This is a genomic window from Cellulosimicrobium sp. BMG9.23, assembly GCF_059159985.1.
This window is the reverse complement of sequence record NZ_JBZGBZ010000001.1, coordinates 286,908-400,357: the sequence shown is the minus strand read 5'-3', so window position 1 is coordinate 400,357 and position 113,450 is coordinate 286,908. Positions and strand designations below refer to the sequence as shown.

At 72.2% G+C, this 113,450-nt stretch carries 110 protein-coding genes and 1 riboswitch (2 of these 111 cut by a window edge); of the genes, 28 read left to right on the top strand and 82 right to left on the bottom strand.

Annotated features, from left to right (window positions below; translation table 11 throughout):
* A protein-coding gene (locus AC4H2G_RS01665) for a glycosyltransferase family 4 protein (protein ID WP_494364011.1) crosses the window boundary here: on the top strand, positions 1-107 show its final stretch. Its footprint begins 1,045 nt before the window's first position; 107 of the gene's 1,152 nt are visible here — the last part of the coding sequence; its start codon lies beyond the left edge, outside the window; its stop codon occupies positions 105-107.
* 191 nt (positions 108-298) lie between these two features.
* Here the strand turns inward: AC4H2G_RS01665 and guaA are convergent, their stop codons facing one another.
* Entirely contained in the window at positions 299-1,912 is a 1,614-nt protein-coding gene (gene guaA, locus AC4H2G_RS01660; RefSeq protein WP_494364010.1) for a glutamine-hydrolyzing GMP synthase, read from the bottom strand.
* 42 nt (positions 1,913-1,954) lie between these two features.
* The gene (gene thiE, locus AC4H2G_RS01655) at positions 1,955-2,635 is read right to left on the bottom strand and encodes a thiamine phosphate synthase (protein WP_494364009.1); all 681 of its coding nucleotides are present in this window, start codon (positions 2,633-2,635) and stop codon (positions 1,955-1,957) included.
* A gap of 44 nt (positions 2,636-2,679) precedes the next feature.
* A riboswitch (TPP riboswitch) is annotated at positions 2,680-2,782 on the top strand.
* Here thiE and thiO point away from each other — a divergent pair.
* The 3 genes from thiO (at position 2,772) to AC4H2G_RS01640 (ending at position 5,325) form a co-directional block, all read left to right on the top strand.
* Positions 2,772-4,232 (top strand): glycine oxidase ThiO, encoded by a 1,461-nt coding sequence (thiO, locus tag AC4H2G_RS01650; RefSeq protein WP_494364008.1) that lies wholly within the window; start codon positions 2,772-2,774, stop codon positions 4,230-4,232. (Overlaps the previous riboswitch by 11 nt.)
* 5 nt (positions 4,233-4,237) lie before the next feature.
* Positions 4,238-4,474 (top strand): sulfur carrier protein ThiS, encoded by a 237-nt coding sequence (gene thiS, locus AC4H2G_RS01645; RefSeq protein ID WP_494364007.1) that lies wholly within the window; start codon positions 4,238-4,240, stop codon positions 4,472-4,474.
* A gap of 11 nt (positions 4,475-4,485) precedes the next feature.
* A complete protein-coding gene (locus tag AC4H2G_RS01640; RefSeq protein ID WP_494364006.1) occupies positions 4,486-5,325 on the top strand; it encodes a thiazole synthase in 840 nt (279 codons plus the stop codon).
* 81 nt (positions 5,326-5,406) lie between these two features.
* Here the strand turns inward: AC4H2G_RS01640 and AC4H2G_RS01635 are convergent, their stop codons facing one another.
* The 5 genes from AC4H2G_RS01635 to AC4H2G_RS01615 form a co-directional block, all read right to left on the bottom strand.
* Positions 5,407-8,157, bottom strand: coding sequence for an ATP-binding protein (locus tag AC4H2G_RS01635; protein WP_494364005.1), 2,751 nt, complete (start codon positions 8,155-8,157; stop codon positions 5,407-5,409).
* Positions 8,158-8,306: 149 nt separating this feature from the next.
* Positions 8,307-9,872 carry an MFS transporter gene (locus AC4H2G_RS01630; RefSeq protein WP_494364004.1) on the bottom strand — a complete coding sequence of 522 codons (1,566 nt, stop codon included), beginning with the start codon at positions 9,870-9,872 and terminating at the stop codon, positions 8,307-8,309.
* A gap of 276 nt (positions 9,873-10,148) precedes the next feature.
* Positions 10,149-10,730, bottom strand: coding sequence for a TetR/AcrR family transcriptional regulator (locus tag AC4H2G_RS01625; protein ID WP_494364003.1), 582 nt, complete (start codon positions 10,728-10,730; stop codon positions 10,149-10,151).
* A gap of 129 nt (positions 10,731-10,859) precedes the next feature.
* Entirely contained in the window at positions 10,860-12,140 is a 1,281-nt protein-coding gene (locus AC4H2G_RS01620; RefSeq protein ID WP_494364002.1) for a ThiF family adenylyltransferase, read from the bottom strand.
* Positions 12,137-12,544, bottom strand: coding sequence for a DUF3817 domain-containing protein (locus tag AC4H2G_RS01615; protein WP_494364001.1), 408 nt, complete (start codon positions 12,542-12,544; stop codon positions 12,137-12,139). Before AC4H2G_RS01615 ends, AC4H2G_RS01620 begins: the two co-directional genes overlap by 4 nt.
* Before the next feature lie 164 nt (positions 12,545-12,708).
* On the opposite strand from AC4H2G_RS01615, the gene AC4H2G_RS01610 reads away from it, so the two are divergent.
* A complete protein-coding gene (locus tag AC4H2G_RS01610; protein ID WP_494364000.1) occupies positions 12,709-14,457 on the top strand; it encodes an ABC transporter transmembrane domain-containing protein in 1,749 nt (582 codons plus the stop codon).
* Positions 14,454-16,196 (top strand): ABC transporter ATP-binding protein, encoded by a 1,743-nt coding sequence (locus AC4H2G_RS01605; protein ID WP_494363999.1) that lies wholly within the window; start codon positions 14,454-14,456, stop codon positions 16,194-16,196. Before AC4H2G_RS01610 ends, AC4H2G_RS01605 begins: the two co-directional genes overlap by 4 nt.
* Before the next feature lie 53 nt (positions 16,197-16,249).
* On the opposite strand, the gene AC4H2G_RS01600 is transcribed toward AC4H2G_RS01605, so the two are convergent.
* Positions 16,250-17,143, bottom strand: coding sequence for an SURF1 family protein (locus AC4H2G_RS01600; RefSeq protein WP_494363998.1), 894 nt, complete (start codon positions 17,141-17,143; stop codon positions 16,250-16,252).
* Positions 17,144-17,281: 138 nt separating this feature from the next.
* On the opposite strand from AC4H2G_RS01600, the gene AC4H2G_RS01595 reads away from it, so the two are divergent.
* From AC4H2G_RS01595 to AC4H2G_RS01570, 6 genes are all read left to right on the top strand, one after another.
* Positions 17,282-19,498, top strand: coding sequence for a hypothetical protein (locus tag AC4H2G_RS01595; RefSeq protein ID WP_494363997.1), 2,217 nt, complete (start codon positions 17,282-17,284; stop codon positions 19,496-19,498).
* A gap of 181 nt (positions 19,499-19,679) precedes the next feature.
* Positions 19,680-22,193, top strand: a complete 2,514-nt coding sequence (locus AC4H2G_RS01590; protein ID WP_494363996.1) for a phosphoketolase family protein — start codon at positions 19,680-19,682, stop codon at positions 22,191-22,193.
* Positions 22,190-24,331 carry a phosphate acetyltransferase gene (gene pta / locus AC4H2G_RS01585; RefSeq protein ID WP_494363995.1) on the top strand — a complete coding sequence of 714 codons (2,142 nt, stop codon included), beginning with the start codon at positions 22,190-22,192 and terminating at the stop codon, positions 24,329-24,331. Before AC4H2G_RS01590 ends, pta begins: the two co-directional genes overlap by 4 nt.
* Entirely contained in the window at positions 24,328-25,587 is a 1,260-nt protein-coding gene (locus AC4H2G_RS01580; RefSeq protein ID WP_494363994.1) for an acetate/propionate family kinase, read from the top strand. The genes pta and AC4H2G_RS01580 overlap by 4 nt, the downstream gene beginning before the upstream one ends.
* A 276-nt stretch (positions 25,588-25,863) precedes the next feature.
* Complete coding sequence (locus AC4H2G_RS01575) at positions 25,864-26,766, top strand: DUF4031 domain-containing protein (RefSeq protein ID WP_494363993.1); 903 nt, start codon at positions 25,864-25,866, stop codon at positions 26,764-26,766.
* Between the two features lie 69 nt (positions 26,767-26,835).
* Positions 26,836-27,468 carry a SanA/YdcF family protein gene (locus AC4H2G_RS01570; protein ID WP_494363992.1) on the top strand — a complete coding sequence of 211 codons (633 nt, stop codon included), beginning with the start codon at positions 26,836-26,838 and terminating at the stop codon, positions 27,466-27,468.
* A 47-nt stretch (positions 27,469-27,515) separates the two neighbouring features.
* Here the strand turns inward: AC4H2G_RS01570 and AC4H2G_RS01565 are convergent, their stop codons facing one another.
* Genes AC4H2G_RS01565 through AC4H2G_RS01550 form a run of 4 tightly spaced genes read right to left on the bottom strand, consistent with a single transcriptional unit; the run spans position 27,516 to position 31,948 of the window.
* Positions 27,516-29,171: a succinic semialdehyde dehydrogenase gene (locus AC4H2G_RS01565; protein ID WP_494363991.1), complete on the bottom strand. Its 1,656-nt coding sequence runs from the start codon at positions 29,169-29,171 to the stop codon at positions 27,516-27,518.
* A gap of 9 nt (positions 29,172-29,180) precedes the next feature.
* On the bottom strand, positions 29,181-30,275 hold the full coding sequence (locus AC4H2G_RS01560) for a GNAT family N-acetyltransferase (protein ID WP_494363990.1): 1,095 nt from the start codon (positions 30,273-30,275) through the stop codon (positions 29,181-29,183).
* A gap of 4 nt (positions 30,276-30,279) precedes the next feature.
* Positions 30,280-30,816, bottom strand: coding sequence for a GNAT family acetyltransferase (locus tag AC4H2G_RS01555; protein WP_494363989.1), 537 nt, complete (start codon positions 30,814-30,816; stop codon positions 30,280-30,282).
* A gap of 7 nt (positions 30,817-30,823) precedes the next feature.
* Positions 30,824-31,948: a GuaB3 family IMP dehydrogenase-related protein gene (locus AC4H2G_RS01550; protein WP_494363988.1), complete on the bottom strand. Its 1,125-nt coding sequence runs from the start codon at positions 31,946-31,948 to the stop codon at positions 30,824-30,826.
* A gap of 205 nt (positions 31,949-32,153) precedes the next feature.
* Here AC4H2G_RS01550 and AC4H2G_RS01545 point away from each other — a divergent pair, with 205 nt between their 5' ends.
* Together AC4H2G_RS01545 and AC4H2G_RS01540 are read left to right on the top strand one after the other, a co-directional pair.
* Entirely contained in the window at positions 32,154-32,849 is a 696-nt protein-coding gene (locus AC4H2G_RS01545) for an exonuclease domain-containing protein (protein ID WP_494363987.1), read from the top strand.
* A 142-nt stretch (positions 32,850-32,991) separates the two neighbouring features.
* Entirely contained in the window at positions 32,992-34,527 is a 1,536-nt protein-coding gene (locus tag AC4H2G_RS01540; protein ID WP_435738806.1) for a helix-turn-helix domain-containing protein, read from the top strand.
* A gap of 67 nt (positions 34,528-34,594) precedes the next feature.
* On the opposite strand, the gene AC4H2G_RS01535 is transcribed toward AC4H2G_RS01540, so the two are convergent.
* Entirely contained in the window at positions 34,595-35,233 is a 639-nt protein-coding gene (locus AC4H2G_RS01535) for a Rid family hydrolase (protein ID WP_494363986.1), read from the bottom strand.
* Positions 35,234-35,604: 371 nt separating this feature from the next.
* On the opposite strand from AC4H2G_RS01535, the gene AC4H2G_RS01530 reads away from it, so the two are divergent.
* Positions 35,605-37,218 carry a flavin monoamine oxidase family protein gene (locus AC4H2G_RS01530; RefSeq protein ID WP_494363985.1) on the top strand — a complete coding sequence of 538 codons (1,614 nt, stop codon included), beginning with the start codon at positions 35,605-35,607 and terminating at the stop codon, positions 37,216-37,218.
* A gap of 256 nt (positions 37,219-37,474) precedes the next feature.
* Here AC4H2G_RS01530 and guaB read toward each other — a convergent pair whose 3' ends face one another.
* Both guaB and AC4H2G_RS01520 read right to left on the bottom strand, forming a co-directional pair.
* On the bottom strand, positions 37,475-39,022 hold the full coding sequence (gene guaB / locus AC4H2G_RS01525) for an IMP dehydrogenase (protein ID WP_494363984.1): 1,548 nt from the start codon (positions 39,020-39,022) through the stop codon (positions 37,475-37,477).
* Positions 39,023-39,137: 115 nt separating this feature from the next.
* Complete coding sequence (locus AC4H2G_RS01520; RefSeq protein WP_494363983.1) at positions 39,138-40,241, bottom strand: MerR family transcriptional regulator; 1,104 nt, start codon at positions 40,239-40,241, stop codon at positions 39,138-39,140.
* A gap of 365 nt (positions 40,242-40,606) precedes the next feature.
* Between AC4H2G_RS01520 and AC4H2G_RS01515 the strand changes: the two genes are divergently transcribed.
* Complete coding sequence (locus tag AC4H2G_RS01515; protein ID WP_435738801.1) at positions 40,607-40,897, top strand: WhiB family transcriptional regulator; 291 nt, start codon at positions 40,607-40,609, stop codon at positions 40,895-40,897.
* Between the two features lie 174 nt (positions 40,898-41,071).
* On the opposite strand, the gene groES is transcribed toward AC4H2G_RS01515, so the two are convergent.
* The gene (gene groES, locus AC4H2G_RS01510; protein WP_021482870.1) at positions 41,072-41,368 is read right to left on the bottom strand and encodes a co-chaperone GroES; all 297 of its coding nucleotides are present in this window, start codon (positions 41,366-41,368) and stop codon (positions 41,072-41,074) included.
* 278 nt (positions 41,369-41,646) lie between these two features.
* Between groES and AC4H2G_RS01505 the strand changes: the two genes are divergently transcribed.
* From AC4H2G_RS01505 to AC4H2G_RS01495, 3 genes are all read left to right on the top strand, one after another.
* Entirely contained in the window at positions 41,647-42,915 is a 1,269-nt protein-coding gene (locus tag AC4H2G_RS01505) for a class I SAM-dependent methyltransferase (protein WP_494363982.1), read from the top strand.
* 4 nt (positions 42,916-42,919) lie between these two features.
* Positions 42,920-44,056 (top strand): glutamate--cysteine ligase, encoded by a 1,137-nt coding sequence (locus tag AC4H2G_RS01500; protein ID WP_494363981.1) that lies wholly within the window; start codon positions 42,920-42,922, stop codon positions 44,054-44,056.
* A gap of 98 nt (positions 44,057-44,154) precedes the next feature.
* Positions 44,155-44,904 carry a class I SAM-dependent methyltransferase gene (locus tag AC4H2G_RS01495; RefSeq protein ID WP_494363980.1) on the top strand — a complete coding sequence of 250 codons (750 nt, stop codon included), beginning with the start codon at positions 44,155-44,157 and terminating at the stop codon, positions 44,902-44,904.
* Here the strand turns inward: AC4H2G_RS01495 and AC4H2G_RS01490 are convergent.
* Both AC4H2G_RS01490 and tsaD read right to left on the bottom strand, forming a co-directional pair.
* Positions 44,898-46,016, bottom strand: coding sequence for a hypothetical protein (locus AC4H2G_RS01490; protein WP_494363979.1), 1,119 nt, complete (start codon positions 46,014-46,016; stop codon positions 44,898-44,900). The genes AC4H2G_RS01495 and AC4H2G_RS01490 overlap by 7 nt on opposite strands.
* Positions 46,013-47,080 carry a tRNA (adenosine(37)-N6)-threonylcarbamoyltransferase complex transferase subunit TsaD gene (gene tsaD / locus AC4H2G_RS01485; RefSeq protein ID WP_494363978.1) on the bottom strand — a complete coding sequence of 356 codons (1,068 nt, stop codon included), beginning with the start codon at positions 47,078-47,080 and terminating at the stop codon, positions 46,013-46,015. Before tsaD ends, AC4H2G_RS01490 begins: the two co-directional genes overlap by 4 nt.
* Before the next feature lie 99 nt (positions 47,081-47,179).
* Here tsaD and AC4H2G_RS01480 point away from each other — a divergent pair, with 99 nt between their 5' ends.
* The gene (locus tag AC4H2G_RS01480) at positions 47,180-47,800 is read left to right on the top strand and encodes a malonic semialdehyde reductase (RefSeq protein ID WP_494363977.1); all 621 of its coding nucleotides are present in this window, start codon (positions 47,180-47,182) and stop codon (positions 47,798-47,800) included.
* A gap of 1 nt (position 47,801) precedes the next feature.
* Here the strand turns inward: AC4H2G_RS01480 and AC4H2G_RS01475 are convergent, their stop codons facing one another.
* From AC4H2G_RS01475 to AC4H2G_RS01445, 7 genes are all read right to left on the bottom strand, one after another.
* Entirely contained in the window at positions 47,802-48,695 is an 894-nt protein-coding gene (locus AC4H2G_RS01475; protein WP_494363976.1) for a sulfurtransferase, read from the bottom strand.
* A complete protein-coding gene (gene rimI / locus AC4H2G_RS01470) occupies positions 48,692-49,234 on the bottom strand; it encodes a ribosomal protein S18-alanine N-acetyltransferase (RefSeq protein ID WP_494363975.1) in 543 nt (180 codons plus the stop codon). Before rimI ends, AC4H2G_RS01475 begins: the two co-directional genes overlap by 4 nt.
* On the bottom strand, positions 49,231-49,950 hold the full coding sequence (gene tsaB / locus AC4H2G_RS01465; RefSeq protein WP_494363974.1) for a tRNA (adenosine(37)-N6)-threonylcarbamoyltransferase complex dimerization subunit type 1 TsaB: 720 nt from the start codon (positions 49,948-49,950) through the stop codon (positions 49,231-49,233). Before tsaB ends, rimI begins: the two co-directional genes overlap by 4 nt.
* 9 nt (positions 49,951-49,959) lie before the next feature.
* A complete protein-coding gene (gene tsaE / locus AC4H2G_RS01460) occupies positions 49,960-50,517 on the bottom strand; it encodes a tRNA (adenosine(37)-N6)-threonylcarbamoyltransferase complex ATPase subunit type 1 TsaE (RefSeq protein ID WP_494364111.1) in 558 nt (185 codons plus the stop codon).
* A gap of 92 nt (positions 50,518-50,609) precedes the next feature.
* Positions 50,610-51,962, bottom strand: a complete 1,353-nt coding sequence (gene alr / locus AC4H2G_RS01455; protein WP_494363973.1) for an alanine racemase — start codon at positions 51,960-51,962, stop codon at positions 50,610-50,612.
* Positions 51,963-51,987: 25 nt separating this feature from the next.
* A complete protein-coding gene (locus AC4H2G_RS01450) occupies positions 51,988-52,896 on the bottom strand; it encodes a pseudouridine synthase (protein ID WP_494363972.1) in 909 nt (302 codons plus the stop codon).
* A 144-nt stretch (positions 52,897-53,040) separates the two neighbouring features.
* Complete coding sequence (locus AC4H2G_RS01445; protein ID WP_494363971.1) at positions 53,041-54,825, bottom strand: NAD(P)H-hydrate epimerase; 1,785 nt, start codon at positions 54,823-54,825, stop codon at positions 53,041-53,043.
* Positions 54,826-54,920: 95 nt separating this feature from the next.
* Between AC4H2G_RS01445 and AC4H2G_RS01440 the strand changes: the two genes are divergently transcribed.
* On the top strand, positions 54,921-55,940 hold the full coding sequence (locus tag AC4H2G_RS01440; protein WP_494363970.1) for an LLM class F420-dependent oxidoreductase: 1,020 nt from the start codon (positions 54,921-54,923) through the stop codon (positions 55,938-55,940).
* A gap of 18 nt (positions 55,941-55,958) precedes the next feature.
* Here AC4H2G_RS01440 and AC4H2G_RS01435 read toward each other — a convergent pair whose 3' ends face one another.
* Both AC4H2G_RS01435 and glmS read right to left on the bottom strand, forming a co-directional pair.
* Entirely contained in the window at positions 55,959-56,309 is a 351-nt protein-coding gene (locus AC4H2G_RS01435; RefSeq protein ID WP_494363969.1) for a holo-ACP synthase, read from the bottom strand.
* A gap of 52 nt (positions 56,310-56,361) precedes the next feature.
* Positions 56,362-58,239 (bottom strand): glutamine--fructose-6-phosphate transaminase (isomerizing), encoded by a 1,878-nt coding sequence (glmS, locus tag AC4H2G_RS01430; protein WP_494363968.1) that lies wholly within the window; start codon positions 58,237-58,239, stop codon positions 56,362-56,364.
* Between the two features lie 119 nt (positions 58,240-58,358).
* Here glmS and AC4H2G_RS01425 point away from each other — a divergent pair, with 119 nt between their 5' ends.
* Positions 58,359-59,231, top strand: a complete 873-nt coding sequence (locus AC4H2G_RS01425) for a DUF72 domain-containing protein (protein WP_494363967.1) — start codon at positions 58,359-58,361, stop codon at positions 59,229-59,231.
* A 296-nt stretch (positions 59,232-59,527) separates the two neighbouring features.
* Complete coding sequence (gene coaA / locus AC4H2G_RS01420) at positions 59,528-60,514, top strand: type I pantothenate kinase (RefSeq protein ID WP_494363966.1); 987 nt, start codon at positions 59,528-59,530, stop codon at positions 60,512-60,514.
* Positions 60,515-60,535: 21 nt separating this feature from the next.
* On the opposite strand, the gene AC4H2G_RS01415 is transcribed toward coaA, so the two are convergent.
* From AC4H2G_RS01415 to AC4H2G_RS01385, 7 genes are all read right to left on the bottom strand, one after another.
* Positions 60,536-61,345, bottom strand: coding sequence for a DedA family protein (locus AC4H2G_RS01415; RefSeq protein ID WP_494363965.1), 810 nt, complete (start codon positions 61,343-61,345; stop codon positions 60,536-60,538).
* Between the two features lie 280 nt (positions 61,346-61,625).
* Positions 61,626-62,237 (bottom strand): peptide deformylase, encoded by a 612-nt coding sequence (locus tag AC4H2G_RS01410; protein ID WP_494363964.1) that lies wholly within the window; start codon positions 62,235-62,237, stop codon positions 61,626-61,628.
* 61 nt (positions 62,238-62,298) lie between these two features.
* Positions 62,299-63,657, bottom strand: coding sequence for a phosphoglucosamine mutase (gene glmM, locus AC4H2G_RS01405; protein ID WP_494363963.1), 1,359 nt, complete (start codon positions 63,655-63,657; stop codon positions 62,299-62,301).
* Positions 63,658-63,794: 137 nt separating this feature from the next.
* Complete coding sequence (gene rpsI, locus AC4H2G_RS01400; protein WP_494363962.1) at positions 63,795-64,283, bottom strand: 30S ribosomal protein S9; 489 nt, start codon at positions 64,281-64,283, stop codon at positions 63,795-63,797.
* 44 nt (positions 64,284-64,327) lie between these two features.
* Positions 64,328-64,771: a 50S ribosomal protein L13 gene (rplM, locus tag AC4H2G_RS01395; RefSeq protein WP_435738780.1), complete on the bottom strand. Its 444-nt coding sequence runs from the start codon at positions 64,769-64,771 to the stop codon at positions 64,328-64,330.
* Between the two features lie 212 nt (positions 64,772-64,983).
* Positions 64,984-65,901, bottom strand: coding sequence for an oxygen-dependent tRNA uridine(34) hydroxylase TrhO (trhO, locus tag AC4H2G_RS01390; protein WP_494363961.1), 918 nt, complete (start codon positions 65,899-65,901; stop codon positions 64,984-64,986).
* A gap of 82 nt (positions 65,902-65,983) precedes the next feature.
* On the bottom strand, positions 65,984-67,702 hold the full coding sequence (locus AC4H2G_RS01385; protein ID WP_494363960.1) for an ATP-binding cassette domain-containing protein: 1,719 nt from the start codon (positions 67,700-67,702) through the stop codon (positions 65,984-65,986).
* Between the two features lie 142 nt (positions 67,703-67,844).
* On the opposite strand from AC4H2G_RS01385, the gene AC4H2G_RS01380 reads away from it, so the two are divergent.
* A complete protein-coding gene (locus AC4H2G_RS01380) occupies positions 67,845-68,243 on the top strand; it encodes a DUF5709 domain-containing protein (protein WP_494363959.1) in 399 nt (132 codons plus the stop codon).
* Between the two features lie 22 nt (positions 68,244-68,265).
* On the opposite strand, the gene truA is transcribed toward AC4H2G_RS01380, so the two are convergent.
* Positions 68,266-69,159, bottom strand: a complete 894-nt coding sequence (gene truA / locus AC4H2G_RS01375; protein ID WP_494364110.1) for a tRNA pseudouridine(38-40) synthase TruA — start codon at positions 69,157-69,159, stop codon at positions 68,266-68,268.
* A gap of 179 nt (positions 69,160-69,338) precedes the next feature.
* Between truA and AC4H2G_RS01370 the strand changes: the two genes are divergently transcribed.
* Positions 69,339-70,097, top strand: coding sequence for an ROK family protein (locus AC4H2G_RS01370; RefSeq protein WP_494363958.1), 759 nt, complete (start codon positions 69,339-69,341; stop codon positions 70,095-70,097).
* 47 nt (positions 70,098-70,144) lie between these two features.
* On the opposite strand, the gene AC4H2G_RS01365 is transcribed toward AC4H2G_RS01370, so the two are convergent.
* The 44 genes from AC4H2G_RS01365 to AC4H2G_RS01150 all read right to left on the bottom strand — a co-directional run bounded on the left by AC4H2G_RS01365 (position 70,145) and on the right by AC4H2G_RS01150 (position 108,833).
* Positions 70,145-70,954 (bottom strand): alpha/beta fold hydrolase, encoded by an 810-nt coding sequence (locus AC4H2G_RS01365; protein ID WP_494363957.1) that lies wholly within the window; start codon positions 70,952-70,954, stop codon positions 70,145-70,147.
* Between the two features lie 230 nt (positions 70,955-71,184).
* The gene (gene rplQ, locus AC4H2G_RS01360; protein ID WP_494363956.1) at positions 71,185-71,778 is read right to left on the bottom strand and encodes a 50S ribosomal protein L17; all 594 of its coding nucleotides are present in this window, start codon (positions 71,776-71,778) and stop codon (positions 71,185-71,187) included.
* Positions 71,779-71,862: 84 nt separating this feature from the next.
* The gene (locus AC4H2G_RS01355) at positions 71,863-72,882 is read right to left on the bottom strand and encodes a DNA-directed RNA polymerase subunit alpha (protein ID WP_251153551.1); all 1,020 of its coding nucleotides are present in this window, start codon (positions 72,880-72,882) and stop codon (positions 71,863-71,865) included.
* A gap of 227 nt (positions 72,883-73,109) precedes the next feature.
* A complete protein-coding gene (gene rpsK / locus AC4H2G_RS01350; protein WP_454041282.1) occupies positions 73,110-73,517 on the bottom strand; it encodes a 30S ribosomal protein S11 in 408 nt (135 codons plus the stop codon).
* 106 nt (positions 73,518-73,623) lie between these two features.
* Complete coding sequence (rpsM, locus tag AC4H2G_RS01345) at positions 73,624-73,998, bottom strand: 30S ribosomal protein S13 (protein WP_494363955.1); 375 nt, start codon at positions 73,996-73,998, stop codon at positions 73,624-73,626.
* A gap of 226 nt (positions 73,999-74,224) precedes the next feature.
* Entirely contained in the window at positions 74,225-74,338 is a 114-nt protein-coding gene (gene rpmJ, locus AC4H2G_RS01340; protein ID WP_003956441.1) for a 50S ribosomal protein L36, read from the bottom strand.
* A gap of 99 nt (positions 74,339-74,437) precedes the next feature.
* Positions 74,438-74,659, bottom strand: a complete 222-nt coding sequence (gene infA / locus AC4H2G_RS01335) for a translation initiation factor IF-1 (protein ID WP_012867920.1) — start codon at positions 74,657-74,659, stop codon at positions 74,438-74,440.
* Between the two features lie 284 nt (positions 74,660-74,943).
* The gene (gene map, locus AC4H2G_RS01330) at positions 74,944-75,780 is read right to left on the bottom strand and encodes a type I methionyl aminopeptidase (RefSeq protein ID WP_494363954.1); all 837 of its coding nucleotides are present in this window, start codon (positions 75,778-75,780) and stop codon (positions 74,944-74,946) included.
* A gap of 78 nt (positions 75,781-75,858) precedes the next feature.
* Positions 75,859-76,416, bottom strand: a complete 558-nt coding sequence (locus AC4H2G_RS01325) for an adenylate kinase (RefSeq protein ID WP_494364109.1) — start codon at positions 76,414-76,416, stop codon at positions 75,859-75,861.
* 29 nt (positions 76,417-76,445) lie between these two features.
* Positions 76,446-77,741 carry a preprotein translocase subunit SecY gene (gene secY, locus AC4H2G_RS01320; protein ID WP_494363953.1) on the bottom strand — a complete coding sequence of 432 codons (1,296 nt, stop codon included), beginning with the start codon at positions 77,739-77,741 and terminating at the stop codon, positions 76,446-76,448.
* Positions 77,742-78,058: 317 nt separating this feature from the next.
* Complete coding sequence (gene rplO, locus AC4H2G_RS01315; protein ID WP_494363952.1) at positions 78,059-78,616, bottom strand: 50S ribosomal protein L15; 558 nt, start codon at positions 78,614-78,616, stop codon at positions 78,059-78,061.
* Between the two features lie 2 nt (positions 78,617-78,618).
* A complete protein-coding gene (gene rpmD, locus AC4H2G_RS01310) occupies positions 78,619-78,801 on the bottom strand; it encodes a 50S ribosomal protein L30 (RefSeq protein ID WP_030151924.1) in 183 nt (60 codons plus the stop codon).
* Positions 78,801-79,454 carry a 30S ribosomal protein S5 gene (gene rpsE, locus AC4H2G_RS01305; RefSeq protein WP_494363951.1) on the bottom strand — a complete coding sequence of 218 codons (654 nt, stop codon included), beginning with the start codon at positions 79,452-79,454 and terminating at the stop codon, positions 78,801-78,803. The genes rpmD and rpsE overlap by 1 nt, the downstream gene beginning before the upstream one ends.
* A gap of 40 nt (positions 79,455-79,494) precedes the next feature.
* Complete coding sequence (gene rplR / locus AC4H2G_RS01300; protein WP_251153545.1) at positions 79,495-79,866, bottom strand: 50S ribosomal protein L18; 372 nt, start codon at positions 79,864-79,866, stop codon at positions 79,495-79,497.
* A 2-nt stretch (positions 79,867-79,868) separates the two neighbouring features.
* Positions 79,869-80,405 carry a 50S ribosomal protein L6 gene (rplF, locus tag AC4H2G_RS01295; protein WP_494363950.1) on the bottom strand — a complete coding sequence of 179 codons (537 nt, stop codon included), beginning with the start codon at positions 80,403-80,405 and terminating at the stop codon, positions 79,869-79,871.
* Between the two features lie 19 nt (positions 80,406-80,424).
* Positions 80,425-80,823 carry a 30S ribosomal protein S8 gene (gene rpsH, locus AC4H2G_RS01290; protein WP_494363949.1) on the bottom strand — a complete coding sequence of 133 codons (399 nt, stop codon included), beginning with the start codon at positions 80,821-80,823 and terminating at the stop codon, positions 80,425-80,427.
* Between the two features lie 82 nt (positions 80,824-80,905).
* Positions 80,906-81,091: a type Z 30S ribosomal protein S14 gene (locus AC4H2G_RS01285; RefSeq protein WP_012867931.1), complete on the bottom strand. Its 186-nt coding sequence runs from the start codon at positions 81,089-81,091 to the stop codon at positions 80,906-80,908.
* 1 nt (position 81,092) lies between these two features.
* A complete protein-coding gene (rplE, locus tag AC4H2G_RS01280) occupies positions 81,093-81,662 on the bottom strand; it encodes a 50S ribosomal protein L5 (protein ID WP_251153542.1) in 570 nt (189 codons plus the stop codon).
* Positions 81,662-82,003, bottom strand: coding sequence for a 50S ribosomal protein L24 (rplX, locus tag AC4H2G_RS01275; protein ID WP_251153541.1), 342 nt, complete (start codon positions 82,001-82,003; stop codon positions 81,662-81,664). The genes rplE and rplX overlap by 1 nt, the downstream gene beginning before the upstream one ends.
* Before the next feature lie 2 nt (positions 82,004-82,005).
* Complete coding sequence (gene rplN, locus AC4H2G_RS01270; RefSeq protein ID WP_079572436.1) at positions 82,006-82,374, bottom strand: 50S ribosomal protein L14; 369 nt, start codon at positions 82,372-82,374, stop codon at positions 82,006-82,008.
* A gap of 215 nt (positions 82,375-82,589) precedes the next feature.
* Entirely contained in the window at positions 82,590-82,892 is a 303-nt protein-coding gene (rpsQ, locus tag AC4H2G_RS01265; RefSeq protein WP_251153540.1) for a 30S ribosomal protein S17, read from the bottom strand.
* 11 nt (positions 82,893-82,903) lie between these two features.
* The gene (rpmC, locus tag AC4H2G_RS01260; RefSeq protein ID WP_069386375.1) at positions 82,904-83,140 is read right to left on the bottom strand and encodes a 50S ribosomal protein L29; all 237 of its coding nucleotides are present in this window, start codon (positions 83,138-83,140) and stop codon (positions 82,904-82,906) included.
* Positions 83,140-83,559 (bottom strand): 50S ribosomal protein L16, encoded by a 420-nt coding sequence (gene rplP, locus AC4H2G_RS01255; RefSeq protein WP_069386374.1) that lies wholly within the window; start codon positions 83,557-83,559, stop codon positions 83,140-83,142. The genes rpmC and rplP overlap by 1 nt, the downstream gene beginning before the upstream one ends.
* A 3-nt stretch (positions 83,560-83,562) precedes the next feature.
* Positions 83,563-84,417 (bottom strand): 30S ribosomal protein S3, encoded by an 855-nt coding sequence (gene rpsC / locus AC4H2G_RS01250; protein ID WP_494363948.1) that lies wholly within the window; start codon positions 84,415-84,417, stop codon positions 83,563-83,565.
* Entirely contained in the window at positions 84,417-84,788 is a 372-nt protein-coding gene (gene rplV / locus AC4H2G_RS01245; RefSeq protein ID WP_251153538.1) for a 50S ribosomal protein L22, read from the bottom strand. Before rplV ends, rpsC begins: the two co-directional genes overlap by 1 nt.
* 67 nt (positions 84,789-84,855) lie before the next feature.
* Positions 84,856-85,137, bottom strand: coding sequence for a 30S ribosomal protein S19 (rpsS, locus tag AC4H2G_RS01240; protein WP_012867940.1), 282 nt, complete (start codon positions 85,135-85,137; stop codon positions 84,856-84,858).
* Positions 85,138-85,152: 15 nt separating this feature from the next.
* Positions 85,153-85,989, bottom strand: a complete 837-nt coding sequence (gene rplB / locus AC4H2G_RS01235) for a 50S ribosomal protein L2 (RefSeq protein ID WP_191612722.1) — start codon at positions 85,987-85,989, stop codon at positions 85,153-85,155.
* Between the two features lie 31 nt (positions 85,990-86,020).
* The gene (gene rplW, locus AC4H2G_RS01230; RefSeq protein ID WP_251153537.1) at positions 86,021-86,311 is read right to left on the bottom strand and encodes a 50S ribosomal protein L23; all 291 of its coding nucleotides are present in this window, start codon (positions 86,309-86,311) and stop codon (positions 86,021-86,023) included.
* A complete protein-coding gene (rplD, locus tag AC4H2G_RS01225) occupies positions 86,308-87,021 on the bottom strand; it encodes a 50S ribosomal protein L4 (RefSeq protein WP_494363947.1) in 714 nt (237 codons plus the stop codon). The genes rplW and rplD overlap by 4 nt, the downstream gene beginning before the upstream one ends.
* Positions 87,022-87,028: 7 nt before the next feature.
* Positions 87,029-87,691: a 50S ribosomal protein L3 gene (gene rplC / locus AC4H2G_RS01220; RefSeq protein ID WP_494363946.1), complete on the bottom strand. Its 663-nt coding sequence runs from the start codon at positions 87,689-87,691 to the stop codon at positions 87,029-87,031.
* 14 nt (positions 87,692-87,705) lie between these two features.
* Positions 87,706-88,014 (bottom strand): 30S ribosomal protein S10, encoded by a 309-nt coding sequence (rpsJ, locus tag AC4H2G_RS01215; protein WP_012867945.1) that lies wholly within the window; start codon positions 88,012-88,014, stop codon positions 87,706-87,708.
* Between the two features lie 527 nt (positions 88,015-88,541).
* Positions 88,542-89,738: an elongation factor Tu gene (gene tuf, locus AC4H2G_RS01210; protein WP_494363945.1), complete on the bottom strand. Its 1,197-nt coding sequence runs from the start codon at positions 89,736-89,738 to the stop codon at positions 88,542-88,544.
* A 131-nt stretch (positions 89,739-89,869) separates the two neighbouring features.
* The gene (fusA, locus tag AC4H2G_RS01205) at positions 89,870-91,972 is read right to left on the bottom strand and encodes an elongation factor G (protein ID WP_494363944.1); all 2,103 of its coding nucleotides are present in this window, start codon (positions 91,970-91,972) and stop codon (positions 89,870-89,872) included.
* 115 nt (positions 91,973-92,087) lie between these two features.
* On the bottom strand, positions 92,088-92,558 hold the full coding sequence (gene rpsG, locus AC4H2G_RS01200) for a 30S ribosomal protein S7 (protein WP_251153532.1): 471 nt from the start codon (positions 92,556-92,558) through the stop codon (positions 92,088-92,090).
* Positions 92,558-92,932 carry a 30S ribosomal protein S12 gene (gene rpsL / locus AC4H2G_RS01195; RefSeq protein WP_021479869.1) on the bottom strand — a complete coding sequence of 125 codons (375 nt, stop codon included), beginning with the start codon at positions 92,930-92,932 and terminating at the stop codon, positions 92,558-92,560. The genes rpsG and rpsL overlap by 1 nt, the downstream gene beginning before the upstream one ends.
* A gap of 358 nt (positions 92,933-93,290) precedes the next feature.
* On the bottom strand, positions 93,291-97,172 hold the full coding sequence (locus AC4H2G_RS01190) for a DNA-directed RNA polymerase subunit beta' (protein ID WP_494363943.1): 3,882 nt from the start codon (positions 97,170-97,172) through the stop codon (positions 93,291-93,293).
* Positions 97,173-97,326: 154 nt separating this feature from the next.
* A complete protein-coding gene (gene rpoB / locus AC4H2G_RS01185; protein ID WP_494363942.1) occupies positions 97,327-100,851 on the bottom strand; it encodes a DNA-directed RNA polymerase subunit beta in 3,525 nt (1,174 codons plus the stop codon).
* Positions 100,852-101,367: 516 nt separating this feature from the next.
* Positions 101,368-101,754, bottom strand: coding sequence for a 50S ribosomal protein L7/L12 (gene rplL, locus AC4H2G_RS01180; protein WP_494363941.1), 387 nt, complete (start codon positions 101,752-101,754; stop codon positions 101,368-101,370).
* A 113-nt stretch (positions 101,755-101,867) separates the two neighbouring features.
* The gene (gene rplJ, locus AC4H2G_RS01175; protein ID WP_251153528.1) at positions 101,868-102,398 is read right to left on the bottom strand and encodes a 50S ribosomal protein L10; all 531 of its coding nucleotides are present in this window, start codon (positions 102,396-102,398) and stop codon (positions 101,868-101,870) included.
* A gap of 310 nt (positions 102,399-102,708) precedes the next feature.
* Positions 102,709-102,987 carry a hypothetical protein gene (locus AC4H2G_RS01170; protein ID WP_494363940.1) on the bottom strand — a complete coding sequence of 93 codons (279 nt, stop codon included), beginning with the start codon at positions 102,985-102,987 and terminating at the stop codon, positions 102,709-102,711.
* A 139-nt stretch (positions 102,988-103,126) separates the two neighbouring features.
* Complete coding sequence (locus AC4H2G_RS01165; RefSeq protein WP_494363939.1) at positions 103,127-105,727, bottom strand: CHAT domain-containing protein; 2,601 nt, start codon at positions 105,725-105,727, stop codon at positions 103,127-103,129.
* Between the two features lie 21 nt (positions 105,728-105,748).
* Complete coding sequence (locus tag AC4H2G_RS01160; protein WP_494363938.1) at positions 105,749-107,554, bottom strand: S8 family serine peptidase; 1,806 nt, start codon at positions 107,552-107,554, stop codon at positions 105,749-105,751.
* A 149-nt stretch (positions 107,555-107,703) separates the two neighbouring features.
* Positions 107,704-108,201 (bottom strand): hypothetical protein, encoded by a 498-nt coding sequence (locus AC4H2G_RS01155; RefSeq protein WP_494363937.1) that lies wholly within the window; start codon positions 108,199-108,201, stop codon positions 107,704-107,706.
* Positions 108,198-108,833 (bottom strand): RNA polymerase sigma factor, encoded by a 636-nt coding sequence (locus AC4H2G_RS01150; RefSeq protein WP_494363936.1) that lies wholly within the window; start codon positions 108,831-108,833, stop codon positions 108,198-108,200. Before AC4H2G_RS01150 ends, AC4H2G_RS01155 begins: the two co-directional genes overlap by 4 nt.
* Positions 108,834-109,206: 373 nt before the next feature.
* On the opposite strand from AC4H2G_RS01150, the gene AC4H2G_RS01145 reads away from it, so the two are divergent.
* The 3 genes from AC4H2G_RS01145 to AC4H2G_RS01135 all read left to right on the top strand — a co-directional run bounded on the left by AC4H2G_RS01145 (position 109,207) and on the right by AC4H2G_RS01135 (position 111,674).
* Positions 109,207-109,614 carry a DUF4383 domain-containing protein gene (locus tag AC4H2G_RS01145; protein ID WP_494363935.1) on the top strand — a complete coding sequence of 136 codons (408 nt, stop codon included), beginning with the start codon at positions 109,207-109,209 and terminating at the stop codon, positions 109,612-109,614.
* Complete coding sequence (locus tag AC4H2G_RS01140) at positions 109,611-110,201, top strand: hypothetical protein (protein ID WP_494363934.1); 591 nt, start codon at positions 109,611-109,613, stop codon at positions 110,199-110,201. The genes AC4H2G_RS01145 and AC4H2G_RS01140 overlap by 4 nt, the downstream gene beginning before the upstream one ends.
* Before the next feature lie 171 nt (positions 110,202-110,372).
* Positions 110,373-111,674, top strand: a complete 1,302-nt coding sequence (locus AC4H2G_RS01135; RefSeq protein ID WP_494363933.1) for a glycosyl hydrolase family 18 protein — start codon at positions 110,373-110,375, stop codon at positions 111,672-111,674.
* A gap of 110 nt (positions 111,675-111,784) precedes the next feature.
* Here AC4H2G_RS01135 and rplA read toward each other — a convergent pair whose 3' ends face one another.
* The 3 genes from rplA to nusG all read right to left on the bottom strand — a co-directional run.
* On the bottom strand, positions 111,785-112,501 hold the full coding sequence (gene rplA / locus AC4H2G_RS01130; protein WP_494363932.1) for a 50S ribosomal protein L1: 717 nt from the start codon (positions 112,499-112,501) through the stop codon (positions 111,785-111,787).
* A 126-nt stretch (positions 112,502-112,627) separates the two neighbouring features.
* Positions 112,628-113,059, bottom strand: a complete 432-nt coding sequence (gene rplK / locus AC4H2G_RS01125) for a 50S ribosomal protein L11 (protein WP_494363931.1) — start codon at positions 113,057-113,059, stop codon at positions 112,628-112,630.
* 110 nt (positions 113,060-113,169) lie between these two features.
* Positions 113,170-113,450, bottom strand: the 3' portion of a protein-coding gene (gene nusG / locus AC4H2G_RS01120) for a transcription termination/antitermination protein NusG (protein WP_494363930.1). Its footprint extends 571 nt past the window's final position; the window shows 281 of its 852 coding nt (coding positions 572-852); its start codon lies beyond the right edge, outside the window; the stop codon is at positions 113,170-113,172.

Genomic DNA, 113,450 nt, shown 5'->3' with positions numbered 1-113,450 from the left:
ACAACCGCGACGTCCCGTCGTCGGCGGGCTGGCCCCGCGTCCTCGCCGACGTCGAGAACGCCTACGCCCGCGCGGCACGGATCACTGTCCGCACCCGCCCTCGCTGACCCGGACGTCACCGCGACGCGACGATCCGCACGAGGCGACGACCCGCACGAGGTGCGGGGTCGGGGACGACGCCGCGTCGTGGCGGGTCTGGCGGGAGCGACGCGAGGAACGAGCGGCGCGGAAGGTAGACGCGGCGTCGTTCCCGACCCCGCGTCGACCCGACCCCCGCTACGTCACCGACGCGGCGCGCTCACTCCCACTCGATGGTGCCCGGCGGCTTGCTGGTCACGTCGAGGACGACGCGGTTGACCTCGGCGACCTCGTTGGTGATGCGCGTCGAGATGACGGACAGCACGTCGTAGGGCAGACGGGTCCAGTCCGCCGTCATGGCGTCCTCGGAGGACACCGGCCGCAGCACGATCGGGTGACCGTAGGTGCGGCCGTCGCCCTGGACGCCGACGGACCGCACGTCGGCCAGCAGCACGACGGGGCACTGCCAGATCTCGCGGTCGAGGCCGGCCTTGGTGAGCTCCTCGCGCGCGATCTTGTCGGCGGCGCGCAGCGTCTCGAGACGCTCGGCCGTGACCTCGCCGACGATGCGGATGCCGAGCCCGGGGCCGGGGAACGGCTGGCGCCAGACGATCTCCTCGGGCACGCCGAGCTCGAGCCCGACGGCACGGACCTCGTCCTTGAACAGCGTCCGCAGCGGCTCGACGAGCGAGAACTGCAGGTCGTCCGGCAGACCGCCGACGTTGTGGTGGCTCTTGATGTTCGCCGCGCCCTCGCCGCCGCCGGACTCGACGACGTCGGGGTAGAGCGTGCCCTGCACGAGGAACTTGACCTCTTCGCCGTGCGCGCCGGCGTCGGCGACGATGTCGCGCGCGGCGTCCTCGAACACGCGGATGAACTCACGACCGATGATCTTGCGCTTGGTCTCCGGGTCGCTGTGGCCGGCGAGCGCGGTGAGGAACCGCTGCTTCGCGTCGACCACCACGAGGTTGACGCCCGTCGACGCGACGAAGTCGCGCTCGACCTGCTCGGCCTCCCCGGCACGCAGCAGGCCGTGGTCGACGAACACGCACGTGAGCTGGTCGCCGACCGCCTTCTGCACCAGCGCGGCCGCGACGGACGAGTCCACCCCGCCGGACAGCCCGCAGATGACGCGCGCGTCGCCGACCTGCGCGCGGATCGCCGCGACCTGGTCCGCGATGACGTTGCCGGGCGTCCAGTCGGGAGCCAGCCCGGCGCCGTCGTACAGGAAGTGCTCGAGCACGGTCTGGCCGTGCGCGGAGTGCTTGACCTCGGGGTGCCACTGGACGCCGAACAGGCGCCGCTCCCGGTCCTCGAACGCGGCGACGGGCGAGCCCGACGACGTCGCGAGGACCTCGAAGCCCTCCGGCGCGCGGTGCACCGCGTCGCCGTGGCTCATCCACGTGGTCTGGTTCTCGGGGGTCTCGGCGAGCAGCACGCCGGCCGAGCAGACCTCGACCTCGGTGCCGCCGTACTCGCGCTGGCCGGTCTGGGCGACGTCGCCGCCGAGCGCCGCGGCCATCGCCTGGAAGCCGTAGCAGATGCCCATGACCGGCACGCCGGCCTCGAACAGCGCCGGGTCGACGAACGGTGCGCCCGTCGCGTAGACCGACGACGGCCCGCCGGACAGGATGATCGCGGCCGGGTCCTTCGCGAGCATCTGCTCGACCGTGAAGGTGTGCGGCACGATCTCGGAGTACACCTTGGCCTCGCGCACGCGCCGCGCGATGAGCTGCGCGTACTGGGCGCCGAAGTCGACGACGAGCACGGGGCGCGGCGTCGAGGCGACCTGCGCGGTGGTGGGGATGTCAGGGGTGGTGGCGGGAGACGTCACCGGTCCAGGATAGTCGCCGCGCAGTGCTCGTCCGGAACCGCCTCAGGCGCCGGCGCGCTCCTCGATCCGCTCGCGCAGCGCCCGCGCCGCGGTCTCCGGGTCCGCGGCCTCCGTGATCGCCCGGACGACCACGATCCGCGTGGCACCGGCGTCGAGCACCGCGTCGAGGCGCTCGGTGTCGATCCCGCCGATCGCGAACCACGGCGTCGTCGGGGCGGACGCGGCGACGTCGCGCAGCAGGTCCAGCCCGACGGCGGCCCGCCCGGGCTTCGTCGGCGTCGCCCACAGCGGGCCGACGCAGAAGTAGTCGACGTCCGGGTCGGCCTCCGCGACGGCGGCCTGCTCGGTCGAGTGCGTCGAGCGGCCGATCACCGGGGCGGGGCCGAGCAGGGAACGGACCGCTCCGACCGGCAGGTCCCGCTGCCCCATGTGCACGACGGGCGCTGCCGTCAGCCCCGCGACGTCGGCCCGGTCGTTGACCGCCCAGAGCGCGCCGTGCTCCCGCGCCACCCGCGCCACGAGCTCCTGGAGCTCGAGCTCGCGCGCGACGTCGAGCGTCTTGTCCCGGAGCTGGACGACATCCACCCCGCCCGCGAGCGCCGCCTGCAGGAAGTCCTCGAGGTCGCCGCGCTCCTCGCGCGCGTCGGTGCACAGGTACAGGCGCGCATCGGCGAGGCGGGCGCGGGCGTCGGTGCCCGACGTGACGGAGGTCTCGGTGCTCATCCGTCGGAGTGTAGGGGCGAGGGCGCCGCCACGGCCGGTACTGTGGCCGAGAGCACGGGAGCCCCGCACGGGGCTGAGAGGGCGTAGGAGCCGACCGTCGAACCTGATCTGGGTCATGCCAGCGAAGGGAGCGCAGATGGACCCCCTGCACGCCGTCGCCCATCCGGCCCGCGTCCGGGACGCGAACGCAGAGGCAGACCTGCCCGACGGCGCACGCGACGTCGTCGTGGTGGGCGGCGGGATCGTGGGTCTCGCCGTGGCGTGGCGCGCTGCGCGCGCGGGCCTCACGGTCACCGTGCTGGACCCGTCGCCCGGCGACGGCGCGACGCACGCCGCGGCGGGGATGCTCGCGCCCGTCACAGAGGCCGACTTCGGCGAGGACGACGCCCTCGCGCTGCACCTGGTGGCGGCCCGCGCGTGGCCGGCGTTCGCCACCGACCTCGAGCGCGCGACGGGGACGGACGTCGGCCTGCGCACCGCCGGGACGCTCACGGTCGCGTACGACACGGACGACCTCGCGCTCCTGCGCCGCGTGCTCGCGCTGCACGCCGCGCACGGCCTCGACTCGCACGAACTCACGCTCGCCGAGGCTCGCCGCCGCGAGCCGTTCCTCGGTCCGCGCGTCGCCGGGGCCGCGTGGGCGCCGCACGACCACGCGGTCGACCCACGCGCGACGCACGCCGCGCTGCTCGGAGCGCTCGGTGCAGCGCGCGGTGCTGCCGCGCCCGGTGCCGGTCAGAGGCCCGGGCCGGGTTCCGCCGTCGTGCGCGGCCGGGGTACCCGCCTCGCGCTCGACGTGACGGGGAGGGTCACGGGCGTGCACGACGACGCGGGCCGGCTCCACCGCGCCGGTGCCGTCGTGCTCGCGGCGGGCTGGGAGTCCGGTGCGCTGGCGTCGGGCGTGCCGGGCGTCGTCGTCCCGGTCCGCCCGGTGAAGGGCCAGACGCTGCGTCTCGACGCAGGGCCGGACCTGGCGCTCGAGCACGTCGTGCGCGGCGTCGTGCAGGGTCGGCCCGTGTACGTCGTGCCGCGCGAACCGGTCCCGGACGGGCAGGGCCACGGCTGCGCGGGGCACCGCGAGGTCGTGATCGGCGCGACGACCGAGGAGAACCCCGACGACCGTCGCGCCACCGCCGGCGGCGTGTTCGCGCTGCTTCGCGACGCGCGCGCGCTGCTCCCGGGGATCGACGAGGCCGCGCTCGTCGACGTCACGCCGCGCGCCCGCCCCGCGACGCCGGACAACCTGCCGCTGGTCGGCGCCACGCACGTCCCGGGCCTGCACGTCGCCGCGGGGCACGGGCGCAACGGCGTCCTCCTCGCGCCGCTCACCGCCGAGGCCGTCGTCGCGGGCCTGACGGGCGAGCACCTCGCCGCCGACGCCGCAGCGGCCCTCGCCGCGGCCCGTCCCGATCGCTTCACCGACGCCCCGGTCCGCCCCGCCGGTGAGGCCGGTACTGCCGGTGCCGTGGGTGCCGTCGGTGCCGAACCCCGGGTCATGGGCCGATCACAGGCCGGAACGGCGCACAAGCCAGGGTTCGGCAACCCCACCGCGAGTTGCGGCGCCTCCGTGACGAACCCTTCGACCCGCAGAGGATGACCCTCGTGTCCCCCACTCCCGCACCGACAGCGCTCGTCAACGGCGAGCCCTACCCGCTCGACGCGACCACCGGCGTCGAGGACCTCGTCGCCGCGCTCGTCCCGGCCTACGTGACCGATGGTTCGCCGCAGGGCGTCGCCGTCGCGATCAACGACGCCGTCGTGCCGCGCGGCACGTGGTCGAGCACCGTGGTCGCGCCCGGCGACCGCGTCGAGATCGTCACCGCCGTGCAGGGCGGCTGAAGGAGATGAGCATGCACGCCACCGAGACGACGCACGCTGCCCACACCCTCCCGACCCACGAGGACCCGCTCGTCGTCGCCGGGACGACGATCGGCTCGCGGCTCGTCATGGGCACCGGCGGCGCCGCGAACCTGCTCACGCTGGAGGACGCGCTCGTCGCGTCCGGGACCGCGTTGACGACCGTCGCGATGCGGCGCGTCGCCGTCCGCACCGGCGGCGAGGGCTCGCCGGACGCCGGGATCTGGGGTCTGCTCGACCGTCTGGGCATCCGCGCGCTGCCCAACACCGCAGGCTGCTTCTCGGTGCGCGAGGCCGTCCTCACGGCGCACCTCGCGCGCGAGGCGTGCGGCACCGAGTGGGTCAAGCTCGAGGTGATCGCCGACGACGTCACGCTCCTGCCCGACCCGATCGGCCTCGTCGAGGCGGCGGACCAGCTCGTGCGCGACGGGTTCGTCGTGCTGCCGTACACCAACGACGACCCGATCCTCGCGCGCCGGCTCGAGGACGTCGGCTGCGCGGCGGTCATGCCGCTCGGCGCGCCGATCGGCACCGGGCTGGGCGTCCTCAACCCCCGCAACATCGAGGCGATCGCGACGTCCGCGCGCGTGCCGGTGATCCTCGACGCGGGGATCGGGACGCCGTCGGACGCCGCGCTGGCCATGGAGCTCGGGTGCGACGGCGTGCTGCTCGCGACCGCGGTGACACGCGCGGCCGACCCGGTGCGCATGGCGCGCGCGATGCGGCTCGCGGTCGAGTCCGGCCGGCTCGCCGCGGGCGCCGGGCGCATCCCGCGCCGCGAGGGCGCGCTCGCGACCTCCTCCCCCGACGGCCGCCTCGACCTCGCCCTCTGACCACGACCCCGTCGCCGACGAGCTGGAGCCAGGGTCCGACCGTCCCGGCGCCGACAGGTGAGCGGGGGGACATCGGTCCGCTCAGGGGAGGCGCAGCTCCCTGAGCTGTCGGCGAGACGTGATGCCGAGCTTGCGGAAGATGTTGCGCAGGTGGGCCTCGATGGTGCGCGGGCTGAGGAACAGCTGCGCGCCGACCTCGCGAGAAGTGGCTCCGGTGGCCACCAACCGCGCGACGTGCAGCTCCTGGGCCGTGAGCTCGTCGGTCGGTCGGGCGGTCCGCTTGCGCGGGTGCTCTCCGGTGGCGCGCAGCTCGCGGGCGGCGCGGGCGGCGAAGGCCTCCCCGTCCATGCCGGACATGAGCTCGTGGGCCGTGCGGAGCTGGTCGCGGGCTTCCTGGCGACGCCCCTCCCGGCGCAACCACTCGCCGTAGACGAGGTGCGTACGGGCGAGATGGTTGGTCGTCCGGCGTGCCTGCAGCAGCTCGAGCGCCTCGCGGTAGTGGTCCTCGGCGACGGGGCCGGTCGTGACGAGCGCGCGGGAGCGTGCGGTCAGTCCGAGCGCCCACCGGGTTCCGCTGGCGCGGGCGCGGGCCTCGAGCAGCTCGAGCATGGCCGCCGCACGCGCCGGCTGATCGGCGCGGGACGCGGCCTCGACGGCCTCGGGGAGTGCGAGTCCGACGAGCGGGAGCTCGTCGGACTCGACCACCTGCGCCGCGGACTCCAGCGCGGCCGGGTAGTTGCCCAGACCGTTGTGGAGCACGGCCAGCGAGTACTGCGCCAGGGCGACCTCGGCACCACCCCTCCCGTGGGCCGCGACGCTCGTGGCGTACAGCTCGCGGGTCGTGGCCTCGTTACCGCGCCACGCCGCCAGGATGTGGTCCGCCTGGTGCAGCGGGACGGCGCCGATCGCCTGCGTGATGACCTTGCCCTCGGCGGCCAGGTCGGTCGCGTGCGCGATCTCGCCCGAGGCCACGAGGGTCGCGGACCGGAACAGGAGCGCGGTGGGGAGCGTGGCCAGCGCTCCGGTCTCGCGGGCGAGCTCGACGTTGCGCCCGGCGAGCGCGTAGAGAAGCTCGTCGTCGTAGAGCACCAGCGCGGTCCGACCGGCGAGCCACAGCCAGGGGCGGGTCTCGTCGTCGTCCACGATCTCGAGGCCGTGCCCGCCGACGCGGAACGCGTCCATCGCTCGTCGCAGCGTGGGCGCGCCGGCCTCGAGACCCTGCGTGAACGTCGTCACGAGCCCGTCGAGCAGCAGGTCGGCCGGTCGCGGTGGCACGGGCGCCCGCGGCGCGGTGCGGGCGGCCTCCGCGACCGCCGGCACCCCGTGATCGTCGCCGCCGATGACGGTCGCCGTGTCGAGCGCGCGCAGATAGGTCTCGCGCGAGAGGCCGGGATCGAGCGGGGCGAGCGTCCGGGCGGCGTCGAGCAGCATCCCGGGCACGTCGCTGCCGCGGGTCAGGTGGAACGCGATCTGGGCGCGCAGGAGCTGGAGACGGGCGCGCAGCAGAGTGTCGAGCGGCCCGGCCTCCGCGACCGCCAGGAGCTCGAGGGCCGTGTCGGAGGCACCGGCCTCGTGCTTGGCCTGCGCGGCGTCCAGCGCGCGTGCCGCACGGCGCGTGGCGTCCGGGGTCAGGTCGGTGGCCTGCTGCAAGAACGCGGCCGCGGCGGCCACGCCGCCACGAGCGCGCGCCCGGCCGGCAGAGCGCTCCAGGTCGGCGGCTGCCTCCTCGTCGGTGCCGAGCACCGCCTGCGCGCGGTGCCAGGCGTGCCGGTCGGGGTCGGCCTCGCGGTCGGTGGCCGCCGCGATCGCGCCGTGCGCGCGGCGACGTTCGGGCGGTCCGGCTGCCCGGTAGACCGCCGAGCGCACCAGCTGGTGGCGGAACCGCACCCGGGTGTCGATGTCCACCAGCCCGGCGGCCTCGGCGGGGGCGGCTGCCGAGGGATCTATCCCCAGGTGCGCGGCCGCACGGAGCAGCAACGCCGTGCTGCCCGTCGGTTCGGCCGCGGCGACGACGAGCAGCTGCTGCGTGTCGACCGGCAGGCTGCCCGAGCGCTGCTGGAAGCTGTCCTCGACACGACGGGGGACGTCCGCCGCGTCGGGCACCTCGAACCCGCCGGCCATCCGGGCCGGCGGCACCCCCAGGGGCAGCTCGAGCAGCGCGAGAGGATTCCCGCGCGCCTCCGCGACGATCCGGTCGCGCACGCCGTCGTCGAGCGGCGCGCGGAGGGCGGTGGTCAGCAGCACCCGGGCGTCGGCCTCACCGAGCCCGTCGAGCGGCTGCTCGGGCAGCCCGACGAACGGGTCGGCATCGGCGTCGCTCGAGTCGCGCCGCGCGAAGACCAGCGCGAGGCGCTCGGCCGCCACCCGTCGGGCCACGAAGGCCAGAACCTCCGCGGACGCCAGGTCCAGCCACTGTGCGTCGTCGACGAGGCACAGCAGCGGCACCTCCTCGGCAACCTCTGCCAGAAGGTTGAGTACCGCCAGCCCGACCAGGAACCGGTCCGGTGCGGCACCACCCTGTGTTCCGAACGCCACGCCGAGGGCGGACCGCTGCGGATCGGGCAGGGCGTCGAGGTGGTCGAGGAGCGGCGTGCACAGCTGGTGCAGGCCCGCGAAGGCGAACTGCGTCTCCGACTCGATGCCGATCGACGACTCCACCCGGAGACCGAGCTCGCCCGCCGTGTCCCGCGCGTGCTCGAGCAGGGCGGTCTTCCCGATGCCGGCCTGCCCGCGCAGCACGAGGGCCCCGCTGCGCCCGGCCCGTGCTTCGGCGAGCAGCTTCTCGACCGCTTCGCGCTCGGCGCCACGGCCCAAGAGATCCGCCAGTGCCACTCCTGTCAGAGCCAGGACGGCGTCGCTCGCCCCGGGGATGGTGTTGTCACCACCATCATCACCGATGCGGACCGTGTCTGTCGCTGGTCCGAGACCAGGGACACCTCACCGTCGTGAACCGCCGCACGGTGACGCGCACGCTCCCGGGCTCAGCGGAGCTCGTGCTCGTGCTCGTGCTCGTGCTCCGCCGCCAGGTCCTTGTCCGCTGCCGCGCCCCGGAGCGTGAGCGCAGACCAGACCGCAGTGAGGACCATGATCGACGCGCCGGCGACTCCGGTGATGATGATCGCCTCCGTGAACGCGTGCCTGGCGATCTCGAGCACTGCGGCACCGGTGCTTCCCCCCGCCTCGGTCGCCACCAGGAGTGCCTCCGCCATGGTCGACGACGCCCGTTCGGCGAGGCTCGACGGGAGGTCGAGCGCATCGGTGCCGGCTGTGACGACCCGCGTGTACCAGGTGACCAGCACCCCGCCCAGTACGGCGGTGCCCAGGGTGGTGCCGAGCTCGTAGGCGGTCTCCGAGGTGGCGGCCGCCTGGCCGGCGCGCTCGGGCCTGACGGAGCTCATGATGACGTCGTTGCTCAGGGCGAGCGCCATGCCTGCACCCAGCGACACGAGCGCGAGCGATGCAGCGATGAGTGCAGGGCTCGACGACGGCGACAGGAAGAACGTCAGGCTGAACCCACCGGTGGCGATCAGGAGTCCCGCAGCGATGACGTAGGCGGGGAGCACGCGTTTGACCAGCGTGGCCGCGACGAACGCAGCGACGGCCGCGAGGATCGCCTGCGGTATCAGCCAGAGCGACGCCTGGAGCGGGTTCAGCCCGAGGACGAGCTGGAGGTACTGGACGAGGGCGACGAGCGCGCCGACCATCGCGAAGATCGCGAGCAGGTCGGAGACGACGGCGCCGCGGAAGTAGCGCACCCTGAACAGCCTGACCTCCATGAGCGGGGTCGAGAGCGTCAGCTGTCTGCGGACGAAGAGCACGATCGCGACGAGACCGACGAGCGCCGTGACGACCCCGAGAAGGATCTCCTTGCCCCCGGTGAGCGACTTGATCGCGTAGACCACGCCGACCATGCCGACGAGGGAGAGGACGACGCTGAAGACATCGATCCTGTGCAGCTCCGGGTTGCGACTCTCGGGGAGCAGGAGCGGGCCGAGGACGAGCAGGAGGAGCATCACAGGGATGTTCATGAGGAACGCCGCCTGCCAGCTGAACGACTCGATGACCCAGCCGCCGACGATCGGCCCGACGGCCGCCCCGACCGAGGCCATCGCCGCCCAGACGGCCATCGCGTACCTGCGCTGCTGCCGGTCGAGGAACATGTTGCGCACCAGGGACAGCGTCGAAGGCATCATGATCGCACCGCCCACCCCCAGCAGGGCGCGGGAAGCGATGAGCATCCACGGCGCTGTCGCCAGCGCGCCGCTCACCGACGCCACCGCGAAGATCACTGCGCCGACGAGCAGGTTTCGCCGCCGACCGAAGCGATCGCCCACCGTGCTCATCGCGACGAGCAGACCTGCGAGGACGAGCGAGTAGATGTCGATCATCCACAGCTGCTCCACGCCGGTCGGGCTCAGCTCAGCAGAGATCGCGGGCAAGCCCAGGATCAGGACGGTGCCGTCGATCGTGATCAGCAGCAACGGCAGGACCAGTACGGCCAGACCGAGCCACGTCCTGGTCGTGGCCCGGGGAAGGGCGTCGTTCATGAGGATCTCCTCGCCTGTGCTCAATCTGTCGGTGTCTCAGAGGTGCTGACAGTGAGCCTAACGGACCAGCGAGTCGGTTATTCCGACCTTGCGCTTGGTACTGCGGAGCGAACGGTCGAGACGCGCAGAAGTAGGCGGTGCTCGCGGGCGAGGTCGGGCGGCAGGGCGCGAGCGATCGCGCGTTCACCCCGGTGGGCGGTCGCCGGGGGAGCACCATGGGCGCGCAGCCGCGAAGCGTCCGCTGCCTGGCGACGGGACGCGAAGGATCCCGGAGGATCAGAGAGGCGCGCTGAAGGTGCCGTCGGTGGCGAGCTCGAGCAGCCGACGTCGCGCCGCCGCGATGCTTGCTTCGTCCTCCTCGCCCTGCAGGGCCGCAGCCGCGACACCCTCGGCGGCCCGGCGCACGATCTGGATCCGCTCAGCGCTGAGCCCGTCCTTGGCGAACTGCTCGCTCCACCACGCGTTGTACTCCTCGAACACCGCGGCGGCCGCAGGGATCGCGTACAGGCCGTTCCAGTTCGACGCCGAGGTGAAGTCGCGTGCCGCGGCAGCTTCCGCGCTTCCTTCGCAGAGCGCGCGTACGTAGGCGCGGAGCATCTTGCCGGGATAGTTCTCCGCCAGGTCGAGGCGGGAGAGCACCGCGCCCCGGAACTGCTCGGACATGTCCTTCACCACGGCGACGAACAGCTGATCCCGGTTGCCGAAGTGGTGGATGAGTCCGCCCTTGGACACACCGGCAGCCGCGGCGACCTCGGCCAGCGTCACGGCGGTCCCCTTGTCGAGGATCACCTGAGTGGCTGCAGTCAGGACGGCGCGCCGCGTGCGTTCCGTGTTGCGCGACTGCCGCCCCTCGGCCATGGAATCACCCCACCCGCTCTGGCCTGACTGACCACTTGGTCGATAGTACAGCCCGAGCGGACGACAACCCTTCTCACCGGGCACACCAGGTCCCAGCGCCCCGGTCGAGTCGAGACCGCTCCCCTGCCTCTATCTCTCGCGATGCCGGGCCTCTACGTCGCCGGAGAAGTTGCCCGTGAGCTCGGCGAGGAGAGCGGAGACGCCGCCGACGACAGAGTGGGCATCGATCCCGGCGGCGCGTGCGGCGTCGGCGACGCGGGCCGAGCGTCCGCCGACCGCGCACACCACGAGCACTGGCCGGTCGGTGGGCAGGTCCGCGAGCGCCGCTGCCGTACCGGGGCTGTCCGCGCCACCGAGGAAGGCACCGGACGGGACGAGCGTCGACCCCGGGAGGGGGCGCACCTGCGCCTCCCAGTCCTCGCGGACGTCGAGGAGGAACAGCGCGTCGGGGCCGCCGGCCAACAGAGCGGCGGCGGCGCGCGCGGTGACGTCGCGCTCCCCCGCCACGGGCTTCGGATCAGGCGTCGCCGGGCCGAGGCCGCAGAACGCCGCGTAGGCGTCGTCGCTCGCGAGGAGCGCGGTGACCGGTGCACGTGTCGGGTCCGGGCGGACCGTGAGCTGGCGCCACGTGAGGTCGAGCGCGTCGTAGACCGCGAGCCGGCCGAGCAGCGTCGTGCCGGCACCCGTGACGAGCTTGATCGCCTCCGTCGCCATGACCGAGCCGACGGTGCCGCACATCGCGCCGAGCACCCCGGCCGTCGCGCAGTCGGGCGCTGTGCCGGGCGGCGGCGGGACGGGGAAGACGTCGCGGTACGTCGCACCCCGCGCGTCGTGACCACCCTGGGCCACGTACCGGGGACGGCCCCAGAAGACGCTGACCTGGCCCTGGAAGCGGTAGATCGAGCCCCAGACCACGGGCAGTCCGAGCACCTCGGCGGCATCCGAGACGAGGTAGCGGGTCGGGAAGTTGTCGGCGCCGTCGAGGACGACGTCGTAGCCGCGCAGCACGTCGAGCGCGTTCTCCGCGTCGAGACGGACCGCGTGCTCGACCACGCGCACGTGCGGGTTGACGTCCGCGATCGTGTCGCGCGCCGAGTCGACCTTGCGGCGCCCGACGTCCGGACCGCCGTGGACCACCTGCCGCTGGAGGTTGGAGGTGTCGACCACGTCGTCGTCGACGATCCCGATCGTGCCCACACCCGCGGCGGCCAGGTAGAGCAGCGCCGGGCTCCCGAGACCGCCGGCCCCGACGACGAGCACGCGCGCCGCCGCGAGGCGCCGCTGACCCTCCGGCCCGACGCCCGGCAACGACAGGTGGCGCGCGTAGCGCTCGAGCTCGGCGGTCGTCAGCTCACGACCCGGCTCGACGAGCGGCGCCAGGGCCGGCGGGGTCGGGTCCGGGGTGCTCACGCGCCGTACCGCTCCTCCAGGCCGGCGAGCTTGGCCTCGGCCTCCGCGTGCACCTTCTTCTCCAGGACGAACGACATGACCGGCACGACGCCCGCGAAGACCATCGTGGCGAGCCGGCCCCAGCCCCACCGCATCTTCGTCCACAGGTCGAGGACGGTGACGAGGTAGACGACGTAGATCCAGCCGTGTGCGAAGGGGATCCACAGGAGGTACCGCATGACGTCGTCGCCCACGCCGAAGACGTACTTCATGAGCAGCTCGACGCACAGGACCAGCAGCATCACACCGGTGATGATCGCGAGGACCCGGTACCGCGCGAGGGCGCCGCGCGCCTTGCGGATGGCCGTCCGCGCGGCCTCGCTGCTCGGGGAGGCGGTGCTCGTGGCGGGGTCCTGAGTGGTCATGCGTGGAGAGTCCTCACCTCGTGCCCCGCCGTGGCGTGCGGGCGGGGTGGCCTGTTCCGGGTTATTACGTGGCTCCGTGTCGGACGCCGAACCTAGGGTAGAACACCGTGCGACCCCTCCCCCTCCCTGACCCAGGGACCCCTCCGCTCACCACGCCCGCGCGCATGCTGGCGTGGCAGGCGTGGCACCAGCGCGGCATCCTCACCATGGCGCTGCTCGTCGGCGCGCTCACCATGCTCGGCCAGGCCGCGACCCCGCTCCTGTTCGGTCGCGTGGTCGACGACGGCCTCACGAGCGGCTTCGGCCGCGACCTGTTCCTCGGCATCGGCGCGCTGCTCGCGGTCGCGGCCGTCATGGTGAGCGCGGGCGCGCTGAGCCACCGGTACGACGTCGAGAACTGGCTCCGGTCCGCCTTCTCCTTCTCGCAGGTGGTCGGCTACAAGGCCTCCCGCTCGGGTCATGCGATCACCCGGAAGCTCCCCACGGGCGAGGTGGTCGCCGCCGTCGCGAACGACGCCCTGCGCACGGGCGAGGTCTTCGCGATGGCGGGCCGGTTCGTCGGCGGCGTGCTCGCCTACGTCGCGGTGACGATCGTGCTGCTCTCCCAGCACCTCACGATCGGGCTCGTCATCGCGCTCGGCATCCCGGTGGTCGCGGCGATCCTCGCCCTGCTGGTCAAGCCGTTGCAGTCGCGTCAGGCCGCACAGCGCGAGGCCACCGGACGCCTGACGTCGCTCGGCGCCGACACCGTCTCGGGCCTGCGCATCCTGCGCGGCATCGGCGGCGAGGAGGTCTTCGCAGGGCGGTACGCGGCGCAGTCGCAGACGGTCCGCCGCGAGGGCGTCCGGGTGGCCGTCGTGCAGTCGTTCCTCGACGGCCTCCAGGTGCTGCTCCCCGGTCTGCTCGCCGTCGCGGTGGTCTGGCTGGGCGCGCGCGCCGCCGTCACGGGCGAGATCACGCCCGGCCAGCTCGTCACCTACTACTCCTACGCGGCGTTCCTCGCCTGGCCCGTGCAGATGGCCACGCAGATGCTCCAGATGACGATCCGCGGGCTCATCTCCGCGGGCAAGATCCAGGACGTCCTGCGCATCGAGGCGGCGACGCGCCCGTCCGCCGCACCGGCGCCGGCACCTGCGCCGGGCGCCCCGCTCGTCGACGAGGCGAGCGGCCTGGTGCTCGAGCCGGGCCGGGTCGTGGGTCTCGTCTCGGCGGCCCCGGACACGTCGGCCCAGGTCGCCGTCCGGCTCGGCCGGTTCGACGACGACGCCGAGGCGGCCACGCCCGTCCGGCTCGGCGGGGTGCTGCTCGCCGACCTCGACACCGAGCACCTCCGGCACCGCGTGGTCGTCGCGGAGGCGACGAGCCACCTGTTCTCCGGCGTGCTCGGTGAGGAGCTCGACGCGCGGGGTCGGGCGGTCGAGACCGCGCTGCTGCAGGCGGTCCTCACGGCCGACGCCCAGGACGTCCTGGACTCGGTGCCCGGCGGACTCGCGGGCGACCTGCCGGAGAAGGGCCGGTCGCTGTCCGGCGGCCAGCGGCAGCGCGTCGCGCTCGCCCGGGCGCTGCTCACCGAGCCGGAGATCCTCGTCCTCGTGGAGCCGACCAGCGCGGTCGACGCGCACACCGAGGCCCGGATCGCCGAGCGGGTCGCCGAGGCCCGGCGCGGGCGCACCACGCTCGTCGTCACCGCGAGCCCGCTCGTGCTCGACCACCTCGACGCGGTGCACCTGCTCGACGACGCCGGTCGCGTCGTCGAGCAGGGCACCCACGCGGAGCTCCTCGCCCGCCAGGACCGTGCCGGGGCGGCGTACCGCGCCGTCGTGGGCCGCAGCATGACCGACGACGAGCCGGACCCGGCCGACCGGGCGACGAGCCGTACCGACGACCACGAGACCGCAGGGAGCGCACGATGAGCGACCGGAAGCTGCCGATCGCCGACGGCGCGCAGGTCCGCCGGACCACGGCGGCGCTGTTCCGCCGGCACCGTGGCGCGCTCACGCGCGTCGCCGTGCTGCACACGCTCGCAGCCCTCGCCGGTCTCGCCGGGCCGTTCCTGCTCGGCCGGATCGTGGACGAGGTCGCGGGCGGCACGACGGTCGCGCAGGTCGACCAGCTCGTGCTGATCGGCCTCGCGGCCGTGCTCGTGCAGGCCGTCGTCGTGCGGTTCGCGCAGCGCGTGTCGATGATCTTCGGCGAGGAGGTCTTCGCGGACCTCCGCGAGGAGTTCATGGACACCGTCACGCGGCTGCCGCTCTCCACGGTCGAGAGCGCCGGGACGGGTGACCTCGTGGCGCGCACGACCAACGACGTGAACAAGCTCCAGCACGCGATCCGGTTCGGCATCCCGCGCGTCCTGGTCTGCGTCGTGACGATCACCCTGACGCTCGTCGCGGCGTTCCTCGCCGCGCCGCTCGTCGCGCTCGGGCTGCTGGTCGGCGTGCCGATCGTCGTCGTCGCGACCCGCTGGTACCTCGCGCGCGCCACGCCGGGGTACCTGCGCGAGTCGGCGGCGTACGCGACGCTCAACGGCACGATCACCGAGACGGTCGAGGGGGCCCGCACGGTCGACGCCCTGCACCTCGGCGGGCGGCTGCGCCGCCGCATCGACGCCGACCTGCGCGAGGCGTTCGCCGCGGAGGACTACACGCTGCGGCTGCGCATGCGGCTCATCCCGTCGATCGACGCCGCCGTCGCGCTCGCGCCGATCGTCGTGCTGCTGTGGGGCGGCTGGCTCGTGTCGCAGGGTCACGCGACGGTCGGCACGGTGACGACGGTCGCGGCCTTCGGGTTCCAGATGGGCGGACCGGTGTTCGACCTCGTGTTCTGGCTCGACGAGCTGCAGGTCGCGGCGGTGTCGCTCGCGCGCGTCATCGGCGTCGGGCTCGTCTCCCCCGACCGCGAGGCCGGCACCGCCGTCCCGGCCGACGAGCACGTCGTCGGGCGAGGCGTGCGGTACGCGTACCGCGAGGGCCACGACGTGCTGCACGGGATCGACCTCGACCTGCGGGTCGGGGAGCGGCTCGCCGTCGTCGGGCCGTCGGGAGCGGGCAAGTCCACGCTCGGGCGCATGCTCGCCGGGATCCACCCGCCCACCGGCGGGTCCGTGACCGTCGGGGGCGTACCGCTCGTCGAGCTCCCTCTCGAGGACCTGCGCCGGCACGTCGCGCTCGTCACGCAGGAGCACCACGTGTTCGTCGGCACCCTCGCGGAGAACCTGCGGCTTGCGGACGTCGACGCGACCGACGACGCGCTGATCGCTGCGCTCGACGCCGTCGACGCGCGGGGCTGGGTCGAGTCCCTCCCGGACGGCCTCGGGACGGAGGTCGGCTCGGGCGGGCACGCACTCTCCCCCGCGCAGGCCCAGCAGGTCGCGCTCGCGCGCCTCGTGCTCCTGGACCCGCACACGCTCGTGCTCGACGAGGCGACGTCGCTGCTCGACCCGCGTGCCGCGCGCCACCTCGAGCGGTCGCTCAACGCGGTGCTCGAGGGCCGGACGGTCGTCGCGATCGCGCACCGGCTGCACACCGCGCACGACGCCGACCGCGTCGCCGTCGTCGACGACGGGCGGATCAGCGAGATCGGCCCGCACGACGAGCTCGTCGCGGCCGGGGGCGACTACGCCCGGCTGTGGCACTCCTGGCAGCAGGAGTAGCCGCCCAGGACGCCCCCCTCGCGAGATCGACCCCAGCGTCCCGAGATCGACCCTCAGAGGGTCGACGTCGGAGCGCTGGGGTCGATCTCGCGGGCGCCCGGGAGCCCGGCGATCCCGTCGTCGTCGCCCCGCGACCCGCGGCGCACCCCGGCGGCCTCGTCGCGCACGAGCCGCAGCCACAGCAGGACGGCGAACCCGCCGAACACCCACCACTGCAGCGCGTAGAAGAGGTTCTGCAGGTTGAGGCCCGTGCCGCCCTCGATCGTCGGGCGCGGCAGGAGGGCGGGGCCGCCGTCGGCCGGCGACGCCTGGGGCGGGTCGGACGAGATGAGCACGAGATAGCCCGAGTACATCGGCCCGCCCCACGCGTTGACGAGCGACCCCGTCGAGATCGAGTCGGTCTGCCCCTCCGGCAGCACCTCCTCGCCGTCGGCCTCCGACGCCTGGAGGTAGCCGGTGAGGCGCACCTCGCCGTCGGGCACCTCGAGCGCGACCGCGTCGTCGGGCGAGGCCACCCACCCACGCACCACCGGCAGCACCGGAGCGCCCGAGAGTTCGGCCCACGAGTCGCCGCCCGTCCCGTCGTCCGTGACGTGCAGAGGCGTGAGCACGAGGTAGCCCACCTCGCCGTCGAGCGCGCGACCCGCGACGAGGAGCTGCCCCGCGGCGTCGTACTCGCCCTCGACCCACGCCTGCCGCCCGACGAGCTCGCCCGGGAAGGTGGACTGCGGCGGGAGGAGGACCCCGAGGCCCTCGGGGCCCTCCGCCGCCGCCTCGGCCTCCTCCTGCTGCGCGGCGAGCTCGGCGCGCTGCTGCGCGCGGTCGAGCTGCCACACGCCCAGCCGTGCGCACACCATCGCCGCGACGAGGAACAGGACCAGCAGGCCGATCATCCGCGGCTGGCGGGCGACGGCCCAGAGCGAACGGCGGGGAGCGGACTCGGGCACGGGCCCACGGTATCCGGGCGGTGTCGCCCGTCCCGCATCGCGGTGTCCCGCGCGACGAAGGTCACACCGATGTGGTTGTGTGGGCGACGGGGCAGGACGTGCGTGGCGACGGCGACGCTTCGAGCAAGGAGACTTCAGGTGAGTTCAGCTCTCGGACGCAGGCGAGCGCGGTTCTCTCTGGCCGCGCTCCTCGTCCTCGCCGCCGGCGCCGTCGCGGCACCGGCCGTCGCGGCGGACTTCCCGATCGAGGAGCCGTTCGACGGCTCGGCACCGAACGACCCCGCCTGGGTGCCGTTCGGCGAGGCGACCCTGACGGACGAGGGCGACGGCTGGCTGCGCCTCACCGACACGGACACCACCTCAGGGTTCGGCGGCTACGTGCTCGACAGCTCCTTCACCACGGACCTCGGCGTCGAGGTCGAGTTCGAGTACGCCACCTGGGGCGGGCAGGAACTCGGGGGAAACCGCGGTGACGGCCTCTCCTTCTTCCTCCTGGACGGGTCGTTCCCCGCCGCCGTCGGTGGCGACGGCGGCTCGCTGGGCTACACCTTCCTCCAGGGCGGCTACGTGGGCCTCGGCCTCGACGAGTTCGGCAACTTCTCCGGCGGGCTCGGCGGCCCCGGGCAGCAGCCGGGCTACGTCTCGCTGCGCGGCTCGTACGCCGCGACGCCGAGCTGGGGCTACCTCACGGGCGTCCCAGGCCCTGGCGGCACCGTCGAGACGGTCCCGCCGGGCGGCGGGACGCCGAGCCGCGAGTTCGTCCGCACCGTCCGCGTGGTGGTGACGCCGGCGCCCAGCACCGACCTGATCTCCGTGTGGAGCAACTCCGGTCCGGGGACCCCTCTCGTGCCTCTCATCAGCCAGTTCGACATCGGCAACGCGCCGGGTCAGCCACCGCTGCCCGCGACGTTCAAGCTCGGGTTCGGCGCCGCGACGGGAGGCGCGACGAACAACCACGAGATCCGGAACCTCCGGGTCGTCGTCCCGACGATCCTCACCGTCGACAAGACGACGTCCACGCCCGTCGTGGAGTCGGGCGGGCGTGTCTCCTACCAGCTCAGCGTCACCAACGACTACGTCAACGACGTGACCGGCGCGCGGATCGTCGACGAGGTCCCCGCAGGGATCACGGACGTGACGTGGACGTGCAGCGCGACGGGTGGCGCGGCGTGCGGGACCGCATCGGGCTCCGGGAGCTCGATCGACGTGCCGGTCGACCTGCCCCGCCTCACCGGCCCGACGCCGACCGCCTCGGCGGTCGTCACGGTGACCGGGACCGCACCGTTCGTCGGCGAGGAGACGGTCCTGTCGAACACCGCCGAGGTCGTGGCACCGCCGGACCGCGAGGACCTCACCCCCAACGTCTCCTCGACGGACGTCACGGTGCTCCCGGCCGCCGACCTCGCGATCGGCAAGGAGCTGACCAGCCCTTCCCCGCTCGTCCACGGCGAGGTCGCGGAGTACGTCGTGGAGGTGACCAACGCCGGACCCGGCCCCGCGCGCGGCGTCGTCCTGGCCGACACGCTCCCGCCCGCCCTCGACCCGGCGAGCGTCGCCGCCCTCGGCTGCACGCTCGAGGGCACCACGCTCGTGTGCCCCGTCGGCGACCTCGCGGCAGGCGCGACCGCGTCGTTCGTGGTCTCGGGCACGATCGGGCCCGACCCGGCGACGTGCGCCGCGACCGACGTCGTGCAGCGGGCGCGCGTGACCGGGACGTCCGGCGACCCGGACCCCGCGAACGACATGGCCGAGGTCGTGACGCCGTGCGTCGTCCCGGTCGAGCTGTCCGTCACCAAGGCGGGCCCCGAGCAGGTGGCGGCCGGAGCGCCGGTCCGCTGGGAGGTCACGGCGACCAACGCCGGCCAGGTGGCCGCGCCCCTCACGGCCATCTCCGACGACGTGCCCGGCTCCGTGACCGACGTCGTGTGGACGTGCTCGGTCTCGGACGGCTCCCCGTGCGACGCAGCGACCGGGACGGGGAACGCGGTCGCGACGACCGCGACCGTCCCGGCGGGCGGCAGCGCGACCGTCCTCGTGACGGGCATCGCCCCGGCGGGCGGGACCCTGGTCAACACGGCGACCGTGGCTCCGTGCCCCTCGTGCACCGACGACGGCGCCGGACCGACCGAGGCCACGGTGACCACCGACGTGGTCACGGCTCCGGGGCCTGGGCCGGGTCCCGGCCCGATGCCGGGACCCGCGCCGGGACCGGGGCCCGAGCCCGCACCGCGGCCCGAGGGGGAGCTCGCGCGTACCGGCACGGATCTCGCGGGGGCGATCGCGGCCTCGCTGCTCGCCGTCACCGTCGGGGCAGGGCTCGCTCTCCACGCGGGCCGGGCGCGGGGTCGGGCGTAGCGCGCCCTGACCACGCGGTGGGCACCGGCCCGGCAAGCTGCGCCGGGACCTTCGACCCTTTCCGGGATCTCGGGCGCACGTCACACCGCGGCGGCGCACCGAACCCCGTGCAGGGCCAGGGTGGATGGGGTTGTATGAAGCCGTAGTCGTTCACGAACCCTTCCCCCTGCTGGAGCGTGAGATGAGCACGACCACCGCCACCAAGTCCACCGCTGAGTCGTCCGCGTGGCGGCACGCCGAGGTCGCCCCGCTCGACGACGAGACGCTGCGTCGCGTCGACTCGTGGTGGCGCGCCGCGAACTACCTGTCGGTCGGCCAGATCTACCTCCTGGCGAACCCGCTGCTGCGCACTCCCCTGTCGCGCGACGACGTCAAGCCGCGCCTCCTCGGTCACTGGGGCACGACTCCCGGGCTCAACTTCCTCTACGCGCACCTGAACCGCGCGATCGCGCAGCGCCGGCAGTCGACGATCTACGTCGCGGGACCGGGGCACGGCGGTCCGGGTCTGGTCGCGAACGCGTACCTCGAGGGCACCTACTCCGAGACGTACACGGACATCACGCAGGACACCGAGGGCCTGCGTCGCCTGTTCCGCCAGTTCTCGTTCCCGGGCGGCATCCCGAGCCACGTCGCGCCGGAGACGCCGGGGTCGATCCACGAGGGCGGCGAGCTCGGCTACGCGCTCTCGCACGCGTACGGCGCGGCGTTCGACAACCCGGATTTGCTCGTCGCGGCCGTCGTCGGTGACGGCGAGGCCGAGACCGGGCCGCTCGCGACGAGCTGGCACTCGAACAAGTTCGTCAACCCGCGCAACGATGGCGTCGTCCTGCCGATCCTGCACCTCAACGGCTACAAGATCGCCAACCCGACCGTCCTCGCGCGGATCAGCGACGACGAGCTGCGCGACCTCATGATCGGCTACGGCCACACGCCGTACTTCTTCGTCGGCGGCTTCGACGGCGAGGACCACGTCGAGGTGCACCGGCGCTTCGCGACGCTCCTCGACGAGGTGCTCAACCACATCGCGGAGATCAAGCGCCAGGCGCACGAAGGCAGCGACGAGCGCCCCGCCTGGCCGATGATCGTCTTCCGCACCCCGAAGGGCTGGACGTGCCCGCCGGAGATCGACGGCAAGAAGACCGAGGACTCGTGGCGCGCGCACCAGGTGCCGCTCGCGAGCGCCCGGGACACCCCCGAGCACCTCCAGGTCCTCAAGGGCTGGCTCGAGTCGTACCGGGCCGAGGAGCTGTTCGACGACGACGGCCGCCTGCGGGACGAGATCGCCGCCCTGGCTCCCGAGGGCACGCTTCGCATGAGCGACAACCCGCACACGAACGGCGGGCTGCTCCTCAAGGACCTGCGCCTGCCGGACTTCCGGGACTACGCCGTCGACGTGTCGGGCCCCGGCTCGGCCGTCGCGGAGGCGACGCGCGTGCTGGGCCAGTGGCTCACCGACGTCGTGCGGCTCAACCCCGACAACTTCCGCATCTTCGGGCCCGACGAGACGGCGTCGAACCGTCTGCAGCCCGTGTACGAGGTGACGGACAAGCAGTGGAACGCCGACTTCTACGGCCCCGACGTCGACGAGCACCTGGCCCGCGCCGGCCGCGTCATGGAGATGCTCTCGGAGCACCAGTGCCAGGGCTGGCTCGAGGGCTACCTGCTCACCGGGCGGCACGGCCTGTTCACGAGCTACGAGGCCTTCATCCACATCGTCGACTCGATGTTCAACCAGCACGCGAAGTGGCTCAAGGTCACCAACCACATCCCGTGGCGCCGACCGATCGCGAGCCTCAACTACCTGCTGTCCAGCCACGTGTGGCGCCAGGACCACAACGGCTTCTCCCACCAGGACCCGGGATTCATCGACCACGTGGTCAACAAGAAGGCCGAGATCGTCCGCGTGTACCTGCCGCCGGACGCGAACACGCTGCTCTCGACCTACGACCACTGCCTGCGCTCGCGCCAGTACGTGAACGTCGTGGTCGCGGGCAAGCAGCCGGCGCCGCAGTTCCTGTCGATGCCCGACGCGATCGCGCACTGCACGCGCGGCCTCGGCATCTGGGAGTGGGCCGGCACGGAGATCGAGGGCGAGGACCCGGACGTCGTGCTCGGGTGCGCGGGCGACGTCCCGACGCTCGAGGTGCTCGCCGCGGCGGACATCCTGCGCCGGCGGCTCCCCGACCTCAAGGTGCGCGTCGTGAACGTCGTCGACCTGATGCGTCTGCAGGACGCCAACGAGCACCCGCACGGTCTGTCCGACAAGGACTTCGACACGCTGTTCACCAGCGACCGCCCGGTGATCTTCAACTACCACGGCTACCCGTGGCTGATCCACCGCCTCACCTACCGCCGCACGAACCACCCCAACATCCACGTGCGCGGGTACAAGGAGGAGGGCACCACGACGACGCCCTTCGACATGGCGATGCTCAACGACATCGACCGGTACCACCTCGTCATCGACGTCATCGACCGCGTCCCGGAGCTGCGCTCCCGCTACGCGGGCCTGCGTCAGGAGATGGTCGACGCGCGCCTCGCCGCGCGGCAGTGGACGCGCGAGTACGGCGAGGACATCCCCGAGGTGCGCGACTGGGTCTGGCCGGACGTGGGCGAGACCGGTACCGAGGAGGGCGGCCCGCAGTACAACGGCGCGACGGGCGCCGGGCAGGACACAGGAGGAGACAACGAGTGAGCGTTCCCGCTCGCAGCATCTACATCACCTCGCCCGAGGGCGAGACCGGCAAGTCCACGATCGCGCTCGGGGTCCTCGACCTGCTGGCCCGCAAGGTCCAGCGGGTCGGGGTCTTCCGGCCGGTCACGCGGGCCGCGGGACCCGACGTGCAGGACTACGTGCTCGAGCTGCTGCTCGCGCACGACGGCGTCGACCTGACCGCCGAGCAGGCGATCGGCGTGACGTACGAGGACGTGCACTCCGACCCGGAGGCGGCGCTCTCGCGGATCGTGACGCGCTACCACGAGGTCGCGAGCGTCTGCGACGTCGTGGTCGTCGTCGGGACGGACTACACGGATGTCGCCGGGCCCACCGAGCTGTCCTTCAACGCGCGCGTCGCGGCGAACCTCGGCGCGCCCGTGCTCCTGGTGGTCTCGGGCAAGGGCCGCACGCCCGACGCCGTGGGGAACCTCATCGAGGTGAGCGTCGCGGAGCTGCGCTCCCAGCACGCGCAGCCCATCGGCGTCGTCGCGAACCGGGTGACGCCCGAGGACCTCGACGCCGTGCGGTCGCTCCTCGCGGCCCCGGGGTCCGACGGCGTGGCCGGGTGGGCCGTGCCCGAGGACCCGTTCCTCGACGCCCCGACGGTCCGCACGCTCATGGAGGCCGTCGGCGGTCGGCTCGCTTTCGGCGAGGAGGCGCTCCTCGCGCGCGAGGCGACGGACCTGCTGGTCGGCGCCATGTCGTTCGAGCACCTGCTCGACCGGCTCACCGACGGCGCCGTCGTCATCACGCCCGGCGACCGCGTCGACATCCTCATCGGCCTGCTCGCGGCGCACTCGGCGTCGGGCTTCCCGTCGCTCGCGGGCGTCATCCTCAACGGCGGGTTCTTCCCGCCGGAGTCGACGGCGCGCCTCGTCGCGGACCTCGACCCGAGCCTGCCGATCATCCGGACGGACCTCGGCACGTTCCGCACCGCGAGCGCCGCCGCAGGGGCCCGAGGACGGGTCACCAAGGACGCGCAGCGCAAGGTCGACACGGCGCTCGCGCTGTTCGAGCAGAGCGTCGACGGAGCGGCCCTGCTGGCGAGCCTCGACGTCCCGCGGCCCGAGGTCGTCACCCCGCTGATGTTCGAGTACGAGCTGCTCTCGCGGGCCCGCGCCGACCGCAAGCACGTCGTGCTGCCCGAGGGCGACGACGACCGCATCCTGCGCGCCGCGTCCACGCTGCTGGGCCGCCAGGTCGCCGACCTGACGATCCTCGGCGACGAGCAGAAGGTCCGCGCCCGCGCCGCCGAGCTCGGCCTGGACATCGAGGCCGCGACGGTCCTCAGCCCGCACGACCCGGAGCACGTCGAGCTGTTCGCGACCGAGTACGCGCGCCTGCGCGCGCACAAGGGCGTGTCGCTCGAGGAGGCGCGCGAGCGGGTCCAGGACGTGTCGTACTTCGGCACGATGATGGTCCACCTGGGCCTGGCCGACGGCATGGTGTCGGGCGCCAAGCACACGACCGCGCACACCATCAAGCCGTCGTTCGAGATCATCAAGACGCAGCCCGGCGTGTCCGTCGTGTCGTCGGTGTTCCTCATGTGCCTCGACGACCGCGTGCTCGTCTACGGCGACTGCGCCGTCATCCCCGACCCCACCGCGGAGCAGCTCGCGGACATCGCGATCTCGTCGGCGGCGACCGCCGACCAGTTCGGCGTCGACCAGCGCGTCGCGATGCTCTCCTACTCGACGGGCGAGTCGGGCTCCGGCGCCGACGTCGACAAGGTCCGCCGCGGCACGGCCCTCGTCCGCGAGCGCCGCCCGGACCTCTTCGTGGAGGGCCCGATCCAGTACGACGCCGCGGTCGACGCGTCCGTCGCGGCGTCGAAGATGCCCGGCTCCGACGTCGCCGGCCGCGCGACCGTGTTCATCTTCCCGGACCTCAACACGGGCAACAACACCTACAAGGCGGTGCAGCGCTCGGCGGGCGCCGTCGCCGTCGGGCCCGTGCTGCAGGGCCTCAACAAGCCCGTGAACGACCTGTCGCGCGGCGCGCTCGTGCAGGACATCGTCAACACGGTCGCCATCACCGCGATCCAGGCACAGACGCCCACCGAGGCGACCGCACCCCCCACCTCCCCCGACACGACCACCGCCGGAGCCACCTCATGACGATCCTGCCCGAGGGCGAGCGCCCCAACCCCTACAGCGCGTACGGGGCGCACGGCTCGGTCCTCGTGATGAACTCCGGCTCGTCGTCGCTCAAGTACCAGCTCGTCAACCCGGTCGGCGGCGAGGCGATCGCCGCCGGCACCATCGAGCGCATCGGCGAGGAGTCGGGCATCGTCAAGCACCGGTTCGCCGGGAACACGACGACGCGCGAGCAGGAGGTCCCCGACCACGGCGAGGCCCTGCGCATCGCCCTCGGGCTGTTCGACGAGGTGGGGCCCAACCTCGCCGACGCCGACGTGTATGCCGTCGGCCACCGCGTCGTGCACGGCGGGGCGGTCTTCTCGCAGCCCGTCCTCGTCGACGACGAGGTGGTGCGCCAGATCGACGAGCTGTCGCCCCTCGCGCCGCTGCACAACCCGCCGAACGTCACCGGCATCCGCGTCGCGCGCGACCTGCTGCCCGACGTCCCGCACGTCGCCGTGTTCGACACGGCGTTCTTCACGTCGCTGCCCGACGCCGCGTCCACCTACGCGCTCGACCGCGAGGTCGCCGCGGAGCACGGCGTGCGCCGGTACGGGTTCCACGGCACGAGCCACCAGTACGTCGCCGGCAAGGTCGCGCGCGTCCTCGGACGCCGCATGGAGTCGCTCAACACCATCGTGCTGCACCTCGGCAACGGCGCGTCGGCGTCGGCTGTGCGTGGCGGCGTCGCCGTCGACACCTCGATGGGCATGACCCCGCTCGAGGGCCTCGTCATGGGCACGCGCACGGGCGACATCGACGCCGCAGTGGTGTTCCACCTCGCGCGCAACGCGGGCATGAGCATCGACGAGATCGACGACCTGTTCAACAAGCGCTCCGGCGTCAAGGGCCTGTCCGGCGTGAACGACTTCCGCGAGCTGCGGCGCCTCATCGACGCGGGCGACGAGGACGCGCAGAAGGCGTTCGACGTGTACATCCACCGCCTGCGCAAGTACGTCGGGGCGTATCACGCGGTCCTCGGCCGCGTAGACGTCGTGGCGTTCACCGCGGGCGTGGGCGAGCACGACGCCGCCGTGCGCGCCGCCGTCGTCGACGGTCTCGAGCCGCTCGGGCTGTCGATCGACCCGGACCGCAACGCCGTCGACTCCGGCGAGCCGCGCGTCATCTCGCCCGACTGGACGTCGACCCTGGTCATGGTGATCCCGACCATGGAGGAGCTCGCGATCGCGCGGCAGTGCGTCGAGGTGGTCGAGGGCGGTCGTCCCGGTTCCTGAGGTCGCGGGCGGTCCGGGGCGGGTCGGGTCCGCGGGCGGTGCGACGTCGGTGCTCGGGCTGGCCGCGTCGTCGGGTCCGCGGGCGGTGCGGCGTCGGTGCTCGGGCTGGCCGCGCCGTCACCTCCGGCGGTCGGCCGTCCGCTTGAGGAGCGCGGCCTTTACGCCCTTCGCATCCGACGTCGCACCGCCCGCTCGCTCTTCGTCTCGCCGTTCGTCTCGGCTCGTCTCGGCGGGCTCTTCGATCCGGCTTCCGATCGTGGGTGGCATGCTCGGAGCGTGACCGTCTATGTCGACCCGCCGGCGTGGCCTGCGCACGGGACGCTGTTCAGCCATCTCGTGTCGGATTCGTCTCTTGCTGAGCTGCACGCGCTCGCCGAGACGATCGGGCTGAGCCGGCGGGCGTTCGACCTCGATCACTACGACGTCGCGGCGGAACGCTACGAGGATGCCGTGGCGGCCGGCGCGGTGCCGGTCGACGGGCGGGAGCTCGCGCGCCGGCTCGGGGCGTCCGGGCTGCGCGTGCCCGGTCATGCTCGTCGCGCCGCCAAGGCCGACGCGATCCTCGCGCGGTGGGACGCGCTGCTGCCGGGGGCGCGCAGCGTCGGGGTCGACCTCGTGGAGCGCTGGCACGAGCCCCACCGGGAGTATCACGGGCCCGAGCACCTCGTGCACGCGCTGGACTCGCTCGCCCTCCTCGAGGGTCGCCCGGCCGGGGTGCCCGACGGCACGGGGCCGGCGGCCTCGGTCACACAGCTCGCGATCTGGTTCCACGACGCCGTGCACGACGGCGAGGCGGGCCGGGACGAGGAGCGCTCAGCCGAGCTAGCGACCGCCACCCTCGCGCCGCACGTCGGCGCCGAGGCGGTGGTGGAGGTCGCGCGACTGGTCCTGCTCACGACGCACCACGACCCTGCACCGGACGACCGGGCCGGAACGCTGGTCTCCGACGCCGACCTCGCGATCCTCGCTGCGGCACCCGACCGCTACGCGCGCTACGTGCGCCAGGTGCGCGCCGAGTACGCCCACGTGCCCGACGGCGCGTTCCGGGCCGGGCGCGCCGCGGTCCTGCGCTCGCTGCTCGACGCCGGTCCGCTCTACCGGACGCCGTTCGCCGTCGAGCGCTGGGAGGACCGGGCGCGGGCGAACCTCGTCGCAGAGCTCGCCGACCTCGGACGCTGACGCGTCGCGGGACGCGTGTCGCGGGACGCTCCGGACGGCCGACGTCGTCCGTGCGGCTAGGGTCGGCGCGTGACCGAGACGTCCGCGAGAGCGCCCCGCCGTCCCCGAACCCGTCGCCCTCGTCGGCGGACGGCGATGCTCGGCGCGGCCGGGCTCGCCGTCGTCGCGGTGCTCCCGTTCCTCGTCGTCCAGGGGGTCGGACGGTCCCACGTTGCGGCGGCGGACGACGTCCCGGCCAGCGACGCGGTCGTCGTGCTCGGCGCAGGACTGCGGCCCGACGGCTCGCCGTCGACCTACCTGCGGCGTCGGCTCGACGCCGCGGCGGACCTGCACGCCCGCGGCGTCGCACCCGTGATCCTCGTGAGCGGGGACGCGCACGACGACTACGACGAACCGGCCTCGATGCGCGCCTGGCTCCTCGACCGTGGTGTTCCCGACGACGCGATCCTGCTCGACCGCGAGGGGTACGACACGCACGCGACGTGCACGCGCGCCGTCGACGAGTTCGGCTTCGCTGACGCCGTGGTCGTCACGCAGGGCTACCACCTGCCCCGCGCGCTCTTCTCGTGCCGCGTCGCGGGGCTCGACGCGGTCGGCGTCGGCGTGAGCGCCGCGAGCGTCGAGCCCTGGAAGGCCGTGCTCTACCGCGTGCGCGAGGTCCCGGCGGCGGTCAAGGCGCTGCTCGACGCGGTCGTGCGTTGAGCCCACCCCGACGGGTCTTGGCGGAGCAGACGCCGCGACGCGTCGGGTCAGGGCAGGCGCAGCCGTCGCATGACGTCGAGCGCCGTCGTGAGCACCCGGCTCGGCAGCTCGCCGCCCAGCTCGTAGAGCGTGTCGAGGCTCAGGCCCTGGTTCGCGCCGCGCTGCACGGAGATCGTCTGCGTCTCCGTGAGCGCCTCGATCCCTTCCCGTCCGTGCCGTCGCCCGAGCCCGGACGCCTTGAACCCGCCCATCGGCGCGCCCACCGAACCGAAGGTGGCCGAGTAGCCGTCGTTGACGTTCACGCTGCCCGCCTCGACCTGTGCGGCGATCCGGCGGCCCCGCGCGACGTCGCGCGTCCACACGCTCGCGTTCAGGCCGTACTCGGTGTCGTTCATGACGCGCACCGCTTCCTCGTCGCTCGCCACGCGGACGACCGACACGACCGGGCCGAACGTCTCCTCCCGGGCGCACCGGGCGTCGTCGGCCACGTCGTCGAGGACGGTGGGCGCGTAGAAGAACGGCCCGATGTCCGCGCGGTGCACGCCGCCCGCGAGCACGCGGGCGCCGCGCGCGAGCGCGTCGTCGACGTGCTCGACCACACGGTCGAGCTGCGCCTGCGACGTGAGCGACCCCATGTCCGCGGAGTAGTCGAGGCCCGCGCCGAGCCGCATCGCGCGCACGAGGGGGACGAACTCGTCGAGGAAGGCGTCCGCGACGGCCTCGTGCAGGACGAGGCGCTCGATCGAGACGCACAGCTGGCCGGAGCTGCCGAAGCAGGCCCGCACGGCCGCGCGCGCCGCCGTCGGGACGTGCGCGTCCGCCGCGACGTAGAGCGGGTTCTTGCCGCCGAGCTCGAGCGTCGCGCCGATGAGCCGCTCGCCCGCGCGCGCGGCGACCTTGCGACCGGTCGCCGTCGATCCCGTGAACGCGATGTGGTCCACGTGGTCCGTCAGGGCCGCCCCGACGTCGCCGCCGCCCGCGACGACGAGGAACAAGTCGGCCGGGAGGCCCGCGCGCTCGAGGAGCTCGGCGCCCCACAGGGCGCTGAGCGTGGTCTGAGGGTCCGGCTTGACGACGACACCGTTGCCTGCGAGCAGCGCGGGCACCGCCTCGGCGAAGGCGAGCGTGAGCGGGTAGTTCCAGGGCGCGATGACGCCGACGACCCCGACGGGCCGCCGGTGCACGCGCGTGCCCGTGAGCACGGGCAGCATCCCCGGCGCGCGGCGGTCCGCGAGGTAGCGCGGACCGCGCACGGCGTAGTGGCGCGTGACGATCGCGACGTCGGCGACCTCCTCGTACGCGCTGCGGCGCGACTTGCCGGACTCCATCTGGACGAGGTCGAGGCCGTCGGACTGCTCGGCGAGCACGAGCTCGCCGAACCGCCGCACGACACGGGCGCGCTCGCCCACCGGCACACGTGCCCAGGCGCGCTGCGCGGCGCGTGCCCGTTCGACGGCGAGCGCGACGTCGTCGGGCGACGACGTGGGGAACGCCGCGAGCGGCGCGCCGGTGAAGGGCAGGACGGATCGATGCGTCCCGGAGGCGCTGCTCGTCACGATCCGGGCGACGAGCGGTGCGACGACGTCCGGCTCGAGGAAGTAGGTGGCCGCGGGGTTCTCCGGGTCGAGCAGGCCGTCGAGCGCGGCGTCGTCGCCGGGGACGGGACCGGGCGAAGGGTTCGAGGAGCCCGAGGAGCTGGTCATGGGGACAGGCTACGTCGTCGCGCTGACAGCCAGCTCCCACGTCGTGAGCACCGGCCGGAAGCCGTGCCGGGCCCAGAACGGGGCGGACAGCGGGTTGAGCACGCCGTGGTGCAGGAGGACGGTCGTGCCCGCGCCGCTCCCGTCCCGCACGCGGTCGAGCGCGGCCTCGACGAGCGCCGACCCGAGGCCCCGCCCTCGCAGCGCGTCGTCGACGTGGAGGAGGACGACGTAGGCCGCGGGGCCCCGCGTCACCGCGCCCGCGACGAGCCCCGAGAGGCGCGGCGGCTCGACGGCCACGACCCCGACCACGCCCGCGTCGGGCTCCGCCGACTCGGCGACGAGCACGGTCGTGTCCGGGCGCGCGACGGCGGCCGCGACCTGGGGGGCGAGCGTCGCGCGCGCGTCCTCGCGCACCCGGGCCGACCCGACGAGCGCGTCGAGGGCGAGCTCGGCGAGCTGGTGCTCCACGACGGCCTCGACGTCGGCGGGCACCGCGTCGCGCAGCACGACACCGGAGGGCAGGCCCACCGGGGAGCCGCCGGGGCGGGCGTCCCGGCGCGCCGCGAGGTGCGCGACAGGCCGCAGCCCGGACGACGCGAGCGCCGCGACGGCCTCGACGTCGCGGCTCGGCCACAGGACGGCGAGCGCTTCGTCGGCGGGCACTGCGTCCGGTACCGCGTCCGGCACTGCCTCGGACGCTCCGTCGACGGGCGCCGCGTCCAGGGGGGCGGAGGTCGGCGCCGGGCGACCGGAGCGGTGGTCGGTCCGCACCTCGGTGAACCAGGCGGCGACGAGCGCGGTGACCGCACCTGCGACGTCGGGCCCCGCGGCGCGCGCTCGCAGGCGGCACTCTCGCAGCGCGCGGAACGTCGCGGCGGTCGAGCGCGCGTCGACGTCCGACCAGGTCACGACACCCACCGCGCGCGAACCGTCCGCGAGCCGCACACCGAGGATCCCCTCGGCGTCGGAGCCCGGGGCGAGGAGGTCGGGCACGGCGACGAGACCGTCGAGAGCACCGACCCGCGCGCGGTGCTCCGCCTCGAGCTCCGCCACCTCGTAGCGGGTGGGCCGCCACGGGGTCCACGCGGAGGTCGCGCCGCTCACCACGTCACGCGTCGCCGAGCCGTCGGCCGAGGACCGTGCACTCCTGGTCGACGTAGCCGAGGCGCTCGTAGAAGCCCAGCACGGCGTCGTTGGTGGACCGGACCATGAGCCGGACGGCACGTGCGCCCGCCGCCGCGAGCCAGGCCTCCGCGGCCACGACCATCTCTCGGCCGATGCCCGCGCCCTGGACCCGCGGGTCCACGGCGAGGTAGTACATCCAGCCCCGGTGACCGTCGACGCCGATCATCGCCGTGGCGACCACCTCGCCGGGGCGAGGTGCATCGCCCGCCGCGGCCGCGTCGTCGGGCACGAGAGCCGGTGCCACCCGCCCGACGAGCACGGTCGACGTCTCACCCAGCCGGGCGTCGGCGATGTCCCGGTACGGGTCGTTCCACGGCCGCGTCAGGTCGCACGCGCGCCACAGCCCCACGACGGCCTCGACGTCGGCGTCGGCGACCTCGGCCACCTCGAGCACGCTCGACGGCGCCGCGCGCCCGCTCACGTGGTCGACGGACGGCCCGTCGGCGACATGTCCCGCCATCGCCGGCTCAGCGCGGCTGGTAGGGCGAGACGACGACCTCGACGCGCTGGAATTCCTTGAGGTCGGAGTACCCGGTCGTGGCCATCGCGCGGCGCAGCGCGCCGACGAGGTTGAGCGTGCCGTCGGCCTGGCGGCCCGGCCCGAAGAGGATCTCCTCGAGCGTGCCGGCCGTGCCGACGCGCACGCGCTCGCCCCGCGGGAGCTGCGGGTGGTGGGCCTCGGGCCCCCAGTGCCAGCCGCGGCCCGGGGCCTCCTCGGCGCGCGCGAGCGCCGCGCCGATCATCACCGCGTCGGCGCCGCACGCGACGGCCTTGACGAGGTCGCCCGAGCGGCCGACGCCGCCGTCGGCGATGACGTGGACGTACCGGCCGCCCGACTCGTCGAGGTAGTCCCGACGCGCGGCCGCGACGTCGGCCACGGCCGTCGCCATGGGCGCGTGGATGCCCAGGGAGACGCGCGTGGTGTGCGCCGCGCCGCCGCCGAACCCGACGAGGACGCCCGCCGCGCCGGTGCGCATGAGGTGCAGCGCCGCGGTGTACGTCGACGCGCCGCCGACGACGACCGGGACGTCGAGCTCGTAGATGAACCGCTTGAGGTTGAGCGGCTCCGCGACACCGGACACGTGCTCCGCCGAGACGGTGGTCCCGCGGATGACGAAGAGGTCGACGCCCGCGTCGACGACCGTCTGGTAGTGCTCCTGGGTGCGCTGCGGCGACAGCGCGCCGGCGACCGTGACCCCGGCCGCGCGGATCTCCTTGAGCCGCTGCGTGATGAGGTCGGCCTTGATCGGCTCGGCGTAGATCTCCTGCATGCGCCGGGTCGCCTCGACCGGCTCGAGCTCCGCGATCTCCGCGAGCAGGGACTCCGGGTCCTCGTAGCGCGTCCACAGACCCTCGAGGTCCAGGACGCCGAGCCCGCCGTGGTTGCCCAGCGCGACCGCGGTCGCGGGGCTCATCACGGAGTCCATGGGTGCGGCGATGATCGGCAGCTCGAAGTGGTAGGCGTCGATCTGCCAACCCACCGAGACCTCCTCCGGGTCGCGCGTGCGCCGGGACGGCACGACCGCGACGTCGTCGAAGGAGAACGCGCGCCGCCCGCGCTTGCCACGTCCGATCTCGATCTCGTTGCTCACCGGGCCAGCCTACCGGCGGCTCGGGCGGCCGGAGGGCCGGTCCGCGTCCTGGTCGGCGCGGGCGCTGTGGGTGGGCCCTGGGAGGGTGGCGCCACCGTCGGCCGGTCGGGCCGACGGCGGCCCACCGGGTCGGGCAGGACCGTGTGCGGGCGCGACGGCAGGCGTGGGTAGGTGTGGGCAGGCGTGGGTATGGAGGCGGTAACGGATGAGCTGGACGGCGGGGCCCCTGGTGGCCTTCGACACGGAGACCACCGGGCTCGACGTCGACGTCGAGCGCATCGTCACGGCGGCCCTCGTGCTGCGCGGTCCGACGGGGACCACCGTCCGCACCTGGCTCATCGATCCCGGCGTCGCGATCCCGGCCGACGCGACGGCGATCCACGGCATCGGGACGGCCCACGTCGTCGCGCACGGCGCCGCACCGCGCGTCGCGCTCGACGAGATCGCGTCGCTGCTCGTCGACCACCAGCGTGCCGGTGTGCCCGTGGTCGCCTACAACGCGGCCTTCGACCTCACCCTGCTCGACGTCGAGCTCGCCCGGCACGGGCTGCGCACGCTCCCCGAGCGGCTCGGCCGTCCCGTGCGGCCCGTGCTCGATCCCCTCGTCCTCGACCGGGCGGCGGACCCGGACCGGGAGGGCAAGCGGCGCCTGACCGACCTGTGCGAGCACTACGGGGTGCGGGAGACCGGCGCCCTGCACACCGCGGACGTCGACGCGCTCGCGACGCTCTCCGTGCTCGACGCGCTGGTGGTCGCGCACCCGCGCCTCGCCGCGACGACCCTCGACGCGCTGCACGACCACCAGGTGGACGCGCACCGCCGGTGGGTGGACGAGCTCGACGAGGAGCGGCGCGAGCGCCCCTACGTGGGCGCGGGGGCGGACGGTCGCTGGCCCGTCTGAGCCCGGACCTGCGGCTTCGTCCTCGCGGCTTATCTCACGAGACGAATGCTCGTGCCTGCAGTGACGTCGAAATCTTGCCCGCTACTCGCGACGCGTTCGCTTCCGCCCTTCGCATATCTCATCCATGAGTTATCGTCGCGGCATGACGATGATCGATGACGCACCCCTCACGCAGGTCGGCGCCCTCATCCGCGGCGCCCGCCAGAACCGTGGACTGACCCAGACCCAGCTCGCCGAGCGCCTCGGCACGAGCCAGAGCGCCGTGCACCGCATCGAGCAGGGCGCCCAGAACGTCAGCCTCGAGATGCTCAACCGCATCGGTCTCGCTCTCGACTCCGAGATCATCAGCCTCGGCGGCCCGAAGCGCTCGCACCTGCGCGTCCAGGGAGGCCACACCCTCTCGGGGACGATCGAGGTGAACTCCTCCAAGAACGGAGCCGTCGCGCTGCTGTGCGCCTCCCTGCTCAACCGTGGTCGCACGACCCTGCGCGGGGTCGCGCGCATCGTGGAGGTCGACCGGATCGTCGACGTCCTGCGGTCCATCGGCGTCGTCGCGACATGGGCACCGAACGGTCGCGACCTCGAGATCGTCGCGCCGGCCGCGCTCGACCTGTCGTCGATCGACGTCGAGGCCGCGCGGCGGACGCGCTCCATCATCATGTTCCTCGGACCGCTGCTCGGGCTCCGCGACACCTTCGAGCTCCCGTACGCCGGTGGGTGCGACCTCGGCACCCGCACGGTCGAGCCGCACATGATCGCGCTGCGCCCGTTCGGGCTGTCCGTCACCGCGACCGGCGGCAACTACCACGCGACGGTCGCCTCGGCCGACGGGCGTGACCTGTCCGTCGTGCTCACCGAGCGCGGCGACACCGTCACCGAGAACGCGCTCATGGCCGCCGCGAGCCGCGACGGCGTGACCACGATCCGCAACGCGAGCCCGAACTACATGGTCCAGGACCTGTGCTTCTACCTCGAGCTGCTCGGCGTCCGGATCGACGGCATCGGCACGACGACGCTGCGCGTCCACGGGCGCACGGGCATCGACGTCGACGTCGAGTACGCGGTCTCCGAGGACCCCGTCGAGGCGATGAGCCTGCTCACCGCCGGGATCGTCACGGGGTCTGAGATCACCGTCTCCCGCGTCCCCGTGGAGTTCATGGAGATCGAGCTCGCGACGCTCGCCGAGATGGGGCAGCGGTACACGCTGAGCGCCGAGTACCTGTCGCGCAACGGCCGCACCCGGCTCGTCGACGTCACCGTGCACCCGAGCGAGCTGCGCGCCCCGATCGACAAGATCCACCCCATGCCGTTCCCCGGGCTCAACATCGACAACCTCCCGTTCTTCGCGGTCATCGCAGCGGGTGCGCACGGCACGACGCTCATCCACGACTGGGTGTACGAAGGCCGGGCCATCCACCTCACGGACCTCACGCGCCTCGGTGCGGACGTCCGCCTGCTCGACGCGCACCGGCTCCAGGTCACCGGGCCGACGCGCTGGTCCGGCGCCGAGGTGAGCTGCCCGCCCGCGCTGCGCCCCGCCGTCGTGATCCTGCTCGCGATGCTCGCGGCGAAGGGCACGTCCGTGCTGCGCGGCGTCGACATCATCGCGCGGGGCTACGAGCAGCTCACCGAGCGTCTCCGTGAGCTCGGCGCGCAGATCGAGGTCTTCCGCGACTGAGCGCCCTGCGCGACGGTTCGGCCAGAGCTGCGGCCGGTCCCGGGAGCACCGGGGCCGGCCGCAGGCGTCACTTCGGGTAGACCGCGTCGACCTCGACCTCGACCAGCCAGCCGTCGACGGGCAGGTTCTCGATCTCGAGCGCGAAGCGCGACGGCCGCGCAGCGTTGACGACCATCGGCGTCGTCGTGGCCGAGCCGAGCTGGACGTCCATCGTCGCGCCCGTGGCGAGGTTCGTGTTGGCGAAGAACTGCCGGTACGCGCGGTTCCAGCCGGCGAAGTCCATCTTCTCGGCGCCCGCGGGGTTCTGGAGGAAGACCCGCATCGATACGACGTCGTCGTAGGAGAGACCGGCCTTCTCCAGGTTCTCGCCGATCCGCATGAGCGCGTTGATGCCCTGCGCCTCGGTGATCGTCACGCCGGCAGGGAGCGTCCCCCCGGGAAAGACGTCGGTCGGGATGTACCGCTGCTCCGCGGTGGCGCCGGGCGCGCGGTTCAACGCCGAAGGACCCAGACCGGACGACTTGTACCAGGCGACGTTCTTGCCGAACGCGACACCGTCCGCGATGGACGCGGTGTCGCCGGTGATGAAGGAGACGGCCTCGGTGGGCTTCGGCTGGAAGAGGCTGCCGGCGGCGACGGCCGTCCCGGGCACCGCCACGGCGGCGGTGAGGGCGACGGCGAGGACGACCTTCGTGCGGTTCTTCATGCGTGCCTCCAGGAGGGGAGAAGACGGGCGCCGCCCTGGCACCCGACGCGGCCGAGCGAGAGCCTCGGCCGGAGCCGCGAACGTAGCGACCGGGCGTTTCGACCTCGTGACGCCCGCGTGTCGTGGCGGGTTCACGCCGCACCACGGAGAAGACCTGCACCCGCGGGGTCGCGCGACGATGCCGAGCAGGGCCCGAAGAGGGCGAAACGAGACGTTTACGAGGTCCGCGCCGCGTTGACCGGCGCGAAACGCGCCGGACCCGCGTTCGCGACGCGACGTCCCTAGCGTCGGCGACGGTGCTGACGGCGGCACCCGGCATCGAGCGCCGGGAGGGCAGTCCGTCAGGCTTCACGACGAGAGGTCCGAGCCACATGGTCACAGACGAGAGCACGACCGGCGTCTCCCGGCGCAACTTCCTCCAGGCGGTCGGCGCTACCTCAGGCGCCGGCGTCATGTTCGCCACGATGGGTGCCGTCGGGCTCGCGCCGACGGCGGCTGCGCAGCCGAGGAACGAGTCCTGGATCGCTCCGACGAAGAGCGACTTCACCCTGACCGGGCGTTCCGCCAAGAAGGTCGTCGTCGTCGGTGCGGGGCCGGCGGGCCTGGCGTCGGCCTACGAGCTGCAGAAGGCCGGCTACCAGGTCACCGTCCTCGAGGCGCGCCACCGTCCGGGAGGACGCACGCTGACCATCCGCGGCGGGGACTCGGAGACCGACGTCAACGGGGTCACGCAGACGGCCCGTTTCGACAAGAACATCTACATGAACGCCGGTGCCGGCCGCATCGCGCAGTGGATGGTCACGATGGACTACCTGCGCGAGCTGGGCGTGCCCTACGAGGTCTTCACCAACGCGAACGCCGACGCGTACCTCTACAACGAGCGCACCGGCGCCACGCCGGGCAACCCCGTCCGGTACCGGACCGCGAAGGCCGACGTCTTCGGGTACACCTCCGAGCTCCTGACCTACGCGGCCGACCAGGGCGCGCTCGACCAGAAGCTGACGGCCGCCGACAAGGAGAACCTGCGCTCGTTCCTGCGCAGCTGGGGCTCGCTGAAGGCCGACGGCACCTACCAGGGCGGGGACAACCGCGGGTACTCGGTCTACCCGTCCGCGTGGAACGAGCACGGCACGCCTCTGCCCGGCCCCGGCAGCGTCTCGGAGGTCCTCGGCTCGCGGATGGGCATGTACTTCCCGTTCGAGATCAACTGGGAGCAGTCGATGCTCATGTTCCAGCCCAAGGGCGGCATGGACACGACGTTCGACTACTTCGTCCGGGCCATCGGCAAGCAGAACGTGCTCCTCAACTCCCCCGTCACGGCCGTGGAGAACACCACCGGCGGCGTCCGGGTCACGTACACCGCGCACAACGGGAAGGCCCGCCAGATCGACGCCGACTTCGCGGTCGTCTCGGCGCCCGCGGGGCTCATGCGCCGCTGGCAGACGAACTGGGGCCCCGACATCGACGCGGCGCTCGGAGAGTTCGCCGTCGGGGCGCCGGCGGGCAAGATCGGGTTGCAGTACCGGTCGCGCTTCTGGGAGGACGACCACCGGATCTTCGGCGGCATCACGGAGACCGACATGGACCTCGCCCACGTCTGGTACCCGTCGTACGGCTACGGCGAGCGCAAGGGGCTCGTCGTCGGCTACTACAACACGGGCATCAACGCACGCACGTACGGCGACATGGCCCCGAAGCAGCGCGAGCTCCGGGCCGTCGAGCAGGGCGTCAAGATCCACGGCGAGAAGTACCGCACCGAGCTCGAAAGCTCCTTCTCCATCGCGTGGCACAAGGTGCCCTACATCGAGGGTGCATGGGCCTACCCGAACACCCAGTCGTCGCGCTTCAAGCAGCTCCAGCAGGGCGCAGGGAACGTCTACTTCGCGGGCGACTGGATGTCCGAGATCTCGGCCTGGCAGCACGGCGCGTTCTGGGCCGCCCGGTACGCCGTCCAGGCGCTCCACACACGGGTCATGACGTCCTGAGCACCTCGCCGCTCGCCGTCCGCCCGTCACGACGACGGGCCGGACGGCGGAGCTGAGGTCGGGCTGGACGGCGGAGCTGAGGTCTGGCCTGACGGGGCTGACGACCGGGTCGGACGGGGGGCGGGTCGTGCCGGGTCGTGGTGGGTCTGGCGGGAGCCCGCGAGGAACGAGCGGGCGGATGGTAGACCCGGCACGACCCGCCCCCCGTACGGCCCAGCCCCGTCCGCCCCGGCCCGGCCCCCGTCCGACGCGTGGCTCAGAACCCGGTGTAGTTCGGCGCCTCGGCCGTGATCTGCACGTCGTGCGGGTGGCTCTCCTTGAGCGACGCGGACGTGATGCGGATGAAGCGGCCCTTCTCCTGCAGCTCGGGGACGGTGCGCGCGCCGACGTAGAACATCGTCTGGTGCAGCCCGCCGACGAGCTGGTGCGCGACGGCCTGGAGCGTGCCCTTGTACGGCACCTGCCCCTCGATGCCCTCCGGGACGATCATGTCGTCGCTCGTGACCTCGGCCTGGAAGTACCGGTCCTTCGAGTACGACTTCTTGCCGCGCGACGACATCGCGCCCATGGAGCCCATGCCGCGGTAGGCCTTGTACTGCTTGCCGTGGACGAGGATCGTGTCGCCGGGCGACTCCTCGGTCCCCGCGAGCATCGAGCCGAGCATGACCGCCTCGGCGCCGGCGACGATCGCCTTGCCGATCTCGCCCGAGTGGCGCATGCCGCCGTCGGCGATGACCGGGACCCCCGCGGGGCGCGCGGCGAGCGACGCCTCGTAGACGGCCGTGACCTGCGGGACGCCCACGCCCGTGACGATGCGCGTGGTGCAGATCGAGCCCGGCCCGACGCCCACCTTGACGGCGTCCGCGCCCGCGTCGACGAACGCCTGCGCGCCCTCGCGCGTCGCGACGTTGCCGCCGATGACCTGGACGTCGCGCGTCGCCGGGTCCGTCTTGAGGCGACGGACCATGTCGATGAGCATGCGGACGTTGCCGTGCGCCGTGTCGGCGACGAGCACGTCGACGCCCGCCTCGATGAGCGTCGTCGCGCGCTGCCACGCGTCGCCGAAGTATCCGATCGCCGCGCCGACGAGCAGGCGGCCCTGGCCGTCCTTCGACGCGTTGGGGAACTGCTCCGACTTCACGAAGTCCTTGACCGTGATGAGGCCGGTGAGGTGCCCGTCCGCGTCGACGAGCGGGAGCCGCTCGATCTTGTGCTTGCGCAGCAGCGCGGTCGCGTCCTCGCGCGAGATGCCCGACGGTCCGGTGATGAGGGGCTGCCGGGTCATGACCTCGTCGACCTTCGTCGTCGCCCACTCGGCGACGGGCGTGAAGCGCAGGTCGCGGTTGGTGACCATGCCGACGAGGCGCTGCTGCGCGTCGAGGACGGGGAAGCCGGAGATGCGGTACTCCCCCGCCGTCCGGTCGAGCTCCTCGAGCGTCGCGTCCGGCCCGATCGTCACGGGGTTGGAGATGATGCCGGTCTGCGTCCGCTTCACCAGGTCGACCTGGTACGCCTGGTCCTCGATGGACAGGTTGCGGTGCAGCACCCCGATGCCGCCCTGACGTGCCATGGCGATCGCCATGCGGGACTCCGTGACCGTGTCCATGGCCGCCGAGATCAACGGGACGCGGATCGAGATCTCGCGCGTGAGGCGGGTCGTCGTGTCGATCTCCGACGGCGCCAGGTCCGAGTACCCGGGCTGCAGCAGCACGTCGTCATAGGTGAGCCCGAGGAAGCCGAACGGGTCGTGCCCGGGCGCGGGCGAGGGGGCGGGCGTGGAACCGGGGGCGGGCGAGGCGGTCACACCCGGATTCTACGCCGGGAGGCCGCCCGGTATTCCCGTGCGCGAACCGTCCCTCGTCGACCGCGGAGTGCCCGACGGCGCTCCGGTCCGCTTGTCGGTCGGCGTCCCGCGGTGGTCAGCGCACGACCGCGAGGAGCTCGTGGAGCAGCCCGGTGAAGCTGCGCACGCGGTGCACCGTCGGTGCGAGCGGGAGGTCGGCGGCGACCTCGTCGCTGGGCAGACCGACGAACACCGGAAGGCCGGGGTTGGCCTCGAAGGTGGCGTGCACGATCCCGAGGTCGGGCCGGTTCTGCGTGGTCACCATCGCGACGGCCGCGGGACGGACCATCGTCACGAGCTCGAGGGTGCGGTGGACGTTCGCCGGACCGGTGACGATCCGTGCCATCGCGCCGTGCGCGCCGAGGGCGGCCGCGAGCGCGTGCGCGGCGAGAGGCAGCGGCTCGTCGGGCGCGGCGAACACCAGCACGATGCGGCGCATGCGGCTGGGGTGGTTGCGCGGCGGACCGCCCGCCGCCACGATCGCGTCCTCGCGCGACTGCGTGTACTCGCGCAGCGCGCCGAGCGTCGCGTTCGCGAGCACGACCTCGGGCACCTCGCCGGAGGTCGCGAGGACGGTGCGCTCGGCGAGACGGTCGAGCGCCGGCTCGACCAGGTCGGACCACCAATCGGCCGGGTCGACGCCTGCCGGGATCCGCAGGAGGCGGTCGCACGTGCGCTGGTCGTAGGCGATGGCCGCGTCGACCACGTCGGAGACGGTCACGGGGCGCGCGTCGCGCAGCCCGCCGACCCGGGGGACGGCGGGCCCGCGCTTCTCCCCTCCCGGGACGGCGCGCAGGAACGGGCGCGGCCCGCCACCGCGCGGGGCCGTCCCGACGGCGGCCTCGTCGTCGTCGGTCTCGTCGGCGTCGATCAGCTCGTCGGCGTCGACCACCGGGTCCGCGGGCTCGAGGGTCGCGTTCGTCCCGCGGTGGGCGGCCAGCTCGTCACCGTCGGCCGTGAGAGCGTTCCGGGCGGCGTCCGCAGGGGCCACACCCTCCAGCGTCAGGCGACGCATGATGAAGAGGCGGGCGACGTCGTCGTCGGTGTAGCGGCGGTGCGAGCCGGCGCGGTGCTCCGAGGGCCCCAGGCCGTAGCGGCGGTCCCATGTGCGCAGGGTCGCTGGCGCGACGCCGAGGCGTCGGGCGACGACGGCGACGGCGAGACCGGGACTGTGGGGCATGGTCGGTCGGGCTCCCTCGGGGTCGGGGGCGGACCGCACGGAGGTCATGGATCGATTCTGCCGATCACGACCACGTCCCGCCACTCGCCCGACCGGACCTCGACCACACCGTGACCTGGTTCGCGCCGCACGCTGTGCAGCAGTTGTTCATTCCGCGAACGAACGCGTCAGCGGCGGTGGCATCGCGCCGCGATCGACCCGCGACCCCCGTTTCGCACCTCCGATCCACCCGCTGGCGCGATGCGAGGTGCCGTCCGGCGCGATGCCCAGCAGAGTGCACCCGGAGCACCTTTCCACGACCTGGGGATTCACGGGATCCACACAGGGGCTTGAACAACTTCTGCAACGCTTGTAGGTTGTTCGCCATGGCAGAGATCTCAAGGCTCCCCGGACCGGTGATGGAACTCTGGGAATGGCAGTACCAGGGTTCGTGCCGCGATCAGGACGACACGTTGTTCTTCCACCCCGAGGGCGAGCGCGGCTCGACGCGACGACGACGCGCAGAGGCCGCGAAGGCGATCTGCCACTCGTGCCCGGTGATGATGCAGTGCCGTGAGCAGTCGCTGCGCGTCCGCGAGCCGTACGGCGTGTGGGGCGGGCTGAGCGAGGACGAGCGCGCGGCGATCCTCGCGGGCTCCGGGCGCAAGACGGGCTGACGCGCGGGGCATGACCGCTGCAGGTCGACGACGACCCGCGGCACCACGGAACCGGTCGGCGCGAACGCTCGGCGCCGACACCGCTGCGACGGGTGGGGCGACCCGTCCGCGGCGACGACAGGGCCCCGCGACCGGGACGGTCGCGGGGCCCTGTGGCGTTCGGTGCCGGCTGGGTCAGCCGACGACCACGGCGAGGATGTCGCGCGCGGACAGGACGAGGTAGTCCTCGCCGCCGTACTTGACCTCGGTGCCGCCGTACTTGCTGTAGATGACCTTGTCGCCGACGGTCACGTCCAGGGGGACGCGGTTGCCGTTGTCGTCGACACGGCCCGGACCGACTGCCAGGACCTCGCCCTCCTGGGGCTTCTCCTTGGCGGTGTCCGGGATGACCAGGCCGGATGCGGTCGTGGTCTCGGCCTCGAGGGCCTTCACGACGATCCGGTCCTCGAGCGGCTTGATGGGGACCGACACGTCGGACCTCCCCTTTCGCGATGAGAACTGCTGACGGTTGGGTCGAGCGCACCGTGGCTGGCCGTCGTCGCGGGTGCCGGCAGCCGGGTCGCTCGTGGGGTGGCCACCGTCGCAGACGGCGCCGACCCGCTGCCCAATCTAGGTCGCGGTTAGCACTCGGTCAAGGCGAGTGCCAGCGTGTTCGCGCAGGGCGGCGCGGCGCGGACCACGACCCTCGGCGATCGGCACCTCGCCGGGCCGGGGCGCACGCGGGCGCACGTCCGTGGAAGGATCGACGCATGGATGCCGCCGCGCTGTCGAAGCTGCTCAGCCCCGAGGGCTGGGCCCTGCTCGGCGCGCTGCCGCCCTACGACGAGCACCAGGCCCTCGTCCTGTCGGCCGGTCTGCGGGCGAAGGGCGTCGATCCCGACCTCGCGGCAGCGGCGCTCACGCAGTCGCGCCTGCGCGCCGCGGCCCGCGCCAAGTTCGGGGCGTTCGCCGACGGCATGCTCTTCACCCAGGCCGGTCTCGAGCAGGCGACCCGTCTCGTCGTCGCGGCCCGGCACGCGCACCGGTACCTCGAGGCGGGCGTCACGAAGGTCGCCGACCTCACGTGCGGCATCGGCGCCGACTCGCTCGCCTTCGCCGGGACCGGTCTCCACGTGCTCGCGAGCGACGTCGACGAGCTCACCGCCGCCCTCGCGACCGTCAACCTCCGCCACTTCCCCGAGGCGGAGGTGCGCCACGGGGACGGGCTCGCGCTCGACCTCGCGGCCGAGGGCGTCGAGGGCGTCTACGCCGACCCCGCGCGACGCACCCGCTCCGGGTCGCGCGTGTTCGACCCGCGCGCCTACGCCCCGCCGCTCGACGCCGTGTGGGCCCTGCGCGACCAGGTCCCGGCGGTGGGTATCAAGGTCGGCCCCGGGATCTCCCACAACGGGCTGCCTGCCGACGCAGAGACCGAGTGGGTGTCCGTCGACGGCGACGTCGTGGAGGCCGCCCTGTGGTTCGGCCCCCTCGCTCCTGCCGGTCCCGGCCGCGCCGCGCTCGTCCTCACGACGCGCACCGCCGACGACGGGACCGAGCACACCGTCGCCCGCTCGCTCGCGCACCGCCCGGGCGACGACGACGTCGTGGCCGACGCCGGCGACGTCGGGCACTACCTCTACGAGCCGGACGGTGCGGTGATCCGCGCGGGCCTCGTGGGGCACGCGGCCGCGGAGCTCGGAGGCCGGCTCCTGGACCGCACCATCGCGTACGTCACGACGGACTCCCCCGCACCGGTGGGCGACAACGGTCTCGCGGCCGGGCTCGCGCGCGGGTACCGCGTGCTCGACACCATGCCGTTCGGCCTCAAGCGGCTGCGCGCCTACCTGCGCGAGCGCGGCGTCGGGCGCCTGACGATCAAGAAGCGCGGGACGGCCGTGACGCCCGAGCAGCTGCGCAAGCAGCTCGCGCTCACCGGCGACGCCGAGGCGACGCTGGTCCTCACGCGGATCGGGGGGCAGCAGCGCGTCCTCGTCGTCGAGCCCCTGGACCGGCTCACGACGACCGGTCGAGAGGGCTGACGCCGTGGAGATCCCCTTCGCGGGCTCGGAGCGCTCGACCGTCGGGCTCGAGTGGGAGCTCGCGCTCGTCGACACGGACTCCGGCGACCTGCGGCAGGTCGCGCAGACCGTGCTCGACGCCGTCCGGCCCGCCGGGGCCGGCGAGCACCCGTCCATCAAGCAGGAGCTCCTGCTGAACACGGTCGAGGTCGTCAGCGGCGTGCGCCGCACGGTCGGCGAGGCGGGCCGGGACCTCGAACGCTCGATCGAGGAGATCCGCGCCGTCACGGACCCGCTGCGCGTCGAGCTCATGTGCGCGGGAACGCACCCGTTCGCGCGCTGGGCGCAGCAGAAGGTCACCGACAAGCAGCGCTACAACACCCTCATCGACCGCACCCAGTGGTGGGGACGGCAGATGCTCATCTACGGCGTGCACGTGCACGTCGGCGTCGAGGACCGGGACAAGGTGCTGCCGATCCAGCGCGCGATGCTCACGTGCTTCGCGCACCTGCAGTCGCTCTCGGCGAGCTCGCCCTTCTGGGGCGGCAAGGACACCGGGTACGCGTCGAACCGGGCGCTGATGTTCCAGCAGCTGCCCACCGCGGGCCTGCCGTTCCAGTTCGAGGCCTGGGCCGACCTCGAGGGCTACGTCGCGGACATGCTGCACACCGGCGTGATCGACGACTTCAGCGAGATCCGCTGGGACCTGCGCCCGGCGCCCCGGTTCGGCACGCTCGAGACCCGCATCTGCGACGGCACGACGAACATCACCGAGCTCCTCGCTCTCGCCGCGCTGACCCACTGTCTCGTCGAGCACTTCTCGACGCTGCTCGACGAGGGCCGCGAGCTGCCGACCCTGCCCCCGTGGTTCGCGCAGGAGAACAAGTGGCGCTCGGCGCGCTACGGCATGGACGCGATCGTCATCCTCGACCGCGCGGGGCACGAGGAGCTCGTCACCGACGCCGTGACGCGCCTCCTCACCGAGCTCGAGCCCGTGGCCGCGCGCCTGGGGTGCCTCGACGAGCTCGACGGCGTGCGCACGATCCTGCGACGCGGCGCGTCGTACCAGCGCCAACGTGCCGTCGCGCGGCGCAACGGCGGCGAGCTCGACGCCGTCGTGCGCTCCCTGGTGGCTGAGATGCGCGCGGGCCGTCCGCTCTAGGCGCCGCACAGCAGCCTGGCCTCAGCATGTAGCCGTCCGTATCCAGCAGGCGGTCAATTCTCTGGCCTGGCGACGACCTCGAGCGCAAGGATCGCGGCATGGACCCCGCCGACTTCTACACCGGGCTCGTCGCCGAGCTCTACGCCCCCCTCAAAGGGCGGGACGAGCCGCCGGAAGCCTATGTGCGCTTCGTCCAGGACGCAGGAGAGCCGGCGCTCGAGCTCGGGTGCGGCGACGGCGAGCCCCTTCTCGACCTGCGCGAGCTGGGCCTCGACGTCGAGGGCGTCGACTCGTCGGCCGACATGCTCGCGCGCTGCCACGAGCTGGCCGGGCAGCGTGGCCTCGACGTCGTCCTCCATCACCAGCGGATGGAGGAGCTCGACCTCGGCCGGCGGTTCCGCGCGATCTTCCTCGCCGGCCCGACCTTCACCCTCCTGCCCGACGACGAGACCGCACTCGCGTCGCTCCGCGCGATCCGCGCCCACCTCACGGACGACGGCACGGCGCTCGTCCCGCTGTTCGTGCCGGAGCCGACCCCGCCCGCAGAGATCGGCCGGTTCCGCGAGACGACCCGCGACGACGGCGCGACCCTGCGCGTCGGGGTCGTCGAGGAGGAGTGGGACGAGGTCGCCCGGACACGTCGCAGCACGCTGCGCTACGAGCGGGTGCTCGACGGGGTCAGCACGACCGACCACCGGGTGTGGACGATCCACTGGTACACACGGCCGGGCTTCGAGGACCTGGCCGCGGCAGCGGGGCTGACGGCGGTGGACGTGCGGGGCGACGACGGGAGCCCCGCCGGACCGCACGAGACGAGCGTCCGGTACGTGCTGCGCGCCTCTCAGTAGTCCGTGACCGTCACGCCCAGCGCGGCGGCCTGCTCGTCGAGCCATTCCGCGGACCACTCGTCCGTGTCGCACGGCGACGACGACCGGTCCGCCGCCTCGCGCGAGTAGCCACCCCACGACAGCACGCGGCACGACGCGTCCGTCTCGACCGCACGCTGCCACTCCTCGTCCTCGGCGAGCCCCGAGTCGACGGCCGACTGCACGAGGTCGAAGTCGTGCCACCACTGGATCATGTGCGACAGCTCGTGGGCGAGGAGGAACTCCTTGGTCGCGGGGTCGGCCCCGTCCGCCCACCACACGAAGAGCGTCCGCGGGTAGGAGGGGTGGAAGCAGCCCGCCACGCCGTTCGCGTAGGCGTCGTGCTCCTCGACGTGCACCATGCCGCAGTTGTACGTCGGGTCGTCGGTGAACACCACGTCGATCCCCTCGTTCGCCGGGTTGAGGGCGAGCACCCACTCCGTGGGGTCGGGGTGGTCGGGCAGGAACGCCGGCACGGCCGACGCGCCACCCGGCACGGGGTCGGGGAGCTGCTCGGCGTAGTCTCCCGCCCGCCAGCGCGCCTCCGTCCCCGAGGCCGACGGCGCGGCGTCGGGGCTCGGGTCCTCCCAGACGGTGGGCGGCGGGACGGAACCCTCCTGCTCGGTCGGAAGACCTGCCGATCCGCCGGGACGCGACTCCCATGGAGTCGGCGTGCCGCTGTCGTTCACGAAGTAGCCGACGACGACCAGCAGCACCACCACGAGGACGGAGAACGGGCCCCGCGCGCGCCGGCGGCGACGAGCCGGGAGGAAGGGTGCCGCCTGACCGTACCCGGCCCCGTGTGCACCCGAGGGCGCAGGGGTGCCGTAGGGCGGGGCGGGGTTTCCGTACGGCAGCGGCGCGGCCGGCGTGCCGTAGAGCGGGACGTGCGGCGGTGCGGACGGTCCCTGGGCGGGCACCGGTAGCGCAGGGACCTGGGCCACGAGCGCGCGGTGCTGCTCCGCCCAGTACTGCGCCGCGCGCTCGGCCTCCGCGCGGTACGTCCCGGTGGACGACGCCGCAGCGCGCCACCACGCGTGGGCGCGCCGCAGCGCCTCGTCCGGGGTGAGCCCGGGCTCTGCCGGGGTGCTCACACGTGCGTCACGGTGAGCGGCATCGACGAGTCGACGCCGATGTCGAGGCTCGAGGGCGCGACGCCCGCGCGCACGACGGCCGACCCGAGCGCCGCGATCATCGCCCCGTTGTCCGTGCAGTACCGGATCGGTGGGATGCGCAGCTCGATGCCCGCCTCGGCGCAGCGCTTCGCGGCCATGTCGCGGAGCTGCGAGTTCGCGGAGAAGCCGCCGCCCACCACGAGGGTGTCGACGCCGTGGCGCCGGCACGCGGCGATCGTCTTGGCCGTGAGGACGTCGGCGACGGACTCCGCGAAGGAGGCCGCGACGTCGTGCACGGGGATCTCCTCCCCGGCGTCCTGCCGCGCCTCGACCCACCGTGCGACGGCGGTCTTGAGACCGGAGAAGGAGAAGTCGTACGCGTGCTTCTCCTGGTCCTTGCGCGCCGTCAGGCCGCGCGGGAAGCGGATCGCGGTGGGGTCGCCCTCGCGCGCGAGCCGGTCGATGTGCGGGCCACCGGGGTAGGGCAGGCCGAGGAGGCGGCCCACCTTGTCGAAGGCTTCGCCCGCGGCGTCGTCGAGCGTCGAGCCGAGCTCGGTGACCGACGTCGCGACGTCGTCGACGAGCAGGAGCGAGCTGTGCCCGCCGGACACCACGAGGGCCATCACGCGCTCGGGGAACGCGCCGTGGACGAGCTCGTCGACGGCGGCGTGGCCGATGACGTGGTTCACGCCGTACAAGGGCTTGCCGAGCGCGAGGGCGAGCGCCTTCGCCGCGGACGCGCCGATCGTCAGCGGTCCGACGAGCCCGGGACCCGCGGTGACGGCGATCGCGTCGACCTCGGACAGGTCGACGTCCGCGGTGCCGAGCGTGCGCTCGAGCGTGGGGATCATCGCCTCGAGGTGGGCGCGCGACGCGACCTCCGGGATGATGCCGCCGAACCGCGCGTGCTCGTCCATGGAGCTCGCGACCGTGTCCACGAGGAGCTCGCGGCCACGGACCAGGGCGACGCCGGTCTCGTCGCAGGACGTCTCGATACCGAGCACGAGGGGCTCGCCGCCGCTCGCGACCACAGGGGAAACCATGGGGTCCAGGGTAGTCGGGCGGCGGGCGAGCGCTGGGCTGTCGCACACGTCACACGCCCTGTCGGGAAGATGGTTGAATCTTTGACCGTTGCCCCGGGCATGACCACTGAGACTCTCGCCCCCGCAGCACTGCACATCGACGACGCCACCGCGGACCGCCTCTTCCGCGAGGCACGCACCACGGCCCGGTTCACCGACGCCGAGGTGACCGACGAGCAGCTCGCCGCGGTCTACGACCTCATCAAGTGGGGCCCCACCGCGATGAACACCGTCCCCCTGCGCGTGCTCGCGGTCCGCTCCCCCGAGGCGCGCGAGCGCCTGGTCGCCCACATGGCCGACGGCAACAAGGAGCGCGTCGCGACCGCGCCGCTGTCGCTCGTCGTCGCGTACGACCCCGCGTTCCACGTGCACCTCGACACGCTGTTCCCCCACGTCCCGGGCATGCGCGACAACCTCGACGGCGTGCCCGAGGTGCGCGACGACATGGCGCGCACGAGCGCCCTCATCCAGACCGGCTACCTCGTGGTCGGCCTCCGCGCGGCGGGCCTCGCCGCCGGGCCGATGAACGGCATGGACCGCGACGCGATCGACGCCGAGTTCTTCGCGGACAACGGCTGGAAGTCCATGCTCGTCATCAACGTCGGCGTCGCCGACGGCGAGGGCACCCCGTACCCGCGCGCGCCCCGCCTGGCCCCCGAGCAGGCCGTCGCGATCGTCTGACCTACGCGCCCGGCCCGGTCTCGACAGGCCGGGCCGGGTCGTTCGACCACTGCGACCACGACCCGGCGTAGAGCGCCGCGTCGATCCCGAGCGTCGCGAGCGCGGCGATCTCGTGCGCGGCGTTGACGCCCGACCCGCAGTAGACGCCGACCGGGGCGTCCGCGGTCGGCCCAGCGGGGACACCGAGGGCCGCCGGGACACCGAGGGCCGCGAACCGTTCGCGCAGCGCCGCGTCGGCGAGGAACGTCCCGTCGGCCTGGAGGTTCCCGGTCGTCGGAGCGCTGAGCGCACCCGGGACGTGGCCCGCGCGCGGGTCCACGGGCTCGACCTCGCCGCGGTAGCGCTCGCCCGCGCGCGCATCGAGCAGCAGGCCCGACGCCGCGAGCCGGGCCGCGCCGTCGGCGTCGAGGACCGGCAACGCACCCGGGGTGACGACGACGTCGCCCGGCTCCGCGCGCACCTCGCCCTCCTCGACCGGCAGGCCGGCGCGCTCCCACGCCGCGAGACCGCCGTCGAGGATCCGCACGTCGTCGTGGCCCGCCCAGCGCAGGAGCCACCACGCGCGCGCCGCGGAGGTGCCGCCGACGGTGTCGTAGACGACGACCCCGCGGTCGCCGCGCACCCCCCACCGACGGGCGGCGTCCTGCAGGTCCTGCGGGTCCGGCAGCGGGTGCCGTCCCGCAGCGGGCGACGGCGCCGCCGCGAGCTCGGTCTCGAGGTCCGCGTAAACGGCTCCGGGCACGTGGCCCGCGAGGTGTCGCTCGTGACCGTCGGTGACGCCGAGCGCCCAGCGGACGTCGAGGACGACGGGAGCGTCGGCGGGATCGCGGTCGGCCGAGCCGAGGGCGGCCGCGAGCGCCGGGGCCTCCACGAGGACCCGGTCCCGGGACGTCACGCGAGGACGCTCCCCGCGTCGGAGGCGGTGCCGTAGTCGGGGTCGTCGTCGCCCAGCGGGGTGAGCTCGAGCCGCATCGTGTACGCGTCGATCCCCTCGGGCTGGTAGTAGCGCTTCCGGATGCCGAGCTGCTCGAAGCCGTGCTTGGCGTACATCGCGAGCGCCACGTCGTTGTCGACGCGCACCTCGAGCAGGACCGCGTTCGCGCGCAGCTCGCGCGAGCGCGCGACGAGGGCGTCCAGGAGCGTCGAGCCGACGCCCTGGTGCTGGAACGCGTGGTCGACGCCGATGGTCATGATCTGCGTGACGTCGCCGTCGAACCACAGGCCCGCGTAGCCGACGACCGGCTGCGGTCCGGCCGCGTAGAGGCGCACGGGCTCGGCCGCGACGTACCAGCGCCCCAGCCCCGCGAGCTCGTCGGCGAGCATGCCGTACGTCCAGGCGCTGCGGCCGAAGAGCTCGCGCTCGAGCTCGACCACGCGGTCCAGGTCCGCCGCCCGCAGCGGACGCAGGCGGATCTCGTACCGGCGCGCGCTCATGGGGTCGCCGCCGGCGTGCCGTCGCTCACGCGCTTCGCGCCCGCTGGCTCCTGGACGTCCGGACGACGCAGGTACAGGGGCTCGGTGGGCTGGTCCACGCCGGCGTCGCGCCGGGCGATCGCGAGCCGGGCGAGCACCGCGGCGTCGGGCACGAGCGGCGCGTCCTCCGCGAGGTCGAGCGCGTCGGCGTAGAGCGACGCGCCCTCGCCGACGACCGTGGCCCCTGCGGCGGCGTCGGCCACGCCCGCGGCCGGTCCGACGTCCGGTCCCGCGACCGTCTCCAGCACCGGGACCGCGTGCGGGCCCTCGTGCGCGACGACGCGGTAGCGCGCCCAGTACACCTCGCGCCGGCGGGCGTCGGTCGCGACGAGGACCTCGTCGTCGGGAGTGAGCCCGAGGTCGCTCACGGCCTGCGCGGCGAGCGCGTCGAGGCTCGGCACGCCGAGCACGGGGATGCCGAGCGCGAAGCCGATGGCGCGCGCGGTGACGAGACCGACGCGCAGCCCGGTGAACGGCGCCGGGCCGGTACCCACCGCGACCGCGGTGAGCGCCGACCGCTCGACGCCGGCCTCCGCGAGCGCCTCCTCGACGAGCGGGGCGAGGGCCTCCGCGTGCCGACGGCGCTCGGGCGCCTCGCGCCGGGCCAGGCGGGCGCCGTCGTCCCCGACGACGGCGACGGTCACGGACGCGGAGGTGTCGAGCGCGAGAACAGCCACGGAACCAGCCTACGGCTGTGCGGGCGGCGTCGTGGCGTCGCCGCCGTCCGACGACTCCCCCGGGCCGGCCCCGGCGCGGACCCCGGCGGCCCGGGCGAGCGCGTCGACGTCGAGGCCGGACCAGCGCGGGCCCACGGTCCGCAGGACGACGCGCCGCGCGCCGGCCTCGGGTGCGTCGTCGGTGTCCACCCCGCCGCGCGGACGCTCCAGGACGATCTCGAGCCGATCGCCCGCCAGGGACTCGACGAGCCCGCTGCCCCACTCCACGACGGTCACCGACTCGTCGAGGCTCGAGTCGAGGTCGAGCGCGTCGACCTCGTCGAGCGAGCCGAGGCGGTACGCGTCCACGTGCACGAGCGCCGGACCGTCCGTGAGCGACGGGTGCTCGCGCGCGACGATGAACGTGGGCGACGCCACCTGTCCGCGCACTCCGAGCCCCGCGCCGATGCCCTGCGTGAGCGTCGTCTTCCCGGCACCGAGGTCGCCGGTGAGGACGACGAGGTCGCCCGCGCCCAGGACGCCCGCGAGCGCGGCGCCGAACGCGAGCGTCGTCTCCGCGTCGGGCAGGACGAGGTGGAAGGAAGACCCCTCGGCAGAGGCGGTGGGGTCGGCGGTGCTGTCGGCGGTGGGGTCGGCGGTGCTGTCGGCGGTGGGCTCGGTCACGGTGCCGGGGTCCTCTCGGGTGCGGTCGGGTCGGTCGTCGCTCGGGCCAGCAGGGCTTGCGCGGCGTCGTCGAGCACGTCCAGGCCCACGGGCACCCGCGGGACGCGCGCGCCGAGCCGGGTCGTGATCTCGTAGCTGATGGTGCTCGCGGCCTGCGCCCAGTCCTCCGCGGTGGGCGCACCGCCATGCTCGAGGCCGGTGCCCGCGCCGAACAGCGTGACGACGTCGCCCGCCTGCTCGGTCGCTCCGGGTCCCAGGTCGAGCATCACCTGGTCCATGCACACGCGGCCGCGCACGCGGAGCACGCGCTCGGTCGCGCCGGCGCCGACGAGCACGGGGCCGCCGGGCGCCGTCGTGCCGGTCGTCGCGGTCGGACCCGTGGGACCGCCAGACGCGTGCCGGGGGATCCCGTCCCCGTAGCCGAGCGGCACGACGCCGAGCACGGTCTCGCGCTCCGTCGTCCAGGCGTGCGCGTACGAGACGCCCTGGCCCGGGCCGACGTTCTTCACGGTGGCGAGCCGCGCCTCGAGCGTCATCGCGGGCCGCAGCCCGAAGTCCTGTGGCGGCCCGAGCTGCGGCACGGGCGACATCCCGAAGACGGCGAGCCCCGGACGCACGAGGTCGTAGTGGGTGCGCGGCGCGGTGAGCGTCGCGGCCGAGTTCGCAAGGTGTCGCACCTCGAGCTGCGCGCCCGACGCCTCGGCCAGCCGTACGGCGTCGTCGAGGGCCTCGGCCTGCGCGACGACGCTCGGGTGCCCCGGCTCGTCCGCGAACGCGAGGTGGGACCAGACCCCGACGACCCGCACGAGACCCTCGGCGGACGCGCGAGCCGCGGCGTCGATGACGGCCGGCAGGTCGACGGGCATGACGCCGTTGCGCCCGAGGCCCGTGTCGACCTTCACGTGCACGCGCGCCGTACGGCCCGACGCGCGCGCCGCGGCGACGACCTCGTCGAGCGCCCACGGCGCCGCGACGGACACGTCCACGTCGGCGTCGAGCAGCTCGCGCAGCGGCGCGCCGGGCGGGTAGAGCCACGTGAGCAGCCGCGCGCGGTCGGGACCGACGCCCGCCGCACGCAGCGCGAGCGCCTCGCTCGGTTGGGCGGTGCCGAGCCACGTCGCGCCGCCCGCGAGCGCCGCGAGGGCGCTCGGCACGAGCCCGTGGCCGTACGCGTCGGCCTTGACCACGGCCATGACCTGCGCCCCCGGCGCGTGACCCGCGAGGGCGCGGACGTTGTCCCGGATCGCCGCGAGGTCGACGACGGCGCGCGCCGGGTAGGCGCGCGCGTTAGGGCCGCCGGTCGTGGCGGACGACCGGCCGGCGGGAGTCGTGCGCTGGGTGTCGCTCACGGTCGACGATTCTCTCACCCGTCGCTCACCAGGCGTCGAGCACCCGGTCGGTCTCGAACCGGCGCGGGCGGTCGTCGAGGGGGTCGACGAACTCCAGCGAGCGCGACACGAGCTGCAGCGGCCGGGAGTAGTCGTCGGGCGCGACGTCGTACTGCTGGGGGTAGAAGTTGTCGTGCAGGATCGGCACACCGAGGCCGTTCATGTGGAGGCGCAGCTGGTGGGTCTTGCCGCTGTGCGGCTCGAGCCGGTAGCGCGCGAGCCCTCGGGTCTCGTCGGTCTCGAGGACGTCGACACGGCTCTCCGCATTCGGCTCCCCGTGCACCTCCTCGGCGCGCATCACGCCGCGCTGCTTGACGATGCGGCTGCGGACCGTGGCCGGGAGGGCGAGGGACGGGTCGTACGGGGCGACCGCCTCGTACGTCTTGCGGACCTCGCGGCGCGCGAAGAGCTCCTGGTACGCGCCGCGCACATGCGGGCGGATCGTGAGGAGAAGGACACCGGCCGTGACGCGGTCGAGGCGGTGCGCCGGGCTGAGCTCGGGCAGGTCGAGGTCACGACGCAGGCGCACGAGGACCGAGCGCGCGACGTGGGCACCGCGCGGGATCGTCGCGAGGAAGTGCGGCTTGTCGACGACCAGCAGGTCCCGGTCGCGGTGGAGGACGCGGATCTCGAACGGCACGTCGGGCTCGACGGGCGGGTCGCGGTAGAGGAACACGAAACCGCGCGGCGCGTACGGCGTGCGGTCGTCGACGGGCCGACCACCCCCGTCCACGACCTCGCCCGCCGCGACCTTCTCGGCCAGGCGCGCGGCGTCGTCGGGAAAGCGGTGCCGCACGTAGTCGAGCGTGCGCGTCCAGCGCGCGACGCTCGCGGCGTCGTGCGGCAGGACGAGGCGCGTCGGGTTGAGGCCGTCGCGCACGGGGAGGGGGACCACCCGTCCACGGTACCGGCGGGCGGTCGCCCGACGCCGCCCGCCGAACCCCGGGTTGTGCGCCACGGCCAGCGAATCCTGCCGCACAACCCAGGGTTCGGCCCGTTGCCGTGCCGCGCAGACCCGGGTTCGGCGGCAGTGAGTAGCTCAGCGCGCGGCCAACAGCTCCGCGACGACGTGCGGCACCTGGTTCGCGACGTCGAGCGCGGCGACAGGGCCGCCCGGGTTCGCGCGCTCGGCCGCGAGCCCGTGCACCAGTGCCGCTGCGGCGGCGAGCTCTGCGGCGAACCCCGGCTCCGCGACGACCCGCTCGGCGTGCGCCGCGAGCAGCACGCCGAGGATCCCCGCGAGCACGTCGCCCGCTCCCGCGGTCGCGAGCCACGGCGGCGCGTCGGCCTGCGACCACGCGCCGCGGGGCCCGACGACGATCGTCACCGCTCCCTTCAGCAGCACCGTCGCGCCGGTGAGCTCGTGGGCCCGGCGTGCCCACCGCCACGGCTCGGCATCGACATCGGCTCGGGAGACGTCCTCGCCGAGGGCGGAGAGGAGCGTCGCGAGCTCGCCCGCGTGCGGCGTGAGCACGACCGACGGCGGGCACCGCTCGGGCAGCAGAGACAGCGCCCCCGCATCGACGACGGCGGCCACGCGCGGCTGCGACGCACCTCCCGGCCCGTCGTCAGCCGGCGACGGGTCCCCGTGCCGGTGGGCCGCTGACAACACGTCGCCCCGCCGGACGTCCGCGGACGACGGGTCCCCCGGCCGGTCGGGTGCTGACAACTCGACGTCCTGGCCGGTCGCGGCAACGAGGGCGCGCCGGATGCGGTCGTGCTGGCCGCCATCGTCCACCGGGTCGTCTCCCGGTCCCGGCGCCGGCGGGACTCCGGACCCGAGAGACCACGCCTGGACGCGGCCCTCGCCGGGCACCACCTCGGGGCGCGCGGCGAGCACGGCCCGCGCGACGTCGTCGGGCCCGCCGTAGCGAACCATGCCGGGACCGGTGCGGACCGCGGCGGTCGAGACGAGCACCGCCGCGCCGGGGTACGTCGGCGTGCCCGCCACGACGCCGAGCACCCCGCGCGTGTACTTGTGGTCCGTCGGCCCGGGGACGGACCAGAGCGCTGCGACGTCCGCGGGCTCAAGGCGCCGGACGGTGGACGCTGCCGGTGCCGGTGCGCCGAGCGCGAGGCCGAGGTCCACGACGGCGCCGTGGCCGACCGCGAGCGTCGCGGGCGGGAGCAGGAGACCTGGCTTCGCGGCACCGAACGTCACGGTGCGGTCCGCGCGCAGCACGGTGCCGGGCACAGTCCCGTCGTCGACCCCGATGCCGCTCGGCGCGTCCACCGCCACGATCCACGGCCGTCGGGGAGCCTCGGCGAGGGTGTCCACGAGCCGGCGCACGAGGTCCTCCGCGACCCCGCGCAGCGCGCCCGTCGCGCCGATGCCCACGAGCCCGTCGAGCACCGCGTCTGCCCGCAGCACCTCGTCGACGACGGCTCCGAGCACGTCGGGCGGGGTCGACGAGCCGGACGAGGCCGAGCGGTGGGTGGGTGCTGAGCGGTCGGGGGTCTCGTGCGTCGTCGTGAGGTCCAGCACCGTCCCGCCCGCACGGCGCAACGCCGTCAGGCCCCCGTCGTGCACGCGCTCGCTCGTGAGCACGGCGGTCACGCGCGCGCCACGCCGCGCGAGGTGCGCGCCCGCGAAGAGGGTGTCACCACCGTTGTTGCCCGATCCGACGAGCAGCACCACCCGGGCGCCCGTCACGCGCCCGTCGCGCCGGCCGCCGTCGGGCCCGACGACGGACCTCGCGTGGGCGACGTCGCGCGCGACGACGGTCGCGAGCGCGAACGCCGCGCGCTCCATGAGCGGGACGCCAGCGTCCAGGAGCGGCTGCTCGGCGGCACGGACGTCGGCGACGGACCAGGCTTCGATCATGCCGCTCATCCTGCCCATGTCGCGCCGCGTCCGCCCCGTGGGACAGGAGCGGAGGCCGGGCGCGAGCGCGCGCGGCTGCCTCTAGGGTGGCGCTCATGCGCTTCGGACTCTTCATCCCCCAGGGCTGGCGGCTCGACCTGGTCGGCATCGACCCCGCGGACCAGTGGGAGACCATGCGGTCCCTCGCACGGCACGCCGACACCGCGCTCGCCGGCGACGGGCTGCCCGGTGCGGCGCACGCGTGGGAGTCGATCTGGGTGTACGACCACTTCCACACCGTCCCCGAGCCGACCGACGAGGCGACGCACGAGGCGTGGACCCTCATGGCCGCGTTCGCCGCGTCGACGGAGCGCATCCGTCTCGGCCAGATGTGCACGTGCATGGCGTACCGCAACCCGGCCTACCTCGCGAAGGTCGCGGCGACGATCGACGTGATCTCGGGCGGGCGCGTCGAGATGGGCATCGGTGCCGGCTGGTACGAGCACGAGTGGCGCGCCTACGGCTACGGGTTCCCGCGCGCGGGCGAGCGGATCGCCGCCCTCGACGAGGGCGTCCAGATCTTCAAGCAGCTGTGGACGAACGGCGTCGCGACGCTCGACGGCGCGCACTACCAGGTCGACGGCGCGCGCCTCGCGCCGCTGCCGCTCCAGGTCGACGGGCCGCCGCTGTGGATCGCCGGCGGCGGCGAGAAGAAGACGCTGCGCATCGCGGCGGAGCACGCGCAGTACACGAACTTCGACGGGTCGCCCGAGGGCTTCGCGCACAAGTCCGAGGTGCTGCGCGGCCACTGCGAGGCGATCGGGCGGCCGTTCGAGGAGATCACGCGCACCGCGGACTACAACGTGGTCATCGGTGCGACGGAGGCCGAGGTCGACGACCGCATCGCGTGGATCGAGGAGCACTACGCGCTGACGCTGCCCGAGCGCGCGCCGGAGGAGGCCGAGAAGGCGCGCCGCGGACCGCTCGTCGGGACGCCGGAGCAGATCGTCGAGAAGCTCACCGAGCTGCGCGGGCTGGGCCTCTCCTACGCGGTCACCTACTTCGCGGAGGCGGCGTACGACCGCAGCGGCATCGAGCTCTTCGAGCGCGAGGTCGTCCCGGCGCTCCAGGACTGACCCTCCCGGCTGCCTGCGTCAGCCCTCCGCGACGACCATCGCCGACGCGATGCCGGCGTCGTGCGAGATGGACAGGTGGAACGTGCGGATGCCCAGCTCCTCGGCGCGGGCGGCGACGGTGCCGGTGATCTCGACCTCGGGCGGGCCGCCGACGACGCGGTGCACGGTCGCGTCGTGCCACTGCATGCCGCCCGGGGCGCCGAGCGCCTTCGCGATCGCCTCCTTCGCGGCGAAGCGCGCCGCGAGCGACGACGGCGGGAGGTCGCGCTCGGCCGGTGTGAAGAGCTTGTCCCGGAGCCGCGGGGTCCGCTCGATCGACGCCATGAACCGCGCGACGTCGACGACGTCGATCCCCACCCCGATGATCATGCGCTCACCCTACGGCGCGTCCCGGCCGCGTCCGCGGGCCCGCGCTGCCCGTCTACTCGACCGTGACCGACTTCGCCAGGTTGCGCGGCTGGTCGACGTCGAGACCCTTCGCCGTGGCGAGCGCCATGGCGAAGATCTGCAGCGGGACGACCGCGAGCAGCGGGGACAGCAGGGTGGGCGACTCCGGGATCCAGAAGATCTCGTCGGCGTACGGGCGTACCGCGTCGTCGCCGTCCTCGGCGATCACGAGCGTGCGGGCGCCGCGCGCCCGGATCTCCTGGATGTTGGAGATGATCTTCGAGTGCAGGCCCTCGCGGCCGCGCGGCGACGGGACGATGACGAACACCGGCTGGCCCTCGTCGATGAGCGCGATCGGCCCGTGCTTGAGCTCGCCCGCCGCGAAGCCCTCGGCGTGGATGTACGCGAGCTCCTTGAGCTTGAGCGCGCCCTCGAGCGCCACCGGGAACCCGACGTGCCGGCCGAGGAACAGGACCGACGACGCATCCTTCATCGACCGGGCCGTCGCGCGCACGTACTCGCCCCGCTCGATCACGGTCTGGATCTTGCGCGGCATGTCGCGCAGGTCGTCGAGGATCGCGGAGATCTCGTCCGGGAACTTGTTGCCGCGCAGCTGCGCGAGGTAGAGCCCGAGCAGGTAGGCCGCGGTGATCTGCGACAGGAACGCCTTGGTCGACGCGACCGCGATCTCGGGGCCGGCGTGAGTGTAGAGCACGGCGTCGGACTCGCGCGGGATCGTCGACCCGTGCGTGTTGACGATCGAGACGACCTTGGCACCCTGCTCGCGCGCGTGACGCACGGCCATGAGGGTGTCCATCGTCTCGCCGGACTGGGTCACGGCGACCACGAGGGTCTTCTCGTCGACGATCGGGTCGCGGTAGCGGAACTCGTGCGCGAGCTCGACCTCGACGGGGATGCGGCACCAGTGCTCGATCGCGTACTTGGCCACGTGCCCGGAGTAGGCGGCGGTGCCGCAGGCCACCACGATGATCTTGTCGACGGACCGCAGCACGGCCTCGTCGATGCGCAGGTCGTCGAGCACGAGCCGGCCCGACGTGTCCGTCCGACCGAGCAGCGTGTCGCCGACGGCGTGCGGCTGGTCGTGGATCTCCTTGTCCATGAAGGACGCGAAGCCGCCCTTCTCGGCCGCGGCGGCGTCCCAGTCGACGGTGTAGCGCTTCGCCTCGGCCGGGTTGCCGTCGAAGTCCGTCACCTCGACCGCCGTCGGCGTGATCGTGACGATCTGGTCCTGCCCGAGCTCGAGCGCGTCCTTGGTGTGGGAGATGAACGCCGCGACGTCGGAGCCGAGGAAGTTCTCGCCCTCGCCGATCCCGACGACGAGCGGCGAGTCGTGCCGCGCGCCCACCACGGTGTCCGGAGAGTCCGCGTGCACGGCGAGCAGCGTGAACGTGCCCTCGAGCCGCCGCGCGACCTGTCCCATCGCCGTCGTGAGGTCCTTCGTGTCGCGGTAGGCCCGCGCGAGCAGCTGCGCCGCGACCTCGGTGTCCGTCTCCGACAGGAAGGTCACGCCGTCGGCGACGAGCTCCGCCTTGAGGATCGCGAAGTTCTCGACGATCCCGTTGTGGATCACGGCGAGCCGGTCGCCGTCCGCGAGGTGCGGGTGGGCGTTGGTGTCGGTCGGGCCCCCGTGCGTCGCCCACCGGGTGTGCCCGATGGCGGCCGTCGACGCCGGCAGCGGGTGCTGCTCGATCTCGGCGACCAGGTTGGCCAGCTTCCCGGACTTCTTCGCGAACGCGACCGCGTCGATCCCCGGGCCGACGAGCGCGACACCCGCCGAGTCGTACCCGCGGTACTCGAGCCGGCCGAGTCCTTCGAGGGTGACGTCGAGGGGTCGCCCCGAGGCCTCTCCCACCATGGTTCCAGGGCCCACGTAGCCCACGATTCCGCACATGGTCGACGAGTCTAGCGACGGCAGGGACGACCTCGGAGCGACGTGGAATCGTGGTTCTTCGTCAGGCCTCCTGCGTAACTCCGGGCGGCGAGCCACCCCGTCCCGATGGACAGTGTCGCATGCCCTCCGTCCGCATCGGCCTGTCCGGATGGCGGTACGCGGACTGGCGCGGCCCCTTCTACCCGCCCGGCCTTCCGCAGCGCCGCGAGCTCGAGCACGTGGCGTCCGTCTTCCCGTCCGTCGAGCTGAACGGCACCTTCTACTCGCTCCAGCGACCGTCGTCGTTCGTGGCCTGGCGCGAGCACACGCCGCCGGGCTTCACCTTCGCGGTCAAGGGCGGCCGGTTCATCACGCACATGAAGCGCCTCCGCGACGTCCGGACGCCCCTCGCCAACTTCTTCGCGAGCGGCGTCCTCGCCCTCGGGGACCGCCTCGGCCCGGTCCTCTGGCAGCTCCCGGAACGCACCGCGTTCGACCGACCCACGCTCGAGTCGTTCCTCGACCTGCTCCCCCGCACGGCGTCGGACGCCGCGCGACTCGCCGCGCACCACGACGACCGCCTCCGCGCCGACCCCTGGACGGACGTCATCGCCGACCGACCGATCGTCCACGCGCTCGAGCCCCGCCACGCCTCCTTCGCCGACCCGGCGGCACTCGACCTCCTGCGCGACCACGGCATCGCCCTCGCGATCTCCGACGGCGCCGGCCGTTGGCCCGTGATCGACGCGGTGACCGCCCCTCTCGTCTACGTGCGCCTCCACGGCGACACCGAGCTCTACACGAGCGCCTACCGCCCGCACGTGCTCGACGCCTGGGCCGACCGCGTCCGCCGCTGGCACGCCGAGGGCCACGACGTCGAGGTGTACCTCGACAACGACGTCCACGCCCACGCCCCGGCCGACGCCCGCGCCCTCATGGACCGGCTCCCCGACCTCGCACGCCCCGGACCGGGCGCCCCGGTCGAGCTGCCACCGCGCCGTCGTCCCCGCTGAGACCACCACCACTCACCGCGCGACCGGGACGACGCGCGGGCTGGCGCCGGACCGACGTACCCACCGGGGCCGGACGACGAGCGCGCCGTCGCCGGAGCGGACGACGTGCGAAGGGCGTCAGAGCCGCGCTCCCAGAACGCGAGCCGAGAGACCAGGGCGACGGCGCGGCAGCCCGAGCACGTCGTCCGCGCAAGCGACGGCGCGCGACCGACCCCCGACCGACCCGACCGACCGCCCGACCTGATCCGAGGGCCCCACGGCACGCGCGCCGTCGATCATCCGGCAGAATCGGACGGGTGTCCTCCCCCGCGCCCGAGTCGACCGACGCCCTGACCCGCCTGATCTCCAGCCCGTCGTCGCCGTACGTCGACCTCGACCGTGCGGCGTGGAGCCGTCTCTCGGAGTCCACGCCGCTCCCGCTGACCGACGCCGACGTGTCGCGCCTGCGCGGCCTCGGCGACCCGATCGACCTCGCGGAGGTCGACGCGGTGTACCGGCCGCTCTCCCGCCTGCTCAACCTGTACGTCACCGCGACGGCAGGGCTGCACGAGGCGACGTCGACGTTCCTGCGCGAGGACACCGGGTCGACGCCGTACGTCATCGGCGTCGCGGGGTCCGTCGCCGTCGGCAAGTCCACGACGGCGCGCGTGCTGCGCGAGATGCTCGCGCGCTGGCCCGAGACGCCGCGGGTCGAGCTCATCACGACCGACGGTTTCCTCTACCCGAACGCGGAGCTGCAGCGCCGGGGCCTCATGGACCGCAAGGGCTTCCCGGAGTCCTACGACCGGCGGGCCCTCATCCGGTTCCTCTCGAAGGTCAAGGCGGGCCACGACGAGGTCCGGGCGCCGGTCTACGACCACCTCACGTACGACATCGTGCCCGGCGCGGAGGCGGTCGTCCGCAAGCCGGACGTGCTCGTCGTCGAAGGGCTCAACGTCCTGCAGCCTGCCCGCCCGAGCGCGCACGACGAGTCGACCGTCGCCGTCTCGGACTTCTTCGACTTCTCGATCTACGTCGACGCCCGGACGCGCAACGTCCGGCAGTGGTACGTCGACCGGTTCCTCACGCTGCGCCGGACGGCGTTCGCGCGCCCGGAGTCGTACTTCCGCCGCTACGCGGACCTCACGGACGAGCAGGCCGTGGAGCGGGCCCGGTCGATCTGGGACTCGATCAACGCGCCGAACCTCGAGCAGAACATCCTGCCGACGCGGGGGCGCGCGACGCTCGTGCTCACGAAGGGCTCGGACCACTCGGTCCAGCGGGTGCGCCTGCGCAAGCTCTGACACCTGCGCACGCTCACGGCCTCAGCGCGGCAGGCTCCCGGCACCGCCGGCGGTTGTCCCTGACGTCGCGTCGGTCTCTCCCGGCGCGCTCGCCCCGCCGGTGCTCGACGTCGCGCCGACGTCTCCCGGCGTGCTCGCCACGGCGGTGCCGGACGGCGCCGCGGCAGCGTCTGTCGTCTGCCCCGGGTTCATGAGAGCCACGGGAAGCACGCCGCGCCGTCGGGCGCGGACCATGAGGATCCGGTCGATGACGAACCCGCCGGCGATCCCGATCACGACGCCGACGACCATCGCGAGGAGCGGCTCGTGGCCGAGCCACTGCGCGGCGACGAGCCCGATGAGGACGGAGTAGAGCGCCCAGGTGACCGCGGCGATCGCGGAGAACGCCATGAACCGCCTGCGCGGGTAGCCGACCGCGCCCGCGGTCATGTTGACCGCGACGCGCCCGACCGGGATGTACCGCGCGGCGAGGATGAACGACGCTCCTCGGTTCGCGAGCGCGCGCTCGGCCCACGCCACGGCCCTGCGCCCTCGAACCGTGCGCAGGAACGCGACGCGCTCCGTGCCGATGGCGCGGCCCAGGGAGAAGGCGATCTGGTCCCCGGTCCACGCGCCGATCGCGGCGATGACGAGGACGAGGAGCAGGTTCGGCGAGCCGGTCGCGTGCGCCGAGACGGCGAGCGTGATGACGACCGACTCGCTGGGGATCGGCGGGAAGAAGCCGTCGATCGTCGCAAAGCCGAGCAGTGCGGGGTAGATCCACCCGGACGCCGCGAGAGCGAGAATCCAGGCCTCCAGATTCTCCAGGAAGGTCGACACGGCCTCGGTCACGGGGTCCTCGTTCGTCGGCTGGCGGGGGCCAGGCTGGCGGCGGCTGTGGTGGCACCGGACGTGGCGTCCGGTGCCACGTCCAGCCTACGGAGCGTGCCGCCGTCGTCCATCAGGAATTCCCCCGAGTCAACCCTGAGGTCTCCCACCGGCCGCGGCGGTGACCACGAGTCTTCCGTGCGGTCGACGCACCGTCGTCATCCTGTCGAGGGAGATCGGCCGCAGGACGGGTACGTCGTGGGGACCACCTCCCGGTACGCGGGTGCGCGGGCCTCGGTCCGGTTCAGGCGTCCGCGCGGGCCTGGGGGATGCGAGCGGCCGCGAGCGTGGACGAGAGCGTCCGCAGGTCGGCACCGTCGAGGTACAGCTCGCCGCGCAGGTGGTCCGTCTCGTGCTGCACGATCCGGGCCGGCCACCCGGTGAGGACCTCGTCGACCGGCGTACCGACCTCGTCCTCGCCCGTGAGGCGCACCGTGCGGGCGCGGGCGCGCTCCGCCTGCCAGCCGTGCACCGACAGACACCCCTCGACGAAGGTGCGCGTCTCCTCGCCCACCGCCTCGTAGCGGGGGTTCACCAGGACGCGGAAGGGCAGGGGTGGGCGCTCACGCTCGTCGTCCGGGTCGGGCGAGCCCGGGTCCTCGACGACCGCGAACGCGAGGCCCAGCCCGATCTGCGGCGCGGCGAGCCCGACGCCCGGGGCGGCGTGCATGGTCGCCCGCATCGCGTCGAGGAGCGGCGGCAGCACGTCGCCGAGCTGACCCGCGTACGGCACGGCGGGCGTGCGCAGCACCGGGTGCCCGGCCTGCACGATGGGCAGGAGGCCGTCGTCGAAGGTGTCGAGCAGGCCGACCACGTACGCCCGCAGCGCTTCGTCGACCCCGTACCGCACGCTCATCGCTCCGCTCCGCTCACCGCAGTCGTCCCCGTCCCCTGCCGGCACTCGGTCCCGCGCCGGCTCACAGCGCCAGACGCTCGCGGACGACGTCGGCGAGCCCGCCGGCGACCGCGTCCGCCTGCTGCTGGGTCGCGGCCTCCACCATCACGCGCACGAGCGGCTCGGTCCCGGACGGGCGCAGCAGGACGCGCCCCGTCTCCCCGAGCGTCGCCTCGGCGTCGGTGACGGCGGCGAGCAGCTCCTCGTCGCTCGCTGCCCGCGACCGGTCGACCCCGGGGACGTTCACGAGCGTCTGCGGCAGCCGCTGGACGACGCCCGCGAGGTCCGCGAGCTTCTGACCGGTCGCCTTGACGCGCGCCGCGAGCTGCAGCGCGGTGAGGACGCCGTCGCCCGTCGTCGCGTAGCGCGAGATGACGATGTGGCCGGACTGCTCGCCGCCGAGGCCGTAGCCGTGCGTGCGCATCTCCTCGAGCACGTACCGGTCGCCGACGGCCGTCTGCACCGTCCGGATCCCGGCGTCGCGCATCGCTAGGAGGAGACCGAGGTTGCTCATCACCGTGACGACGAGGGTGTCGTCCGGCAGGGCGCCCTCGTCCTTCAGCGCGATCGCGAGCACCCCCATGATCTGGTCACCGTCGACGACGGCGCCGCCGTGGTCGACGGCGATGCACCGGTCCGCGTCGCCGTCGAACGCGACACCGAAGTCGGCCTCCGACGCGACGACCACGGCCTGGAGCTGCTCGGGGTGGTTGGAGCCGCACGCGGCGTTGATGTTGTGCCCGTCGGGGCTCGCGTTGATGACGACGACGTCCGCGCCCGCCGCGCGCAGCGCCGCGGGGCCGACGTCGCTCGCCGCGCCGTTCGCGCAGTCCACGGCGATCCGCAGGCCGGCGAGCGGCTTGGCGTCCTCGTCGGCGCCGATGCTCGCCATGAGGTGCTCGACGTAGGCGCTCCCGGCGCGGCCGGTGTCGCGGGACAGCCGGCCGACGCTTCCGTGCGTCGGGCGCGACCACTCCTGCCCCAGGACCGACTCGATCGCGTCCTCGACCGCGTCGTCGAGCTTCACGCCGCCGCGCGCGAGGAACTTGATCCCGTTGTCCTGCATGGGGTTGTGCGACGCGGAGATCACCACGCCGAAGTCGACGTCCATCGTGCTCGTGAGATAGGCGACGCCGGGGGTCGGCAGGACGCCGACGTCGCGGACGTCGACGCCCGCGCTCGCGAGACCGGCGGCGAGCGCCGCGCCGAGGAACTCCCCGGACACGCGGGTGTCGCGACCCACGACCGCGCGCGGACGATGTCCCTCCGGCCCGTCCGCGAGCACGCGCGCCGCGGCGACGCCGAGGTCGAGCGCGAGCTCCGCCGTCACGTTGCCGTTGGCGAGGCCTCGCACGCCGTCGGTCCCGAACAGTCGTCCCATGGAAGTCCTTCTCTCACGGCGTCGCGCGTCGACCGCGCACCACCTTCTTCGCCCACGCCGGGCTCGTCAACAGTCCTGACAAAAGCCGTCGGCCCCGGCGGACGAGTCCACCGGGGCCGACGATCACACGGCGCGGATCAGCGCTTGGAGTACTGCGGTGCCTTGCGGGCCTTCTTGAGCCCGGCCTTCTTGCGCTCGACGACGCGTGCGTCGCGCGTGAGGAAGCCGGCCTTCTTCAGCGCCGGGCGGTTGTTCTCCGCGTCGATCGCGTTGAGCGCGCGGGCGATGCCGAGGCGCAGCGCACCGGCCTGGCCGGAGGTGCCGCCACCCGAGATGCGGGCGACGACGTCGAAGCGACCCTCGACGTCGACCAGCTTCAGCGGGGAGTTGACGAGCTGCTGGTGGACCTTGTTCGGGAAGTAGTCCTCGAGCGTGCGCCCGTTGACCTTCCACTGGCCCGTGCCCGGCACGAGGCGGACGCGAGCGACCGCCTCCTTGCGACGGCCCAGGGCCTGCCCGGGAGCGGTGATGCTCTGGCCGCGGCCCGTGGGGGCTGTGGACTCAGAGGTGTAGGTGCTGGGGGTCTCGTCACCCAGCGTGTCGGTCTCGACGGTGGTCTCGGCCACGGGTGTGTCCTCGCGTCTCTCTGTCGGCTACGCCTGGGCGGCGATTACTGCGCGACCTGGGTGATCTCGAACGGCTGGGGCTGCTGAGCGGCGTGCGGGTGCTCGGCACCGGCGTAGACCTTCAGCTTGCCCATCTGGGCACGGCCGAGGCTCGTCTTCGGCACCATGCCGCGCACGGCCTTCTCGACGGCACGCTCAGGGTGCTTGTCGAGCAGGTCGCCGTAGGCGGTGGCGCGCAGACCGCCCGGGTAGCCCGAGTGGTTGTAGGCCATCTTCTGCTCGCGCTTGTTGCCGCTGAGGGCGACCTTGCCGGCGTTGATGACGATGACGAAGTCACCGCCGTCGACGTGCGGAGCGAAGGTCGGCTTGTGCTTGCCGCGCAGCAGGGTGGCCACGTGGGTGGCCAGGCGGCCCAGGACGACGTCGGTCGCGTCGATGACGTACCAGTTGCGCTGGATGTCGCCGGGCTTCGGGGTGTACGTACGCACGGTCGTAGCCTTCGTTTCTGTCAGGTGTCTTCTTCGGCCGCTGAAGCAGGCGGTCGAGAGGGCGTTGTCGTTGCGCGGCGGGCTCGGTGACACCCGCTCCTTGGCCGGCAGCGAGTGGGCGCGCTAGCGACACGGGTGTCGTGAGAAGAGCACAACGACTCACCAGAGTACCTGCGCGGGCGGGTCATGGTCAAAGCGGCCGCACGAGCACGTCAGGTGCGGGTGCGGGTGCCGGCTCCGTCCGGTCGCTCCTCGACGCACACCTCGCAGCGCCCTCCCTGCGCGGCCCCGACGCAGTCGTCGCAGAACAGCCGCAGCGTCCGGCACGAGGGGTCGGCGCAGTTCTCGTACCGCGCGGTCGCGCCGCCGCAGACCGTGCACTCCCCGAGCGGGGTCGAACCCGGTCCGAGCTCGACGTGCATCCGCTCGTCGAACACGTAGAGCGACCCGTCCCACAGCCCCGTCGAGCCGAACACCTCGCCGTAGCGCACCACGCCGCCGTCGAGCTGGTACACCTCCTCGAACCCGCGCGAGCGCAGGAGCGCCGACAGCACCTCGCACCGTACGCCGCCGGTGCAGTACGTCACCACCGGGCGTTGCTTGAGGTCGTCGTAGCGGCCCGCGTCGATCTCGGCCACGACGTCCCGCGTCGTCTCCACGTCCGGGACCACCGCGCCCCGGAACCGTCCGATCGCCGCCTCGAACGCGTTGCGCCCGTCGAACATCACGACCTCGTCCCCGCGCGCGTCGACGAGGTCGTGCAGGGCCTGCGGGCTGAGCCGCTCCCCGCCCCCGACCACGCCGTCCTCGTCGACCTTCAGCTCGTCCGCGGCGCCGAACGCGACGAGCTCTGGCCGCACCTTGACCGACAGACGCGGGAAGTCGTGCCCCGTCCCGTCCGACCACTTGACGTCGATCCGCTCGAAGCCGGGGTACCGGCGCGTCGTCTTCACGTACTGCTTGAGGTCCTCCACCGTCCCGCCGAGCGTCGCGTTGATGCCGTGCTCCGAGACGATGACGCGTCCCGTCAGGTGCCAGCGCTCGGCGAGGGCGAGCTGCCACAGCTGCACCGCGCGCGGGTCCGCGAGCGGTGTGAAGGCGTAGAAGAGCACGATCTTGTGGACGGCCATGCTCTCCAGGATAAGGATCCTGCGACGCCTCCCTGGCCGTGCCCGCGACCGCCCACGAACGCCCACCACCGCGGGTCTCCCGTCAGCGGACGCGGTCCACGCGCTCGACGTCCCACACGGGCTCCGGCGTCTCCACCACGCGGCCGTCACCCCCGAGGACCAGGAACCGGTCGAAGCCTCGCGCGAACCAGCGGTCGTGGGTCACGGCGAGCACCGTGCCCTCGAACGCCGCGAGGCCGGCCTCGAGCGCCTCGGCCGAGTGCAGGTCCAGGTTGTCCGTCGGCTCGTCGAGCAGCAGGAGCGTCGCGCCGTCGAGCTCGAGGAGCAGGATCTGGAACCGGGCCTGCTGACCGCCCGACAGCGTCTCGAAGCGCTGCCCCGCCTGGGCGACGAGCTCGTACCGGTCGAGCGCGCGGCTCGCGTCCTCGCGCCCCATCCCCGACCGGTTGCCCTCACCACGGTGCAGGATCTCCAGCAGGGTGCGACCGCGCAGGCCGGGATGGTCGTGGTTCTGGGCGAACCAGCCCGGCCGCACGCGCGAGCCGAGGACGGCCCGCCCGGTGTGGGCGACGGGTGCCGGGGCGACCGCGTCGGCGGGCGCGCCGAGGAGGGCGGGGTGCGCCGCGACGTCGGGCACCACACCGGGCGCAGGGTCGCTCCCGCCCGCCGCGAGCAGCCGCAGGAGGTGCGACTTCCCGGACCCGTTCGACCCGAGCACGGCCACGCGCTCGCCGAAGAACACCTCGAGGTCGAACGGCTGCACGAGCCCGGTGAGCTCGAGCTGGTGGCAGGTCACGGCGCGCTTGGCCGTGCGCCCGCCCCGCAGGCGCACGCTGACGCGCTGCTCGCGCGCAAGGACCTCGGGCGGCCCGGCCTCCTCGAACTTCCGCAGGCGCGTGCGCGCCGCCTGGTAGCGGCTCGCGAGACCGTCGTTGAACGCCGCCTTCGTCTTGAGCGTCTGGACGAGGTCGACGAGCTTGCGGTGCTCCTCGTCCCAGCGGCGCGCGAGCTCGGCGAGCCGCTCGCGACGCTCCTCGCGCGCCTGCGCGTAGGTCGTGAACCCGCCGCCGTGGACCCAGACCGTGCCGCCACCGGGAGTCGGCTCGAGGGTCGCGACCTGCGTCGCCGTGCGCGCGAGCAGCTCGCGGTCGTGCGACACGTAGAGCACCGACTTCGGCGACTCGACGAGCCGGTCCTCCAGCCAGCGCTTCGTCGGGACGTCGAGCGCGTTGTCCGGCTCGTCGAGCAGGAGGACCTGCTCCGGTCCGCCCAGCAGCGCGGTGAGCGCCAGGCGCTTCTGCTCGCCGCCGGACAGGGTCCGCAGCTCGCGCCACTGCGCCCGCTCGAAGGGGTTCGACAGCACCTCGTCGGTCACGCGGTCCCACGCCGTCTCCGCGTCGTAACCGCCGACGTCCGCCCAGTCCGCGAGCGCCTGCGCGTAGCGCATCTGCGCGGCGGTGTCGTCGACGGTCATGACGTCGAGCTCGGCGGCGCCGAGCTCGAGCGCGGCCTCGCGCACCGCGGTCGGGGCGAGCTCGACGAGCAGGTCGCGCACGGTGCGGTCGTCGTCCCCGTGCGCGACCTGCTGCCGCATCACCCCCAGGCCCCCGCTGCGCACGATGCTGCCGCCGTGCGGCACCAGGTCGCCCGTGACGATCCGCAGCAGCGTCGACTTCCCGACGCCGTTCGGTCCCACGAGCGCGACCCGCGCCCCGTCCGCGACCCGGAGGCTCACGGCGTCCAGGAGCGTCCGGCCGTCGGGCAGGTGATAGCTGATGTCGCTGATCTCGAGGTGTCCCACCCCGCCATGGTCGCCCGCTGCACGTGTCGCGGTCACGTCCTTTGACCCGACGGTCGACGGGACGGCCGTGGGGCTGGGAAGTCCGTGGCGGCCGGGACGCCGTCGTGCTGCGACGGTCGTCGCGAGGTGCGACGGTGGGGGCATGAGCGACACCACAGGCACCAGCCCTGACCCGGAGACCGGCGCCGAGGGCGACAACGACCAGCTCCAGGCGGAGGACACGCTGCTCGACCGCGGCGTCGCCGACGTGCTCGACGAGGGCTACTCCCCGCCGGACCGCGACCGGAAGAACCACTACGGCGAGACGGCCTGGGAAGAGGTCCACGGCGAGTCGCTCGACCAGCGCCTGGCCGAGGAGGAGCCGGAGGAGTGGGACGGCGACCCGCTCGACCGGCCCGACACGTCCCGGGCGGGCCGGCTCACCGCCGACCCCGACGCGCTGGACGGCCGTCAGAACGACACCTACGCCGACGACGAGGGCATCTCCGGGGCGGGCGCGAGCGCGGAGGAGGCCGCGGTCCACATCGTCGAGGAGCCGTGACCGGCGGGGCGCCGCCGAGGGGTCACGACCCGTCGGCGGCGTCCCACACGTCCTCCTCGTTGCGGACCGCGCGGATGCGCTCGGCCCGCTCGGCGAGGTCCTCGTCGGGCGGGTAGGTCACCTCCTCGAGCACGAGGCCGTGCGCCGGCACGACGCCGGCCCCGCCGTCGCGTCGTCGGCTCGCCAGGAGCGCGGCCGGCCACGCGACGTCCCGCCTCCCCTCCCCCACGGCGAGCGACGCGCCCACGAGCGCGCGGACCATGTTGTGGCAGAACGCGTCCGCCCGGACGTGCGCGACGACCAGCCCGGCGTCGGGTCCGTCGCCCGGGTGGGACCAGGACAGGTGCTGCAGCTCGCGGATCGTCGTGGCGCCGGGGCGCGGCTTGCAGAACGCGGCGAAGTCCCGCACGCCCAGCAGAGGCCGCACGGCGGCGTCCATCGCGGCGACGTCGAGGGGCCGCCGGTTCCACAGCGTCCACTCGCGACGCAACGGGTCGCGCTGCGCCGGGTCGTCCGCGACGCGGTAGGTGTACGCGCGGTGCAGCGCGGAGAACCGCGCGTCGAACCCCTCCGGGGCCGAGGCGGCACGGCGCACCACGACGTCGCCCGGCAGCACGCCCCCGAGCCGCGCGACGAGCGCGTCCCCCGGCGCGCGGTCGGAGCGACCGGGCAGCGACTCCCACTGGGCGTGCGTGAGGTCGACGTGCGCGACCTGGCCCCGGGCGTGCACCCCGGCATCCGTCCGGCCCGCGACGGTGAGGCGCGGCGGGTCGCCCCGCAGGAGGGTCGCGAACGCGTCCTCCAGGGCGCCCTGGACGGTGCGCAGACCCGGCTGCCTCGCCCAGCCGGCGAAGTGCGTGCCCTGGTAGGCGAGGTCCAGCCGGACGCGCACCTGGTCCCGGTCCGGCGCCTGCACGTCACCGGAGTCGTCGCCGAGGGCGTGCGGGGGCGCTGCGGGCACGGCGGTGGGGGCGGGCACGGCGGTCGCGTCGGGCGGTACGTCGGTCACAGAGGATCACGGTAGCCGCACGCGCACGAGGCGGGTCGGCGCCCGGCGCGGTGCGCGCCCCGGCGTGCCCGCCTACGCTGCGACGCATGACCGACCTGAGGACGCTCGCCGTCGACTGCGGCGGCGGCGGGATCAAGGCGAACGTGCTGGACTCCTCCGGCACCGCCCACGCCGCGGCGGTCCGCGTGCCGACCCCGTACCCGCTCCCCCCGGAGCTGCTGGTCGAGACCGTCGCGGAGATCGCGGGCAGGCTCCCGCGTGCGGACCGCGCGACCGTCGGCATGCCAGGCATGATCCGACGCGGCGTCGTCGTGCACACCCCGCACTACGTGACGCGCAGCGGACCGCGGTCGCGCGTCGACCCCGCGCTCGTCGAGGCGTGGGCGAGCTTCGACGTCCAGGCCGCCGTCGCGCGCCGGCTCGGTGTGCCCGCGCTCGTGCTCAACGACGCCGAGGTCCACGGCGCGGGCGTGGTCGCGGCGTCGGGGCTCGAGCTCGTCCTCACGCTCGGGACCGGGCTGGGCTCGGCGCTGTTCCACGGTGGCCGCCTCGCGCCTCACCTCGAGTGGTCGCGCGCGCCCGTGCGGCGCGGGACGTCGTACGACGAGTACGTGGGAGAGCCCGAGCGGCGGCGGCTCGGCAACGCGCTCTGGTCGCGCCGCGTGCTCGCCGTCGTGGACGGCCTGCGGCCCGTGTTCTGGTGGGACCGGCTCTATCTCGGCGGCGGGAACTCGCGGCAGATCACGCCCACGGTGCTGGACCGGCTGGGCGACGACGTCGTCGTGGTCCCGAACTCCGCCGCGCTCGTCGGGGGCGCCCGCGCGTGGGACCTCCCGCCCGCCTGAGGGATCCCTGCAGAGGACCGACCGTGCCGAGGGCGTCGTGCGTGGGCCTACCGCCCGCCCGAGGGCGTCAGCGAGCGGTCACGGACGTCCTCTGGCGGGCGGGGAGCCGCCGACCTCTGGGGGCCGCGCGCGACGTCGGCGACCGCCTCGAGGAGGAGCCGCGAGAAGGCGACGGGACGGTCGAGGCTGACGAGGTGACGCGCCCCGGGGACCACCACGAGGCGCGCTCGTGCTCCCCCGCGACGCGCGGCCGCGAGGAACGACCGCTCGCCCGTCCGGAAGTGGTCCCACCGCCCGTTGACGAGCCAGACCGGGGAGTCGGTCGCCGCGAGGGCCGCGAGCGGGTCCGCGGTGCCCATCTCGCGCAGGATCGCGCTCATGACGTCGAGGGCGAAGCCTCCGGCGGCGAGGTCGGCCGCCCCCTCGGCAGGCATCGTGCGGTCCACGAGCGCCTGGTTGAGCGCCGCCCCGCCGTCGGGAAGCCGCTCGATGCGCTCCGCGGCAAGGAGCCATGCTGCGCGCAGCCGCGTGCTCGGCACGGTCGAGCAGCTCGCCGCGACGAGCCCGAGCACACGATCCGGGTGCCGCGCCCGCGCCTCGATCGCCACGTACCCCCCGAGTGACAGCCCGACGACGAGCGCCCGGCCCCCGAGGTCGTCGACGCCGTGCGCGACGGCCGCCACCGCACCATCGAGCGTGAACGGCTCGCCGCGACGGGCGCCGTGGCCGGGGAGGTCGACCGCGAGGCCGGGGACGCCTGCCCGGTCGAGCGCGGCGAGCTGGCCGCGCCACATCGTGCGCGACGTGCGCGACCCGTGCACGAGGAGCACGGGAGGCACGTCGCGGACGGGGTGCATCACTCGACGGTAGGCGCCGGAGCCGACGGTCGCACGGGCTCCCGGCTCCCGGCCCGTCGCCGCCCACCGCCGCCACCGGCCGCGAGATCGACCCCCACGTCGCGAGATCGACCCTCTGCAGGTCGATCTCGCGACGCTCGGGTCGATCTCGCGAACCGACGTTTCCCGCGGACGACGAAGGGCCCGGAACCGTGCGGTTCCGGGCCCTTCGTGCGGAGCGGCAGGGGGCCTCAGGCCTCCTTGGTCTCCTCGGCCTTGTCGGCGGGAGCGTCCTCGACGGGCGCGTCCTCGACCTGGTCGGCGGCGACCGGGGCGTCCTCGACCTGGTCGGCGGCGACCGGGGCGTCCTCGACCGGGGCGTCCTCGACCGGGGCGTCAGCCTTCTTCGCCGGCTTGTCGGCCTTCTTCTTGCTGGCCTTCTCCGCGGCCTTCTCGGCCTCGCGGACGACGGCCTGCTTCGGGCTGACGGGCTCGGTCACGAGCTCGATGACCGCGAGGGGCGCGTTGTCGCCCTTGCGCGTGCCGACCTTGGTGATGCGCGTGTAGCCACCGTTGCGCTCCGCCATCTGCGGTGCGATCTCGGTGAACAGCGTGTGCACCACGGACTTGTCGCGCACGACGCGCAGGACGCGACGACGCGCGTGCAGGTCACCGCGCTTGGCGAACGTGATGAGGCGCTCGGCCAGCGGACGCAGGCGCTTCGCCTTGGTCTCGGTGGTCGTGATGCGGCCGTGCTCGAACAGCGCCGTGGACAGGTTCGCGAGGATCAGACGCTCGTGAGCCGGTCCACCGCCGAGCCGCGGACCCTTGGTGGGGGTAGGCATGGGATGTGCTCCTTGGGAAGTTTTCGCGGCCCGGGTGCGACCCGGGGCGCGCTAGAGGTGTGGGAGTCGCTGGCTCGCGCCGGCTCAGTACTGCTGCTCGGTGTCCGAGAACGTGGGCTCGTCCTCGTCGCCGTCGTAGTACGCCGCCGCCGAGGGGTCGAAGTCCAGCGGCGAGTCCTTGAGGGACAGGCCGAGCTCGGCGAGCTTCTCCTTGACCTCGTTGATGGACTTGGCACCGAAGTTGCGGATGTCCAGCAGGTCGGCCTCGCTGCGAGCGACGAGCTCGCCCACCTGGTGGATGCCCTCGCGCTTGAGGCAGTTGTACGAGCGGATCGTGAGGTTGAGCTCCTCGATCGGCAGCGCGAGGTCCGCGGCGAGCGCGGCGTCCGTCGGCGACGGGCCGATCTCGATGCCCTCGGCCTCGACGTTGAGCTCACGGGCCAGGCCGAACAGCTCGACGAGCGTCTTGCCCGCCGACGCGAGGGCGTCGCGGGGCGAGATCGCCTGCTTCGTCTCGACGTCCACCACCAGCTTGTCGAAGTCCGTGCGCTGCTCGACACGCGTCGCCTCGACCTTGTAGGTCACCTTGAGGACCGGCGAGTAGATCGAGTCGACCGGGATGCGGCCGATCTCCGCGTCGAACGACTTGTTCTGCGCCGCCGAGACGTAGCCGCGGCCACGCTCGACCGTGAGCTCGATCTCGAGCTTGCCCTTGTCGTTCAGCGTGGCGATGTGCAGATCGCTGTTGTGGACCTCCACGCCCGCGGGCGGGACGATGTCCGCCGCGGTCACGGCGCCAGCGCCCTGCTTGCGCAGGTACATCACGACGGGCTCGTCGTTCTCCGAGGAGACGACGAGGTTCTTGATGTTGAGGATGACCTCGGTGACGTCCTCCTTGACACCCGGCACGGTGGTGAACTCGTGGAGCACACCGTCGATGCGGATGGAGGTGACCGCCGCGCCCGGGATGGACGACAGCAGCGTGCGACGCAGCGAGTTGCCGAGCGTGTAGCCGAAGCCCGGCTCCAGGGGCTCGATGGAGAAGCGCGAACGGTTCTCCGAGATGACCTCTTCGGTCAAGGTGGGGCGCTGTGCGATCAGCACTGGTGATTTCCTTTCGGTGAGCGTCCGCCATATGACGCTTCACGGTTCAAGGCGAGGTGCGCGCCTGGGCGCGCGGCCCCGGCCGGGACTCGGTCCACCCGGTCGGGAAGGGGTGCCGTCGACGTGTCAGGGCCGGAGCCCGGACGGACCGCTGCCGTCGACGGGGCTCCGGTGTGCACGAGGTACCCGGGGTCCCGTCGACGGCGTGCGTGCCGACGGCGAGGACGTCAGACGCGGCGACGCTTGGGCGGGCGGCACCCGTTGTGCGCCTGCGGCGTCACGTCCTGGATCGAGCCGACCTCGAGGCCGGTGGCCTGGAGGGAGCGGATCGCGGTCTCGCGGCCCGAGCCGGGACCCTTGACGAAGACGTCGACCTTCTTCACACCGTGCTCCTGGGCGCGGCGCGCCGCGGACTCCGCAGCGAGCTGCGCGGCGAACGGCGTGGACTTGCGGGAGCCCTTGAAGCCCACGTGCCCGGCCGAGGCCCAGGCGATCACGGCGCCCGTCGGGTCGGTGATCGAGACGATCGTGTTGTTGAAGGTGCTCTTGATGTGCGCCTGGCCGAGCGGGACGTTCTTCTTGTCCTTGCGGCGCGGCTTGCGCGAGCTGGACGCTGCGCGAGTCTTGGGAGGCATGTGCTCTTTCTCTCCTGGTCTGAGGTGGTCGGACCGCGGGGATCTCCGAGCCGCCCGGTGACGCGAGGGTCACCGCACGGCCGGGGCCCGCCCGGCGGACTGCTGCTTAGCGGGCCTTCTTCTTGCCGGCCACGGTGCGCTTCGGTCCCTTGCGCGTGCGCGCGTTGGTCTTCGTGCGCTGACCGCGCACGGGAAGGCCGCGGCGGTGACGCAGGCCCTGGTAGGTGCCGATCTCGACCTTGCGGCGGATGTCGGCGGCCACCTCACGACGGAGGTCACCCTCGAGCTTGTAGCTGCCCTCGAGGTAGTCGCGGAGCGCGACGAGCTCGGCGTCGCCGAGGTCCTTCACGCGCGCGTCCGGGCTGATGCCCGTGGCGGCCAGCGTCTGCTGGGCGCGGGTACGGCCGACGCCGAAGATGTAGGTGAGCGCAACCTCGAGCCGCTTGTCGCGGGGGAGGTCGACGCCGATGAGACGTGCCATGTGCCTTTCGGCTCCTCGTACTTCGTCCGGAGGTCTTCCGCACCGCCATCCCGCGGGAGCCGCGGGCCCCGGCCTCCGGGCCGGGGGTTCCCCTGCGCCGTCGTGCGGCCGCTGCTGCGACCGCCGTCCGGGGCGGGTTCGTGGTGGTGCGCTGGTGGGCGCCGCCCTCAGGGCGGTCACCCGGTGATCCGGCCCGAGGGCCGTCACCCGTGGCGCAGGCGAGGGCTCAGCCCTGGCGCTGCTTGTGCCGCAGGTTGTCGCAGATCACCATGACGCGACCGTGCCGGCGGATCACCTTGCACTTGTCGCAGATCTTCTTGACGCTGGGCTTGACCTTCATCAGTGTTCCCTCAGTGGTGCTCCGCCCCCGACGACGGTGGACCGGGTGGACCGGTCGACCGCGGAGACGGCGGCTGGTTGAGTGGTGGACGCGTGACGACTACTTGTAGCGGTAGACGATCCGGCCGCGGGACAGGTCGTACGGGCTGAGCTCCACCACGACACGGTCCTCGGGGAGGATCCGGATGTAGTGCTGACGCATCTTGCCCGAGATGTGGGCGAGAACCTTGTGCCCGTTGGCCAGCTCCACGCGGAACATCGCGTTCGGCAGGGCCTCGACCACGCTGCCCTCGATCTCGATGACACCGTCCTTCTTTGCCATGTCCTCCGCTAACTCTCGTCTGAACTGCTCGGTCCCACGCGCGAAGGACCGAGGCCCGCGAGCGTGGATTGTCGTGTGGAGCCTCGCGTCGACGCCGGCACCGGCGCCCTTCGGACGGCAGAGCCGGACGTACCGGTGAACACGGACTACACCCAACGGTCTATCCTAAGGCATCCGGCAAGCGTCGCGAAACCGGGGTTCGTCACACCAGCGCGCCCACGGGACGCCGGGCACTGACCCACCCTGCCCACGAGCGGGCCGGACGCCGCGAGAACGACGAGACGTCAGGCGCCGAGCGGCGCGACCTGCACACCGCGCGCTGCGAGCTCCTCCGCGCCACCGTCGGCGGCGGTGAGGACCCAGATGCCGTCCTCGAGGATCGCGACGCTGTGCTCCCAGTGCGCGGCCCGGGAGCCGTCGTCGGTGACGACCGTCCAGTCGTCCTCGCACACCTGGGTGAAACGCTCCCCCCGCGTGACCATCGGCTCGATCGCGAGGCACATGCCCGGCCGCAGCCGCGGCCCGCGGTCGCGCGTCCGGTAGTTCGGCACGTCCGGCGGCTGGTGCATCGCGGAGCCGATACCGTGGCCCACGTACTCCTCGACGATCCCGTAGGCGATGCCGTCCCGCTCCCCCGCCGCGCGGACCGAGTCCTCGATCGCGACGCCGACGTCGCCGAGCCGCTCGCTCGACGCGAGCGCGGCGATGCCGTCCCACATCGCCTGGCGCGTGGCCTCGACGAGCGCCTCGTCCGCAGGATCCGCGTCGCCGAGCACGAACGACGTCGCGGAGTCCCCGTGCCAGCCGTCGACGACGGCCCCGCAGTCCACCGACACGACGTCTCCCGCGCGCAGCTCGCGCGCACCGGGGATGCCGTGCACCACCTCGTCGTTGACCGACACGCACACCGTCGCTGGGTACCCCTCATAGCCGAGGAACGACGACGTCGCACCGGCGTCCGCGATGACCGCGGCGGCCAGGGCGTCGAGGTCGCTCGTCGTCATCCCGGGCCGGACGGCGTCGCGCACCGTCTCGAGGGCCGTCGCGACGACGACCCCGGCACGCCGCATGGCCTGGACCTGCTCGTGCGTCTTGTACTCGATGCGTTCGCGACCGAACACCGTGCTCCCTCTCCCGACCGGCACCCGCACGGCACCGCGCAGGGCCCCTGCCGCGTGGCGTGCGGTGCTGCTCCGTCGTCAGCCGACCAGCGGCTCGAGCGCGGCCGTGATGCGCCCCGTGACGTCCTCGATCTCGCCGATGCCGTCCACGCGGACGAGCAGACCCCGCTCGTCGTACGCAGCGGTGAGCGGAGCCGTCTGCTCCGCGTAGATGTCGAGGCGGCGCGCGATGGCCTCCTCGGTGTCGTCCTCGCGGCCCTCGATCTCGGCGCGCTTCGCGAGCCGGGCGAGGAGCTCGTCACGGTCCGCCGTGATCTCCACGACGCCGTCGAGCGACCAGCCGAGGTCGGCGAGGATCGCGTCGAGCTCGACGACCTGGGCCGCGTTGCGGGGGTAGCCGTCGAGGATGAAGCCGCGCGCGACGTCGTCCTGCGCGAGGCGGTCCCGCACCATCGCGTTGGTCACGGAGTCGGGGACGAGGTCGCCCTTCGCCGTGTACTCCTGCGCGAGGCGGCCGAGCTCCGTGCCGCCCTTGATGTTCGCCCGGAAGATGTCGCCCGTGGAGATCGCGGGGATCGCGTAGCGCTCGGCGAGCCGGGCTGCCTGCGTCCCCTTGCCGGCACCCTGGGGTCCCATGATCACGAGGCGTGCGGTGGGGGCGTTGCTCAACGGAGGAACCCTTCGTAGTGGCGCTGCTGCAGCTGGGAGTCGATCTGCTTGACCGTCTCCAGGCCGACGCCGACCACGATGAGGATCGAGGCACCGCCGAACGGGATGGCCGTGCTCACCCCGAGAGCGATGAGGACCAGCGTCGGCAGGAGGGCGACGAGCGCGAGGTAGATCGATCCCGCGGACGTGATGCGCGTGATGACGTAGTCGAGGTACTCGGCGGTCGGGCGCCCGGCACGGATGCCGGGGATGAAGCCGCCGTACTTCTTCATGTTGTCCGCGACCTCGTCCGGGTTGAACGTGATCGCCGTGTAGAAGAAGCAGAAGAAGATGATCATCGCGACGTACAGCGCGATGTGCAGGGGCGCCTCGGGGTCGGCCAGGTTCGTGCTGATCCAGATCACCCAGCCGGCCGTCTGGTCGCCGAACTGCGCGATGAGGCCCGGGACCGCGAGCAGCGAGGCCGCGAAGATCACCGGGATGACGCCCGCCATGTTGATCTTGATCGGGATGTACGTGCTCGAGCCGCCGTACATCCGCCGGCCGACCATGCGCTTCGCGTACTGCACCGGGACCCGGCGCTGCGACTGCTCGACGAAGACGACGAGACCGATCACGAGGATGACCACCGCGATGACGACGATGAAGTTCACCGCACCGTTGGCACCACCGGCGATCGACCAGAGGGCGGTCGGGAAGCTCGCGGCGATCGACGTGAAGATGAGCAGCGACATGCCGTTGCCGACACCGCGCTCGGTGATGAGCTCGCCGAGCCACATGATGAGGCCCGTACCGGCGGTCATCGTGATGACCATGAGAGCCATCGTGACGAAGCTGCCGTCCGGGATGACCTCCACCGAGCAGCCCTGGAAGAGCAGGCCGTTGCGCGCCGTCGTGATGACGGTCGTCGACTGGAGGATCGCGAGAGCGATCGTCAGGTAGCGCGTGTACTGCGTGAGCTTCGCGGTGCCCGACTGGCCCTCCTTGTGCAGGGCCTCGAAGCGAGGGATCACCACGCGCAGGAGCTGCACGATGATGCTCGCCGTGATGTACGGCATGATGCCGAGCGCGAAGATCGACAGCTGGAGCAGTGCGCCGCCGCTGAAGAGGTTGATGAGCCCGAGCAGGTCGTTGTTCTGCGACTCGGCGATGCACTGCTGCACGTTCGGGTAGTCCACGCCCGGCGTGGGGATGAACGAGCCCACCCGGAAGATCGCCATGATCGCGATCGTGAACAGCAGCTTGCGCCGCAGGTCAGGCGTCCGGAAAGCCCGGGCGAATGCGCTGAGCACCTATCCTCCTGGCCCGCCGAGGCGGGATGTCGTGTCGCCGGGAGGCCCGGCGAGGTGTGACGCACGGCACCGGCGCCAAGAGGCACCCTAACCGTTGCGCCGCGTCGAACGGCAAGTCGGTGTCGTCCGGCCGGGATCGGTCGGTCGTCCACCGCGTCGACCGGCCGTCGGTCAGGGACCGACGACGGCCGACGGGAAGTCTAGTCGCGCCCCGCTGCCCGACGGGACGGCGACCGTTCCCGGGACCCGTCATGAGACGGTCCCGAGACACGGACAGGGCCGACGGCGCGTGCGCGCCACCGGCCCTGTCCGTGGTGTCAGTCCTCCGAGACCGAACCGCCGGCCGCGAGGATCTTCTCGCGGGCCGCGCCCGAGAGGGCGTCGACCGCGACCTCGAGCTTGACGGTGATCTCGCCCGTGCCGAGCACCTTCACGAGCTGGCCCTTGCGGACCGCGCCCTTCGCCACGAGGTCCTCGACGGTGACGGAGCCACCCTCGGGGTACAGCGCGGCGATCTTGTCCAGGTTCACGACCTGGTACTCGGTGCGGAACGGGTTCTTGAACCCGCGCAGCTTCGGGAGGCGCATGTGCAGAGGCATCTGCCCGCCCTCGAACCCTGCGGACACCTGGTAGCGAGCCTTCGTACCCTTGGTACCGCGGCCCGCCGTCTTGCCCTTCGACGCCTCACCACGACCCACGCGGGTCTTGGCCTTCTTGGCGCCGGGAGCCGGACGCAGGTGGTGCATCTTGAGCGTGCCGCCGGCACCCTCGGTCTGCTTCGCCGGAGCGGCCTCCGCCTTCTGGGCGGGTGCCTTCTTGGCGGGAGCCTTCTTCTTCGGAGCCTCGACGGTCTCCTTGGTGGCCTTCTCAGCCATGGTCACTCGACCTCCTCAACGGCGACGAGGTGCGCCACCGTCGCGACCATGCCGCGGATCTCCGGGCGGTCCTCCTTCACGGCGGTGTCGCCGATCCGCTTGAGGCCCAGAGTGCGCAGCGTGTCGCGCTGGTTCTGCTTGCCGCCGATGGCGGACTTCGTCTGGGTCACCTTGAGCCTGGCCATCAGGCGTTCACCCCCGCTGCACGGGCACGCAGGAGCGCGGCCGGAGCCACGTGCTCGAGCGGCAGGCCACGGCGCGCCGCGACAGCCTCAGGCTGCTCGAGGTTGCGCAGCGCCTCGACGGTCGCGTGCACGATGTTGATCGCGTTCGACGAGCCGAGCGACTTGCTCAGGACGTCGTGGATACCGGCGCACTCCAGCACGGCGCGCACCGGACCACCGGCGATGACACCGGTACCCGGGGCGGCCGGACGCAGGAAGACGACGCCGGCAGCGGCCTCACCCTGGATGGGGTGGGGGATGGTGCCCTGGATGCGCGGGACCTTGAAGAAGTTCTTCTTGGCCTCCTCGACACCCTTGGCGATCGCCGCGGGCACCTCCTTCGCCTTGCCGTAGCCGACACCGACGGTGCCGTCGCCGTCGCCCACCACGACCAGCGCGGTGAAGCTGAAGCGACGGCCGCCCTTGACGACCTTGGAGACGCGGTTGATGGTGACGACGCGCTCGACGAAGGCGTTCTTCTCGGCTGCGTCGCCCCGGCGACCGTCACGGCGGTTGTCACGACGGTTGTCGCGGCCCCCGCGGGCGTTCTGGTCGCTCGACTCGGTGGCGGCACCCGTGGGGGCGCCGGTGTTGCTGCGCTGCCCTGCAGCCATCAGAGAATCCTTTGCTTCCGTGTACGGATGGTCGGCGTCGTCACAGGGCCAGACCGCCCTCGCGTGCGCCGTCGGCGACCGCAGCGACCCGACCGTGGTACTTGTTGCCACCGCGGTCGAACACGACGGAGTCGACGCCCTTGGCCTTCGCACGCTCGGCGACGAGCTCGCCGACCTTGCGGGCCTTGGCGCTCTTGTCGCCGTCGAGCGCACGCAGGTCCGCCTCGAGGGAGGAGGCCGACGCGAGGGTCTGACCGATCGTGTCGTCCACGACCTGGGCCGTGATGTGGCGCGTGGAGCGCGTGACCACGAGGCGCGGACGAGCGTCGGTCCCCTTGATCTTCTTGCGCAGGCGCAGGTGGCGGCGCTGACGCGCGACTGCCTTGCCCTTGCCGAGAACCTTGAGAGCCATCGTTACTTACCAGCCTTTCCGACCTTGCGGCGGACGACCTCGCCGGCGTAACGCACACCCTTGCCCTTGTACGGCTCGGGCTTGCGGATCTTGCGGATGTTCGCAGCGACCTCGCCGACCTGCTGCTTGTCGATGCCCGACACCGAGAACTTGGTGGGGCTCTCGACGGCGAACGTGATGCCCGCGGGCGGGGTCACGACGACCGGGTGGCTGAACCCGAGGGCGAACTCGAGGTCCGATCCCTTCGCGGACACGCGGTACCCGGTACCGACGATCTCGAGCTTCTTGACGTAGCCCTGCGTGACACCCTCGACGATGTTCGCCAGGAGGGTGCGCGTGAGGCCGTGCAGCGCGCGGGATGCGCGCTCGTCGTCCGGGCGCGACACCACGAGCGTGGCGTCCTCCTGGGCGACCTGGATGGGGGTGGGCACGGTGTGCTCGAGAGAACCCTTGGGGCCCTTCACGGTCACGAGCGCACCGCTGATGGTGACGTCCACTCCGGCCGGGACCGGAACGGGGATCTTGCCGATTCGAGACATGGCGTATCTCCTTTCCGGATTACCAGACGTAGGCGAGGACTTCTCCGCCCACGCCCTTCGTGGAGGCCTGCTTGTCGGTGAGGAGGCCGGAGGACGTGGACAGGATCGCCACGCCGAGGCCGCCGAGCACCTTGGGCAGGTTGGTGGACTTCGCGTACACGCGGAGCCCGGGCTTCGACACGCGGCGCACACCGGCAAGGCTGCGCTCACGGTTCGGGCCGAACTTGAGCTGGATGGTGAGGCTCTGCCCCACCTTCGCGTCCTCGACGCTCCAGCCGGCGATGTAGCCCTCGGCCTGGAGGATCTCGGCAATGTGCGACTTCAGCTTCGAGAACGGCATGGTGACCGTGTCGTGGTAAGCCGAGTTCGCGTTCCGCAGACGCGTCAGCATGTCTGCGATCGGATCGGTCATCGTCATTGGGCTCTAGCCCTTCCTCGGCGTGGTATCCCGGCGGGCGCGCACCGTGCGGTGCGTCCCGCCAGGACCTACGACGTAGTTGTTACCAGCTGCTCTTGGTGACGCCCGGAAGCTCACCACGGTGGGCCATCTCGCGCACGCAGATGCGGCACAGGCCGAACTTGCGGTACACGGAGTGCGGACGACCGCACTTCTGGCACCGGGTGTAGGCGCGGACCGCGAACTTGGGCTTGGCGGCCGCCTTGTTGACCAGGGCCTTCTTCGCCATGTCAGTTCTCCTTGAAAGGCATGCCGAGACGGCGCAGCAGGGAGCGGCCCTCGTCGTCGGTCGTCGCCGTGGTCACGATCGTGATGTCCATACCGCGGACACGGTCGATCTTGTCCTGGTCGATCTCGTGGAACATCGACTGCTCCGTGAGGCCGAACGTGTAGTTGCCGTGCCCGTCGAACTGCTTGGGCGACAGGCCGCGGAAGTCGCGGATGCGCGGCAGGGCGATCGACAGCAGACGGTCGAGGAACTCCCACATCCGGTCGCCGCGCAGCGTGACGTGCGCACCGATCGGCATGCCCTCGCGCAGCTTGAACTGCGCGATGGACTTGCGGGCCTTCGTGACCTGCGGCTTCTGGCCGGTGATCGCGGAGAGGTCGCGGATGGCGCCCTCGATGAGCTTCGAGTCCTTGGCGGCGTCACCGACACCCATGTTCACGACGATCTTCGTGACACGGGCGACCTGGTTGACGTTGCCGTGGCCGAACTCCTCGCGCAGACCGGCGACGATCTCGTCGCGGTAGCGCTGCTTGAGGCGCGGGACCTCGGGGGCTGCGATATCGGTGCTCATCAGATGTCCTTACCGGAGCGCTTGGCGACACGGACACGAACCGTCCGCTTGCGGCCGTCACGCTCGACCTCTTCGGTGCGGTACCCGACGCGGGTGCCCTTCTTGGTCTCCGGGTCGACGACCATCACGTTGCTGATGTGGATCGGCGCCTCGACGGTCTCGATGCCACCGGTCCGCGTGCCGCGCTGCGACTGGCCGACCTTGGTGTGCTTCGTGACGCGCTGCACGCCCTCGACGACCAGACGGTCGCTGTCCTTGAGGACCTCGAGCACACGACCCTGCTTGCCGCGGTCCTTGCCCGCGATGACGACCACGAGGTCGCCCTTCTTGATCTTCGCCATGGTCAGAGCACCTCCGGAGCCAGCGAGATGATCTTCATGAAGCGCTTGTCGCGCAGCTCACGACCGACCGGGCCGAAGATGCGCGTACCGCGCGGCTCGCCGTCGTTCTTGAGGATCACGGCCGCGTTCTCGTCGAACTTGATGTAGGAACCGTCGGGACGACGGCGCTCCTTGGCGGTCCGGACGATGACCGCCTTGACGACGTCGCCCTTCTTCACGTTGCCGCCCGGGATCGCGTCCTTGACGGTTGCGACGATGGTGTCGCCGATTCCGGCGTAGCGACGGCCCGAGCCACCGAGAACGCGGATGCAGAGAATCTCCTTGGCACCCGTGTTGTCGGCGACACGAAGTCGCGACTCCTGCTGGATCATGTCATGTACTCCTGTCGTCGAGCCGGTTCTCACCGCGACCGCGGTCGGGGCGAGCCTTGCCGAACGGATAGCTGTCAGTGCCGGGTCCCTCGCGGGTGAACCGGCCAGGTCGCGGCGGGGGACCCGCCGCTCCTGTCCTCACTGGTTGCCGCACCGCGAGGCGCGGCACGAGATCGGTCGTGGCGGACGGCGCTGGCCGCCCGCCACGGCCGGTACTACTTGGCCTTCTCGAGGATCTCCACCAGGCGCCACCGCTTGGTCGCGGACAGCGGGCGGGTCTCCATGATCAGGACGAGGTCGCCGACGCCGGCAGAGTTCTGCTCGTCGTGCGCCTTGACCTTGCTCGTGCGACGGATGACCTTGCCGTAGAGCGGGTGCTTGACCCGGTCCTCGACCTCGACCACGACGGTCTTGTCCATCTTGTCGCTGACGACGTAGCCGCGGCGGGTCTTGCGGTATGCGCGCGCCTCCTCGGCGCTCGCCTCCTCGACCGGGGCGTTCGTTGCGTTCTCGCTCATTCCAGCCTCACTCACTCGGCGCTCGGTGCAGTACGGATACCGAGCTCGCGCTCACGCAGGATCGTGTAGATCCGCGCGATGTCGCGACGGACGGCCTTGAGGCGTCCGTGGCTCTCCAGCTGGCCGGTGGCCGACTGGAAACGGAGGTTGAAGAGCTCCTCCTTGGCCTTCTTCAGCTCGGCGACGAGCTTCTCGTCGTCGAAGGCATCCAGGTCCGTGGGGGCGAGCCCCTTCGTTCCGACAGCCATCAGTTGCCACCACCCTCGCGCACCACGAAACGGCACTTCATCGGGAGCTTGTGGATCGCGCGGCGCATGGCCTCACGAGCCAGGGGCTCCGGGACACCGGCCAGCTCGAAGACGATGCGGCCGGGCTTGACGTTGGCGACCCACCACTCGGGCGAGCCCTTGCCGGAACCCATGCGGGTCTCGGCGGGCTTCTTGGTCAGGGGACGGTCCGGGTAGATGTTGATCCAGACCTTTCCGCCACGCTTGATGTGGCGGGTCATCGCGATACGAGCAGCCTCGATCTGACGGTTCGTGACGTACGCCGGCTCGAGAGCCTGGATGCCGTACTCACCGAAGGAGATCTGCGTGCCACCCTTGGCCGCGCCGGAGCGCGACGGGTGGTGCTGCTTGCGGTGCTTGAGCCTGCGGGGGATCAGCATGACTCAGGCCTCCGTTCCGGTCTCAGGGGCCTGCTGAGCGGGCTCCGTGGCCGGGGCCTGCTCGGCGGCCGGCGCCTCGGGAGCTGCGCTCCGCTCGGCCGAACGCTCGGGACGACGCCCACCACGGCGGTCCGCGCCGCGGTCGCCGCCACGCTCGCCGCGCGGGCCGCCACGGCCCTGGCGAGGAGCAGCGGTCGCCTGCTGGGCGGCCCACTCCTTCTCGGTCATGTCGCCCTTGTAGATCCACACCTTCACGCCGATACGGCCGAACGTGGTGCGGGCCTCGAAGAAGCCGTAGTCGATGTTCGCGCGCAGCGTGTGCAGCGGCACACGACCCTCGCGGTAGAACTCCGACCGGCTCATCTCCGCGCCGCCGAGGCGGCCGGAGACCTGGACGCGGATGCCCTTCGCGCCGGCACGCTGCGCGGACTGGATGCCCTTGCGCATGGCACGACGGAACGAGACACGGCTCGCGAGCTGCTCCGCGATCCCCTGGGCCACGAGCTGGGAGTCGATCTCAGCGTTCTTGACCTCGAGGATGTTGAGCTGCACCTGCTTGCCGGTGAGCTTCTCCAGCTCGCCGCGGATGCGGTCGGCCTCGGCGCCACGGCGACCGATGACGATGCCCGGGCGCGCCGTGTGGATGTCCACGCGGACACGGTCACGGGTGCGCTCGATCTCGACCTTGGAGATGCCTGCGCGCTCGAGACCGGTGCTCATGAGCTTGCGGATCTGGACGTCCTCGCGGACGTAGTCGCGGTACCGCTGTCCGGGCTTGGTGCTGTCGGCGAACCAGCGCGACCGGTGGTCGGTGGTGATGCCGAGGCGGTACCCGTGCGGGTGAACCTTCTGTCCCACTATCGGGCACTTCCCTTCGTGTTCTCGCGCGGAGCGATCACCACGGTGATGTGGCTGGTGCGCTTGAGGATGCGGTTCGCACGGCCCTGGGCGCGCGGGCGGAATCGCTTGAGGGTCGGGCCCTCGTCGACGAACGCCTCACGCACGACGAGCTCCTGCTCGTCGAACGCGACGCTCGCACGGTCCGCCTTCACCCGGGCGTTGGCGATCGCGCTCTCCACGACCTTGCGGACGGGCTCGCTCGCCGCCTGCGGTGCGAACTTCAGCACCGCGACGGCCTCGGAGGCCTGCTTGCCACGGATGAGGTCCACGACGCGCCGGGCCTTCTGGGGCGTGACACGGACGAACCGCGCCTGCGCCTTGGCTTCCATTGCTGTCCTGCCTTCTTGTGTGTTGACCGTCATTCGACAATCCAGTCGTCACCCTGACCCTCGCGGGTCAGCGGCGACGACCCTTCTTGTCGTCCTTCACGTGGCCGCGGAAGGTCCGCGTGGGAGCGAACTCGCCGAGCTTGTGGCCGACCATCGACTCGGTGACGAACACCGGGGTGTGCTTGCGACCGTCGTGCACGGCGAAGGTGTGACCGAGGAAGTCGGGCGTGATGACCGACCGGCGGGACCAGGTCTTGATGACGTTCTTGGTCCCCTTCTCGTTCTGCACGTCCACCTTCTTCTGGAGGTGGCCGTCGACGAAGGGGCCCTTCTTCAGGCTACGAGGCATGTTTCCAGGCTCCTATCAGCGCTTCTTGCCGGTACGTCGACGACGCACGATCAGCTTGTCGCTCGGCTTGTTCGGGCGGCGGGTACGACCCTCCGGCTGGCCCCAGGGGCTCACCGGGTGGCGTCCACCGGAGGTCTTGCCCTCACCACCACCGTGCGGGTGGTCGATCGGGTTCATCGCGACACCGCGGACGGTCGGGCGCTTGCCCTTCCAGCGCATGCGGCCGGCCTTGCCCCAGTTGATGTTCGACTGCTCGGCGTTGCCCACCTCGCCGACCGTCGCGCGGCAGCGCAGGTCGACGTTGCGGATCTCGCCGGAGGGCATGCGCAGCTGCGCGTACGGGCCGTCCTTGGCGACGAGCTGGACCGACGCGCCGGCCGAACGGGCGATCTTCGCGCCGCCACCGGGCTTGAGCTCGATGGCGTGGATGACCGTACCGGTCGGGATGTTGCGCAGCGGCAGGTTGTTGCCGGGCTTGATGTCCGCACCGGCGCCGTTCTCGATGACGTCGCCCTGCTTGAGCTTGCTCGGCGCGATGATGTAGCGCTTCTCGCCGTCCGCGTAGTGCAGGAGCGCGATGCGCGCCGTGCGGTTGGGGTCGTACTCGATGTGAGCGACCTTCGCGGGCACGCCGTCCTTGTCGTGACGACGGAAGTCGATCACGCGGTACGCGCGCTTGTGGCCACCACCCTTGTGACGGGTGGTGATGCGGCCGGAGCTGTTGCGACCGCCGCTCTTGGAGAGCGGGCGGACCAGAGACTTCTCCGGCTGCGAGCGCGTGATCTCGGCGAAGTCGGCGACGCTCGAGCCGCGGCGGCCGGGCGTCGTCGGCTTGTACTTACGGATTCCCATGGGGATCTGTCCTCAATCTGCTCTCGTCGGCTCAGCCGAAGATGTCGATCGTGCCCTCACGGAGGGTGACGATCGCACGCTTGGTGTCCTTGCGCTTGCCCAGGCCGAAACGCGTGCGACGCGTCTTGCCCTTGCGGTTGATCGTGTTCACCGACGCAACCTTGACGGAGAAGATCTGCTCGATGGCGATCTTGATCTCTGTCTTGTTGGCCCGCGGGTCCACGACGAACGTGTACTTGCCCTCGTCGAGGAGGCCGTAGCTCTTCTCGGAGACGACGGGCGAGAGGATCACGTCGCGGGGGTCCTTGGTCACGGTGGTCACTTCGCAGCCTCCTCGGCAGCAGTCTCGTCCGCCTCGGTGGAGGTGGCGACGGCCTTCGCGGAGCGGCCCGTGGACGGGCCGGCCAGGAACGCGTCGAGCGCGCCCTGCGTGAAGACGACGTCGTCGGAGACGAGCACGTCGTAGGTGTTGAGCTGGTCGGCCACCAGGAGGTGGACCTGCTCGACGTTCCGCAGCGACTTGACCGTCAGCTCGTCACCACGCTCGGTGACGACGAGGACGTGCTTGCGCTCGGAGAGCTTCGCGAGCGTCGCGAGGGCTGTCCTGGTCGACGGAGCACCGTCGACGCCGAAGCCCGTCACGACGTGGACGCGGCCGTTGCGGGCCCGGTCCGAGAGGGCACCGCGGAGCGCGGCGACCTTCATCTTCTTCGGGGTGCGCTGGTCGTAGGAGCGCGGCGTCGGCCCGTGGACCGTGCCACCTCCCGCGAACTGCGGCGCGCGGATCGAGCCCTGGCGGGCGCGGCCGGTGCCCTTCTGCTTGTAGGGCTTGCGACCACCACCGCGGACCTCGCCGCGGCTCTTGGTGTCGTGGGTGCCCTGGCGCGCGGCGGCACGCTGGGCGACGACGACCTGGTGGATCAGCGGGACGTTCGTCACGACGTCGAACACCTCGGCGGGGAGCTCGGCGGTCCCGGCCTTCTTGCCGCTCGCGTCGAGGACCTCAACGGTCAGCGCGTTCTGCGTTGCCATCGGTTGTTCACGCTCCCTTCGCGGCGCTACGGACGAGGACGACGCCACCCTTGGGGCCGGGAACCGCGCCCTTGACGAGCAGCAGACCCTTCTCGGCGTCGACCGCGTGCACGGTCAGGTTCTGGGTGGTCTGGCGGTCGTGGCCCATACGACCCGCCATGCGCAGTCCCTTGAAGACGCGCGACGGGGTCGAGGCGCCACCGATCGAACCAGCCTTGCGGTGGTTGCGGTGCGCACCGTGGGAGGCGCCGACGCCGGAGAAGCCGTGTCGCTTCATCACACCGGCGGTGCCCTTGCCCTTGGTCGTCCCGGAGACGTCGACCACGGCGCCGGCCTCGAAGGCCTCCGCGGTGATCTCCTGGCCGAGCGTGTACTCGGCCGCGTCGGACGTCCGGATCTCGGCGACGTGACGGCGCGGCGTGACGCCGGCCTTCTCGAAGTGGCCCTTGAGGGGCTTCGTCACCTTGCGGGGGTCGATCTGGCCGTAGGCCAGCTGCACGGCGGCATACCCGTCGACGTCAGCGGTACGGACCTGCGTGACGACGTTCGTGCCGACCGCGACGACAGTCACCGGAACGAGGCGCCCGGCCTCGTCCCAGAGCTGGGTCATCCCGAGCTTGGTCCCGAGCACGGCCGTGACCGCTCGGGTGTTCTGCTGGGGGGTAGTCATGATGTCCTCCAGCCTCAGAGCTTGATCTCGATGTTCACGTCGGCAGGCAGGTCGAGACGCATGAGCGAGTCGACGGCCTTCGGCGTGGGGTCGATGATGTCGATCAGCCGCTTGTGCGTGCGCATCTCGAAGTGCTCGCGGCTGTCCTTGTACTTGTGAGGCGACCGGATGACGCAGAAGACGTTCTTCTCCGTCGGCAGCGGCACCGGACCCACGACCGTTGCACCAGCGCGCGTCACCGTGTCGACGATCTTGCGCGCCGAGCTGTCGATGACCTCGTGGTCGTAGGACTTGAGCCGGATGCGGATCTTCTGTCCCGCCATGGCGTCGTCTGACTCTCTCTCTCGAACCGCTAGCTGTCCGACCCCCGCGCTCGGGCGTGTCGCGTATTCACGACGCACCTGGGCGCACGCGCCGAGAGGCGCAGGGCCGTTGGATATGTGAGTCCACCGCGCACCGTGCTCACGCACGACGCCGCAGCATCGGACCACAACGTTTGTCGAGCCTGGTCGGAACGTGTGTTCCGCGGGGTGCTCGATCCATGTCGACAGAGAGCTCAACCCGCGAATCCGGGCTGATTCCACCCGGGATCCGTCCTCGCTGTGCGAGGACCGGTTCAACACACTGTTCGACACGTGAAAGAGCGCGCCCGTTGCAGGCAACCTGAACAGTTTGCCACACGAACCCGCCTACGTCCAAACCGGGGTGGGCGGGCACTGCTGTGACGCTGCCCGTGACACTGCCCGTGACACTGCCCGTGGCGCTGCCCTCCCCCGCCGGCACGGCACGAGGGCCCGGCACCTCGCGGTGCCGGGCCCTCGTGGCGATGCTGCCGAGGGGCAGCGTCAGATCACTTGAGGATCTTGGTGACGCGGCCCGAGCCCACGGTGCGGCCACCCTCACGGATGGCGAAGCCGAGGCCCTCCTCCATGGCGATCGGCTGGATCAGCGCGACCGTCATCTCGGTGTTGTCGCCGGGCATGACCATCTCGGTGCCCTCGGGCAGCGTGATGACGCCGGTGACGTCGGTGGTGCGGAAGTAGAACTGCGGACGGTAGTTCGAGTAGAACGGGTTGTGACGCCCACCCTCGTCCTTGCCCAGGATGTAGACCTGCGCCTCGAAGTCCGTGTGCGGGGTGATCGAGCCCGGCTTCACGACGACCTGGCCGCGCTCGACGTCCTCGCGCTTGATGCCGCGCAGGAGCAGACCGGTGTTGTCGCCGGCCTGAGCCTGGTCCATCTGCTTGTGGAACGTCTCGATGCCCGTGACCGTGGTCTTCTGGGGGGAGCGGATGCCGACGATCTCGACGTCCGAGTTCACGTCGAGCGTGCCGCGCTCCACCTTGCCGGTGACGACCGTGCCACGACCGGTGATCGTGAAGACGTCCTCGACGGGCATGAGGAACGGCTTGTCGAGCTCGCGGACGGGCTCGGGCACGTTCTCGTCGACGGCCTCCATGAGCTCGACGATCTTGGCGGTCCACTCGGCGTCGCCCTCGAGGGCCTTGAGGCCGGAGACGCGCACGACGGGAGCGTCGTCGCCGTCGTAGCCCTGACCGGAGAGGAGCTCACGCACCTCCATCTCGACGAGCTCGAGGATCTCCTCGTCGTCGACCATGTCGGACTTGTTGAGCGCCACGAGCAGGTAGGGCACGCCGACCTGGCGGGCGAGCAGGACGTGCTCACGCGTCTGGGCCATCGGGCCGTCGGTCGCGGCGACGACCAGGATCGCACCGTCCATCTGGGCGGCACCGGTGATCATGTTCTTGATGTAGTCGGCGTGACCCGGGGCGTCGACGTGCGCGTAGTGGCGCTTCGGCGTCTCGTACTCGATGTGCGCGATGTTGATCGTGATACCGCGCTGCTTCTCCTCGGGAGCCGCGTCGATCTCGTCGAAGTTGCGCTGGACGTTCGCCGGCAGGTCCGGGTACGTGTCCGCGAGCGTCTTCGAGATCGCCGCCGTCAGCGTCGTCTTACCGTGGTCGACATGACCGATGGTGCCGATGTTGACGTGCGGCTTGGTCCGCTCGAACTTGGCCTTAGCCACTGGGGTCCTCCTGGGACTTGGGTAGATGTGCCGAACGTTTGCGAATGTCGACCGAAGGATCCTACATCCACGGGGCGTTGCGGTTGCCTACAGGTTGATGGTTGTGCGGAACTGCTACGACCTGTGGGGTCTCACTCGCCCCGGGTCTTCTTGATGATCTCTTCGGCAACGTTCCGAGGAACCTCGGCGTAGTTGTCGAACTGCATCGAGTACACGGCACGACCCTGGGTCTTCGACCGGAGGTCACCGATGTACCCGAACATCTCTGACAACGGTACGTGGGCCCGGACGACCTTCACACCCGTCGCGTCCTCCATGGACTGGATCATTCCACGACGTGAGTTCAGGTCGCCGATGACGTCGCCCATGTACTCCTCGGGCGTACGCACCTCGACCGCCATCACCGGCTCCAGCAGAACCGGGTCCGCCCGCTTGACGCCCTCCTTGAGGACCATCGAGCCGGCAATCTTGAACGCCATCTCGGACGAGTCGACGTCGTGGTAGGCGCCGTCGATCAGCGTGGCCTTGACGCCCACGAGCGGGAAGCCCGCGAGGACGCCGTGCTGCATCGCCGACTGGATGCCCTGGTCGACGCTCGGGATGTACTCGCGCGGGATGCGACCACCGGTGACGGCGTTGTCGAACTCGTAGAGCTCGCCCTCGGACGTGTCGAGCGGTGCGAAGGTCACCTGGACCTTCGCGAACTGCCCGGAACCACCGGTCTGCTTCTTGTGCGTGTAGTCGATCTTCTCCGCCGTGCGGCGGATCGTCTCGCGGTACGCGACCTGCGGCTTGCCGACGTTCGCCTCGACCTTGAACTCGCGGCGCATGCGGTCGACGAGGATGTCGAGGTGTAGCTCGCCCATGCCGCCGATGACGGTCTGGCCGGTCTCGTCGTCCAGCTTCACGCGGAACGTCGGGTCCTCCTCGGCGAGCTTCTGGATCGCCGTCGAGAGCTTCTCCTGGTCGGCCTTCGTCTTCGGCTCGATCGCGACGTCGATGACCGGCTCGGGGAACGTCATCGACTCGAGGATGACGGGGTTCGCCGGGTCGGTCAGCGTGTCACCCGTCGTGACGTCCTTGAGGCCGATGAACGCGTAGATGTGACCAGCCGTCGCGTCGTCGACCGGGTTCTCCTTGTTGGAGTGCATCTGGAAGAGCTTCCCGATGCGCTCCTTCTTGCCCTTGGTCGAGTTGAGCACCTGGGCGCCCTGCGCGACCTTGCCCGAGTACACCCGGACGTAGGTGAGCTTGCCGAAGAACGGGTGCGTCGCGACCTTGAACGCGAGCGCGGAGAACGGCTCGGTGGCGTCGGGGTGACGCTCGACGACCTTCTCCTCGTCCTTGACGTCGTGGCCCTCGATCGCGGGGACGTCGAGCGGCGACGGCAGGTAGTCGATGACCGCGTCGAGCATGGGCTGGACGCCCTTGTTCTTGAACGCGGAGCCGCACAGGACCGGGAAGGCCGCGCCGGCGATGACGAGCTTGCGGATGCCGGACTTGATCTCGGCGATCGACAGCTCCTCGCCCCCGAGGAACTTCTCGAGCAGCTCGTCGTCCGCCTCGGCGACGGCCTCGACGAGCTCCGCGCGGTACTGCTCGGCCTTCTCCTGGAGGTCCGCGGGGATCTCCTCGGTGTCGTACGCCTCGCCGAGCTTCGTCTCGCCGTGCCAGACGAGCGCCTTCATCTCGAGCAGGTCGACGACGCCGGTGAAGTCGTTCTCGGAGCCGATCGGCAGCTGGATGACCAGCGGCTTCGCCTTGAGGCGGTTCACGATGGTGTCGACCGTGAAGTAGAAGTCCGCGCCGAGCTTGTCCATCTTGTTGACGAAGCAGATGCGCGGGACGTTGTACTTGTCGGCCTGGCGCCACACCGTCTCCGACTGCGGCTCCACACCCTCCTTGCCGTCGAACACCGCGACGGCGCCGTCGAGCACGCGCAGGGAGCGCTCGACCTCGACCGTGAAGTCGACGTGACCCGGGGTGTCGATGATGTTGATCTGGTTGTTCTTCCAGTAGCAGGTCGTCGCGGCCGACGTGATCGTGATGCCGCGCTCCTGCTCCTGCTCCATCCAGTCCATCGTCGACGCGCCGTCGTGCGTCTCACCGATCTTGTAGTTCACACCGGTGTAGAACAGGATGCGCTCGGTGGTCGTGGTCTTCCCGGCATCGATGTGGGCCATGATGCCGATGTTGCGGACCTTGTTCAGGTCGGTGAGCACGTCAAGTGCCACGGTCTGTTTCCCTCGCTAGGTGGGTTGAGTCGGGGGCGCTGCTCGGACCGGGGTGGCCGGCCGGAGACCCGCCGACGGCCCCGGGGACGTGAGTCCACGGGGCCGGTCGGGCGGACTACCAGCGGTAGTGGGCGAAGGCCTTGTTGGACTCCGCCATCTTGTGCATGTCCTCGCGACGCTTGACCGCGGCACCGAGGCCGTTGCTCGCGTCGAGGATCTCGTTCATGAGGCGCTCGGTCATGGTCTTCTCGCGACGGGCGCGCGAGTAGTCCGTGAGCCAGCGCAGCGCGAGGGTCGTGGAACGCGTGGGGCGCACCTCGACGGGGACCTGGTACGTCGCACCGCCGACGCGGCGCGAGCGGACCTCGAGCGCGGGGCGCACGTTCTCGAGCGCGCGCTTGAGGACGACGACCGGGTCGCCGTCGGTCTTCGCCCGGACGCCCTCGAGGGCGCCGTAGACGATCGACTCGGCGGTGGACTTCTTGCCGTCGAGCAGCACCTTGTTGATGAGCTGCGTGACGACGGGCGACCCGTAGACGGGGTCGACGATGAGCGGCCGCTTCGGGGCCGGGCCCTTGCGAGGCATCAGCTCTTCTCCTTCTTGGCGCCGTAGCGGCTGCGGGCCTGCTTGCGGTTCTTCACGCCCTGCGTGTCGAGCGCGCCGCGCACGATCTTGTAGCGCACACCCGGGAGGTCCTTCACACGACCACCGCGGACGAGCACGATGGAGTGCTCCTGCAGGTTGTGGCCGACGCCGGGGATGTAGGCCGTGACCTCGACCTGGGAGGAGAGCTTCACGCGAGCGACCTTGCGCAGCGCGGAGTTCGGCTTCTTCGGGGTGGTGGTGTACACGCGGGTGCACACACCGCGCCGCTGCGGGGAACCCTTGAGGGCGGGAGTCTTGGACTTCCCCACCTTCGAGGTCCGCCCCTTGCGGACGAGCTGCTGGATCGTAGGCACTACGTCTCCGTGTCTTCTCGAGCTGTACCGGGGCTATCCCCGGTGGTGGTCGTGCTGGCTGGTGGAGCCGATCGCACGAGGCACCCGCAGCGCTCGACACGCTGCAGCAGCCACCTACCACCGGCCCGATGGTCCATCTCCTGCCCTGCGGCGCGAGGCGCCACGAGGACCGGATCCGGAATGCCCGGGCACTCACATCGGCCCGTCCGGAACTACCACGGAGGGCCCGACGGCGCGGGCACAGTTGACCAGGGTACCTGGCCTGGCGCAGAGAGTCAAAGTACCCAGGGAGGCACAACGACAGGTGCCCGACGGCGCGACTCGCGTCGCGCCGTCGGGCACCGTCACAGCCGGGACGTCAGCGGTAGTCGCCGAAGTCCAGGTCCTCGAGCGGGATCGCCTCGCCGGAGCCCATGCCGAGCGCCGGGAAGTCGATCTCGTCGTAGCCGAAGCTCGGGTAGAGCTCCGTCTTGGCCTGCTCGGTGGGCTCGACCGTGACCTTGGTGTACCGGGGAAGACCGGTACCGGCCGGGATGAGCTTACCGATGATGACATTCTCCTTGAGGCCGAGCAGCGGGTCACGACGACCGCTCATCGACGCCTCGGTGAGCACGCGGGTCGTCTCCTGGAAGGAGGCGGCCGAGAGCCACGAGTCGGTCGCGAGCGACGCCTTCGTGATGCCCATCAGCTCCGGACGGCCGGAGGCCGGCTGGCCGCCCTCCGCCACGGTGCGACGGTTCGCGTCCTCGAACCGGCCGCGCTCGGCCAGCTCGCCCGGGAGCAGCGGGGCGTCGCCCGAGTCCAGGACCGTGATCCGGCGCAGCATCTGCCGCACGATGACCTCGATGTGCTTGTCGTGGATGTCCACGCCCTGGGAGCGGTAGACCTCCTGGACCTCGTCCACCAGGTGCTTCTGCGTGGCACGCGGGCCGAGGATGCGCAGGACCTTCTTCGGGTCCACCGCACCCTGCACGAGCTGCATGCCGACGCCGACGTGGTCGCCGTCCTGCACGAGCAGGCGTGCACGCTTGGTCACCGGGTACGCGATCTCCTCCGAGCCGTCGTCCGGCGTCAGCACGAGGCGACGCGAACGCTCGGAGTCGTCGATCGTGATGCGGCCCGGGAACTCCGCGATGGGCGCCTCACCCTTGGGGGTGCGGGCCTCGAAGAGCTCCGTGACACGCGGCAGACCCTGCGTGATGTCGTCGGCCGAGGCCACACCACCGGTGTGGAACGTACGCATCGTCAGCTGCGTGCCCGGCTCACCGATCGACTGGGCCGCGATGATGCCCACGGCCTCGCCGATGTCGACGAGCTTGCCCGTCGCGAGCGACCGGCCGTAGCACTTGGCGCACGTGCCGACGCGCGACTCGCACGTGAGGACGGAGCGGACCTTCGCCTCGCGCACGCCCGCCGCCACGGCGGCGTCGATGAGGACGTCGCCCGCGTCGTCGCCGGCCTTGCCGATGACGTTGCCGTCGGCGTCGACCAGGTCGGACGCGAGGGTCCGCGAGTACACGCTCGTCTCCACCTTGGGGTGGCGGACGAGGAGGCCCGCGAGCTCCTCGGCGATCGGCATCGTCAGGCCGCGCTCCGTGCCGCAGTCCTCCTCGCGGACGATGACGTCCTGCGAGACGTCCACGAGACGACGCGTGAGGTAGCCCGAGTCGGCGGTCCGCAGAGCGGTGTCCGCCAGACCCTTGCGGGCACCGTGCGTCGCGATGAAGTACTCGAGGACGGACAGGCCCTCGCGGTAGTTGGACTTGATCGGGCGCGGGATGATCTCGCCCTTCGGGTTCGCCACGAGACCGCGCATACCGGCGATCTGACGGACCTGCATCCAGTTACCACGGGCACCCGAGCCGACCATGCGGTAGACCGTGTTGCGGTCGTTCGCCTCGAGGTTCTCACGCATGACCGACGCGACCTTGTCCGTCGCCTGGGTCCAGATCTCGATGAGCTCCTGACGGCGCTCGTCGTCCGTGATGAGACCACGGTCGTACTGCTGCTGGACCTTGAGCGCGCGCTCCTCGTGCTGCTCGAGGATCTCGGCCTTCTCCACCGGGGTGGCGACGTCGGAGATCGCGATCGTGACGCCCGAGCGGGTCGCCCAGCGGAAGCCGGCGGCCTTGAGGGCGTCGAGCGAGGCGGCGACCTCGACCTTCGGGTAGCGCTCGGCGAGCTCGTTGACGATCGCCGAGAGGCGCTTCTTGTCGACCACCGAGTTCACGTACGGGTAGTCGACGGGCAGCGTCTCGTTGAACAGCGCACGACCGAGCGTGGTGTCGAACAGGATCGGCTGACCCTGCTCCCAGCCCTCGGGCGCCTCGAAGCCGGAGACCGGCGGGACGAGGTCCGTGGTGCGGATCTTCACCGGGGCGTTGAGATCGAGCGAGCCCTGGTCGAAGGCCATGATCGCCTCGGCGACGGACGAGAACGCGCGACCCTCGCCCTCGGCACCGGTCTTGTCGCTCGTCAGGTGGTACAGGCCGATGATCATGTCCTGCGAGGGCATGGTCACCGGACGGCCGTCCGACGGCTTGAGGATGTTGTTGCTCGAGAGCATGAGGATGCGGGCCTCGGCCTGCGCCTCCGCGCTCAGGGGCAGGTGGACGGCCATCTGGTCGCCGTCGAAGTCCGCGTTGAACGCGGCGCACACGAGCGGGTGCAGGTGGATCGCCTTGCCCTCGACGAGCTGCGGCTCGAACGCCTGGATGCCCAGGCGGTGCAGCGTCGGCGCACGGTTCAGCAGGACCGGGTGCTCCGTGATGACCTCTTCGAGGACGTCCCACACGACCGGGCGCGCGCGCTCGACCATGCGCTTCGCGCTCTTGATGTTCTGCGCGTGGTTGAGGTCCACGAGCCGCTTCATGACGAACGGCTTGAACAGCTCGAGCGCCATCTGCTTGGGCAGGCCGCACTGGTGGAGCTTGAGCTGCGGGCCGACGACGATGACCGAACGGCCCGAGTAGTCGACGCGCTTGCCGAGCAGGTTCTGACGGAAACGACCCTGCTTGCCCTTGAGCATGTCGGAGATCGACTTCAGCGGACGGTTGCCGGGGCCCGTGACCGGGCGACCGCGGCGGCCGTTGTCGAACAGCGAGTCGACGGCCTCCTGCAGCATCCGCTTCTCGTTGTTGACGATGATCTCCGGCGCACCGAGGTCGAGCAGGCGCTTGAGGCGGTTGTTCCGGTTGATCACGCGGCGGTACAGGTCGTTCAGGTCGCTCGTCGCGAAGCGGCCACCGTCGAGCTGCACCATCGGGCGCAGGTCCGGCGGGATGACCGGGACGGCGTCGAGCACCATGCCCGTGGGCGAGTTGGTCGTCGTGAGGAACGCGTTGACGACCTTGAGGCGCTTGAGCGCGCGCGTCTTGCGCTGGCCCTTGCCGGAGCGGATGGTCTCGCGCAGCGAGTTCGCCTCGGCCTCCAGGTCGAAGTCCTGGAGACGCTTCTGGATCGCCGCGGCGCCCATCGAGCCCTCGAAGTAGGTGCCGTAGCGGTCCTGGAGGGCGCGGTACAGCATCTCGTCGCCCTCGAGGTCGGCGACCTTGAGGTTCTTGAAGCGGTCCCAGACCTGGTCGAGACGGTCGAGCTGGGCGTCCGCGCGCTTGCGGATCTGCGTCATCTCGCGCTCGGCCGAGTCGCGGACCTTGCGGCGCGCGTCGGCCTTGGCACCCTCGGCCTCGAGCTCGGCCAGGTCGGCCTCGAGCTTGGTGGCGCGGGCGTTGATGTCGTTGTCGCGGGCGTCCGAGATCTCCTTCTTCTCCAGGTCGATCTCGTTCTGGAGGTTCGGGAGGTCTTCCTGGCGACCCTCGTCGTCGACCGACGTGATCATGTACGCCGCGAAGTAGATGACCTTCTCCAGGTCCTTCGGGGCGAGGTCGAGCAGGTAGCCGAGGCGCGAGGGCACGCCCTTGAAGAACCAGATGTGCGTGACGGGCGCGGCGAGCTCGATGTGACCCATGCGCTCACGGCGGACCTTCGAGCGCGTCACCTCGACGCCGCAGCGCTCGCAGATGATGCCCTTGAAGCGCACGCGCTTGTACTTGCCGCAGTAGCACTCCCAGTCCCGGGTGGGGCCGAAGATCTTCTCGCAGAAGAGTCCGTCCTTCTCGGGCTTGAGCGTGCGGTAGTTGATGGTCTCGGGCTTCTTGACCTCACCGTGCGACCACGCACGGATGTCGTCGGCCGTTGCCAGGCCGATGCGCAGCTCGTCGAAGACGTTGACGTCGAGCAAGGTGTCCTACTTCCTTCGTCTGCCGGGGCGCGGTCCCGCCGGGGGGACCGTCGCCGTCGGCTTCATCAAGACGGGGTGGAACGAATGGGGTGCGGGGAGGGGCGGGAGCGGGGCCCGGTCGTGGGACCGGGCCGACGCTCCCGCCTGCCCGAGATCAGATCTCGTCGACGCTCGCGGCGGCGTTCGGACGCCGCGACAGGTCGATGCCGAGCTCCTCCGCGGCGCGGTACACGTCGTCGTCGGACTCCCGCATCTCGATCTGGACGCCGTCGCTCGAGAGCACCTCGACGTTCAGGCACAGCGACTGCATCTCCTTGAGGAGCACCTTGAAGGACTCCGGGATGCCCGAGTCGGGGATGTTCTCGCCCTTGACGATGGCCTCGTAGACCTTCACGCGGCCGGGGACGTCGTCGGACTTGATGGTGAGGAGCTCCTGCAGCGTGTAGGCCGCGCCGTACGCCTCGAGGGCCCACACCTCCATCTCGCCGAAGCGCTGACCACCGAACTGCGCCTTACCACCCAGCGGCTGCTGCGTGATCATCGAGTACGGGCCGGTCGAGCGCGCGTGGATCTTGTCGTCGACCAGGTGGTGGAGCTTGAGGATGTACATGTAGCCCACCGACACCGGCTCCGGGAACGGCTCGCCGGAGCGGCCGTCGAAGAGACGCGCCTTGCCGTCGCCGCCGACCATGCGGTCGCCGTCGCGGTTCGGGATCGTCGAGGAGAGCAGGCCCGTGAGCGCGTCCTCCTGGAGGCCGTCGAACACCGGGGTGGCGACGGGCCGGCCGGGCTCGGACGACGCCGCGATGTCCGGCACGTGGGTCTTCCACCTCGAGCCGTCCTTGCTGACGGTGTCCTCGGCGAGGCTGATGTCCCAGCCCTGCTTCGCGATCCACCCGAGGTGCGTCTCGAGGACCTGGCCGACGTTCATGCGACCGGGGACACCGAGCGGGTTGAGGACGACGTCGACCGGCGTCCCGTCCTCGAGGAACGGCATGTCCTCGACGGGCAGGATCTTGGAGATGACGCCCTTGTTGCCGTGACGACCGGCGAGCTTGTCGCCGTCCGTGATCTTGCGGCGCTGCGCGATGTAGACGCGCACCAGCTGGTTCACGCCGGCGGGCAGCTCGTCGCCGTCCTCGCGGTTGAACTCGCGCACGCCGATGACCGTGCCGGACTCGCCGTGGGGCACCTTGAGCGACGTGTCGCGCACCTCGCGCGCCTTCTCGCCGAAGATCGCACGGAGCAGGCGCTCCTCCGGGGTCAGCTCGGTCTCGCCCTTCGGCGTGACCTTGCCGACCAGGACGTCGCCCGCGCCAACCTCGGCACCGATGCGGATGATGCCGCGCTCGTCGAGGTCTGCCAGGACGTCCTCGGAGACGTTCGGGATGTCCCGCGTGATCTCCTCGGGGCCGAGCTTGGTGTCGCGCGCGTCGACCTCGTGCTCCTCGATGTGGATCGAGGAGAGCACGTCGTCCTGCACGAGACGCTGGCTGAGGATGATCGCGTCCTCGTAGTTGTGGCCCTCCCACGACATGAACGCCACGAGGAGGTTGCGGCCGAGCGCGAGCTCGCCCTCGTCCGTCGCCGGGCCGTCCGCGAGGACGGAGCCGACCTCGACGCGCTGGCCCTCGTCGACGAGCACGCGCTGGTTGTAGCTCGTGCCCTGGTTCGAGCGGCGGAACTTCGCGGCGCGGTAGCTCGTGGTGGTCGCGTCGTCGTTCGCGACGACGACGAGGTCCGCGGAGACCTCGGTGACCACGCCGGGCTTGGTCGCGACGATGACGTCACCGGCGTCGACCGCGGCACGCCACTCCATGCCGGTGCCCACGAGCGGGGCCTCGGAACGGACCAGCGGCACGGCCTGGCGCTGCATGTTCGCACCCATGAGGGCGCGGTTGGCGTCGTCGTGCTCGAGGAACGGGATGAGCGCGGTCGCGACCGACACCATCTGGCGCGGCGAGACGTCCATGTAGTCGACCTGCGCGCCGGGGACGATCTCGACCTCGCCGCCCTTCGTGCGCACGAGCACGCGCTCGTCCGCGAAGGAGCCGTCGGCCTCGAGCACCTGGTTCGCCTGGGCGATGACGTGACGGTCCTCGTCGTCGGCGGTCAGGTACTCGACCTGGTCGGTGACCTTGCCGTTCGTGACCTTGCGGTACGGCGTCTCGATGAACCCGAACGGGTTGATCCGACCGTAGGACGCGAGCGAGCCGATGAGGCCGATGTTCGGGCCCTCAGGGGTCTCGATCGGGCACATGCGGCCGTAGTGCGACGGGTGGACGTCACGGACCTCCATGCCGGCGCGGTCGCGGGACAGACCACCCGGGCCGAGCGCGGAGAGGCGACGCTTGTGCGTCAGGCCCGCGAGCGGGTTGTTCTGGTCCATGAACTGCGAGAGCTGCGACGTGCCGAAGAACTCGCGGATCGACGCCACCACCGGGCGGATGTTGATCAGCGTCTGCGGCGTGATCGCCTCGACGTCCTGCGTCGTCATGCGCTCGCGCACGACGCGCTCCATCCGGGACAGGCCCGTGCGGACCTGGTTCTGGATGAGCTCGCCGACGGCGCGGATGCGACGGTTGCCGAAGTGGTCGATGTCGTCGGTCTCGACGCGCACGTCCACGGCCTCGCCGGCGCGCTTGCCGGGGATGGTCGCGTGGTCGGCGTGCAGGGCCGCGAGGTACTTGATCGTCGCGACGACGTCCGAGACGGACAGCGTCGAGTCGGTCAGCGGCGCGTCGATGCCGAGCTTCTTGTTCGCCTTGTAGCGGCCGACCTTCGCGAGGTCGTAGCGCTTCGGGTTGAAGTAGAAGTTCTCGAGCAGCGCGCGGCCGGCCTCGACCGTGGGCGGCTCGCCCGGGCGGATCTTGCGGTAGAGGTCGACGAGCGCCTCGTCCTGCGTGTGGACGTGGTCCTTCTCGAGCGTGTCGAGCACCGACGGGAGGTCCGAGAACTCCTCGCGGATCTCGGACTCCGTGAGGCCGAGGGCCTTGAGAAGGACCGTGACGGACTGCTTGCGCTTGCGGTCGACGCGCACGCCGACGGCGTCGCGCTTGTCGATCTCGAACTCGAGCCAGGCGCCGCGCGACGGGATGATCTTCGCGGAGAAGATGTCCTTGTCGCTCGTCTTGTCGGCCGTGCGCTCGAAGTACACGCCCGGCGAGCGGACGAGCTGCGACACGACGACGCGCTCGGTGCCGTTGATGATGAAGGTGCCGCGCGCGGTCATGAGCGGGAAGTCGCCCATGAAGACGGTCTGGCTCTTGATCTCACCGGTGTTGTAGTTGACGAACTCCGCGGTGACGAACAGCGGCGCGGCGTACGTGAAGTCCTTCTCCTTGCACTCGTCGGCCGTGTACTTCGGCGGCTCGAAACGGTGGTTGGAGAACGAGAGGGACATCGAGGAGCCGAAGTCCTCGATCGGTGAGATCTCCTCGAAGATCTCCTCGAGCCCGGACGTCGCGGGGACGTCCTGGCGTCCGGCCGCGTTCGCCGCGGCGACGCGGGCCTGCCACGCCTCGTTGCCGAGGAGCCAGTCGAAGCTCTCGGTCTGGAGGCCCAGCAGGTCGGGGACCTCGAGGGGCTCGAAGATCTTGGCGAAGGAGACGCGCCGAGAAGCGGTGCGGTTCGCGATGGCGTCGGCGGACGGAGCAGAAGGGGTGCGCGAGGCAGCCAAGAGGGGTCCTTCCCTGCAGATCGAAAGAACGCTGCACCGCCCGGCTGGTCGCGATCACCGCCGCCACGACTCCTCGCGGACGCGCACGTACGTCGTCGAGGGGGTCGGGGGTATCTGAGATCGTGGGCACAGGACAGCGCAAAGCGTTAGCATACCCCCTACGAGCGTGCACGTCCACCCCGACCGCGCACCGACCTGCCGGGCTCGACCCGGCGCCGTCCGGCACCCTGCCCGGTACTCCTCCGGCGGGCCTCGTCGCCCGCCGCACGCTCTCCGGGCAGGTGCCCGGCCGATCGTCGGCTCCGCTGTCCTGTGCTGATGCATCGTCGACCCGCACATGGTGGCACACACCACGTCCATCCGGGAAGCCGGTCCGCGCTCCGCGCGCGCCGCAGCAGGCACGACGGGCCGCACGCGGCCCGCCACGTCTCCGGACACGACGAAGCCCGCACCCCGTGCGGGGTGCGGGCCTCGTGCGGCGTTCCGACCGGTCCCGTCAGGACGGGACCGGCGAGATCACTTGACGGTGACCGTGGCGCCGGCGCCCTCGAGGGCAGCCTTGGCCTTGTCCGCGGCCTCCTTGGTCGCGCCCTCCAGGACGGGCTTCGGGGCGCCGTCCACGAGGTCCTTGGCCTCCTTGAGACCGAGGGACGTGAGCGCGCGCACCTCCTTGATGACCTGGATCTTCTTGTCGCCGGCGGCCTCGAGGACGACGTCGAACTCCGTCTTCTCCTCGACCTCCTCGGCAGCGGCGCCACCGGCGGCGGCCGGGGCGGCAGCGGCGACGGGAGCGGCCGCGGTGACCTCGAAGGTCTCCTCGAAGGCCTTCACGAACTCGTTGAGCTCGATGAGGGTGAGGTCCTTGAACTGCTCGATGAGCTCTTCGGTGCTGAGCTTCGCCATGATGGCGTTCCTTTCGGTTGGTGCTCGGCCACGGCCCGTGGCGGGCCTGCCAGAAGCGGGGTGTGTGCTTGCGCTGTCGTGATCACGCGCCGGTCCTGAGGACCGGGACGGGATCAGGCGGCAGCGCCCTCCGATTCCTGCTTCTGACGCAGGGCATCGATGACGCGGGCTGCCTGGGCGGTGTTCGCGGTGAAGACGTACGCGGCCTGGAACAGCTTGGCCTTCATCGCGCCGGCCGCCTTGGCCAGCAGGACCTCGCGGGACTCGAGGTCCGCGAGCTTCGTGACCTCCGCTGCGGTCAGGGGGCGCCCGTCGAGGACACCGCCCTTGATGACCAGCGCGGGGTTCGCCTTGGCGAAGTCACGCAGACCCTTGGCTGCCTCGACCGGGTCCCCGGTGACGAAGGCAATGGCCGACGGGCCCTGCAAGTCGGCGTCGAGTCCCTCGACACCGGCCTCCTTGGCCGCGATGGCGGTCAGCGTGTTCTTCACCACGGCGTAGGTTGCGTTGCCGCTGAGCGACCGACGCAGCTGCTTGAGCTGCGCGACGGTGAGCCCGCGGTACTCGGTCAGCACGGCAGCGTTCGAGTCGCGGAACTTGTCCGAGAGCTCGACGACTGCGGCTGCCTTGTCCGGCCTCGCCATGGCAATCCTTCCGGTGGTGGTACCACCGGTATGGCCCCGGAACGAGAAAGAGCCCCGCGCAGGCGCGGGGCTCGGTGTCGCTCGCACGGCGGGGCCGGGCGGACGTCGTCGATTCGCTACCTGCGCTGGCCTCCACCTCGTGGTGGGACTTCGGCCTTCACGTCCTGCAGAGGAGTCTGCGGGCAGCGTCGGACGACCGGCGGTCTTGGGTACGCGACCATCGTACGGGACGACGGCGCGTGGTCCAAAACCGAGGTCGGAGCAGGATGACGCCCCGGCCCGCTCCGACGGGCTGGGACGTCGGCCTCGTTCAGACGGCAGTCGTAGACGTGGCACCCAACGTCAACGGGACGGCCTTGCTGAGCGGCGTCGAGTACGGCGTCGGCAGGAGGACCGGGACGCTCGCCGACCGGTCGAGGGGCTGGGTGTACGGCGTCGGCAGGAGGACCGGGACGCTCGCCGACCGGTCGAGGGGCTGGCCGTACGGCGTCGGCAGCGTACCCGCCGCGGACGCGCCGGTCGCGAGGGTGAAGGTGACGGCGGCCGCGACGGCGGCGGACGCGAGCACTCGAGCGAGGTGGCGATTCATGAATTCCCCCAGATCGTGATAGATGCCGCTTCTGCGGCGACGCGAGGGTATGGGCGCCGCGGTGCCCTCATCAAGAGGGCGTCCAGAGCCTGGGACGACATGACGTGCGACGCGGCTGCGGACGGACGGACGTCGCGTTCTACGAGGGAGCGACGACATCGCCGGCCTCGACAACGAGCGGGCCGAAGCAGACGAGGGGCACAGGCTCGGGCTCGTCGGCGACCGCGCGTGCGAGCGCCGTCCCGGGCATCGCGCCGTCGCGCAGCTCGGCGTGAAGCGCCGGCATGACCCGCGCTGCGACGTCGTCGCGCAGCGGGGCGACGCTGGCGATCACCGCTCGCGCGCCCAGTCGCAGCAGGACGCTCGTGAGCCCCAGCGACTCCCCGCCGATGCGCGGTGTCGACAGGCCCACCTCGCACGCCGAAAGGACCACGACCACCCCTCTCAGGTCGATGCCGTCGAGCTCGTGGGCGAACAGCGGCCCGTCTGCAAGACGGAGCGACGAGAACAGCGGGTTGTCGATGTCGTGCGTGCCGTGCGCCGCGAGGTGGACAACGCCTGCGCTCGGGAGCTTCTCGACCGCCGCCGCGCACGTCGCCTCCTCCCCCGAGATCAGGTGCGCGTCGTCCCACACGCCCGCCACGAGCTTCGCCTCTGCGGCCGCGAACCGCAGGCCCGGTCCCGCCACGACGAGCGCCTCGCCCAGGCGACGGACAGGGAGGCCCTGTTGCAGGTCGACCCACGAGTTCGCCCAGGTCCGGCGTCCCTTCCTGGACGGCAGGGACACCCACGGCACGGCGAGCAGGAGGTTCCGCGCCGCGACGTGGAGGTCGCCCTCTGCCGCGAGCGGAGCGATCAGCGCGTCGTCGAGCCAGGTCAACGAACGCTGGAGCGACGACACGGCCGCGGTCCGCATCGGGACGGGGATGAGGGCGTTGGCGAGCACGGAGAAGTCCGCGCGTGCCCGCCGCACCCGCTCGGCGACCTCTGCGAGCGGCGCGAGGCGGACGAGACGTGAGCCGTCACGCGACACCCTGACCGCCATCACGTCGGCGCCCGAGAGCACCAGGTCCGCGACGACCGCCCCGGACCCGCTGTCGGTCAGTACCGACCGCAGCTCGCGCGTCGTCGTCGGTGTCGGGGTGCCGGCCTCGCCCTCGTGCCGCCAGGACCGTCGCCGCGCCTCGTCCTGGAGCCGCCTCGCCTCTCGCAGGTGCTGCTGGCGCCGAAGCTGGGCCGCGCCCTCGCCGTCGGACCCGATGTCCCGCGCCGCCTCGACCTCGCGGCGCGCGGCGGTGAGCAGCGCGGCCAGCTCCGGGTCGGCTGGTGGCCGCACGCGCCCGGATCCCGCGAACGTCGCGCGCCCTCGCTCCACCGCGTCGAAGACGTCGGCCGGCCTGCCCGTGCCGAGCGCCGCGTCGACATCCAGGTTCCCGAGCCGCACGCCGTGGACCGCCGTCGCCGTCACCGCGTCGACCGACCCGAGCCTCGCACGGTGCTCGGCGATGGCTCGCTGACCGTGCCGGACCGCACGGACCCCGTTGCGGCGGTCACCGCGGACGAACGCCAGCTGGGCGCGGACGACCTGATGCTGCACCCGGACAGGGAACGGGGCCCACTCGGGGAGCCGCCGGACCTCGGCGAGGACGTCCTGGGCGTGGTCCAGGCGGCCCGCGAGGATCGACCACTCCGCGGCCTGGAGCCGGGCCGGCACGCTGACTCCGAACCGTGCGACCGCGCCGCGGGCGTCGCCCTCACGCGCGACCTCGAGCGCGAGGTCGACGCGCCGGGACAGACGTGAGCGCGTCACCTGCTCCGTACGGTCCGCGGCGAGCATGGCCTCCAGCTCCACGACGCGGGCGTACAGGCTCCACGTGGTGTTGCCCGACCGCACGTACAGCCGGCGGGCCTGGCCCGCGAGCGCCCGCGCGTCGTCGTACCGACGGAGTCCCACCAGGCACCGGGCGCGGTCGAGCAGCGCCTCCGCGCGTTCCTGGGCCAGCCCGTCCTCGGCAAGGAGGGACGCCGCCTCCTCCAGCGCGACCTCGGCCTCGGAGAGCAGACCGACCTCGTACAGCACGCGAGCTCTCCCGACGAGCGCGATGCCGTCCGGCCCTTCCGGCAGGTACGCCACGGAGTCGTCGAAGAACTTCAGGGCCGCCGGCATGTCGCCCTGCACGTGGTGCATAAACCCGATGTTGTGCATCGCGAAGGAGACGTAGTAATCGTTGCCGAGCATTCGCGCGTGCTCCAGCGCGCGCTCGTAGTCGGCGAGCGCCGCGTCCATGACGCCGAGGTCGACGAGCGCCGACCCGCGGTTCAGGCTCAGGACCGTCAGGTCACGGTGGTCGGAAGGGTCCGCGAGATCGATCGCCACGGTGAGCGGACGGACCGCCGCCTTGCTGTCGCCCGAGCGGAGCAGGAGCACGCCGTGCTGGCCGTGGACCAGGCCACGGAGCCGGCCGTCCAATGGGCCTGCCGCAGCCTGCGCGGTCGCCAGCACGTCTCGGCCCGCGTCCACGCTCCCCGTGAGCGCGTAGGCACAGGCGGCCTCGCCCACGAGCGCACGGACCCGGAGCTCCCGGGACCAACGGGTCGCCCCGTTCGCCCCCTCCCACCGCTCCACGTCGCGGACGAGCCGCCGGAACGCGCGGGACGCGGGGCGCACCTTCGAGAGCGCGTTCATCTCCTGCGCACCGCGCAGGCGGTCGGTGAACGCACGACGCACGTCGTCGTTCATCCGACCGCCTTCCGCCCTGGGTCAGGCGGTGCTGACCCCCTGTGCGAACAGACCCGGTACACGTCGCACAGCATCCCACGCGCTCGCCGTGCGCTGCTCGACGGCGGTCACGGCAGCCGCGGCCTTCCCCCGCTCGGCCTCGGGCTTCCCCGTCTCGCTCGTCGGTTGCGCACGCTCCTCGAGGAGCTCTCGAGCGATCTCCGCAGCGAGATAGGGGGCGGAGAACGAGGTACCGCTCCAGGACGCGAAGCCACCGCTGAAGTCGTCGGGGTCGACGGACGCGCGGACACCCGGGCCCAGTCGCTCCGCCAGCCGTACGGACGGGGTCACCGGACCGTCGATGGTCGTCGGCATGGTGCTCACGACGGCGGCACCGGGCTTCACGGCAGTGACCCAGGGCCCGTCGTTGCTGAAGACCGCGATGCTCGAGTCCGGGTTGGTCGCGCCCACGGCGACGATCGGGGTGTAGTCGGGCTTGAGGTCCGCAGGCTTCCGGGGCACGGCCCCGTCTGCGGTGCGGTCGACCCTGGGCGTCCACGCCGCAGGGAACATCGGCCGTGTCGTGCCGTCGTTCCCGGCTGCCACCACCACCACGACACCGGCCTTGCGCAGCGCTCGCAGGACTCGGCGCAGCGGACCGTCGTAGCCGTAGTCCTCGGGCTGCTCGTGGTAGTAGCCCATCGCGAGGACCACGACGTCCACCGGGTGGTACCCGTCCTCGCCACGGAGACCACGGCGGTGGAACCGGAGGAGGCGCCACAGGGTATGGAGGACCTCCCACTCCGGGACGTCGCCGGAGCCACCGAAGGCGCGCACGGACAGGAGCACCGCGTCCGGGCACAGCTGGTGCACGATGCCCGCCTGGAACGTGCCGTGGCCCGCCACCGGGTCGAGCGGACCCGTGAGCGGGTCCTTGCTCAACCCGCCGTACTCCGCGTCTTCCGAGTCGATGCGCGGGACGGGGAACGTGCCGATCGGGGCGTCGTCCAACGTCGCGTCGCGCACGACCACCGAGTCCGGCCGGTCGGACGACTCGCCCGGCACGTAGGTCCCGAACCAGGGGTGCGTGCCGACACCCGTGTCGACGAGCGCGACGGCGGGCCGTGCGAACCCCTCCTCCGTGACCCATGGGTTCGGGCCGGCGGCGAAGCGCCGCACCGGTGCGGGCGCGATGAGCCGGACCGGGACGAGGCCCCCGGAACCCGGCACGCCGTACTCGTCGATCGCGCTCACGGGAAGCGGCGTCGACCGAGGACGCGACACCGCGACGAAGGGCAACGGCGTCGTGCGACGCTGCGCACGCATGACGTGGTCGAGACCGGCGGCCGGCGCCTCGAGACCGTCGTCCTCCCGCAGGTCGCCGAGCTCGGAGCCGATGCGTTCCAGCAGCTCCCACGTGTCCGCCTCGACGTCGTCCGGACGAACCGGTACGAACCGCAGCGCGTACCCGAACGCGTCGTCCTCGTCCATCGCGAGGTCGCCGAGGCGGCCGTCATACACGACCTGGTATCCCAGGTTGGCCGCGATGCGTCGTACGCCGTCGAGCCAGGTCGTCGGCTCGTCGTCGCCGGACCACGCCGGGAGGGCGACCTCGGCGCCGGGACCACCGGCCCGCAGGTTCTCGACCTCCGGGCGGGCGAGGTCTCGAAGACCTGCGGGCGGCGCTCCGCGGACGATGATCCGGTCGGCCACGTACGCGGTGGGTTCGACGCGCGACGCGCCCGGACTGCGCCGGACGCGCTCCGGATCGAGGTGCCGGACCGGTCGACGACCGCCCACGGCGTCTCGGACCGTGCGGGCCGGGGGGATCTCAGGGGTCTCGCTCACGTGCTCCTCCTCGAGGACGAAGTGTCACGCCGGGTCGGCCGCGGTGCCACGGCGGTCCGGCACGCGCGACGATCACCGCCACGCGGGGTTCAGGGTGCAGTCGTGGCGCCGCGACCGACCGGGCCGGTCGCGGCGCCCGCCCTGCGGCTCTACAGCTCGATCACCGGCGTGCTCACGGCGCCGCCGGTGCCGTCGGCGCGGCGGACGACGAGGCTCGCCGGGCCGCGGTTGACGGCGTCGAAGACGAACCGGCCGTCGTCGTCGCTCGCGGTCTCGGTCACCGACCCGGGCCGGTGCAGCTCGACGCGCAGCGCCGTCGCGGGCGCGGCCCAGCCGTCGACGCGCACGCGGCCACCCTCGGCGGGCGACAGCGAGATCATCACGGTGACGGACTCGGACGTGAAGGTGATCGTCCGTGCCTCGACCGGCGGCGCGTCACCGCGCACCGACATCGCGGGGGCCTGGACGTACTCCAGCTCCATGACCTCGGCCTCGAGGCCGGCGAGGGTGATGGCGAACAGCGACCGGTCGACCAGGCCCGCGGGCACGGGGTCGAGCTCGTCGGCGATGCGTGCGAGGTCGGCGAGGAGCGCGACGTCGACCGCGTCCAGGGGCTCGTCGGGGCTGTGCTTGGACTCGGCGCTCATGATGTTTCCCACGATTCCCCCTGGTCGTCGATGATGTCGCGCAGCTTGGCGAGGCAGCGGCCGCGCGTGGAGCCGATGCTGCCGACCGGCATGCCGATCGCGGCCGAGATGGCCTTGTAGTCGGGCCGGTCGGCCAGGGAGACGAGACGCAGCAGCTTCTGGCACCGGTCCGGAAGCTGGTCGAGGGCTCGCCACAGCCCCCGGTCCCGCTCGTTGCGCAGCACCTCGACGTCCGGCGTCGGGTCTCCCGACGGGAGCTCGGGCACGCCCTCGTCGGTGTCGTCGGGCAGCTCGGTGCGGCGTCGCGCGTCGTCACGGTGCTTGCGCACCGTCTCCCACGCCGCGCGCTTGGCCGTGATGAGCAGCCACTTGAGCACGGCGTGCGGTTCCTTGATGGTCATCGCGTTGCGGACGAGCGCCACCCACACGGTCTGCACGACGTCGTCGGCCTGCTCGCGGTCGACGCCCTGCGCGCGCACGGTGTGCCACAGCAGCGGGGTCGCCTCGCGCACGAAATCGCCGAGGGCCTGCGGTCGCCCGTCCCGGTACTCGAGGAGCGCGACCGCCCCCCGGTCCCCGAGGCTGGGCTCCGGTTGACCGGTGTCGGCGAGATCTTCGGTCGTCCTCGTCATCGGCGGCTCTGTCCTCGGCTCGCTCGTGCGATCAGCCGACGGCGGGGGTTCCGCCGGGACGCCTGATGGTACGGCGAATTCGTCGGGCTCGACAACCATCGTCACTGGTCACGACCCTCCGTGCTCGCGCTGGTGGGGGTTCATCGTTCTCCTCCGTGGTGAGCGGCAACCGGCTGCGCGGGGTGCTGGTGCACCCCTGCACCCGGACGAGAGGGACGTCTCGAGCGCCTGATACATCCGATGGCGCCCAGTTTGCCCACAGGTTCTTCCCCGCCCCGGTTGCCGCCGTCACCCATCCGGCCGTGCGGCGGGTCCGAACCCTGTCCGAGCGCGGGAACGGCCCGCGCCACGACATCGAAAGTGGGTACGCACCATGGCCTCCTCCCCCAACCGTCTCCTCGCCGCCGTGTTCGGCGCCGTCTACCTGCTCGTCGGCCTCGCCGGCTTCGTCGTGACGTCCGGCGTCGGCTTCGCCGCCACGGAGGGCGAGAAGCTGCTGCTGTTCGAGGTGAACCCCCTCCACAACATCGTGCACCTCGGCATCGGCGCCGCGCTGCTGCTCGCCTCCCGCTCCGTCTCCGCCGCGAAGGCGGTCAACGTGACGATCGGCGCCGTCTACCTGCTGGTCGGCGTCCTCGGACTCTTCCTCATCGGGACAGCGGCCAACATCATCGCGCTCAACGGCGCCGACAACGTGCTGCACCTCGGCAGCGCGATCCTCCTGCTCGGCGTGGGTCTCGCGGCGGACAAGCAGGCCGAGTCCCGCGCCGTGCCCGCGTGACGGGACGAGCCCCTCTGCTCCGCGTCCTCGTCGGGTTCGCGCTGCTGGGCGCCGGGATCGTCAACCTCGGCCTGGTCCGAGGGACCTTCCCGGCGCCCGCCGGGTTCCTCGCGCTCGGACTCGGCGTGGTGGAGGTCGTCATGGCCCTCCTCGCGCTGACCGACGCCCGCCCCCGGGCCGTGGGGCCGACGTCGCTCGGTCGCGTCGGGATCGGTGCGCTCGTCGCGGGGAGCGTCGCGCAGGCGGCCCTCGCCGTCTCGGGCGGCGGACGGCTCGGCGCCTCCGTCGCCGCGGCGACGATGCTCCAGCTCACAGGAGCCGGGATGCTGGGCGTCCTGACCCGGACGGCTCCGGCCGTCCCGCCGCGCGACGTCGCCACCGCAGCCGAGGACCCAGCCGGACCTCAGCTCCCCCGTCCCACCGGCCTGCGCACCGCGGGCGCCCTCGCCGCTCTCTTCGCCGGCGCGATCCTCGTGTCGACGGTCGCGACGTTCGGGCTCGGTGGCACCGAGGCGGGCGAGCATGCCGTCCCCCACGGCGACCACCGCCTGCCGGATCACCCGGGGCTCCACGGGCACCACCCGTGAGCCGGGCGGTCGGTCGGGTCTACGCGTTCTCCCGTAGCCGACCCGCCTCAAGTCGCGGGAGATCCCTCATGTCGGGCAGGCCCGCGGGCTCCTAGCGTCGAGACCACCCGTCGACGAGACGGGTCGGCGCGTGGCGACGTCGCGCGCGCCCGAGACCCGAGGAGCACCATCGTGAGAACCCTCTCGACAGCCGGCCCGCCCCAGGGGGCGGGACGGGCGCTGCGCACGCTCGCCACCGTCGCGACCGCCGTGGCCCTCGCCGCCGCCGGCGCGCTGACCGTCGCCCCTGCCACGGCCGCACCCGCGGCCCCTGCGACCAGCCCGACGGCGACCGCACCGGCAGCCGCGGCGCCGTCGGGCACGCAGTGGCTCACCGGCTACTGGCACAACTTCGACAACGGCTCCGTGACGATGCGCCTGTCGGAGATCCCGCAGGCGTACAACCTCGTCGCGATCGCGTTCGCGGACAACCTCGCGGGGACGCCCGGCGGCATCACGTTCAACCTGGCGAGCGCAGAGCTCGGCGGGTACACCGAGGCGCAGTTCACGGCCGACGTCGCGACGATCAGGTCCCAGGGCCGCAAGGTCGTGATCTCGGTCGGGGGCGAGCGTGGGAACGTCGTCGTCTCGAACGCGACCGAGGCGAAGAACTTCGCCGACACGACCTGGGCGCTCATGCAGAGGTACGGGTTCGACGGCGTCGACATCGACCTCGAGCACGGCATCAACGCCACCTACATGGCGAGCGCGCTGCGCCAGCTGTCCGCCAAGGCGGGACCTGACCTGATCATCACGATGGCGCCGCAGACGATCGACTACCAGGCGACGAGCATGGGCTACTACCAGCTGACCCTCGCGATCAAGGACATCCTCACGATCGTCAACACGCAGTACTACAACTCCGGCACGATGATGGGCTGCGATCAGAAGGTGTACAGCCAGGGAACGGTCGACTTCCTCACCGCGCTGTCGTGCATCCAGCTCGAGATGGGGCTCCGGCCGGACCAGGTCGGGATCGGGGTCCCCGCCGTCCCCCGCGCCGCGGGTGGCGGGTACCAGCCGCTCGCGAACGTCGTGAAGGCGGTGGACTGCCTCGAGGTCGGGACCGGCTGCGGCGCGTTCAAACCCGCAACGCCGTACGGGAAGATCGGCGGCGTGATGACGTGGTCGATCAACTGGGACAAGACGAACGGCTACGAGGTCGCCAGGGTCGTCGGTGGTCGGCTCGCGAGCGGCCCCACGGACCCCACAGACCCGACCGACCCCACGGACCCGACGGACCCCACCGATCCGACCGATCCGACCGATCCCGGCGACTGCACGGCACCGGCCTGGTCGGCGTCGGCGGTCTACACCGGAGGCAACCGGGTCGCCTACCAGGACCGCACGTACGAGGCGAAGTGGTGGACGACCAACGAGAACCCGGCCCAGAGCGCGCAGTGGGGCGTCTGGCGCGACCTCGGCGCCTGCTGACGACCGGCTCGTCGAACGCCGACGGCGCGGCTCCCTCGCAGGGGAAACCGCGCCGTCGGTGTGTGGTCCGATCCCGGTCATCGACCAGGGACGGACGAGGAACGCTGCGGTCAGGCCGCGTCGTCCTCGAGGAGCTTCGTCGTCTTGGACTGGTCGAGCGGGATGCCCGGGCCCATCGTCGTCGCCAGCGTGGCCTTGGTGATGTACCGGCCCTTCGACGACGACGGCTTGAGGCGCAGGACCTCTTCGATCGCCGCCGCGTAGTTCTCCACCAGCGCCTTCTCGTCGAACGAGACCTTGCCGATGATGAAGTGCAGGTTCGAGTGCTTGTCGACGCGGAACTCGATCTTGCCGCCCTTGATGTCGGTGACGGCCTTGGTCACGTCCATCGTCACGGTGCCGGTCTTCGGGTTCGGCATGAGGCCACGGGGACCGAGCACCTTGCCCAGGCGACCGACCTTGCCCATGAGGTCCGGCGTCGCGACGGCGGCGTCGAAGTCGGTGTAGCCAGCGGCCACCTTCTCGATGAGCTCGTCGCCACCGACCTCGTCGGCACCGGCCGCGCGGGCCTCCTCGGCCTTCGCCGCGTTCGCGAAGACGATGACGCGGGCCGTCTTGCCCGTGCCGTTCGGGAGGTTCACCGTGCCACGGACCATCTGGTCCGCCTTGCGCGGGTCGACACCCAGGCGGAAGACGACCTCGACGGTCGCGTCGTACTTGACGGTCGACGTCTCCTTGGCGAGACGGATCGCATCGAGCGGAGCGTAGAGACGCTCGCGGTCGATCTTCTCGTCGGCGTTGCGGTACGCCTTGCTGCGCGTTGCCATGCTGCTTCTCCTTCTGCAGTCGTGGTCAGCGGGTCCGCGCGGACCCTGCCACTGCCGCCCGCAGGACGCGGACGGACGTCGGTCTCCCCAGCCCGGGCGATGCCCGGGTGGGGAAGGCCGAGGGCGTCAGCCCTCGACGGTGATGCCCATCGAGCGCGCCGTGCCGGCGATGATCTTCGACGCGGCGTCGATGTCGTTCGCGTTGAGGTCCTCGAGCTTGGCCTGGGCGATCTCGCGCACCTGGTCGGCGGTCAGCTTCGCGACCTTGACCGTGTGGGGCGTCGCCGAGCCCTTCTGGACGCCCGCGGCCTTCTTGATGAGCTCCGCGGCCGGCGGGGTCTTCGTCACGAAGGTGAACGAGCGGTCCTCGTACACCGTGATCTCGACGGGGATCACGTTGCCGCGCTGCGACTCGGTGGCCGCGTTGTAGGCCTTGCAGAACTCCATGATGTTCACGCCGTGCTGACCGAGCGCGGGGCCGATCGGCGGGGCGGGCGTCGCCGCACCGGCCTGGATCTGGAGCTTGATGAGGCCGGAGACCTTCTTCTTGGGAGGCATGAGTCTTCCCTATCCTTCTTTTCTCGTGGGCCGACGCCGTGGGCGATGACCCGGTTGCAGTACTGCGTCCACGCGGCAGGTCGTGCCGCGCCAGGCTGCGTGCCTGGGTGTCAGATCTTGGCGACCTGGTTGAACGACAGCTCGACCGGGGTCTCCCGGCCGAAGATGGAGACGAGGACCTTGAGCTTCTGGTTCTCGACGTTGATCTCGGAGATCGTGGCGGGCAGCGTGTCGAACGGGCCGTCGGTGACGGTGACCGACTCGCCGACCGTGAAGTCGACCTCGATCGGGGCCCTGGCCGCGGCGGGCAGCGGCTTGCCGGGCTCTGCCACGGGTGCCAGCGTCGACGCGAGCATCGAGAAGACCTCGTCGAGCGTCAGCGGCACGGGCT

Bases quoted from the DNA above. Each gene is read 5' to 3' on its own strand.
- AC4H2G_RS01540 (WP_435738806.1), top strand. From the start codon at position 32,992: ATGACGATGATCGATGACGCACCCCTCACGCAGGTCGGCGCCCTCATC.
- rplK (WP_494363931.1), bottom strand. From the start codon at position 113,059: ATGCCTCCCAAGAAGAAGGTCTCCGGCCTCATCAAGCTCCAGATCCAG.
- rplQ (WP_494363956.1), bottom strand. From the start codon at position 71,778: ATGCCTACCCCCACCAAGGGTCCGCGGCTCGGCGGTGGACCGGCTCAC.
- rplR (WP_251153545.1), bottom strand. From the start codon at position 79,866: ATGGCTCTCAAGGTTCTCGGCAAGGGCAAGGCAGTCGCGCGTCAGCGC.
- AC4H2G_RS01285 (WP_012867931.1), bottom strand. From the start codon at position 81,091: ATGGCGAAGAAGGCCCTGGTCAACAAGGCGGCCGCCAAGCCCAAGTTC.
- AC4H2G_RS01530 (WP_494363985.1), top strand. From the start codon at position 35,605: ATGGTCACAGACGAGAGCACGACCGGCGTCTCCCGGCGCAACTTCCTC.
- rpsG (WP_251153532.1), bottom strand. From the start codon at position 92,558: ATGCCTCGCAAGGGCCCGGCCCCGAAGCGGCCGCTCATCGTCGACCCC.
- AC4H2G_RS01495 (WP_494363980.1), top strand. From the start codon at position 44,155: ATGGACCCCGCCGACTTCTACACCGGGCTCGTCGCCGAGCTCTACGCC.
- AC4H2G_RS01150 (WP_494363936.1), bottom strand. From the start codon at position 108,833: ATGACGAGGACGACCGAAGATCTCGCCGACACCGGTCAACCGGAGCCC.
- rpsS (WP_012867940.1), bottom strand. From the start codon at position 85,137: ATGCCTCGTAGCCTGAAGAAGGGCCCCTTCGTCGACGGCCACCTCCAG.
- AC4H2G_RS01505 (WP_494363982.1), top strand. From the start codon at position 41,647: ATGGATGCCGCCGCGCTGTCGAAGCTGCTCAGCCCCGAGGGCTGGGCC.
- AC4H2G_RS01535 (WP_494363986.1), bottom strand. From the start codon at position 35,233: ATGAAGAACCGCACGAAGGTCGTCCTCGCCGTCGCCCTCACCGCCGCC.
- rplB (WP_191612722.1), bottom strand. From the start codon at position 85,989: ATGGGAATCCGTAAGTACAAGCCGACGACGCCCGGCCGCCGCGGCTCG.
- rpsK (WP_454041282.1), bottom strand. From the start codon at position 73,517: ATGCCTCCCAAGACTCGCGCAGCGTCCAGCTCGCGCAAGCCGCGCCGC.
- AC4H2G_RS01440 (WP_494363970.1), top strand. From the start codon at position 54,921: ATGCGCTTCGGACTCTTCATCCCCCAGGGCTGGCGGCTCGACCTGGTC.
- AC4H2G_RS01165 (WP_494363939.1), bottom strand. From the start codon at position 105,727: ATGAACGACGACGTGCGTCGTGCGTTCACCGACCGCCTGCGCGGTGCG.
- rplA (WP_494363932.1), bottom strand. From the start codon at position 112,501: ATGGCAACGCGCAGCAAGGCGTACCGCAACGCCGACGAGAAGATCGAC.
- rpsE (WP_494363951.1), bottom strand. From the start codon at position 79,454: ATGGCTGCAGGGCAGCGCAGCAACACCGGCGCCCCCACGGGTGCCGCC.
- AC4H2G_RS01555 (WP_494363989.1), bottom strand. From the start codon at position 30,816: ATGGCGGGACATGTCGCCGACGGGCCGTCCGTCGACCACGTGAGCGGG.
- tsaD (WP_494363978.1), bottom strand. From the start codon at position 47,080: ATGGTTTCCCCTGTGGTCGCGAGCGGCGGCGAGCCCCTCGTGCTCGGT.
- AC4H2G_RS01170 (WP_494363940.1), bottom strand. From the start codon at position 102,987: ATGAATCGCCACCTCGCTCGAGTGCTCGCGTCCGCCGCCGTCGCGGCC.
- AC4H2G_RS01425 (WP_494363967.1), top strand. From the start codon at position 58,359: ATGCCCTCCGTCCGCATCGGCCTGTCCGGATGGCGGTACGCGGACTGG.
- rplE (WP_251153542.1), bottom strand. From the start codon at position 81,662: ATGAGCACCGATATCGCAGCCCCCGAGGTCCCGCGCCTCAAGCAGCGC.
- AC4H2G_RS01445 (WP_494363971.1), bottom strand. From the start codon at position 54,825: ATGATCGAAGCCTGGTCCGTCGCCGACGTCCGTGCCGCCGAGCAGCCG.
- rplD (WP_494363947.1), bottom strand. From the start codon at position 87,021: ATGGCAACGCAGAACGCGCTGACCGTTGAGGTCCTCGACGCGAGCGGC.
- AC4H2G_RS01625 (WP_494364003.1), bottom strand. From the start codon at position 10,730: ATGGCCGAGGGGCGGCAGTCGCGCAACACGGAACGCACGCGGCGCGCC.
- AC4H2G_RS01615 (WP_494364001.1), bottom strand. From the start codon at position 12,544: ATGACCACTCAGGACCCCGCCACGAGCACCGCCTCCCCGAGCAGCGAG.
- glmS (WP_494363968.1), bottom strand. From the start codon at position 58,239: ATGTGCGGAATCGTGGGCTACGTGGGCCCTGGAACCATGGTGGGAGAG.
- AC4H2G_RS01605 (WP_494363999.1), top strand. From the start codon at position 14,454: ATGAGCGACCGGAAGCTGCCGATCGCCGACGGCGCGCAGGTCCGCCGG.
- AC4H2G_RS01565 (WP_494363991.1), bottom strand. From the start codon at position 29,171: ATGACCAGCTCCTCGGGCTCCTCGAACCCTTCGCCCGGTCCCGTCCCC.
- rpmD (WP_030151924.1), bottom strand. From the start codon at position 78,801: ATGGCCAGGCTCAAGGTGACCCAGACGAAGTCCGCCATCGGCGGCAAG.
- AC4H2G_RS01630 (WP_494364004.1), bottom strand. From the start codon at position 9,872: ATGAACGACGCCCTTCCCCGGGCCACGACCAGGACGTGGCTCGGTCTG.
- AC4H2G_RS01435 (WP_494363969.1), bottom strand. From the start codon at position 56,309: ATGATCATCGGGGTGGGGATCGACGTCGTCGACGTCGCGCGGTTCATG.
- rpmC (WP_069386375.1), bottom strand. From the start codon at position 83,140: ATGGCTGTCGGAACGAAGGGGCTCGCCCCCACGGACCTGGATGCCTTC.
- AC4H2G_RS01145 (WP_494363935.1), top strand. From the start codon at position 109,207: ATGGCCTCCTCCCCCAACCGTCTCCTCGCCGCCGTGTTCGGCGCCGTC.
- AC4H2G_RS01640 (WP_494364006.1), top strand. From the start codon at position 4,486: ATGCACGCCACCGAGACGACGCACGCTGCCCACACCCTCCCGACCCAC.
- AC4H2G_RS01325 (WP_494364109.1), bottom strand. From the start codon at position 76,416: ATGGGACCCCAGGGTGCCGGCAAGGGGACGCAGGCAGCCCGGCTCGCC.
- AC4H2G_RS01365 (WP_494363957.1), bottom strand. From the start codon at position 70,954: ATGCACCCCGTCCGCGACGTGCCTCCCGTGCTCCTCGTGCACGGGTCG.
- AC4H2G_RS01520 (WP_494363983.1), bottom strand. From the start codon at position 40,241: ATGCCCCACAGTCCCGGTCTCGCCGTCGCCGTCGTCGCCCGACGCCTC.
- AC4H2G_RS01410 (WP_494363964.1), bottom strand. From the start codon at position 62,237: ATGAGCGTGCGGTACGGGGTCGACGAAGCGCTGCGGGCGTACGTGGTC.
- rplP (WP_069386374.1), bottom strand. From the start codon at position 83,559: ATGCTGATCCCCCGCAGGCTCAAGCACCGCAAGCAGCACCACCCGTCG.
- glmM (WP_494363963.1), bottom strand. From the start codon at position 63,657: ATGGGACGACTGTTCGGGACCGACGGCGTGCGAGGCCTCGCCAACGGC.
- rplJ (WP_251153528.1), bottom strand. From the start codon at position 102,398: ATGGCGAGGCCGGACAAGGCAGCCGCAGTCGTCGAGCTCTCGGACAAG.
- AC4H2G_RS01515 (WP_435738801.1), top strand. From the start codon at position 40,607: ATGGCAGAGATCTCAAGGCTCCCCGGACCGGTGATGGAACTCTGGGAA.
- AC4H2G_RS01370 (WP_494363958.1), top strand. From the start codon at position 69,339: ATGACCGACCTGAGGACGCTCGCCGTCGACTGCGGCGGCGGCGGGATC.
- rplV (WP_251153538.1), bottom strand. From the start codon at position 84,788: ATGGAAGCCAAGGCGCAGGCGCGGTTCGTCCGTGTCACGCCCCAGAAG.
- rplX (WP_251153541.1), bottom strand. From the start codon at position 82,003: ATGGCGAAGATCAAGAAGGGCGACCTCGTGGTCGTCATCGCGGGCAAG.
- AC4H2G_RS01590 (WP_494363996.1), top strand. From the start codon at position 19,680: ATGAGCACGACCACCGCCACCAAGTCCACCGCTGAGTCGTCCGCGTGG.
- AC4H2G_RS01155 (WP_494363937.1), bottom strand. From the start codon at position 108,201: ATGAGCGCCGAGTCCAAGCACAGCCCCGACGAGCCCCTGGACGCGGTC.
- rpsJ (WP_012867945.1), bottom strand. From the start codon at position 88,014: ATGGCGGGACAGAAGATCCGCATCCGGCTCAAGTCCTACGACCACGAG.
- trhO (WP_494363961.1), bottom strand. From the start codon at position 65,901: ATGGCCGTCCACAAGATCGTGCTCTTCTACGCCTTCACACCGCTCGCG.
- rpsH (WP_494363949.1), bottom strand. From the start codon at position 80,823: ATGACGATGACCGATCCGATCGCAGACATGCTGACGCGTCTGCGGAAC.
- rimI (WP_494363975.1), bottom strand. From the start codon at position 49,234: ATGAGCGCGCGCCGGTACGAGATCCGCCTGCGTCCGCTGCGGGCGGCG.
- AC4H2G_RS01480 (WP_494363977.1), top strand. From the start codon at position 47,180: ATGACCACTGAGACTCTCGCCCCCGCAGCACTGCACATCGACGACGCC.
- rplC (WP_494363946.1), bottom strand. From the start codon at position 87,691: ATGACTACCCCCCAGCAGAACACCCGAGCGGTCACGGCCGTGCTCGGG.
- rpmJ (WP_003956441.1), bottom strand. From the start codon at position 74,338: ATGAAGGTCAAGCCCAGCGTCAAGAAGATCTGCGACAAGTGCAAGGTG.
- AC4H2G_RS01610 (WP_494364000.1), top strand. From the start codon at position 12,709: ATGCTGGCGTGGCAGGCGTGGCACCAGCGCGGCATCCTCACCATGGCG.
- infA (WP_012867920.1), bottom strand. From the start codon at position 74,659: ATGGCAAAGAAGGACGGTGTCATCGAGATCGAGGGCAGCGTGGTCGAG.
- thiE (WP_494364009.1), bottom strand. From the start codon at position 2,635: ATGAGCACCGAGACCTCCGTCACGTCGGGCACCGACGCCCGCGCCCGC.
- rplN (WP_079572436.1), bottom strand. From the start codon at position 82,374: ATGATCCAGCAGGAGTCGCGACTTCGTGTCGCCGACAACACGGGTGCC.
- rplL (WP_494363941.1), bottom strand. From the start codon at position 101,754: ATGGCGAAGCTCAGCACCGAAGAGCTCATCGAGCAGTTCAAGGACCTC.
- thiO (WP_494364008.1), top strand. From the start codon at position 2,772: ATGGACCCCCTGCACGCCGTCGCCCATCCGGCCCGCGTCCGGGACGCG.
- AC4H2G_RS01545 (WP_494363987.1), top strand. From the start codon at position 32,154: ATGAGCTGGACGGCGGGGCCCCTGGTGGCCTTCGACACGGAGACCACC.
- rplF (WP_494363950.1), bottom strand. From the start codon at position 80,405: ATGTCTCGAATCGGCAAGATCCCCGTTCCGGTCCCGGCCGGAGTGGAC.
- AC4H2G_RS01380 (WP_494363959.1), top strand. From the start codon at position 67,845: ATGAGCGACACCACAGGCACCAGCCCTGACCCGGAGACCGGCGCCGAG.
- AC4H2G_RS01580 (WP_494363994.1), top strand. From the start codon at position 24,328: ATGACGATCCTGCCCGAGGGCGAGCGCCCCAACCCCTACAGCGCGTAC.
- rpsM (WP_494363955.1), bottom strand. From the start codon at position 73,998: ATGGCACGTCTCATCGGCGTCGACCTCCCCCGCGACAAGCGGCTCGAG.
- rpsQ (WP_251153540.1), bottom strand. From the start codon at position 82,892: ATGAGCGAGAACGCAACGAACGCCCCGGTCGAGGAGGCGAGCGCCGAG.
- rplO (WP_494363952.1), bottom strand. From the start codon at position 78,616: ATGGCTGAGAAGGCCACCAAGGAGACCGTCGAGGCTCCGAAGAAGAAG.